Source organism: Natrinema sp. H-ect1 (assembly GCF_041821105.1).
GTDB classification, from domain to species: Archaea; Halobacteriota; Halobacteria; order Halobacteriales; family Natrialbaceae; genus Natrinema; species Natrinema thermotolerans.
Window position 1 is genome coordinate 1 of record NZ_JBGUBA010000013.1, and the last position, 84,279, is coordinate 84,279.

Annotated in this window: 88 protein-coding genes; 45 read left to right on the forward strand and 43 right to left on the reverse strand. The window is 66.2% G+C overall.

All coding sequences use genetic code 11. The annotated features are described in order from the left end of the window. Positions 1 to 476 precede the first annotated feature (476 nt). Complete coding sequence (locus ACERIM_RS17235) at positions 477 to 1,088, reverse strand: metal-dependent hydrolase (protein ID WP_373633589.1); 612 nt, start codon at positions 1,086 to 1,088, stop codon at positions 477 to 479. 230 nt (positions 1,089 to 1,318) lie between these two features. Between ACERIM_RS17235 and ACERIM_RS17240 the strand changes: the two genes are divergently transcribed. The 4 genes from ACERIM_RS17240 to ACERIM_RS17255 all read left to right on the forward strand — a co-directional run bounded on the left by ACERIM_RS17240 (position 1,319) and on the right by ACERIM_RS17255 (position 3,796). After that, positions 1,319 to 1,540 (forward strand): hypothetical protein, encoded by a 222-nt coding sequence (locus ACERIM_RS17240; protein WP_006648665.1) that lies wholly within the window; start codon positions 1,319 to 1,321, stop codon positions 1,538 to 1,540. Between the two features lie 139 nt (positions 1,541 to 1,679). After that, on the forward strand, positions 1,680 to 2,972 hold the full coding sequence (gene hisD / locus ACERIM_RS17245; RefSeq protein WP_373633590.1) for a histidinol dehydrogenase: 1,293 nt from the start codon (positions 1,680 to 1,682) through the stop codon (positions 2,970 to 2,972). A gap of 77 nt (positions 2,973 to 3,049) precedes the next feature. Then, positions 3,050 to 3,259: a hypothetical protein gene (locus ACERIM_RS17250; RefSeq protein WP_373633591.1), complete on the forward strand. Its 210-nt coding sequence runs from the start codon at positions 3,050 to 3,052 to the stop codon at positions 3,257 to 3,259. A gap of 162 nt (positions 3,260 to 3,421) precedes the next feature. Continuing rightward, a complete protein-coding gene (locus tag ACERIM_RS17255; RefSeq protein ID WP_006648667.1) occupies positions 3,422 to 3,796 on the forward strand; it encodes an iron-sulfur cluster assembly accessory protein in 375 nt (124 codons plus the stop codon). A 131-nt stretch (positions 3,797 to 3,927) separates the two neighbouring features. Here ACERIM_RS17255 and ACERIM_RS17260 read toward each other — a convergent pair whose 3' ends face one another. From ACERIM_RS17260 to ACERIM_RS17275, 4 genes are all read right to left on the reverse strand, one after another. Further along, positions 3,928 to 4,128, reverse strand: a complete 201-nt coding sequence (locus ACERIM_RS17260; RefSeq protein WP_006180927.1) for a dodecin — start codon at positions 4,126 to 4,128, stop codon at positions 3,928 to 3,930. Positions 4,129 to 4,212: 84 nt separating this feature from the next. Further along, a complete protein-coding gene (locus ACERIM_RS17265) occupies positions 4,213 to 4,872 on the reverse strand; it encodes a hypothetical protein (RefSeq protein WP_006648668.1) in 660 nt (219 codons plus the stop codon). After that, on the reverse strand, positions 4,865 to 5,482 hold the full coding sequence (locus tag ACERIM_RS17270) for a hypothetical protein (RefSeq protein WP_373633592.1): 618 nt from the start codon (positions 5,480 to 5,482) through the stop codon (positions 4,865 to 4,867). The genes ACERIM_RS17265 and ACERIM_RS17270 overlap by 8 nt, the downstream gene beginning before the upstream one ends. A 71-nt stretch (positions 5,483 to 5,553) precedes the next feature. Continuing rightward, positions 5,554 to 6,540, reverse strand: a complete 987-nt coding sequence (locus tag ACERIM_RS17275; RefSeq protein ID WP_006648670.1) for a metal-dependent hydrolase — start codon at positions 6,538 to 6,540, stop codon at positions 5,554 to 5,556. Positions 6,541 to 6,749: 209 nt separating this feature from the next. Here ACERIM_RS17275 and ACERIM_RS17280 point away from each other — a divergent pair, with 209 nt between their 5' ends. Next, the gene (locus ACERIM_RS17280) at positions 6,750 to 7,961 is read left to right on the forward strand and encodes an alanine--glyoxylate aminotransferase family protein (RefSeq protein ID WP_373633593.1); all 1,212 of its coding nucleotides are present in this window, start codon (positions 6,750 to 6,752) and stop codon (positions 7,959 to 7,961) included. Positions 7,962 to 7,986: 25 nt separating this feature from the next. Here the strand turns inward: ACERIM_RS17280 and ACERIM_RS17285 are convergent, their stop codons facing one another. Beyond that, positions 7,987 to 8,295 (reverse strand): hypothetical protein, encoded by a 309-nt coding sequence (locus tag ACERIM_RS17285; RefSeq protein ID WP_006180922.1) that lies wholly within the window; start codon positions 8,293 to 8,295, stop codon positions 7,987 to 7,989. 229 nt (positions 8,296 to 8,524) lie between these two features. Continuing rightward, positions 8,525 to 8,764: a DUF5816 domain-containing protein gene (locus tag ACERIM_RS17290; protein WP_006180921.1), complete on the reverse strand. Its 240-nt coding sequence runs from the start codon at positions 8,762 to 8,764 to the stop codon at positions 8,525 to 8,527. A 157-nt stretch (positions 8,765 to 8,921) separates the two neighbouring features. Here ACERIM_RS17290 and ACERIM_RS17295 point away from each other — a divergent pair, with 157 nt between their 5' ends. Continuing rightward, a complete protein-coding gene (locus tag ACERIM_RS17295) occupies positions 8,922 to 9,332 on the forward strand; it encodes a universal stress protein (RefSeq protein WP_006180920.1) in 411 nt (136 codons plus the stop codon). Positions 9,333 to 9,354: 22 nt separating this feature from the next. Here the strand turns inward: ACERIM_RS17295 and ACERIM_RS17300 are convergent, their stop codons facing one another. Both ACERIM_RS17300 and ACERIM_RS17305 read right to left on the reverse strand, forming a co-directional pair. Further along, the gene (locus ACERIM_RS17300; RefSeq protein ID WP_373633638.1) at positions 9,355 to 9,795 is read right to left on the reverse strand and encodes a universal stress protein; all 441 of its coding nucleotides are present in this window, start codon (positions 9,793 to 9,795) and stop codon (positions 9,355 to 9,357) included. A gap of 93 nt (positions 9,796 to 9,888) precedes the next feature. Continuing rightward, on the reverse strand, positions 9,889 to 10,896 hold the full coding sequence (locus ACERIM_RS17305; RefSeq protein WP_373633594.1) for a mechanosensitive ion channel family protein: 1,008 nt from the start codon (positions 10,894 to 10,896) through the stop codon (positions 9,889 to 9,891). Positions 10,897 to 11,035: 139 nt separating this feature from the next. Between ACERIM_RS17305 and trmB the strand changes: the two genes are divergently transcribed. The 7 genes from trmB (at position 11,036) to ACERIM_RS17340 (ending at position 19,387) form a co-directional block, all read left to right on the forward strand. Continuing rightward, complete coding sequence (gene trmB, locus ACERIM_RS17310) at positions 11,036 to 12,100, forward strand: HTH-type sugar sensing transcriptional regulator TrmB (protein WP_006648674.1); 1,065 nt, start codon at positions 11,036 to 11,038, stop codon at positions 12,098 to 12,100. 280 nt (positions 12,101 to 12,380) lie between these two features. Beyond that, the gene (locus ACERIM_RS17315; RefSeq protein ID WP_373633595.1) at positions 12,381 to 13,844 is read left to right on the forward strand and encodes an extracellular solute-binding protein; all 1,464 of its coding nucleotides are present in this window, start codon (positions 12,381 to 12,383) and stop codon (positions 13,842 to 13,844) included. After that, a complete protein-coding gene (locus ACERIM_RS17320; protein WP_006648676.1) occupies positions 13,834 to 14,871 on the forward strand; it encodes a carbohydrate ABC transporter permease in 1,038 nt (345 codons plus the stop codon). The genes ACERIM_RS17315 and ACERIM_RS17320 overlap by 11 nt, the downstream gene beginning before the upstream one ends. After that, a complete protein-coding gene (locus tag ACERIM_RS17325) occupies positions 14,871 to 15,929 on the forward strand; it encodes a carbohydrate ABC transporter permease (protein ID WP_006648677.1) in 1,059 nt (352 codons plus the stop codon). The genes ACERIM_RS17320 and ACERIM_RS17325 overlap by 1 nt, the downstream gene beginning before the upstream one ends. Before the next feature lie 4 nt (positions 15,930 to 15,933). Then, complete coding sequence (locus ACERIM_RS17330; RefSeq protein WP_373633596.1) at positions 15,934 to 17,121, forward strand: ABC transporter ATP-binding protein; 1,188 nt, start codon at positions 15,934 to 15,936, stop codon at positions 17,119 to 17,121. Between the two features lie 132 nt (positions 17,122 to 17,253). Continuing rightward, on the forward strand, positions 17,254 to 18,333 hold the full coding sequence (locus ACERIM_RS17335; RefSeq protein WP_373633597.1) for a Gfo/Idh/MocA family protein: 1,080 nt from the start codon (positions 17,254 to 17,256) through the stop codon (positions 18,331 to 18,333). 85 nt (positions 18,334 to 18,418) lie between these two features. Further along, entirely contained in the window at positions 18,419 to 19,387 is a 969-nt protein-coding gene (locus ACERIM_RS17340; RefSeq protein ID WP_049964160.1) for a sugar phosphate isomerase/epimerase, read from the forward strand. Positions 19,388 to 19,393: 6 nt separating this feature from the next. Here ACERIM_RS17340 and ACERIM_RS17345 read toward each other — a convergent pair whose 3' ends face one another. After that, positions 19,394 to 19,699 (reverse strand): HalOD1 output domain-containing protein, encoded by a 306-nt coding sequence (locus tag ACERIM_RS17345; protein WP_049905528.1) that lies wholly within the window; start codon positions 19,697 to 19,699, stop codon positions 19,394 to 19,396. Between the two features lie 280 nt (positions 19,700 to 19,979). On the opposite strand from ACERIM_RS17345, the gene ACERIM_RS17350 reads away from it, so the two are divergent. Next, positions 19,980 to 20,381 (forward strand): hypothetical protein, encoded by a 402-nt coding sequence (locus tag ACERIM_RS17350; protein ID WP_172704525.1) that lies wholly within the window; start codon positions 19,980 to 19,982, stop codon positions 20,379 to 20,381. Positions 20,382 to 20,449: 68 nt separating this feature from the next. Here the strand turns inward: ACERIM_RS17350 and ACERIM_RS17355 are convergent, their stop codons facing one another. After that, positions 20,450 to 21,859 (reverse strand): deoxyribodipyrimidine photo-lyase, encoded by a 1,410-nt coding sequence (locus ACERIM_RS17355; protein WP_373633598.1) that lies wholly within the window; start codon positions 21,857 to 21,859, stop codon positions 20,450 to 20,452. Positions 21,860 to 22,163: 304 nt separating this feature from the next. Between ACERIM_RS17355 and ACERIM_RS17360 the strand changes: the two genes are divergently transcribed. From ACERIM_RS17360 to ACERIM_RS17370, 3 genes are all read left to right on the forward strand, one after another. Beyond that, the gene (locus tag ACERIM_RS17360) at positions 22,164 to 23,324 is read left to right on the forward strand and encodes a tubulin/FtsZ family protein (RefSeq protein ID WP_373633599.1); all 1,161 of its coding nucleotides are present in this window, start codon (positions 22,164 to 22,166) and stop codon (positions 23,322 to 23,324) included. Between the two features lie 126 nt (positions 23,325 to 23,450). Beyond that, positions 23,451 to 24,464, forward strand: coding sequence for an MBL fold metallo-hydrolase (locus tag ACERIM_RS17365; RefSeq protein ID WP_373633600.1), 1,014 nt, complete (start codon positions 23,451 to 23,453; stop codon positions 24,462 to 24,464). Positions 24,465 to 24,587: 123 nt separating this feature from the next. Next, positions 24,588 to 24,776: a hypothetical protein gene (locus ACERIM_RS17370; protein ID WP_006648686.1), complete on the forward strand. Its 189-nt coding sequence runs from the start codon at positions 24,588 to 24,590 to the stop codon at positions 24,774 to 24,776. A 39-nt stretch (positions 24,777 to 24,815) separates the two neighbouring features. Here the strand turns inward: ACERIM_RS17370 and ACERIM_RS17375 are convergent, their stop codons facing one another. The 4 genes from ACERIM_RS17375 to ACERIM_RS17390 form a co-directional block, all read right to left on the reverse strand. Continuing rightward, complete coding sequence (locus ACERIM_RS17375) at positions 24,816 to 25,523, reverse strand: 6-hydroxymethylpterin diphosphokinase MptE-like protein (RefSeq protein ID WP_373633601.1); 708 nt, start codon at positions 25,521 to 25,523, stop codon at positions 24,816 to 24,818. Positions 25,524 to 25,711: 188 nt separating this feature from the next. Then, the gene (folP, locus tag ACERIM_RS17380) at positions 25,712 to 26,905 is read right to left on the reverse strand and encodes a dihydropteroate synthase (RefSeq protein WP_373633602.1); all 1,194 of its coding nucleotides are present in this window, start codon (positions 26,903 to 26,905) and stop codon (positions 25,712 to 25,714) included. 50 nt (positions 26,906 to 26,955) lie between these two features. Beyond that, positions 26,956 to 28,170 (reverse strand): AMP-binding protein, encoded by a 1,215-nt coding sequence (locus ACERIM_RS17385; RefSeq protein ID WP_373633603.1) that lies wholly within the window; start codon positions 28,168 to 28,170, stop codon positions 26,956 to 26,958. A gap of 201 nt (positions 28,171 to 28,371) precedes the next feature. Then, positions 28,372 to 29,598 carry a Cdc6/Cdc18 family protein gene (locus tag ACERIM_RS17390; protein ID WP_006180903.1) on the reverse strand — a complete coding sequence of 409 codons (1,227 nt, stop codon included), beginning with the start codon at positions 29,596 to 29,598 and terminating at the stop codon, positions 28,372 to 28,374. 987 nt (positions 29,599 to 30,585) lie between these two features. On the opposite strand from ACERIM_RS17390, the gene ACERIM_RS17395 reads away from it, so the two are divergent. Together ACERIM_RS17395 and ACERIM_RS17400 are read left to right on the forward strand one after the other, a co-directional pair. Beyond that, entirely contained in the window at positions 30,586 to 31,347 is a 762-nt protein-coding gene (locus ACERIM_RS17395) for an RNA methyltransferase (protein WP_006648690.1), read from the forward strand. A gap of 91 nt (positions 31,348 to 31,438) precedes the next feature. Beyond that, positions 31,439 to 32,476, forward strand: a complete 1,038-nt coding sequence (locus ACERIM_RS17400) for a hypothetical protein (RefSeq protein WP_373633604.1) — start codon at positions 31,439 to 31,441, stop codon at positions 32,474 to 32,476. A 215-nt stretch (positions 32,477 to 32,691) separates the two neighbouring features. On the opposite strand, the gene ACERIM_RS17405 is transcribed toward ACERIM_RS17400, so the two are convergent. Continuing rightward, positions 32,692 to 33,366 (reverse strand): HTH domain-containing protein, encoded by a 675-nt coding sequence (locus tag ACERIM_RS17405; protein WP_373633605.1) that lies wholly within the window; start codon positions 33,364 to 33,366, stop codon positions 32,692 to 32,694. Positions 33,367 to 33,505: 139 nt separating this feature from the next. Beyond that, positions 33,506 to 34,456 (reverse strand): DMT family transporter, encoded by a 951-nt coding sequence (locus ACERIM_RS17410; RefSeq protein ID WP_373633606.1) that lies wholly within the window; start codon positions 34,454 to 34,456, stop codon positions 33,506 to 33,508. Between the two features lie 181 nt (positions 34,457 to 34,637). Between ACERIM_RS17410 and ACERIM_RS17415 the strand changes: the two genes are divergently transcribed. After that, positions 34,638 to 35,120: an Lrp/AsnC family transcriptional regulator gene (locus ACERIM_RS17415; RefSeq protein ID WP_373633607.1), complete on the forward strand. Its 483-nt coding sequence runs from the start codon at positions 34,638 to 34,640 to the stop codon at positions 35,118 to 35,120. A 36-nt stretch (positions 35,121 to 35,156) separates the two neighbouring features. Here the strand turns inward: ACERIM_RS17415 and gatE are convergent, their stop codons facing one another. The 3 genes from gatE to btuC all read right to left on the reverse strand — a co-directional run bounded on the left by gatE (position 35,157) and on the right by btuC (position 39,556). Next, on the reverse strand, positions 35,157 to 37,025 hold the full coding sequence (gene gatE / locus ACERIM_RS17420) for a Glu-tRNA(Gln) amidotransferase subunit GatE (RefSeq protein WP_373633608.1): 1,869 nt from the start codon (positions 37,023 to 37,025) through the stop codon (positions 35,157 to 35,159). An 81-nt stretch (positions 37,026 to 37,106) separates the two neighbouring features. Further along, a complete protein-coding gene (locus tag ACERIM_RS17425; RefSeq protein WP_373633609.1) occupies positions 37,107 to 38,456 on the reverse strand; it encodes an ATP-binding cassette domain-containing protein in 1,350 nt (449 codons plus the stop codon). Then, a complete protein-coding gene (gene btuC / locus ACERIM_RS17430; RefSeq protein WP_373633610.1) occupies positions 38,453 to 39,556 on the reverse strand; it encodes a vitamin B12 ABC transporter permease BtuC in 1,104 nt (367 codons plus the stop codon). The genes ACERIM_RS17425 and btuC overlap by 4 nt, the downstream gene beginning before the upstream one ends. Before the next feature lie 60 nt (positions 39,557 to 39,616). Between btuC and ACERIM_RS17435 the strand changes: the two genes are divergently transcribed. From ACERIM_RS17435 to ACERIM_RS17450, 4 genes are all read left to right on the forward strand, one after another. Continuing rightward, positions 39,617 to 40,738, forward strand: coding sequence for a PGF-CTERM-anchored ABC transporter substrate-binding protein (locus ACERIM_RS17435; protein WP_373633611.1), 1,122 nt, complete (start codon positions 39,617 to 39,619; stop codon positions 40,736 to 40,738). A 98-nt stretch (positions 40,739 to 40,836) separates the two neighbouring features. Further along, positions 40,837 to 41,118 (forward strand): signal recognition particle subunit SRP19, encoded by a 282-nt coding sequence (gene srp19 / locus ACERIM_RS17440; protein ID WP_006180893.1) that lies wholly within the window; start codon positions 40,837 to 40,839, stop codon positions 41,116 to 41,118. Between the two features lies 1 nt (position 41,119). Then, entirely contained in the window at positions 41,120 to 41,359 is a 240-nt protein-coding gene (locus ACERIM_RS17445) for an H/ACA ribonucleoprotein complex subunit GAR1 (RefSeq protein ID WP_373633612.1), read from the forward strand. A gap of 83 nt (positions 41,360 to 41,442) precedes the next feature. Further along, positions 41,443 to 42,531 (forward strand): presenilin family intramembrane aspartyl protease PSH, encoded by a 1,089-nt coding sequence (locus ACERIM_RS17450; protein WP_373633613.1) that lies wholly within the window; start codon positions 41,443 to 41,445, stop codon positions 42,529 to 42,531. An 18-nt stretch (positions 42,532 to 42,549) separates the two neighbouring features. Here ACERIM_RS17450 and ACERIM_RS17455 read toward each other — a convergent pair whose 3' ends face one another. Beyond that, a complete protein-coding gene (locus ACERIM_RS17455; RefSeq protein ID WP_373633614.1) occupies positions 42,550 to 43,731 on the reverse strand; it encodes an ATP-binding protein in 1,182 nt (393 codons plus the stop codon). Positions 43,732 to 43,814: 83 nt separating this feature from the next. Continuing rightward, positions 43,815 to 45,314, reverse strand: coding sequence for a cysteine--tRNA ligase (cysS, locus tag ACERIM_RS17460; protein WP_373633615.1), 1,500 nt, complete (start codon positions 45,312 to 45,314; stop codon positions 43,815 to 43,817). A 205-nt stretch (positions 45,315 to 45,519) separates the two neighbouring features. On the opposite strand from cysS, the gene ACERIM_RS17465 reads away from it, so the two are divergent. Beyond that, positions 45,520 to 45,900, forward strand: coding sequence for a helix-turn-helix domain-containing protein (locus ACERIM_RS17465; RefSeq protein WP_373633616.1), 381 nt, complete (start codon positions 45,520 to 45,522; stop codon positions 45,898 to 45,900). Positions 45,901 to 45,921: 21 nt separating this feature from the next. Here ACERIM_RS17465 and ACERIM_RS17470 read toward each other — a convergent pair whose 3' ends face one another. Further along, entirely contained in the window at positions 45,922 to 46,452 is a 531-nt protein-coding gene (locus tag ACERIM_RS17470; protein ID WP_373633617.1) for a hypothetical protein, read from the reverse strand. Positions 46,453 to 46,557: 105 nt separating this feature from the next. Between ACERIM_RS17470 and ACERIM_RS17475 the strand changes: the two genes are divergently transcribed. The 5 genes from ACERIM_RS17475 (at position 46,558) to ACERIM_RS17495 (ending at position 50,057) form a co-directional block, all read left to right on the forward strand. Then, the gene (locus ACERIM_RS17475; RefSeq protein ID WP_373633618.1) at positions 46,558 to 46,881 is read left to right on the forward strand and encodes a NifU family protein; all 324 of its coding nucleotides are present in this window, start codon (positions 46,558 to 46,560) and stop codon (positions 46,879 to 46,881) included. A gap of 60 nt (positions 46,882 to 46,941) precedes the next feature. Then, positions 46,942 to 47,199 (forward strand): BolA family protein, encoded by a 258-nt coding sequence (locus ACERIM_RS17480; protein ID WP_006180884.1) that lies wholly within the window; start codon positions 46,942 to 46,944, stop codon positions 47,197 to 47,199. 183 nt (positions 47,200 to 47,382) lie between these two features. Continuing rightward, positions 47,383 to 47,883 (forward strand): universal stress protein, encoded by a 501-nt coding sequence (locus ACERIM_RS17485; protein WP_373633619.1) that lies wholly within the window; start codon positions 47,383 to 47,385, stop codon positions 47,881 to 47,883. A 115-nt stretch (positions 47,884 to 47,998) separates the two neighbouring features. Next, a complete protein-coding gene (locus ACERIM_RS17490) occupies positions 47,999 to 48,460 on the forward strand; it encodes a PH domain-containing protein (protein ID WP_006648707.1) in 462 nt (153 codons plus the stop codon). A gap of 31 nt (positions 48,461 to 48,491) precedes the next feature. Then, complete coding sequence (locus tag ACERIM_RS17495) at positions 48,492 to 50,057, forward strand: PH domain-containing protein (protein WP_373633639.1); 1,566 nt, start codon at positions 48,492 to 48,494, stop codon at positions 50,055 to 50,057. Positions 50,058 to 50,652: 595 nt separating this feature from the next. On the opposite strand, the gene ACERIM_RS17500 is transcribed toward ACERIM_RS17495, so the two are convergent. Further along, on the reverse strand, positions 50,653 to 50,832 hold the full coding sequence (locus tag ACERIM_RS17500) for a hypothetical protein (RefSeq protein ID WP_172704527.1): 180 nt from the start codon (positions 50,830 to 50,832) through the stop codon (positions 50,653 to 50,655). A gap of 234 nt (positions 50,833 to 51,066) precedes the next feature. On the opposite strand from ACERIM_RS17500, the gene ACERIM_RS17505 reads away from it, so the two are divergent. Then, positions 51,067 to 52,482, forward strand: coding sequence for a class II fumarate hydratase (locus ACERIM_RS17505; RefSeq protein ID WP_373633620.1), 1,416 nt, complete (start codon positions 51,067 to 51,069; stop codon positions 52,480 to 52,482). Positions 52,483 to 52,523: 41 nt separating this feature from the next. On the opposite strand, the gene ACERIM_RS17510 is transcribed toward ACERIM_RS17505, so the two are convergent. Further along, positions 52,524 to 52,955 carry a universal stress protein gene (locus ACERIM_RS17510; RefSeq protein WP_373633621.1) on the reverse strand — a complete coding sequence of 144 codons (432 nt, stop codon included), beginning with the start codon at positions 52,953 to 52,955 and terminating at the stop codon, positions 52,524 to 52,526. An 83-nt stretch (positions 52,956 to 53,038) separates the two neighbouring features. Beyond that, positions 53,039 to 54,115 carry a CNNM domain-containing protein gene (locus ACERIM_RS17515; RefSeq protein WP_049964184.1) on the reverse strand — a complete coding sequence of 359 codons (1,077 nt, stop codon included), beginning with the start codon at positions 54,113 to 54,115 and terminating at the stop codon, positions 53,039 to 53,041. 317 nt (positions 54,116 to 54,432) lie between these two features. On the opposite strand from ACERIM_RS17515, the gene ACERIM_RS17520 reads away from it, so the two are divergent. Further along, positions 54,433 to 54,666 carry an HVO_2901 family zinc finger protein gene (locus tag ACERIM_RS17520; protein ID WP_006180878.1) on the forward strand — a complete coding sequence of 78 codons (234 nt, stop codon included), beginning with the start codon at positions 54,433 to 54,435 and terminating at the stop codon, positions 54,664 to 54,666. A 98-nt stretch (positions 54,667 to 54,764) separates the two neighbouring features. Here ACERIM_RS17520 and ACERIM_RS17525 read toward each other — a convergent pair whose 3' ends face one another. Both ACERIM_RS17525 and ACERIM_RS17530 read right to left on the reverse strand, forming a co-directional pair. Continuing rightward, entirely contained in the window at positions 54,765 to 55,493 is a 729-nt protein-coding gene (locus ACERIM_RS17525; protein WP_373633622.1) for a DICT sensory domain-containing protein, read from the reverse strand. Beyond that, positions 55,493 to 55,855, reverse strand: a complete 363-nt coding sequence (locus ACERIM_RS17530) for a hypothetical protein (protein WP_006180876.1) — start codon at positions 55,853 to 55,855, stop codon at positions 55,493 to 55,495. Before ACERIM_RS17530 ends, ACERIM_RS17525 begins: the two co-directional genes overlap by 1 nt. A 266-nt stretch (positions 55,856 to 56,121) precedes the next feature. Here ACERIM_RS17530 and ACERIM_RS17535 point away from each other — a divergent pair, with 266 nt between their 5' ends. Then, the gene (locus ACERIM_RS17535; protein ID WP_049964186.1) at positions 56,122 to 56,610 is read left to right on the forward strand and encodes a PH domain-containing protein; all 489 of its coding nucleotides are present in this window, start codon (positions 56,122 to 56,124) and stop codon (positions 56,608 to 56,610) included. Next, positions 56,607 to 58,196: a PH domain-containing protein gene (locus ACERIM_RS17540; RefSeq protein WP_373633623.1), complete on the forward strand. Its 1,590-nt coding sequence runs from the start codon at positions 56,607 to 56,609 to the stop codon at positions 58,194 to 58,196. Before ACERIM_RS17535 ends, ACERIM_RS17540 begins: the two co-directional genes overlap by 4 nt. 11 nt (positions 58,197 to 58,207) lie before the next feature. Here ACERIM_RS17540 and ACERIM_RS17545 read toward each other — a convergent pair whose 3' ends face one another. Beyond that, complete coding sequence (locus ACERIM_RS17545; protein WP_373633624.1) at positions 58,208 to 59,224, reverse strand: S66 peptidase family protein; 1,017 nt, start codon at positions 59,222 to 59,224, stop codon at positions 58,208 to 58,210. A gap of 1,086 nt (positions 59,225 to 60,310) precedes the next feature. Here ACERIM_RS17545 and ACERIM_RS17550 point away from each other — a divergent pair. Further along, positions 60,311 to 60,715 carry a DUF5805 domain-containing protein gene (locus ACERIM_RS17550; protein ID WP_373633625.1) on the forward strand — a complete coding sequence of 135 codons (405 nt, stop codon included), beginning with the start codon at positions 60,311 to 60,313 and terminating at the stop codon, positions 60,713 to 60,715. Next, the gene (locus ACERIM_RS17555) at positions 60,705 to 61,751 is read left to right on the forward strand and encodes a tyrosine-type recombinase/integrase (protein ID WP_373633640.1); all 1,047 of its coding nucleotides are present in this window, start codon (positions 60,705 to 60,707) and stop codon (positions 61,749 to 61,751) included. The genes ACERIM_RS17550 and ACERIM_RS17555 overlap by 11 nt, the downstream gene beginning before the upstream one ends. A 294-nt stretch (positions 61,752 to 62,045) precedes the next feature. Here ACERIM_RS17555 and ACERIM_RS17560 read toward each other — a convergent pair whose 3' ends face one another. The 6 genes from ACERIM_RS17560 to ACERIM_RS17585 form a co-directional block, all read right to left on the reverse strand. After that, positions 62,046 to 62,972 carry a hypothetical protein gene (locus ACERIM_RS17560; RefSeq protein WP_006648718.1) on the reverse strand — a complete coding sequence of 309 codons (927 nt, stop codon included), beginning with the start codon at positions 62,970 to 62,972 and terminating at the stop codon, positions 62,046 to 62,048. Positions 62,973 to 63,029: 57 nt separating this feature from the next. Further along, complete coding sequence (locus ACERIM_RS17565; RefSeq protein WP_373633626.1) at positions 63,030 to 65,219, reverse strand: AAA family ATPase; 2,190 nt, start codon at positions 65,217 to 65,219, stop codon at positions 63,030 to 63,032. Between the two features lie 67 nt (positions 65,220 to 65,286). Then, on the reverse strand, positions 65,287 to 66,120 hold the full coding sequence (locus ACERIM_RS17570; protein WP_373633627.1) for an MBL fold metallo-hydrolase: 834 nt from the start codon (positions 66,118 to 66,120) through the stop codon (positions 65,287 to 65,289). Positions 66,121 to 66,260: 140 nt separating this feature from the next. After that, entirely contained in the window at positions 66,261 to 67,013 is a 753-nt protein-coding gene (locus tag ACERIM_RS17575) for a hypothetical protein (protein WP_373633628.1), read from the reverse strand. 219 nt (positions 67,014 to 67,232) lie between these two features. After that, positions 67,233 to 68,282, reverse strand: coding sequence for a diphthamide biosynthesis enzyme Dph2 (gene dph2 / locus ACERIM_RS17580; RefSeq protein ID WP_006648721.1), 1,050 nt, complete (start codon positions 68,280 to 68,282; stop codon positions 67,233 to 67,235). Between the two features lie 53 nt (positions 68,283 to 68,335). Beyond that, complete coding sequence (locus ACERIM_RS17585) at positions 68,336 to 68,914, reverse strand: HoxA-like transcriptional regulator (RefSeq protein ID WP_373633629.1); 579 nt, start codon at positions 68,912 to 68,914, stop codon at positions 68,336 to 68,338. Positions 68,915 to 69,105: 191 nt separating this feature from the next. Between ACERIM_RS17585 and ACERIM_RS17590 the strand changes: the two genes are divergently transcribed. Next, positions 69,106 to 70,029: a permease gene (locus tag ACERIM_RS17590; RefSeq protein ID WP_373633630.1), complete on the forward strand. Its 924-nt coding sequence runs from the start codon at positions 69,106 to 69,108 to the stop codon at positions 70,027 to 70,029. Positions 70,030 to 70,126: 97 nt separating this feature from the next. Next, positions 70,127 to 71,161 (forward strand): hypothetical protein, encoded by a 1,035-nt coding sequence (locus ACERIM_RS17595; RefSeq protein WP_006648724.1) that lies wholly within the window; start codon positions 70,127 to 70,129, stop codon positions 71,159 to 71,161. A 57-nt stretch (positions 71,162 to 71,218) separates the two neighbouring features. Here ACERIM_RS17595 and ACERIM_RS17600 read toward each other — a convergent pair whose 3' ends face one another. Next, positions 71,219 to 71,389, reverse strand: coding sequence for a zinc finger domain-containing protein (locus ACERIM_RS17600; RefSeq protein WP_006180859.1), 171 nt, complete (start codon positions 71,387 to 71,389; stop codon positions 71,219 to 71,221). Positions 71,390 to 71,578: 189 nt separating this feature from the next. On the opposite strand from ACERIM_RS17600, the gene ACERIM_RS17605 reads away from it, so the two are divergent. Beyond that, a complete protein-coding gene (locus ACERIM_RS17605; protein WP_006648725.1) occupies positions 71,579 to 71,971 on the forward strand; it encodes a hypothetical protein in 393 nt (130 codons plus the stop codon). Beyond that, positions 71,972 to 72,628, forward strand: coding sequence for an METTL5 family protein (locus ACERIM_RS17610; RefSeq protein ID WP_006648726.1), 657 nt, complete (start codon positions 71,972 to 71,974; stop codon positions 72,626 to 72,628). Positions 72,629 to 72,863: 235 nt separating this feature from the next. Here ACERIM_RS17610 and ACERIM_RS17615 read toward each other — a convergent pair whose 3' ends face one another. After that, positions 72,864 to 74,717 carry a rhomboid family intramembrane serine protease gene (locus ACERIM_RS17615; protein WP_373633631.1) on the reverse strand — a complete coding sequence of 618 codons (1,854 nt, stop codon included), beginning with the start codon at positions 74,715 to 74,717 and terminating at the stop codon, positions 72,864 to 72,866. 161 nt (positions 74,718 to 74,878) lie between these two features. On the opposite strand from ACERIM_RS17615, the gene ACERIM_RS17620 reads away from it, so the two are divergent. After that, positions 74,879 to 75,163: a DNA-directed RNA polymerase subunit L gene (locus ACERIM_RS17620; RefSeq protein WP_006648728.1), complete on the forward strand. Its 285-nt coding sequence runs from the start codon at positions 74,879 to 74,881 to the stop codon at positions 75,161 to 75,163. 81 nt (positions 75,164 to 75,244) lie between these two features. Here ACERIM_RS17620 and ACERIM_RS17625 read toward each other — a convergent pair whose 3' ends face one another. From ACERIM_RS17625 to hisF, 3 genes are all read right to left on the reverse strand, one after another. Then, entirely contained in the window at positions 75,245 to 76,123 is an 879-nt protein-coding gene (locus tag ACERIM_RS17625; protein ID WP_373633632.1) for a hypothetical protein, read from the reverse strand. Between the two features lie 156 nt (positions 76,124 to 76,279). Continuing rightward, positions 76,280 to 77,104 (reverse strand): hypothetical protein, encoded by an 825-nt coding sequence (locus ACERIM_RS17630; protein WP_373633633.1) that lies wholly within the window; start codon positions 77,102 to 77,104, stop codon positions 76,280 to 76,282. An 84-nt stretch (positions 77,105 to 77,188) separates the two neighbouring features. Beyond that, a complete protein-coding gene (gene hisF / locus ACERIM_RS17635) occupies positions 77,189 to 78,004 on the reverse strand; it encodes an imidazole glycerol phosphate synthase subunit HisF (RefSeq protein WP_373633634.1) in 816 nt (271 codons plus the stop codon). A 143-nt stretch (positions 78,005 to 78,147) separates the two neighbouring features. On the opposite strand from hisF, the gene ACERIM_RS17640 reads away from it, so the two are divergent. Continuing rightward, on the forward strand, positions 78,148 to 78,336 hold the full coding sequence (locus tag ACERIM_RS17640) for a hypothetical protein (protein ID WP_006648732.1): 189 nt from the start codon (positions 78,148 to 78,150) through the stop codon (positions 78,334 to 78,336). Position 78,337: 1 nt separating this feature from the next. Here ACERIM_RS17640 and ACERIM_RS17645 read toward each other — a convergent pair whose 3' ends face one another. Continuing rightward, positions 78,338 to 78,568 (reverse strand): ribbon-helix-helix domain-containing protein, encoded by a 231-nt coding sequence (locus ACERIM_RS17645; protein ID WP_006180851.1) that lies wholly within the window; start codon positions 78,566 to 78,568, stop codon positions 78,338 to 78,340. Positions 78,569 to 78,831: 263 nt separating this feature from the next. Then, positions 78,832 to 79,131 (reverse strand): hypothetical protein, encoded by a 300-nt coding sequence (locus tag ACERIM_RS17650; RefSeq protein WP_049905537.1) that lies wholly within the window; start codon positions 79,129 to 79,131, stop codon positions 78,832 to 78,834. 299 nt (positions 79,132 to 79,430) lie between these two features. On the opposite strand from ACERIM_RS17650, the gene ACERIM_RS17655 reads away from it, so the two are divergent. The 3 genes from ACERIM_RS17655 to menD are packed head-to-tail and all read left to right on the forward strand — an operon-like array spanning position 79,431 to position 83,244. Continuing rightward, positions 79,431 to 80,027: a sulfite oxidase-like oxidoreductase gene (locus ACERIM_RS17655; protein WP_373633635.1), complete on the forward strand. Its 597-nt coding sequence runs from the start codon at positions 79,431 to 79,433 to the stop codon at positions 80,025 to 80,027. A gap of 51 nt (positions 80,028 to 80,078) precedes the next feature. After that, a complete protein-coding gene (locus tag ACERIM_RS17660; protein WP_373633636.1) occupies positions 80,079 to 81,422 on the forward strand; it encodes an isochorismate synthase MenF in 1,344 nt (447 codons plus the stop codon). Positions 81,423 to 81,426: 4 nt separating this feature from the next. Then, entirely contained in the window at positions 81,427 to 83,244 is a 1,818-nt protein-coding gene (gene menD / locus ACERIM_RS17665; protein WP_373633637.1) for a 2-succinyl-5-enolpyruvyl-6-hydroxy-3-cyclohexene-1-carboxylic-acid synthase, read from the forward strand. Positions 83,245 to 83,271: 27 nt separating this feature from the next. Here menD and ACERIM_RS17670 read toward each other — a convergent pair whose 3' ends face one another. Continuing rightward, positions 83,272 to 84,249, reverse strand: coding sequence for a DnaJ domain-containing protein (locus ACERIM_RS17670; protein ID WP_373633641.1), 978 nt, complete (start codon positions 84,247 to 84,249; stop codon positions 83,272 to 83,274). Between the last annotated feature and the right edge of the window lie 30 nt (positions 84,250 to 84,279).

Genomic DNA, 84,279 nt, shown 5'->3' on the forward strand with positions numbered 1-84,279 from the left:
GTTGAACGGCCCGTCGATCACATCGCCTTTCGCGTTCGTATCCCAACGCCCTCGTACATATAAGGGCATCGGATCACGGCCACGCCGGAAACCGCATCCGGCGGGGACTTCCGCGTGTAATTCGGGACGGGCCTGAAGTATATAAGGCCATCGTCCTCTGACGCCGACTGCTCGACGTCGGCCACGGGAATCCGAATGCCCTCGAGAGCGAGCGGATCGTCCGCTCGACGAGGGACGGATACGTATACTCCTTCCGTGCCGGAATGCGGCCGGAAGACGCGGCGGCGAGCGCCGCGTTGTTCGCATTACTGTCGAAGCCGGGTGAACATATAAGGCCGTCGTCTCGAGAAGACGATGGGCTACGTTGGACAGTCACGCGGGCGGTCGGATTCGGATGTGAACGACGGACGGTCGATCCCGCTACCGGCCGAGTCGGCGGCTGTCATCGACGGCGGTATCGATCGTCGATGGGTACATCACTCGCGCGTCGACCGATTCGATCCGACCAGCGTGCGAGCGATCCGTCTGCAGCCGATGCAGAAATCACGGAGAACGGGCAGTCCGTCGTAGAGCCATACGAGAAACGCGAGCCCGGCGAGACCGAACTGGATCCAGACGTACGTCGACACGTCACCGGCGAGTAACGTCTGTACGTACCGCCCGAACAGCAGCTCGAACGCCTCGAAGAACCCCCGCCGAGCGGAGTCCCCAGGAACGACTGCGATCGGCCAGAGGACGATCTCAGCATAGACGACCCCCTCACTGGCGTAGGAATACAGGATGTCTCCCGGGAGATGCAGGAGGTAGCCGATCGGGAACGCGAGCGCGATCCGGGGGCGGCCGACACGGCGGGCGATCGTTCCCACGAGGATCGAGAGGGGGACGGCGAAGAACAGCGAGTGACCGATCGCATAGCCGGCCTCGAAGACGCCGAACTCCCACGCGAGCGGTTTGTCGATCAGGTCCGGCAGGACCGACGCGAAGACGACGGCGAAGGCGTCGGGTCCACCGGGGGAGGTCCGGAAGACGAAGTGACAGACCAGCGAATACGAGAGATAACCGATTATCGCGTGTTCCCACGGCCACATTGGCCGTACGGTAGCACGGGCGGCGAATAGTTATACGGCCCCTGCACGTCCGGAATCCCGGGACGGTGAGAACCGGGCCGGCCGACGGATCGCGACTCGAGCGGCGACCCCATGGGTCGAGAAAGATGATATTACCGGGGGCGTCGTGGGGAGTACAGCGGCTTAGTCGCGCGCCCGTGCGAGCGTGCGAATACCGACATAATTTAGCACCCGTGGTCGTACGGTGACACATGGATCGATCGGGATTCGTCAAACTCGCGGTCATTGCGCTGGGCCTCGTGGTCCTGAGCTTCTTCGTCCGGGGGATCAGTCGGATCGTCCTCAGCGTGGAGACGGCCGAACTGCTGCAGGCACCGATCGCGGTCGTCGGCTTCGTTCTCCTCGTCTACCTCTTCGTACGGGCGACCCTGGATTACGTCGGCATCTGGAAGATCGAAAACCCCGACGCGTGAGACGACCACGGGTCCGTGGACCGATGGGCGGCCGGAAATCGTCGTACGAGTCGTCGATGCGGTTCGCCGGGGGAACGACGACCGACGAGCGGCTGTCCGGAAGGAAACCGTTTTTCGCCCGCCCCACGAACCCAACGCCATGACAATCGACGTGCAGGCCATCGCCGACCTCGGGCCGGACGATCGCGTGGCCTTCTTCGAGCGCGACGCCGGTATCGAGGGAGTCAGAGAAACTGTCCGAGACATCGTCGACCGGGTCCGTACCGAGGGCGACGTCGCCGTCCGCGAGTTCACCAGCGACTTCGACGGCGTCGAAGTCGGGAACCTCGAGATCACCGACGACTGCGAACGGGCCTACGACGAGATCGACGATGGGGTTCGATCGGCGATCGAGACGGCAGCCACGAACGTCCGCGAGTTCCACGAGGCACAGCTGCCCGAGGACTGGCGACGCGAGTTCGACACCGGGCGGGAGCTGGGACGGCGTTTCCGGCCGCTCGAGCGGATCGGCGTCTACGTTCCCGGCGGGTCGGCGGCCTACCCCTCGAGCGCGATCATGGGGGTCGTGCCGGCGGTCGTGGCTGGCGTCGATCACGTTTCGGTCGTGACGCCGCCGGCCGACGAGCTGAATCCGGTGACGCTGGCGGCGATCCACGCCGCGGGCGCGGACGCGGTCTACAGCGTCGGCGGCGCACAGGCGGTCGCGGGACTGGCCTACGGCACCGAGTCGATCACGAGCGTCCAGAAGATCGTTGGGCCGGGCAACAAGTGGGTGACGGCGGCCAAGGCCGAAGTTCGGGGCGACGTCGAGATCGACTTCCTCGCGGGGCCGAGCGAAGTCGTCGTGGTCGCCGACGAGACGGCCGACCCGGACCTCGTCGCCGCGGAACTGCTCGCACAGGCCGAACACGACCCGAACGCCTCGGTCGTGGCAGTCACCGACGACGCAGCGACCGCCGAGGCCGTCGCCGCCGCCGTCGACGAGCGCGTGGGCGAGCGCGAGCGCGAAGACGTGATCCGGGCGGCACTCGAAAACGACGCCAGCGGCGTGTTACACGCCCGATCGATGAGCGAGGCGATCCTCTTCACCGAGGAGTACGCGCCCGAACACCTCTCGATCATCGCCGCCGACGACGAGTCACTCCTCGAGCGTATCGATAGCGCGGGCAGCGTCTTCCTCGGGCCGAACACGCCCGTGGCGGCCGGCGATTACGCCAGCGGGACGAACCACGTGCTGCCGACGAACGGTGGGGCACGGGTCAGCGGCGGGCTCTCGGTCGAGACGTTCCTCCGGACGACGACGGTCCAGCGCCTCTCCGGCGAGGGGCTGGCCGACCTCGGCGAGACGATCACCACGCTCGCCGACGCCGAGGGGCTCGAGGCCCACGCCGAGAGCGTTCGGACTCGACTCGAGGACGACACAGGCAAATAGCGCCACACCGCCCCGAGTCACAGTGTGCGGAACGCTGAGCTGGTTTTACGTGGCTGGAGGTCCGAGTAGGAACCGAGATGGAACCGCATGTCGACCCGCTGGACGGGCGCGTCCTCGAGCGTAACTACGACTACGCACAGCGAAACGTGCGGCTCCTCTCGCTGTGGTACGACTGCGACGTAGAGCGGATGCTCGAGTTGCTCGCAGCACACGACATCGAACTCTCGCGCAACGACAGGCGACAGTTCGGCACGTGGTATCGCTCGCTCCGGCGGGCGAGCTGTTAGCGTGGCTCTTGGACCTCGTTGTACGCCTGATCGGGCGGCGGTGTCGTAAACCGGTTCGGTGGCGACGATCGTAACTATCCGCGCCGATATAACCAGAATCAGCTAGTTCGTTCGGCTCGACACGGCGTCACAGTTAACATCGTCGCGCCGAAAGGGATGGGTATGAGTACGGACAGTATGGATGGTGGGACCGCGGAGACGCAGCCGGAGATCGAAGTCACGGAAGCCGCCGCCGAGCAGGCCCTCTCGCTGCTCGAGGGCGAGGGGCTGGACGTGACCGAGGCCGGACTTCGGCTGTTCGTCCAGCAGGGCGGCTGTGCGGGCCTTTCCTACGGGATGCGGTTCGACGATGAACCCGACGAAGACGATACGATCTACGAACACCACGACCTGCGCGTGTTCGTCGACCCCGCGAGCCTGAAGTACATCGAGGGCAGCGTCCTCGATTACGAGGACGGGCTGCAGGCCGAGGGCTTCCACGTCGACAACCCGAACGTCGTCAGCGAATGCGGCTGTGGCGAATCGTTCCGGACGTAAGCGACTGCGGTTCACCGCGTCCCAGGTTCCACCGGATTTTCCGATGACCGACGGCCGACAGCTGCCGGTCACGTCGGAGAACGCCTCGAGGACGGAGTGACGACACGAGGCGTCGAGCGTTCCGTCCCGGCTTACTCCTCGAGTTCGAAGGCGACGGTGACTTCGGCTTGGTACTCGCGGTCGTCGGCGCTGGCGACTTCGACGCCGAGTTCGTCGACCTCGATCCACTGGACGTTCTGCAGCGTTGCCTCTGCGCGGTCGATGGCGTCGTCAGCGGCGGCGTCGAAACTCTCGGGGCTGGTACCGATCAGCGTGATCTTTTTGAAGACCATGGCCTCGTCATCTACGGCGCGTACCGACGTAAAACACGGCGTCGGTTCGGACCGAGTGAAAAACGGGCGGCCGGATCGGCGGCTTCAGCCGGCCCGCGAGTCGAACCGCTCTCGAATCGCGCTGGTGACGTTCGAGAGGTACGCACCGCCCCACGTCGCGACGATGAGCGCACCGATGGAGTTGAAAACGAAATCGAGCATCGTGTCCTCGAGCCCGTACTGGGTGAGGACGGCTCTGGTGCCGAGCGCCTCGGCAGCCAACGCGATCGCGAACTCGAGGATCTCCCAGAGGACGCCGAACGCGATGACGAAAAGGAGGATAAACACCGCAATGAACCGCTGTGGGAGGTGGACTCCCTGGGCGTGTTCGTCGAACGCGCGAACGGTGGCATACCCCACGCCAGCGACCAGCGACGCCGACAGCGCGTGGGTCATGTGGTCCCACCACCAGACCTGGCTGTAGAGCGTGGCGGTCGCGCCGGGGAGCCCCACCGTACCGAAGGCGTGCAGGAAGACGGCGGTCGTGATCCACAGCGTGAGCCGCGGATCCATCGGAATCTCGTAGTCGCGCTCGAGCAGTGGCGGCAGCTGCGTGACGAGCAGGGCGACGCCGGTGTTGATGACGATGCCGCCGTTACCACGTTCGATGCCGATGAACAGCATACCGATCAGCCCGATCTCCATGAGGTAGGTGAGCTGGCGTTGCCGCTTCCGAGAGGGAACGATGTCGGCGAGGCTAGTCATCGTCACCCCCACCGATCGGGACGTCGTCGACGAGCCGAGTCCGGTCGGCACGTCCGAGCCGCCTGAAGTAGAGTTCGAAGACGAGACCGGCCCCGAGGCCGCTGATGGCCGAATAGACGAACTCCCACATCACGTCGTCGTGGTCGGCCGTGAACGGAACGCCCAGAACACCGGCGGCGCTCCACCGAAGGAGAGCCCAGAGGGCAGCGGCGGCCATCGTCGCGACCACGACGAAGACGACGGCGAAGCCGGGCGTCATCCGTACTGTGGTAAACGCCTGCAGTTCGACGGTGAGGACGAGCGCGATGGCCGCGACCGAGAGGTAGGACGTGACGTGTCCCATTAGCCGGTCGGCACCGAACGCGACGCCGAGGACCGGCAACGCCGCCAACAGGAGGACCTCCCAGGGGAGCATGACCAGCGGTGATCGAAAAGCGACGGGTGGGATAATCGCGAGAGCCACGAGAACCGCCGCGAACGTCATCCAGAGAACGCCGCCAGTAATCAGCGCACTGATACCGATGCTCGCGATCGCGGCGACCAGTATCCACGCGATCGCTGCGTTCGATCGCCCGTCCGCGAGCAATCCCTCGAGTGAAGCCTGCGACACAGTGGTCCGTACCGTCTACTCTCACAAAAGCATATTTTGTCCCACACTGAAACGAAGGCTGCGGCCCAGCGCTACGGCGCGATAGCAAACAGATAGACTGACGAGTAGGCGACGAGCGCAACGGTGACGGCCGCCAGCGCAGTCACCCCGGCCTCGAGTAGCGTCTCGAGTTCGGGCAGACCCCGAACGCTCGCGAACGCGGCGGGAGTCGGCGTCTCCCTGATGACGCCACAGACGAGACCGACGCCGAGGATCGAGAAGACGAAGTGGTAAGACACCTCGAGCGTCGGCGGCGTCACCGCGAGCGCGGCGAGACCGTAGGCGACGCCGACGGCGGCCCGACGGTTGACAGTGGCGACGACCGAGCGATCGGTGAGCCGACAGAGGACGGCGGCCGCGAGCCAGATCGTCGCGAGTTCGATGGCGAACGCACCGAGCAGGTGCAACGTCGGGTCGGGATGGAGGACGAGTCGCGACTCGAGGACGGCGGCGTCGAAGGGGAAAAACCAGTCGGGGGGCGACCCGGTTACGAGATCGCCCCACGGATGCGACCAGAGTCCCCAGAGCGCGGCGAGACCGACCGTCGCCGGCGACACCCGCGTTCGACGCGCGATCAGCCGGGCGATGACGCCGCCGCTGGCGGCGAACAGCCCCGTGACGAGCGCGGCGATGGGACCGCCCCAGACGAGCGCGATGGCGACGAGCGCCGCGAGGACGGCGATCCCGACGGCCCGGACGAGCCGCACACGAGGGGCGTAGCCGCGGACGGCGAGCAGGCCGAAGGCCGGTGCGGCGACCGCGCCGACGACCAGCGAGTGGGTGACCGAGCGGTGGACGCCGCGGCTGGCGTCCCAGAACGCCGTCGACGCGCCGAGCGCGCCGTCGCCGGCCTGCCACTCGAGCAGGCCCACGAGCGCGTACGCGACGTCGATATCGGGAATTGCGGCGAACGCGCCGGCGATAGCCCCGACGAGAAGCGCTCGTTGGGGGGCCCAGCCTCGCCAGTCGGCGACGAGCGCCGCGACGGCGAACGCGAGGAGCGCGTGACCGACGAACATGATATGTCGCCTATGCAGTGAGTCGGCTTAAACGGCTCGCAGCCACGCCGGACGGTACCACGGGTCATTGTCGGTGGCGGAGATGTCGGGATACGGCCGTGTTCGCGAACGAAACCACGATACCGAGACCGGCTTCGATTCGGCCGCTCGAGGACCTGTAATTCGCCGCTGCCGGTAGGTCTTTGCGAGTGGCCGGCGAGCACACGCCCATGGCTCAGACACCGTCGAACGAGGCGGATCGCGCGCCATCCGTCGGCGAACTCACACCCCCTGACCGGACCCTGATGGGGCCCGGGCCGAGCGACGTGAACCCGAGGGTTCTCCGAGCGATGAGTACGCCGCTGGTCGGTCACCTGGATCCCTCCTTCGTCGAGATCATGGACGAGGTCCAGGAGCTGTTGCGTTATACGTTCCGAACGGACAACCAGTGGACGATCCCCGTCTCGGGAACCGGCTCCGCGGCGATGGAGGCCGCGATCGGCAACGTCGTCGAACCCGGCGACACCATGCTCGTGCCGACCAACGGCTACTTCGGTGGCCGAATGGCCTCGATGGCCCAACGTGCGGGCGGCGAGGTCGTCGAGGTATCGGCACCGTGGGGCGAACCGCTCGAGCCCGACGACGTCGCGGACGCGCTGGCCGAACACGATCCCGACGTCTTCGGGTTCGTCCACGCCGAGACGAGTACGGGCGTCCTCCAGCCAGACGTCCCGGAACTGACCGCCGCGGCCCACGACCACGACGCCCTGGTCATCACCGACACCGTCACCTCCCTTGGCGGGGTCGAGTTGCGAGTCGACGAGTGGGGCATCGACGTGGCGTACTCGGGACCCCAGAAGTGTCTCTCCTGTCCGCCGGGCGCGAGCCCGCTGACCCTGTCGGACGAGGCCATGGAGAAGGTCCTCTCGCGCGACGAGGATCCTCGCTCGTGGTATCTCGATCTCTCCCTGCTCGAGGGCTACTGGGGGGAGGAGCGCGCGTATCACCACACCGCACCGATCACGAACGTCTACGCGATCCGGGAGGCCCTGCGGCTGGTCGCCGAGGAGGGAATCGAGAACCGCTGGGCCCGCCACGAGCGACTGGCCGGCGCGCTGAAGGCCGGCGTCGAGGCGATGGGTCTCGAGATGAACGCCCCCGACGAGTACTGGCTGCCGAGTCTCAACGCCGTCCGCGTCCCCGAGGGCATCGACGACGGCGCGGTCTGTGACGCCTTGCTCGAGCAGTACGACCTCGAGATCGCCGGCGGGCTGGGCGATCTCGCCGGCGACATCTTCCGGATCGGCTGCATGGGTCACTCCGCACGGCCCGAGAACGTGATCTACGTCGTGACGGCGCTTGGCGACGTCCTCGAGTCGATGGGCGCGGCCGTCGATCCGGGCGCAGGCGTCACTGCGACGCGTAACGCGCTCGAAAAATAGTCCGCAGCCGCGGTCGTCGGCTGTTCTACGCTGTTACTCGCGGTCCTGGTGGCGCTCGTTCGACCTGATAGTCCTCTCCGTCGACGACGATGATGGCCCACTCGTAGTTCGGGTTCGTCCGCTCGAGTCGTGCCTCGAGGTCGTCGGCGTCGTCCGGTTCGGCGACGAAACAGTGGAACTGTCCCGACGCCGACGTCGGAAGTTCGTCCGCCTCGAGGACGGCGTTGACGTGAACGACCTTCCATGCTCGTTCGGCACGGAACTCGGGGCCGTTGCCTTCGACGGTGTAACCCAGCTCTGCGAAGATCGACCTGGCCTGCTCGACGAGCCGCATGTTAACAGGACCCATTCAATACCACCTATGTCGGCATCCACCATAAATGTTAGTACGTGACAAGAACGAGGGGTTACTTCCGAACGAACGGGAACTATCCCGCTCTTTCGGTTCGTTCGTACCGAAGGCGGCCGGCCGTTCGCCGAGTAATCGTCTATTGGCCCCTGCAGCGATTTCGCGATCTCGAGGAGAACCCCGGCCGAATCCGGCCTCGAGGGATCACACGATCCTATTCGTGGGCGGCGTCCCACTCGGTCGGCTTGCGGAAGTTCCCACACTGATTGCACTTGATACGGCCCATCGCGTCCATCGCGTTGTCGAAGCTCTCGCAGTTCGTACAGAACCAGCCGTACCGGCGTTCGAAGTCGGACGACTCGTATGCGGCGAGAAACGGGCCCTTCGACCCCTTGTCGCCGTCCGTCTCGGACACGAAGACGGTGTTGCCGTCGTCGGTCGACCAGGATTGCATGTTCGGGCATAGCCGCGCTCACCCTAAATGACTGTCTCTCCGCCCGACCGGCTCGCGGGGATCGAACGGGGACGGCTCCCCATCCCATGGGACAGGTTCGCAGTGTAGACTGTCCGTACTGAAAGGTTTACCCGCCCGGGTGTCCTTCGGTTGTCTAATGTCGTTGGTCGTCGTCCCCGTTCGGTATCCGCTGTCGAAACACTCGCGGCGAACGCTCGAGCGGGCGATCGAGGTCGCGCGCGACCGGGACGCGGCGCTGACGGTCCTCCACGTCGACCTCTACCAGAACGGGAAGAAAGTGAGCCGGATCGACCTGAAAAACACGGTCGAGAGTACGTTCGGGCGACTCGAGAACGCCCGGTACGTCGTCCGGACGGGGTTCCTCGTCGAGGAAAGCATCCTCGACGAGGTCGGTGCGGAGGAGGCCGACGTCGTCGTCGTCGGGACCAAACAGGCCAGCCGACTCCGGCGACTCTTCCAGCGCTTTACGGACAACCCGGATATCGACAGCTATCTGCGGACACACCTCGACTGCGAGGTCATCACGGTCGAGAGCGCGCGGGCCTGATACGAACCGTTGTACGTCCAGGCTACTCCTCGCCGGCGTTCCGAACGACGAACACCGGGATCGAAGCGTTGTCGACGACCCGCTCGGAGACGCTGCCCAGCGACGTCACCTTCTCGCGGGGACTCTTGCCCCGGGTTCCGATGACGATCAGATCGATCCCCTGCTCCTCGGCGTACTCGAGGATCGTCTTCGACGGGGTCCCCTGTCGGATCTCGGCGACGGTTTCGAGGCCCTCGTCCGTCGCGCGGTCCTCGACGGCGGCGACGGCCTCCTCACCCTCCGCCTCGAGCGAGCGCTCGAGGTCAGTACTGGTCTCGTCGTCGGCGGCCGCGGTGACGCGACTGTCGACGACGTAGAGACCGTGAACCGTCGCGTCGTTGGCGGCGGCGATCGGCAGTGCGTGTGCGAGCGTCTCGGGAATCGTGTCGCTCCCGTCGGTGGGAACGAGAATGTCGTCGTACATCGTCGAGTGACTGTCGACTTGGATCGGGGAGGGCATAAATCACCCCCACGATACCGGGAGCCCGGATCCGGACCGAGACCGTCCCCCGAGGCGTCACCGATCGGCCGGGTCCGCGGGGCTGTCGCCGGCTTCGGCTGGGGCATCCGGGGCCCGTCGCTCGCTGTCGATGACGCCGACGCGTGCGACGCCGCTGGTGTCGTCGAAGACGTGATGGCGATGCGGGTAGGCGAACTCGACGTCGAGATCCGCGAACCGCTCGCCGATGGCGTCCTGGACCGCCGATCGGACGACGAGTTGCTTGTAGGGGTGTTTCATCCAGAACAACAGTTTGAGGGAGACGCCATGCTTGCCGTACTCGTCGACGTAACAGGACGGCGCTGCGGCGTAGCGGGCGCTGCCGATCCGGATATCGGGGCCGCCGGAGATGACGTCGTCGACGTTCCGAGCGGCCCGCTCGGCGGCCCGGCGCGCCGCCTCGAGGTCGCTCTCGTAGGTGATATCGAAGCCGACGGAAACGCGGGTCCGCTCGTCCTCGGCGGAGTAGTTGACGACGTCGCGGGCGTGAATCTCGGAGTTGGGGATGACGATGAAAGTGTTCTGCAGGGTGAAGATCTTCGTGTAACGGATCGTGATGTCCTCGACGAAACCGCGGTGGCCCGCGTCGGTCACTTCGATCATGTCGCCGATCTCGTAGGGCCGGTCCGCCAGCACGTAGAAGCCGTTGATCAAGCTGCCCGCGATCGGGGCGAGGACGATCGCGATCACGGCCGAGATAACGGTCACCGACAGGAGGATCTGGGTGTTGCCGACGCCGATGATGCCGGCGGCGATGCCGGCTGCCCAGAGGAAGACGGTAAGCCTGACGCCGCGAAGCACCGTCCGAGTGACGCTGGGCCGTTCGATGCGTCGAGCGACCGTCCGCCCGGCGATCCGGACGGCGAGCTTCGAGAGATACCAGCCGACGACGAGAACGACGAGCGCGAGGCCGATCTCGATCGCTCGCGGCGGGACCATATCCGGGAGGAACACCTGAAGCTCCTCGGCTGCCGTGGTGCTGTTCTCGGCCGCCGTACTCTCGTTCCCCTGGAGGACCGCGCGCATACCAACACGCTCAGGTGCGGTGTGGTTAAGCGTTCTGACCCTCTCTCCGTGCGACCGATTTACAAATAACCCGATTTCGAAAACGCGTGCTACTCGATGTATAATAAATCATTTAATCACTGGGGGCATAGGAGCCGGTATGGCACCAGACGAGCTTCGCTCGACCGTCGAGCGCGTCGGGGACCGGTTCAACCTCGGCGAGTACGAGATCGACGCCTATCTCACCGTGTTAGAGCAGGGCCAGCTGACGGCCAGCGAGATCGCCGACCGGACGGAGATCCCCCAGCCTCGAGTCTACGATACCGTGCGCAGTCTCAGCGACCGCGGACTCGTCGAACTGCGCGAGTCCCGCCCGATGAAAGTCGTCGCGCTCGATCCCGGCGAGGCCTTCGACGACGTCCAGACCTCCCTCGAGCGGATGGTCGACGAACTCGAGGCCCGATACACCGCGCCGGCCCGCGACACCGAGGCCGTCTCTCTGGTCAAGTCCCGATCGACGATCCTGCGCTACCTCGAGGAGGTCATCGACGCCGCGGAGTTCGAACTCGCGCTGTCGCTGACGCCGGACCTGCTGACCCGGTTCGAGGAGGACTTGCGCGCGGCCGTCGACGCCGGCGTCAGCGTCGACCTGATCGTGACACCGGCCAGCGAAGCGCCCGACCCCGCCGAGTTCGCCTACGGTGAGGTCGCCTCGACCGCCCGCGCCCGACGCGGGATCACGACGCCGGTACTCGCCGTCGCCGACGGCAACTACTCCGTCTACGCGACCCAGGACGCCCTGCGCGACGATCAGGACCGATACGGCGTCATCTTCAACCGCTCGGCGCTTGGCTTTTTGGTCTCGGGCTTTTTCGGAACCGTCCTCTGGACGACCGCCGAGGAGACGCTCGGCGAGGACGACACCGCGCGGTCGTACCCCCGCAAGTACGCCTCGATCCGCCGGTGTGTCAAGGACCTCATCGACGAGGGCGGGGAGTTCTACGCCACGATCGAGGGTCGGGACGTCGATGTCGGCGGCCAGCGGGTCGTCCGCGGTCGGGTTCTCGATATCTCCTTCGAGATCAGCGAGGAAGTCGCGAGCCTCACGATCGAGACGGCCGACGGCGAGGAACTCTCGGTCGGCGGTCGCGTCGCCGCGCTCGAGGACATCGAGGCCCACGAGATCCACATCGGCCGGGACGAGCCGCCGACGCTCGACGACTGAGCGGTGTGAAAGCGGTCGCCGGCCGGCCGGCGTCGGTCCGCTCGCGTTCGGAGTCGATCGCCCTGGATCCGACGCCCACGGTCGAATACGCTCGGCCGGCACCTGCCGACCGTCGCCTCGAAATCGGCGACTAGACGCCGCCCTGCGAGCCGCCCGAAACCGGCTCGACCGTGGCTCGTACGCCCGCGTCCGCGTAACGGAACCGTTATCGGGACAGTCAGCTTTTATTATCATATTTACAGCTAACAATTAAGGTGGTGACCGTGGTCCGTCCCCTCGCATGGGACGAGATACCACCGGCGGGGACGACCGCTTCAGCGCCGGACGGCGGTCGTTCCTGACCGGGACGGCGGCCGCGACGGCGGGAGCCGTGGGGGTCGCCGGCTGCCTCAGTCGGGGCCCGGGCCCGAACACCGTCGTGATGACCGCCGATTCGGGCGTCGCGGGGATCATCCAGGGCGACGGCGACGGGCCGTCGGTCCAGCAAGCGCTCTGGGATGCGGGACTGGACGAGGACATCAACATCGAGATCCAGACCGTCGTCAGCGACTCCGCGTCACGGATGCAGACCGCCCAGTCGGCCCTCGAGGCGGGTCGAGCCCCGCCGGACATCCACATGATGGACAGCGGCTGGACGGTCCCGTTTATCCTCCGAAACCAGACGGTCAACCTGACCGAAGAGCTGTCCGAGGACGTCCTCGAGCGGGTCAACAGCGACTATCTCGAGGCGATCCTCGAGACGGCGCGGGACCCCCAGACCGGTGATCTCCACGCGCTGCCGCTGTTCCCTGATCTGGGTTTTACCCTGTACCGGAAGGACCTGCTCGAGGACGCCGGCTACGATACGAGCGGCTGGGGGACCGACCCGCCCCGCTGGGAGGAGTTCGCGTCGGCGGTCCGTGACGCGCGAGACGGGGCCGGCCTCGACTACGGGTTCACGACGCAGGCGGCCGCGTACGAGGGGCTGTCCTGTTGTACGTTCAACGAGGTGATGACCTCCTGGGGCGGGGCCTACTTCGGCGGCACCGACAACCTGTTTACCGCCGGCGAGCGGCCGATTACGGTCGACGAAGAGCCGGTGATCGACGCGATCCGGATGATGCGGTCGTTCATCGAGGGCGAGGGAAGCGACGCCGACCAGTACGCACAGATCTGTCCGTCGGCGATCGTCCAGTGGACCGAACAGCAGTCACTCAGCCCGTTCGCGGACGGCGACGCCGTCTCGAACCGCAACTGGTCGTTCGCGATCGCACAGACCGGCGCGGAAGGGGCCTTCGGCGAGGACCTTGGCGTGATGACCCGGCCGTACGCGGTATCCGAAGCCGACGCCGAGTACGAGGGCACCGGCGGCACCACGGCCGCGCTCGGCGGCTGGAACCTCGCCGTGAGCCCGTTCTCGGATCGGCAGGCGGAGGCACTGCAGGTCCTCGAGGCGTTCGCCACCGAGGAGGTCATGCTGACGGTGTTCGAACTCGGGGGTTATCTCCCCCCGAACCTCGAGCTGGTCGGCGAAGCAGATCCGGCGGAGGTCGGTCCCGTTGCCCGCTATGCCGACGTGGTCCAGTCGGCCAGCGAGAACGCGGTCCCACGGCCGGCGACCGATCTCTGGCCGGAACAGTCGGCGCTGGTCTATCAGGAGGTCAACGCGGCCTACCGCGGCGCGAAAGATCCCGAGGCGGCGATGAACGACCTCGCCGAGGAACTCGAACAGAGCGAGGCGGAGGTGACTACCGATGGCGACTGACACAGATACGGACGGGATCGGCGACACCGGACGGCGCCAAGACCGGGAGCGGACCGGCAACGCCGTCGTCAACTGGATGGAGGGACTGAGCGAGGCGGCGTACGCGTACCTGCTGTTATTGCCGGCGTTCGCGCTGTTGACGCTGGTCGCGTTCTACCCGATGCTCCGGACGTTCGTCATGTCGCTGCGCGCCGATCAGACGCGAGGGCTGGACCCGCTTGGCGGGTTCGTCGGCATCGAGAACTACGTCGACATCCTCACGGGGAACGCACGGCTGGCCCGGCAGTTCCTCGACGTGGGACTGACCTCGTCGTTTCCCTTCGTCGAACTCGGGACCCCGTTCTTCCAGCAGGCGTTGTTCGTCACGCTCGCGTTCGCGGTCATCAGCGTCGTCATGGAGACGGTGATCGGGTTCGGACAGGCCTACGTCCTCGATCAGGACTTCCGGGGACGACGGTGGGTCCGCGTGGCGATCATCCTCCCGTGGGCGGTGCCGATCGTCATCCAGGGAATGATCTTCTTTCTCCTCTTTCAGCCGACGGTCGGATTCGGCTCCGACCTCATGCAGAGCCTGGGAATCTTCAGCGCGACGCCGCTTGCCAACAGCCGCGACGCCTTCATCATCATCCTCGTGGCCGACATCTGGAAGTCGTCGGCCTTTATGGCCCTGCTGATCCTCGCGGGGCTGCAAAGCGTCGACCGCAGCCTGTACGACGTCGCGCGCGTGGCCGGGGCCTCGCCATGGCAGCGGTTCAAACTCATCACGCTCCCGCTGGTGATGCCGGCCTTGCTCGTCGCGATGTTGTTCCGAACGATGGACGCGATGCGGGTGTTCGGACTGATCGAGTCGACGGCCGGCTGTACGACGGTGCCGTCGCTGACCTGCCTCGTCGTCGAGGCGATGTTCGGCGGCACGCGCATCTACGCGACCGCCGCCGCCGTGGCCTTCGGGACGGCGCTGGTCATCGGCCTGATCATCGGCATCTACCTGCTGCTGTTTCGCGACACCGAAGGAGGGATGTACTGATGTCCGATCCACGAGACACCACCGATCCAAGCGGCATCGACGAGTCGGGAGCCGATCCGCCACGCGATCCGACGCTTCGCCGCCCTGACGGCGGCACACCTGCGAGCGGGTCCGACGACGCCTCGATCCTCAAAGACGGCCGGGACGCGGAACTCGACCGGGGCCCGTTTCAGCAGTGGGTCGCCGATTCCATCGAGAACCCGGACCGGGTCTACCGGGCGATGTTCTACGTCGCCGCGGTCTTTTTCCTCTTTACGACGCTGTTTCCCTTCTACTGGCTGCTCATGGTCGCGCTGACGCCGGAGGGACAGCTCCAGAACATCGTCTTCACGCCGAACGGCTTCAACCCCGGCGCGTTCGTCGAAGTGTTCCAGGTCATCCCCTTCCACGTCTACATGTTCAACAGCTTCGTGATCGCGCTTGCCTCGACGGCCGTCGTCCTCGTCGTCGCCAGCCTCGCCGGCTACGCGTTCGGCCGCCTCGAGTTCCCCGGCCGAACGCCGCTGATGCTGTTAGTGCTGGTGATTTCTTTCTTCCCGCCGGCGGCCTTCTTCATCCCGCTGAACGACCTGTTCAACACCTCCTTTTTCTTCCTCGAGCCGATCACTGGCGACGGGACCCTCTACAACACGCCCTTTGCCCTCGTGACGCCGCTGTCGGCGATCTTCATGCCGCTGGCGATCTTCATCCTCACGACCTTCTACGGACAGATCCCCGACGGGCTAGAGGACGCGGCCCGGGTCGAGGGGACGACGCGACTCGGCGCGCTGTTCCGGGTCATCATCCCGCTGTCGGCCCCCGGCGTCGCGACCGCGGGCGTGTTGACGTTCATCGCAACCTACAACGAGTTCTTCTTCTCGTTCCTGATGACCGACGGCCAGCCGGAGAACTGGGCACCGATCCTCGACGGGATCCTGGCCTATCAGGGCCAGTACCAGGTCCTGTACCACCTCATGGCCGCCGCGAGCATCCTCGGGGTGATCCCCGTCGCGATCCTCGTGGTCATCGCACAGGAAAAGATCGTGAGCGGACTGACCGCGGGCGCACTCAAAGAGTAACACAATGGCACGAGTACGACTCGAGAACATCACGAAACGGTACGGTGAGGAAACGGCGGTCGACGACATCAGCCTCGAGGTCGAGGACGGCGAGTTCGTCACCTTCGTCGGCCCCTCGGGCTGTGGGAAGTCGACGACGATGGAGACGGTCGCGGGGCTGACCCAGCCCACCGAGGGACGGGTCTACATCGGCGACGACGAGGTCACCGACCTCGCCCCGAAGGACCGGGGGGTCGCGATGGTCTTCCAGAACATTGCCCTGTTCCCCCACATGGACGTCTACGAGAACATCTCCTTCGGGCTCCGGCTCCGGAAGTACGACGACGAGGAGGTCCGCCGTCGCGTCGAGGAAGCGGCCGACATCGTCCAGCTCGAGGGGATGCTCGATCGGATGCCCTCGGAGATGTCCGGTGGCCAGCAACAGCGGGTCGGCATCGCCCGCGCGATCGTGCGCAACCCCGACGTGTTCCTGATGGACGAGCCGCTTGCCAACCTCGACGCGAAGCTGCGGGTCCACATGCGGACCGAACTCCAGCGGCTCCATCGGGAGCTGGACGCGACGGTCATCTACGTCACCCACGATCAGGCGGAGGCGATGACGATGTCCAACCGGATCGCCGTCCTGAACGACGGCCGCCTTCAGCAGATCGCCGCGCCGCTTACCTGTTACAACGAACCCACCAACCTCTTCGTCGCCGGCTTCATCGGCTCGCCGTCGATGAACTTCGTCGAGGGAACGCTCGTCGAGGACGGCCTCGAGACGAACAACTTCACCGTCGACCTCGATCCCTCGCAGCTGTCGGAAGTCGGCGTCGGCGACGCCGTTACCCTCGGTGTCAGACCGGAGGACGTCCACTTGACTCGGTACGCCGACTCGCTGACCGACTCGACGGATCGGATCGAGGCCCGGACCGACGTCCTCGAGCCGATGGGCGACGAGGTCTTCGTCTACCTGTTGCTCTCCGAGGCCGCGGCCGGGTCGATGGAACAGGACCCCGCTACCTCGCCAAATCAGTTGCTGATGAGCGTTACCCCCGATACGGAGATCGAGGCGGGCGAGGACGTCGACGTCGTGCTGGACCGTTCGAAGATCCACCTCTTCGAGACGGCCTCCGGTGACGCCTTGCTCCACGGGTTGACGGACCGATCGGGACAGGAACCGGGGACGACACCGACGGAAGCCGACACCTGATCGGCCCCGCCGATCCGACTCCACCCACTCGTCGTTTGGCGACGGATCGAAGGTCTTCGAGCCCCCATATTCGATATAGCGACTATCGGTGTATCAGATCGAGACGAGACGCTCGCAGCGGCCCCCCAGACAATGACACCCGACCGAACTGACATCAAAACCGGCATCGTCGGCCTCGGAAACATCGGCCAGTACCACGCCGAGCGACTCGTCGACCTCGGCGTCCCGCTGGTCGGTGGCATGGACGTCGCTGCCGAGGCCCGGACACGGTTCGCCCGGCGATACGACGTCGACGTCTACGACGACCACCGGGCGTTATACGACGGCGTCGACGCCGTCATCATCACGACCCCGAACAAGTACCACGAGGAGTACGCCGTCGACGCGTTCGAACGCGGGTTACACGTCCTCCTCGAGAAGCCACTGGCCCACTCGATCGACAGCGCCAAGCGGATCGCCGAGGCCGCGGCGGCCTCGGACGGGGTCGGCATGGTCGGGTTCAACAACCGCTTTGCGAACACGGTCCGGATCGTCAAAAACCGCATCGAACGGGGGGATCTCGGCGACGTCTCACACATCGAGGCGAACTACGTCCGGCGACGCGGCATCCCCGGACGGGGGTCGTGGTTCACCCGCCGACAGATCGCCGGCGGCGGTGCGTTGATCGATCTCGGCGTCCATGCGATCGATCTCGCACTGTACCTGCTCGATTACCCCGCAGTCGAGGAGGTGACCGGCGTCTCGCGCGGGGTGTTCGGCTCCCGCGAGGAGTACGCCTACCTCGATATGTGGGCCGAGGACGCCGGACCGGGCGGGTTCGACGTCGACGACTCCGCCAGCGCGTTCATCCGCTGTGGGGACAACCGGACCATCTCGCTCGAGGTCGCGTGGGCAACCAACCGGCCGGCCACCCACGAGTTCGTCGCCCGGGGAACCGACGCGGCCGCCCGCTTCGACCTCCTCGAGGGCGATCTCAGCGTCCACTCCGCGAGCAATGTCGGCCCCGACCACCTCGAGGACACGACGATCGAAACGCGGCAGAACGACACCCACTCGGACGAACAGCGGGCGTTCTTCGGCCGGATAGTCGGGGGCGGCGATGCGATGGGCACGTGTGCCGACAGCGTTCAGGAAGCGTTGACGGTCCAGCGGCTCGTCGACGGGATCTACCGCTCGAGCGAGGAGGGACGGACGGTCAGGATCGACGAGTGAAAAGGACCCACAGCCCAGCGGCGAGCGACCGGCCGCCATCGGCTGCCTGCCCTCGTTTTATTCCCTCGGCCGTGGTCGCTGGCCTATGCAGATCGGCGTCCACACCCCGCCGCTGGCCGACGAACAACTCGAGAGTGCGCTACCCTATCTCGACGACCTCGGCGTCGACGCGATCGAACCCGGCGTCGGCGGCCACCCGGGGCAGGATCACCTCGTCCGGTCCGAGTACCTCGACGACGAGACCGCACAGGCCGAGCTGGGGGACCTTCTCGAGGAGTGTGACATGGAGATCAGTGCGCTCGCGACCCACAACAACCCGCTCCACCCCGACGACGAGCGGGCCGCCGAGGCCGACACCGAACTCCGGGAGGCGATCCGGCTGGCCGCCCAGCTCGAGGTCGACGCCGTCACCTGTTTCTCGGGGCTGCCCGCGGGCGGCCCCGACGACGAGGTTCCCAACTGGATCACCGCGCCGTGGCCACCCGAACACGCCGACGCGCTCGAGTACCAGTGGGGGCGGGCGATCGACTACTGGGGCGAGATCGCCGACGACGCGGCCGATCACGGGGTCGACGTCGCGATCGAGATGCATCCGAACATGTTGATCTACGAACCCCACGGGCTGGCACGGCTCCGCGAGGAGACCGGCGAGCGGATCGGGGCGAATTTCGATCCATCCCACCTCTACTGGCAGGGAATCACCATCACCGACGCGATCCGCTATCTGGGCGAGCGCGACGCGATCCACCACGTCCACGCCAAGGACACCAAGATCTACGACGCGCAGGCCCGCGAGAAAGGGGTGCTGGACACGACCGCCTACGACGACGAACCGAACCGATCGTGGCTCTTCCGGTCGGTCGGCTACGGGCACGGCGAGGCCCACTGGAAGGATATCGTCTCGGCGCTCCGGCTGGTCGGCTACGACGGCACCCTAAGCATCGAACACGAGGACTCGCTGACGAGTTCACGGGAGGGCCTCGAGAAGGCGATCGAACTGCTCGATCGAGCGGTCTTCGAGACACAGCCGGGCGAGGCCTACTGGGCCGACTGAGGCGACTTACTCCTCGATAGCCCGGCTAACCGACTCGTCGGCGGCCCGATCGCGGACCTCGACGCCATCGGCGCGAACGACGATCTCGTAGCCCTCGTACTCGAGGGAGACCACCGCGTTGCTTTCGGTTCCCGCGGCGGTTCGGAACAGTTCGTCGAGCGCCTCCGGGTTGACCGCGGTAAACAGCGGCTCGTAGGCCGGGGGCTCGATCTCGGTGACGTCGACGCCTTCGTGCGCGGCGATCGCCTCGATGATCGCCTGAGAGGGCGGCACCTCTCCATTCGGCGTCGACGGTTCGTCCGGAGAGGACATACTAGCCGCTATGAGAGTCCGCGGGATAAGGGTGATGGCAAACATGGTTTTGTGATGCGTCCCCGTAATGTCAGCGGTCAGAACCGATTACCGTGCGGAAGACAGCGGGTAAACGATATCGCCGCCCGACGTTGACTAGACGCTTCAATTGTCCGGTCTCAGCTGGCCGATGGCAGCGGCGAGTTCGAAAGAAATGACAACTTATCTGAGTTCGGATTCGTCATCCTACTTCTCGACGTTGTTTTTATGGTTCGAAAGGTCGTATCGGACACGAGAGACGATGCGATCGAGGACGGACTCGAGCCGACCGAGCAACGACCGACGGGCAGTACCCGTGCTGGTCCTCGGGCTGCTCGTAGCGGCGGGGCCGGTTCTCGCCCTCCCATTCCCGGGAGACGGAGGGCCGATTACGTTCGCGATGCGGGCGCTGCAGGTCGCGACGGCCCTCATCGGGGCCGGCGTCGCGTGGACGGGGTACTACTCCTATCGAACGGGACGGCTCCGACCGTCGGTCGCCGTCGGCGCGACCGTGCTGGGGTGGATGTTCGTCGGCGTCGCCGGCGGGCTGATCGAGACGGCGACGGCGTTCTTCGTCCCGATCTGGGTATGGGTAGTCGGGGCGCTCGCCGTCGCAGGCGTCTCGGTCCTGCTCGCGTACAGCGACGCGGTCACGCCGTCGTGAGCTGTCCCGGTACCGATCGCGTACGCTCGAGGGGCGAGACCGGCGTGGTCTCGGTCGGACCGCCCGAACTACGACTCCTCGCCGCGTGCCCGTTCGAACATCGCGATCGCCTGCTCGCGGCGGGCCGCGTGGTCGACGATCGGGGCCGGGTAGTCGGGGGCGATTCGCTTTCGCTCCGCATCGGACAGTTCGTGCCAGCCGTGGATCTCCGCGGGGCTCGCGTCGGCGAGTTCGGGGACGTACTCGCGGATATACTCGGCATCGGGGTCGTACTCGCGGCCCTGTTTCATCGGGTTGAACACCCGGAAGTACGGCTGGGCGTCAGTGCCGGTCGAGGCCGCCCACTGCCAGCCGCCGACGTCGTTTGCGGTGTCGTGGTCGGCCAACTTCCGACGGAACCAGTCGTAGCCGACCCGCCAGTCGAGCAGGAGGTCCTTGGTCAGAAACGAGGCCACGAGCATCCGCACGCGGTTGTGCATCCATCCCTCGGCTTGGAGTTGGCGCATCCCCGCGTCGACGATCGGACACCCCGTTTCCCCGGCCCGCCAGGCCTCGAGCGCGTCGGGATCGTCGCGCCACTCGATGTCGTTCTCGTAGCCGCTGAAATCCTCGGTGACGGTTTCGGGATTGAACGCGAGGACGTGGGCGTAGAACTCCCGCCAGGCGAGCTGGCGCTGGAACTCGCGGACGCTCTCGCGGTCGTCGTCGCTCTCGGCTCGCTCGGCTGCCCGCTCGGTCGCCGCGTACAGCTCCCGCGGGCCGATCGTCCCCCACTTCAGCTGCGGCGAGAGCCGCGACGTGCCGCTCTCGGCCGGGTAATCGCGCCGCTCCGCGTAGTCGTAGATCGGCCCCGAACAGAAGTCGGCGACCCGCTCTCGAGCCGCCGCCGTCGTCACCGTCGGCGGCGTCGCCTCGGGTTCGTCGAATCCGAGGTCCGAAAGCGTCGGGATCGGCTCGCCCGAGACGGCCGCGAGGTCGTCGGCGTCCGGTTCGGCCGCGGGCTCGCGTTTGTCCCGGTCGCGCCACTTCTTCCAGAAGTAGGAAAACACCGAGTAGTGATCGCCCTGATTGGGCGTGATCGAGCCCGGTTCGTGATGGATCGCGTCGTGGAGCGACTCAGCGGCGATGCCCTCGTCCTCGAGGGCCGCCCGGACCGCTCGATCGCGCTCGCGTGCAAGCCCGCTGTAGTCTTCGTTCCAGACGACCGTCGTCGCGTCGTACTCGGCCGCGACCTCGGGAACGGCCGCGCTCGCCTCGCCGCGGACGACGAGCAGATCGCTCCCGCGATCTCGGTACTGCGACCGCAGGTCCTCGAGGGCCTCGAGCAACGTCGCGACCCGGACGGGCGAGGCGTGGTCGAGGACCGTCGGATCGAGGACGAACAGCGGAACGACCGACTCGTCGTCGGCGGCCGCGGCGCGTGCCAGTCCGCGGTTGTCGTCGGGCCGGAGATCCCGGCGATGCCAGAAGACGTTCACGGTCGCAGTCGGGGCTCGAGGACCGAAAGCGTGGGGATGGCGGCGACGTGGTCGCGGCCTTTCTCCACGAGATCGATCGGCGATCCGAACGGTCACGAATTGATGATAGTAATCGATCGCTGAACGTGTTCACTAACGAAGGGTAGCGGTTCGATGACTGTCTTTTCCTCAGGTATATGTCGGCCATAACAATGCCCGATGCTGTCGACGCTCGAGCCGTGGAACCCGTTCCCATTCCGGTCGCGGCGGCCGATCCCGAGTGATCGGTCGCGGCCGCGCCGGGGAACGGCCACGACAGACAGCTATGAAACTCGCACTCATCGGCTTCGGTCAGGCAGGCGGGAAGGTAGTCGACGAGTTCCTGGCGTTCGACGAGCGGACCGGCGGCGGCTTCGTCGAGTCCGCAATCGCGGTCAATTCCGCGACGACGGACCTGAAAGGGCTCGAGCGCGTCCCGGAACGGAACCGCGTCCTCGTCGGACAGGCCCGGGTGAAAGGCCACGGTGTCGGCGCGGACAACGAACTCGGTGCCGAAATCGCCGAGGCGGACATCGACGAGATACAGGGCGCGATCGATCGGATTCCGGTCCACGAAATCGACGCCTTCCTCGTCGTCGCTGGCATGGGCGGCGGCACCGGGAGCGGCGGCGCACCGGTCCTCGCGAAACACCTCCGACGGATCTACACCCAGCCCATCTACGGGCTCGGGATCCTCCCCGGGACCGACGAGGGCGGGATCTACACGCTCAACGCGGCCCGGTCGTTCCGCACGTTCGTCGACGAGGTCGACAACCTGCTGGTCTTCGACAACGACGCATGGCGCAGCGCCGGCGAGTCGGTCGCGGGCGGCTACGACCGGATCAACCGCGAGATCGTCGAGCGGTTCGGGCTCCTCTTCGCCGCCGGCGAGATCGACCAGGGCGATCACGTCGCCGAAAGCGTCGTCGACTCCTCGGAGATCATCAACACGCTCTCGGGCGGGGGCGTCTCCACGATCGGCTACGCAAGCGAGACGGTCGAGACCGACGACGGACTGCTCTCGTCGCTGACCGGCGACGATGGATTCGACGAGGGCGCGGCGACCAACCGGCTGACGAGCCTCGTCCGCAAGGCCACGCTCGGCCGGCTGACCCTGCCCTGTGACGTCGCCAGCGCCGACCGCGGGCTGGTCGTCGCCACCGGCCCGCCGAGCCGGCTCAACCGCAAGGGCGTCGAGCGCGGCCGCCAGTGGCTCGAGGACGAGACGGGAAGCATGGAGATCCGCGGTGGCGATTACCCCCTGCCCGATCGGAGCGAGGTCGGGACGATCGTCCTGCTGTCGGGAGTCACCGACGTGCCGCGGATCGACCAGCTCCAGCAGGTCGCCATCGAGGCTCAGGAGACGACCGAGGACGTCCGGGCGCAGGCCGACGAGGCGTTTACGTCCCTGATGGACACCGGCGGCGAACTCGACGCACTATTTTAGTTGCCCGAGGGCCCGCGGCGTTCGTCGACCGTGAACCTGAAGCGAAGACTCTCACGACCCGACACGGACGGCGTCGGACGGCAAACGACGGGGAACTAAGACACCCGCCGCCCGAGAGTCGCGGGAATGACTGCCGACGAGATCACGCGCATCGACGTTGGCGGGGACGCGCCGGAAGGGACCAACAGCGCGTACCTCGTTGGCGATCGGGCCGTCGTCGACCCCGGACCGCCGACCGACCGCGCGTGGCGCGACCTCCGAGCGGGCCTCGAGCGAACCGGCGTCGAGCCGGCGGCGCTGGAGTACGTCCTCGTGACCCACTGGCACGCGGATCACGCCGGCCTCGCGCCGCGGCTGGCCGCGGCCGCGGACGCGACGCTCGCGATGGGGGCCGGCGACGCGCCGCTGGTCGCCGACTACGCCGAGGCGCGCGAGCGCCGCCTCGAGCGCGACGCCGCGACGATGGACGCCTGGGGCGTGCCGGCCGACGCCGTCGGCGAGGTCATCGACGGCGACACCGTCTCGGCGATGCCCGACGAGACGCCCGTCGAGCGACTCGCGGACGGCGATCGGGTCGCGGGGCTCGAGGCGATCGCGACGCCGGGGCACACGCTCGGGCACACCGCCTTCGCCGGCGACGGATTCGTCCTGGTCGGCGACGCCGTCCTGCCGACCACCACGCCGAACGTCGGCGGGAGCGATACCCGGACCCTTCGCCCGACGGCGGTCAACCCGGTCCGGTGCGACGATCCGGCGGCCGGTGGCGCGGCGATCGATCACGACCCACTGGCGGCGTTTCGGCGGACGCTCGAGCGACTCGCTGACCGGTCCGAGCGACTCCTGCCCGGCCACGGCACCGCCGTCGAGTCCGGACGCGTCGCCGAGATCCTGACCCACCACCGGGAGCGCTCCCGTCGGGTGTTCGCGGCGCTCGAACGACGCGGCACCGCGACCCCCTGGGATCTCGCCGGCGACCTGTTCGGCGATCTCGCGGGGATCCACGTCAAGTTCGGGGCCGGCGAGGCGGCGGCACACCTGCGGACCCTCGAGCGGCGGGGAGTGGTCGACCGTCTCGAGGGGACGCCCCGTCGCTACCGGCCCGTCGGCGGGGAGCCGTCGACCCGCGAGACGGGCGTCTAGGGGCCGATTACCGCCGCGGGAGACCACTGTGGGCCATCGGTTATCGGCCCGGGTCACATCACCGTTCGTGTCAGTTCGAATAATCGGACAATAACGAACTGTGATATGAGTGACCGAACTGCTATGGGTGGACAAGCGGGGAGCGATTCCACGACCGGATCGACCGTACGAAAGACGCTCGAGGCGGTACTGCTCCGGAGCGACGACCGGACGGTAATCGAGGAGTGTCGGCGGTGTGGGACGACGCTCGAGTCGGCCGCGACGTGTCCGGCCTGTGGCTGTGACGACATCGTCGAGTATCGGATTCAGTGACGGCTACGGAGTCCGCGGAAAGCGCCGACGACGGCGTCGTCAGCGGGAGTCGATCGGGAGGGAGGCAGTCTCGATGTCGTCCCGCCGTCCGTCGAGGACGTCGAATCGACCGCCGCGTCGGCCCTCGAGCCAGTAGAGCAGTCGCTCGGCCCACTCGAGTTTGTGCGATTTCACGTCATCGACCGCTGGATCATCGAAGTCCCAGCCGACGAAGACCAGATCGGCGGCCCCGAGGTGATCGGCGAGAAAGGCCGCTCGGTCGCCGTCGGTAAAGCCCCCGAAGTTCCGGACCGGTCCTGTCGGTGCGGCCTGGGTCGTCGGCAGGACGTACGCGTGGTCACACGCCGGAACGACGTCCCGAATAGCCTCGCGGTTGTCGCCGTGGCCGTGAACTGCGACCGGGACCCCCTGATGGGTGAGCCGCTCGACGGTCTCGGGGTTCTTGTCGAGGTCGGTCACCATACAGTCGGCGTCGATCCCGCGGCTCGCGAGCGTGTCGACGGCCGTCGACGCGGCGAGGACGACGTCGGCCTCGCGCGCCCGCTCGAGGCTCCGATCGTCAGTTAGCGACGGACCGGCCCCCGCGATGGCCACCGTCGCGTCCGGCCCGATCGGGAGTGCCGTCGGCTCGAACGACGTCTCGAGCAGCGATGCCAGCAGGTCGCGACCACGCTCGTCGCCGGCCCGACCGTAGCCGAAGTCCTCGAGAATGGCCTCGTAGACCGGTTCCCACTCGTCGAACTCCATGCGGGTACTCGCGGCGCGACCGGTTTGGACCTTCGGGATACTGCCGGTCGACCCACAGCCGTCGCTGGTCGATGTAGGGCCACAATAATTCCGTGATGTGGGCCGGGGGTCGCCTCCAAAGTACCCCTACCCGGGAGGCCGCCCGGCGTCCACTCTTCCATTTTGAAGCATCCGGTATAAGCTTTCTCTTAACGCAGCAGTTCTGACAGCTTCTCGCCGAGTGTGCCCAAACGGCCGTCACGGGACGCGAGATCCGCTGCAACGCCGGAAACCGACGTCGTCGATCCGACGAGCAGCAGTCGGGCGTCTGACGTGCGTTGGACGACTGCCCCGTGGTCGGCCGCGACCGCCGTCAATCGCTCCCCGGCGTCGACATCGAGCCCGTCGATCTCGAGGAGTTGGGCCTGCCAGTCGTCGGCGAAGTCGGGGTCGATACCGCGCTCTCGGAGTTGGGCCCGGAACTCGGCCGTCGAGTGGACATCCAGTTGCGAGACGTCGATCCCCCCGACTGTCGCGGCCCGTCGCTCGGTGAACGCCTTCCCGATCAGGGCCGCGTCCCGCGTTTCGGCTACGTCGTGGGTCCGGATCACGTGTGCCCCGCGCTCGACGGCCATCGAGGTCGCCGCCAGACTCACCGGCAGTCGTTCCTCGGTCTCGCGGCCGGCGATCTCCCCGAGGAAGTTCTTCCGGTTGATCGAGACCAGCATGGGCCGCTCGAGCGCCCGGAACTCCCGCAGACGCCGGAACGTCTCCTGATCGTCGGCGACCGTCTGGGCCTCGCTCCAGCCGCCGAACGCGGGATCGACGATCGTCTTGTCCGTCAGCCCGTTCTGTTTCAGCGCCTCGTACACCTGGTCGACGTAGTCCGCTCGTTCGGCCCAGTCCGGCGACTTCCGCTCGGCCCAGTCGGTCTCCTCGACCGCGCCGGGGCGCTCGAGATCCGGCGGGCTGGCCATCTTCGCGACCGCGACGTCGTGGTCCTCACAGACGGTCGGCATCTCGGGATCGGCAAAGCCCGCGATGTCGTTGACCATATCGAACCCCTGCGAGAGCGCCTCGTCGGCGACCTCGGCGTACCGGGTTTCGATGGAGAAGACCGCGTCGCCGGAGACGCGCTCGATCGTCTCGAGCGCGATCGGTAGCCGCTCGAGTTCCTCCTCGGCCGAGAGGACGTCGAAGCGCTTGTTCGCGGACTCGAGACCGATGTCGACGATGTCGGCCCCTTCGCCGATCAGTTCCTCGTCGACGTAGCGGGCCGCGTCGCCGGGGTCGTCGTAGACGCTGGGATCGTAGGGAGACTCCTCGCTGACGTTCAATACGCCCATGATCCGGGGCGGGTGGTCGTCACCGATCCCCAGGCCGGCGGCGTCGACGTTGTGCATACCCGGTCTGAGGAAGCGAGGCAAAAAGGTATCGTGGTTCCGGCGAGCCGCTATCGGTCCGCGGCGGAACGAACGGGCTCGGCCTCCGTCCGGCGACGGATCACGCCGTCTTCGGAACGCGCCGGGACGCCCGTCCTGACCCAGCGCGTGCCGTCGATCGTCACCGCTCGCTCGTCGGTCGGCGAGGAGAGGTCGGGGGAGTCGTCCGCGACCGCCGCGCTGGTGACCGCGAGTTCGTCACCGGCCCCCTCGTCGACGACTCGCGCTCGGATACCCGGGAGCGTGTCACCGATCGATCCGGACGCGACGTCGGCCGGCGTTCGCACGTGTGTCAGCCCGGTTTCGGGGAGCCCACACAGCCGAACGGCGTCGCCGGGTTCGGCGGCATCGTCGTGGCACGTCCCGAACGTCTCACGCGTCGATTCCACGACGCGGAGTCCGCCGTCGTCGACGACCCCGTTCGCACGGAGGGCGCGGTACTGACGCGGGGTGACGAACGTCCGATCGGCCTCGGTCGTCACGAGCAACGAGCGCAGCGTCGTCGGATCGGCGTCCGCGACCGGCCGGTATCGCCCGCCGTCGGTAAGCGTCGCGTTCGCACCGTACATGAACTCGATCGGGTCCGAGAGGGGCACCGCGCTGCGGTGGGACTCGAGGGGGTCGGAGCCGTCGCCGGGCGCGGCCGGCCGAGCGCTTGCGGCCGCGTGCAGGGATGCGTGCGTGTAGACGGCGGCGACGGGCGGGCGCTCGGCGCGATCGACGTAGGCGATCAGCGCCGGGTCCTCGTCCGCTCGCCGCACGACATCGATGCCGGTCCGCGAGTTCGAGCCGTTCATCCCGCCGTTGTCGAGGAAGTCGGCGAACGAGACGCCCATCCGGGTGTCGGAGTCGACGGTCACGGCGACGCGCAGCGATTCGCTGCCCGTCAGGAGGGGCATGATCGGGCTCGAGTCGGTCACGAGCGCCGTCGCCTCGGTGTCACTCAGGACGTGTCGCACGTCTCGGTTCCCGTAGGTCGCGGGGAGCGTGACGGGAACGCAGCCGGCCCTGAGCGCGCCGTAGGCCGCGACGAGAACCGAGCGCGGATCGGCGACGTGAATCGCGACCCGATCGCCGGCCGTGATCTCCCGCTCCCCGAGGCCGCCCGCAAACGAGTCCGTGGCGGTCCAGAGCTGCGAAAACGTCATCGGATCCTCGCAATCGATAGCCGTCGCTCCGGGATCGTTTCGTATCGCCGATCGGAGTTCGGTTACGAAATTCGTCATCTATCCGAACGGACGTAGTAAATATTCATAAGTATTTACTACTGGCCGAATCTCTGGACAGAAGTATGGTTTTAGAGGTTTTTAATGCAGGTACGATCGAATACCCACCAGAATGTGTAGCAACAATCGAAAATCGTCCCAAAACCGCCGCTCACCAGTAGTCACGGTCCGCACAGGTCGCGACGATCGAGGGACCCGTTGTCACTCCTCTTCGAGGACCGCCAGCCGCGAGTCACGCAGCAGCACCTTCTTGACGATCGAGGGGTTCTCGAGCAGGCGGTGTTTCGCGTGAGCGCCCCGGCCGCGTCCCCGGCCCTCACGTTCGGACTGGATCACGTTGAGGAAGTTCTGCTCCTGGAGGATCTCCTGGACCCGGCGCTCCGAGAGGACGTCGAAGTCGAGCCGTCGGGCGATCTCCTTGTACTGGTTGTAGATGATCTTCGTCGGGAACTCCTTTTCCTGGCTGTTCTCGGTCAGCAGGGTCAGCGAGTAGAGGATCGCCTTGGCCTGCTGGGGCGAGCCCTCGATGAGTTCGTTGAAGCGGTCGGCCTCGGTCTTTTCCTTGGCGTCACGGACGTGATCGGCCGTCACACGGGTGTCGTTTCGCTTCTTCGCGATCCGGCCGGCGTTCCGGAGGATGTCGATCGCCTTGCGCGCGTCGCCGTGTTCCTGGGCCGCGAGCGCGGCGGTCAGCGGGATCACGTCGTCGGAGAGGACACCGTCGTGGAACGCGTCGCGGCGTTTCTCGAGAATCTCGACGAGCTGGTTGGCGTCGTACGGCGAGAAGACGAGTTCGTCCCGCGAGAGGCTGGACTTGACGCGTTCGGAGAGGTGATCCGGGAAGTCGATCTTGTTCGAGATGCCGATGATGCCGATGCTCGAGTCCGATATCCGGCGGTTCTCGCCGGCCCGGGAGAGCTTGCGCAACACTTCGTCGTCCTCGAGCATGTCGATCTCGTCGAGAATGACGATCGTCACGTCGGTACAGTGATCGACGGCCTGCCAGAGACGCTTGTAGTAGTCGCCGGTTCCGAGCCCCCGGTCGGGGACGGTGACCCCGCTCGCGTCGGGTTCGTTGACGATCTGGGCGATCGTCTTGACGATGGATGCTTCGGTGTTCTGTTCCCCGCAGTCGATGAAGGCGTATTTCACGGTGACGTCGTCGTGTTCGGCCTCGGTGATTACGCGCTGGGTGACCGACCGCGAGATGAGCGACTTGCCGGTACCGGTCTTGCCGAAGATGAACAGGTGGTTGGGCTCGCTCCCAAAGATCGCCGGGTTCAGAGCGTCCGCAACCCGTTGCATCTGTTCGTCGCGACCGACGATCCGGTCCGGCCCGGGTAGGTGCGTGATCTCGAGCAGACGCTCGTCGGCGAAGACGGGGTCGTCGTACCGAAAGAGCGGATCTCGATCGTCGTTGGCGGCCATTGCAGTGGCCGGCCTTTTCAACTCGACTGAAATAAAGCTGTGGAGATCGATCGCGGATGTAAACACGTCGGGTAAGCGACTCGAGCGCCCGTTTTCGACCACCTGGCCGTCCGTCCGGCGATCCGCCGCCCTCGCGCTTCTAACGCCGAAACCGATCGATTCACAGGACGGGCACCCCCATCGCGGGTGTAAAACCGGCGCGTTCGATCACGAAACCCCCAGTACCGACCGATTCCGAGAGCTGTGTCGCGGTCACTGCGTGTGGTCCGAATCCGAGACTGCAGTCGAAACCGCATCGCTACAGCGGTCGAACGTTCGAATCGGGATTCGCTCGAGGGGGCACACCCCGGTCGCGTTTGTAACGGGAAACGAGTGGGGTGGTGCGATCAGTATTGCCCGATTTGGGCCGTATGAGGCGAACCATCGAACAGTCTTTCATCCGCGATGGTGGTGTGTTCACGAACAGAACCCCCACTCGCAATCACGGTTACAAACGCGAGGGGGGTGTGTCCCTCTCTCACTAATTCCAATCCAACCCGTACAGAGCGATACTGGACGAGAACGATCCCGTTGTACCGGCACAGTCGACGGGGCCACGACTTCGATGGGGCCCACAGTCACGGAACCACACTGTCGGAACACGACGATGGGGATACCGTTCTATCGGACTACCATGTCTCTAGTCTAGTAGTCTAGTCTAGTAGTGTTTCTAGACTAGTGTATCTAATAGCTATAGTAGCCACTGAAACAGCAACTGGTCTGACTCGAGCCACTACACGACAGCCGGTCGCGGCCAGTCACGAACGGACTCCTTTTTGCGGTCCCGACCACTACTCCGGCTATGAACCCGCGTCTCGCTTCCGTCGCATCAGTCGCATCCGTCCCGTCCGGCGGTCTCGGAACGGAGTCACCATCGAACTCGACGACAGCCCCCCTCCGACGAGGCATCGAACGATTTCGCGTCTCGGTCGTCCGCTTTCCGAACCGATGAGTGAGGATATCCCACCTACCGCGGACGCGACGGCGCGAACCGTGCCGGCCGTCGCCGTCGTCGACGCCCAGTCGCCGGGGAACGTTGGCACGATCGCCCGCTCGATGAAGAACTTCGGCTTCGAGGAGTTGCTGTTGATCGACCCGCCCGAACTCGATCCCGACGGCGAGGCCTACGGCTACGCGGGCCACGCTCGAGAGGACGTCCTACCCGAGGCCGAGGAGATCACGTTCGATCACCTCGTCGAGAACTACCACACGATCGGCTGTACGGCGGTGACCAACGAGGACGATCGCAGCCACACGCGATTTCCCTACTCGACCCCCGCGGAGCTGGCCGACCGGCTGCCGACCGTCGAGGCACCGACGGCGCTCGTGTTCGGCCGCGAGCGCGTTGGGCTGACCAACGCGGAACTCGCCCGGATCGACGAGATCTGTTCGATCCCCGCAAGCGCGGCCTACCCCGTCCTCAACCTCGGGCAGGCCGCGACCGTCACGCTCTACGAACTTCGGTCGCTCGCGCTCGAGGCGACGCAGTTACCGGACGTCGAACGGGTTCGTGCCCCCGAGGCAACCGTCGACCGGCTCTACGGCCAGTGGGACGACCTGCTGACCGAGATCAACCACCCCGACGAGAAACGCGACAAGACGATGCGGATGCTCAGACGGGTGTTCGGTCGGGCGGACCTGACCGAACGCGAGGCCAACACCCTGCTCGGTCTCCTCCGCCGCGCGACCGAGCGGCCGGCCGAGGACTGACCGTTGAGGTGGCGCTCGGGCTGTCAACGCTGCTAAATATCGGTGATAACGGCCGGTACAATAATACGGTTTCAGTGACCATCACCTGACCATGACTACCTATCGCCGACGAGCGACGCTGGGACTACTTGGAACGGGGATGGCGTTGCTGGCCGGTTGTTCCGGCTCGTCCGACGACGGTAACGGCTCCGACGACGACACCGAAGACGAGTCCGACGAATCGGCCGGTGACGCGGACATCGACGGTGAGAACGGTGACCTTCCCGCCTACGCCTCGATTCTCCCACAGAGCGACGACCCGTCGTACTTCTACGGTGCGATCGACGGCGCGACGCTCGATACCCTGCTCAACGACGAGGGTGCAGCCGAAGGCAACGAGCCGACGGATCCCCTGCTCGGGAACCCTGTCATCATGGCAGTTCTGTTCGGCAACTTCGGCAGTCGCGCCTCCCGCCAGGCCTACGTGAACAACGATCGGACGGCCGCCGACGAGGGCGTGCTGGTCGACGCCAACGGCGTCTACGCCGTCAAGGGCCAGTACGATCGGGACGGGCTCGCCGCCGACCTCGAGTCGGCCGGCTACACGGCCGAGAGCGACGCCGCCGCGTATTCGGTCTACAGCGATGCCGACACCGGCGAGGTCGTCGGCGTCTCCGAGGAAGTGTTCGCGGTCACCGCGCCGAACCCGAACGACGACGGCTTCGAGCCGGTCGCCGCCGTCGAACGCGTCCTCGAGACGGCCGTCGGCGAGCGGGAGCCGAAACACGCCGTCGACGAGGACTTCGAATGGCTCCTTCGTGCCAGTTCGACCGACGGCATGGCGCTCTGTCGGTACACGGAAACCGAGGCGTTCGATCCCGCGACCCTCGGCAACGAACAGGTGTCCTCGGACAGCCTCGAGTTCGCCTTTGGCGCGTTCGAGGGGGCAAACGGCGCACATCAACAGCTCTCGCTCGGCGACGGCGACGCGACCGCAAGCGCCGTCGTCACCTACGCCGACGAGGCCAGCGTCGACCGCGACCGCCTCGAGTCGGCGCTGGGAACCGACGCCGATTCGGTGACGTTCGAACAGGACGGACCGGCCGTCGCGGTCGACGCCGAGTACAGCGGCGATCTGGTCGAGGAGTAAATCCGCGAACGCGACGGCGAGACGGCGTCGAATCCGTCGCGTTCGCGACCAAAACGGAGTAGTCGAGGGTACTGTTACTGCGGGGCACTGTGACTACGGGGCACTGTGACTACGGGGCACTGTGACTACGGGGCACTGTGACTACGGGGCACTGTGACTACGGGGCACTGTGACTACGGGGCACTGTGACTACGGGGCACTGTGACTACGGGCCCCTATGACTGCGGCGGCGTCTGCTCTTCCGCCGTCGTCTTGGACGCCGTCACCTGGGCGACGTACCGCCCGGAGTCGGTCACCTGCCCGACCCAGCCGCAGTCGCCACAGGCAAACAGTCCCTGGCCGTCGATCAACTCCCCGCCGCAGTCGGGACACGGGTCCGAGATCGTCCCATCCGGCGCACCGTCGGCGTCGGTCGCTGCTCCGGCATCGACCGGCTCGAGCGGGGTCGGCACCGCGTCGGTCCGAAGCGTCGCGATCGCCTCGTCGGTGGTGTAGGTCTCCTCGGTCCGCTCGTCGGTGTGAGGGAAGACCCCGACCAGATCGTCGTCCTCGTAGATCTCGAGACACAAAAGCGGCGTCACGAGCCGCTTGCGGGTCTCACCGGTGATCTGTGAGGTCGTTTCCCGCTCCCGAAACGGCGGGCGGACGCTCACGCCGCGGCGATCGGCCCACTGCTCGAACCGTTCGTAGTTCTCGAGGACCTCCTGATGGGGGCTCTCTTCGGAGAGCGCGACCTCCTTGGGCCAACTCCGCAACAGCAGGTCGTCGATCGCTCCCTCGTCCTCGCAGGCTTGTAGCGTCTCGATCTGCTCGTCGATCGGCTCGAGAAGCAGGGGTGCGCGCACGTGACACACCACAGTACGGTCCGTATGGTCGGTTTTGCGCTGCATCGTTCTCAGTCAGGTTGTCGGGCAACGTGCGTGCTAATAACTGTTTCCGACGGTGCAGATACGGCCAGGACCCGATCGACCCGACGAGGCTGTCCGTACGGTGGCAAACCGGTTAGTGCCTGCCTCGAGACGTGGCCGATCACGGGGTCGTGAAAGACGCTCCGTCGAGCGCCGAGCGAAGCACGGACCGCAGCGCCTTGCGTTTGATCATGACGAAGCCCGCGAGGATCGTCACCAGGCCGACGAGCGTGAGCGAGTCGACGAGATATCCCAGCGCGACCCAGCTTACCCCCATCGCAACTACCGGCTCGGCGTAGCTGACCAGGATGACCTGCGTCGCGCCGGTTCGCTCGAGCAGTTCGAAGTAGAGGAAGAACGCGAACACGCCGGAGACGAGCGTCAGGTAGCTAAACGAGAGGACCGTCGCCGACGTCAGTTCGATCGCTGCGACCGACTCCCCGCGCAGGAACGCCCAGCCGAGCAACACGCCGGCCCCGATGAGCATCGCCCACGCCTGGAGCGTCTCGATCGGGAGCGCCGAGTCGATCGGGCGGACGAGGACGCTCCCGAGCGCGAACGCGACGGCCGAGCCGAACACGAGGACAGCGCCGACGGTCACGTCGCTTCCGAGCGCGGCCGACGACGGCTGGACGACGGCGATCACGCCCACCAGACCGAGTAGGAAGCCAGCGATCCCTGCAGGTGCCAGCCGCTCCTCCGGGAGTACCACGCCGGCGAACCCTGCCGTCAGGATCGGTGCCGTGCTAACGATCGTCGCCGCGACCGCGCCCGACACGTACAGTTCGCCGAGATACAACAGGCCGTGATAGAGCGCGATGACGAACGTGCCGGCGACGGCAACCGCCGCCCATTCCCCTCGGCCCGCCGGTCGAACCCGATCGTTCGTGACGGCCGCGTATGCGAAGACGATCGCGCCCGCGATCGCGTAGCGAAAGCCGGCAAACAGGAGCGGCGGAACGTACTCGAGTCCGATCTCGATCGCGACGAACGAACTTCCCCAGCATAGCGCGAGTATCGAAAAGAGTGCCGCATCACGGCACCCATCTGGAATCCAATCGATTGTACTCATATCTCCTTCGAAAATCACGGTCGTATTTAGACCCTTCTACAATCGCGCGGTGTTTTGAGAATCAAGAACCACACATATGAATTCATTTCGAGTTGGGCGCCGATAATCGGTCGATAGTTGAAGAAATATACAATTACATAAGCCGGAAAACACATGTCGGTCGGGATCGAACCTCGTCCATATGGACGAACGCGACGTGCGCCTCCTCAAGGCGATCGCCGAACTCGAGACGGGAAGTCCCGAACGGCTCCACGAGGCGACCGACATTCCGATCTCGACGATCCACTACCGTCTCAACAACCTCCGAGAGGAGGGCATCATCGAGAACGACCGCTACGATATCGATCTCGAGGCACTCGGGCTGGGCGTCACCGTCCTGATCGAGGTTCACGCGGACTATCGGGGCTCCTACGAGACGTTCGCGGATCGGCTCCTGACCGTCGAGGGGGTTACGAACGTCTACTTCACGATGGGAGAGACGGACTTCATCGTCGTCGCGCGTCTGAGCGACAGCGGCATGGTCGAACGCCTGATCGCCGAGTTCGAACAACTCGAGGGCGTCGAACGGACCGACTCGACGTTCGTCATCTCGGCGATCGAAGAACGGGACGCACTCCAGAGCTACGAGTTAGAGACGCTGCTCGAGGAACTCGTCGGCGAGTGAGAACCGCGGCGTCGGTAGCACTGCGCCTCGAGCGAGTTACGCTCGTTTCTGAATCTCCTCGCGCAGGAGTTCGCTCACGAGGTCGCCGTCGGCCTTCCCGCGGAGCGCGCCCATGCACTCGCCCATGAGTCCGGAGAAGGCCTGCATGCCCTCCTCCTCGACTTGGCCCGCGTTGCGTTCGACGACCTCGACGACGGCCTCGCGGACTTCGTCCTCCTCGGCTCCGCCGAGTCCGGCGTCCTCGGCCGCTTCTTCGGCCGTCCGGTCCGGCTCCTCGGCCAGCGCCGCAAGCAGATCCGGCACGCCCTCGTTCGGCAGGTCGCCGTCCTCGACCAGCCGGAGAACGCCCTCGAGGTGGTCGCGGGTCAGGTTCTCGACGGGCGCGCCGTCACGACGGACTTCGGTCAGCGTCGACTCGAGCGTCGTCGCGGCCAGCGTGGGATCGATTCCGCCGACGACGACGTCCTCGAACAGCGGCATGTACTCGCCGTAGGCGACCTGTTCGGCCAGCCCCGCGCCGAGGTCGTACTCGTCCTGATACCGCTCGACCTTCTCGGTCAACAGTTCGGGTTCGGGCACCTCGCTCGGGTCGGGCTCGACCGGCGGCACGTCCGTCTCGGGGTACATCCGCGCCGCGCCGGGCAGGGGGCGCAGATAGCGGGTCGTCCCGTCGTCGTTCGCGCCGCGGGTCTCCTCGGGGACGCCCTCGAGGGCGGTCTCGGCACGCTCGGCGGCGGCCTCGATCGCCGATTCCGCAACCTCGGTGTCGGCGGCGACGATGGCGACGGCGTCCTCGGGTTCGGCACCGACGGCAGCACGCAGGTCGGTGACCTCGTCCTCGGTGACGCCGTACGCCGGCAGTTCGTCGGTGTGGAAGATTCCGCCCGCGCCGTGGCGCTTGGCGTGATCGGAGAGTTCGGTCCCGAGCCGGCGGTCGGGGGCGATCTCGCGGCCGACGATCCCGTCGAAGCCATAGAGCGGCACCGCCGTGACGGCACCGCCCGAGTTCAGTGCCCCCGAGATGACGCCGCTGTCGGTGTCCTCGAAGACCCCGGTCACGTCCTGTACCTCGCCGACCGACGCCTCGCGCTCCTCCAGTTCGGCCGCGATCTCGACGAGTTCGGCCTGTCGGGCCACCTCGTTGCGGACGATGTCGTCGATATCGTCGAGACTCTGGACGCCCTTGATCTCGACGCGGGCACCCTCCTCGATGGAGACGTTGACGTCCTGGCGGATCGTCCCCAGGCCGCGCTTGACCTTCCCGGTCGAACGCAGCAGCATGCCGATCCGCTCGGCGGCCTCGAGGGCCTGCTCCGGCGTCGAGATGTCGGGCCTCGTCCCGATCTCGACCAGCGGGATCCCGAGCCGGTCAAGGCTGTAGCGGACGCCGTCGTCGGTCTCCTCGACGCGCTGGGCACTTTCCTCCTCGAGCATGAGGTCTTCGATGCCGACCGCTCCTGCACTGGTCTCGATCGCGCCGCCGGTGGCGATCAGCGACGAGCGCTGGAAGCCCGTCGTGTTCGAGCCGTCGACGACGATCTTGCGCATGACGTGGGCCTGGTCGACCGGGCTCATGTCCATGAGCTGGGCGATTTCGAGGACGGTCTCGAGGGCTTCCTCGTCCAACTCGTGGGGCGGCTCGTCGTCCTCCTCGACGAGACAGGTCGTGTCGTAGGCGAGGTACTCGAACTCGCGGTCGACCATGCTCTCCTCGACGGCGGCGTCGTCGAGTTCGCCCAGTTCGCTCCGGGTGGGGTGGAGATAGCGCGAAAACGTTCGCGTCGACGCCTCGGGCTCGCGAAGCTCGGTCGGACACTGACAGAACAGCTTCGTCGCCGTGTCGAGTTGCTGGTGGATCTCCAGCCCGGCGACGAGTCCGAGCTCGTCGTAGTCGTACTCGGTCATTGGCGGCCACTCGGTGGCGGAGGGGTAAAAAACCGTCCAGTCCGCGCCGCCGGCCCCGTCCACTCGGTGCCGGTGTCGCCGTCAGTCGTCGGGGGACTCCGCCGAGTCGGCCGGGGGCGACGACCGCGATCGTGACCGGTCCGACCCGACCGTCGACACCGCCTCGAGGACGCGACTGCCCGGCACCTCGAGTCCGCGTTCACGATACCGTTCGTAGCGCTCTCGCGCTTCGCCGCCGGCGAAGTTCCGGTCGGCGAACGGCCGCGTCTCCACCAGCACGAGCGCGTCCGTCTCGTCGAGTGGGTCGAGCAGCGACTGGGTTCCAGCCCCGACGACGAAATCAGCGAGGACCGTCGCGTCGGCCGCCCGGATCAGCGACTCGACGCTCTCTAACTCCGCGTTACTCGGCCGGGCGAACGGCTCGGTCTCGACGGTTTCGACGCCGAGCGAGCGGGCCGTTTCCGCCGCCGCGTCGCCGCTCGAGACCGGGCCGATCGAGACGCCGACGCCTGCGGCCTCGAGGCGGGCGATGACGCCGGCCGCAGCGGTGCCGGTCCCCAGGACGTGGACCCGGTCCGGCAGCGGCCCCGCCTCGCGGTCGGCCGCGAACGCGGTCACCGTCTCGGTCCCGGTCACCGGGCTCGGCGTCACGACCGCGTTCGCGTCGAACGAGTCCGCGAGCGCCTCCCGCGTCAACACGCTCGAGGGCGGGCCGTCCGCCGCGACCCGCCCGTCCGCGAGCAATACGAGCCGATCGCAGTAGCGGGCGGCCAGCTCGAGGTCGTGGATCGCCGCGACGACCGTCCGACCGCCCTCGACCAGCTCCCGGACCAACTCGAGCGTCTCGACCTGGTGGTTCACGTCGAGGCTCGCAGTGGGTTCGTCCAGCAGCATCACCGGGGTCTCCTGGGCGATCGCCCGCGCCAGTACGACACGCTGGCGCTGGCCGCCGCTGACCTCGTCGATCGGCCGGTCGGCTAACTCAGCAGTCCGGGTCCGCTCGAGGGCGCGTTCGACCGTGGCGCGGTCTTTTGGCGTCGCCGACGAGAACCGGGAGCGATGCGGGTGTCGCCCCATCTCGACGACATCCCGCACCGGGAACGAAAACGACAGCGTCGTGTCCTGTGGTACGACCGAGACGAGCCGGCTCGAGGCCCGCGAGGAGAGCCCGTGAACGTCGGTCCTGTCGATCTCGATCGCCCCCGAATCGGGCTCGAGCGCCCCGCTGATCAGCCGCAAAAGGGTGGTCTTGCCGGCCCCGTTGGGACCGACGAAGCCGACGAACTCGCCGGGCTCGATCGTCAGTGAGACGTTCTCGAGGACTGCGAGGTCGCCGAACGACTGCGAACAGTCCGTGATCGAGATCGCCGCCGGCTCGAGGTCGTCATCTCGGTCGCGGCCGGCACCGGAGTCGCGGTCGGCCGGCGTCACACCGAGTACACCTCCCTGCGCGTGAGCAGGAACAGGAAGAACGGGGCACCGAGCGCCGCCGTGACGATGCCGACGGGAACCTCGGTCGGGCCGGCCGGCCACCGCGCGATCGTGTCCGTGACGACCAGAAACGACGCGCCGGCGAGCGCGCTCGTCGGGAACAGGATCCGGTGGTCCGGGCCGACGAGCAGCCGCATGATGTGGGGGACGACCAGCCCGACGAACCCGATGACGCCCGTGACGGCGACCCCCGCCGCGGTGACGACGCTCGCGAGCGCGAGTAGAACGAGTTTGGTCCGCTCGACCTCGACCCCGAGGTGGTGGGCGTCCTCCTCGCCGAGCAGGAGGACGTTCAGTTCCCGCGCGTACGTCGCCAGCACGAGCGCGCCGGCGAGCGACACCGGGAGCGCGAACGTGACGTCGTTCCAGCCCCGGTTCGCCAGGCTCCCCATCAACCAGACGACGGCTTCCCTGAGGCCGTCGCCGCTGTGGATGAGCATGTACGAGATCATCGCGCCGAGAAAGGCCTGCACGGCGACGCCGGCGAGCAACAGCGTCGCGACCGGCGTCCGTCCGCCTTCGGTCGCGATCGCGTAGACGAGAAACGCCGTCGCGAGCGCGCCGACGAACGCGGCCAGATGGAGGCTGCCGAACGGAACGAGCGCGGGAAAGGCGATGGCCGCGACCGCGCCGGCCGCACCGCCCGAGGAGACGCCGATGATCGACGGATCAGCGAGCGGGTTCCGGAAGAACCCCTGCATCACCGTCCCCGCGGCGGCGAGCGCGAACCCGACCGTCGCGGCGAGGACGATCCGCGGCAGTCGCAGTTGCACGACGATGTACTCGTGGGTCTCCTCGACGGGAAACGAGAACGCGGACGAAAACTCGAGGCCCGGAACCGGCACGGGCCATCCGAACAGGGGCAGCGTCGCGGTCCCAACTTCGATCCCGGACGGGACGGCGACGCCGTTGAGGATCGCCATCGCAACGGTCGCCGGCTCGATCCGGACCGGTCCGAGGGCGGCGCTGCCGATGACGACGGCCACGAGCAGGACGCTCAGTCCTGCCGACCACACTGCCGTTCGGAGCCGTCGCTGCATTCGTCTCAACCTCGCTTGCAGTAGGCAAATATTTGTTGAAGTAGGGAAGAGGTATTTCCGATGCAACGACAGCTAGCCGTTATTCTGACAGTTCTCCTTACAGTTTCGGCGATCGGGCCCGCCGTGGCCGGCGCCGGAACTGGGACTGGAGCAGCCGTACAAGACGCCGAGGTACAGTGTGACTATCCGCTCACGATGACCGACGCGACCGGCGAGGACGTGACGATCGAGGACGAACCCGAGTCGGTCGTCACGCTCTATCCGGGCGACGCACAACTCGCCTACTCGATCGGTGCCGAGGACACGGTCGTCGGCATGCCCGTCGGCCAGTACACCGAGTCGCTCGAGGCCGGCGACAGGACCGACATCACCAAAGACGACGGCGTGACGCCCGTCGCCGAGGAGATCATCAACCTGAATCCCGACGTCGTCCTCGCCGCGAACGTCGCTCTCTACAACCAGGATCTCCTCGAGCAACTCGAGGACGCCGGGATCACGGTCGTCGTCCTCGACCGAGCGACCTCGCTCGACGACGTTCGCGAGAACGTCCGCGTGACCGGGCAGGTGACCGGCGAGTGTGACGGTGCCGAGGAGACGATCCAGTGGATGAACGAGCGACTCGAGATCTACGAGGACGCACTCGAAAACGAGTCCGCACCGCTCGCGTACTACGACGGCGGCGAGAGCGGCGACACCCACGGCACGGAGACGTTCCAGCACGACGTGATGACGACGGCCGGCCTGACCAACCTGGCGGCCGAGGAGGGCCAGGTAGAATGGGGACAGATGAACTCGGAGGTCGTCGTCGATGCGAACCCCGAGTGGATCGTCTACCCCGACAGCGACCGCTGGGATGCGCCGCCGTCGACGGCTGACCTCGATGGAGTGACCGCCATCCAGGAGGACAACATCGTCGCCGTCGACGATAACGCGATGAGCCAGCCCGGTCCCAACGTCGTCTACGCGATCGAGACGATCATCGAGACCGTCCATCCCGACGTGTACAGCGAGATCGAAGGTGACCTCGAGGCGGTCGACGAGGAGTACCGCGACGACGGCAACGAGTCGGACGGCGGATCGGAGAGCGACGGGGATAACGAGAGCGCTATCCCCGGGTTCGGCACTGCCGCCGCACTGATCGCCCTGTTGGCCGCCGCCGGCTTCGTTGCCCGGCGACGATAGCGTCCGCGGTTCTTTCTGTCTCCCGTTCGGTTCGCCGTCCCCCGCACTGACGTATCGTTTTGAAAAGGGTTTACTCGCCGGACCGCACAGGAACGCCCATGGTCGAGAACGTCATCTGGCCCGCCTATCTCGATGCGGCCCTCTCGCGGGCCGAGGGACGGCGCGTGGCCGAGGACCTGGCGGTCGAGGAACCGACGGTCGACGAGATCGCGAAGGCCGTCCAGCAGATCGGGTACGACGCCACGATCGAGCGGGACAAGGCCTACTCGCGGGAACACTGGGCCGACCGGGGCCGGGTCGTCGTCCGCGGGGCCGACGACTCGACGAAGAACGACCTCGTCCAAGCCGTCGCGGCGTACGTCGTCGCGATGCGCGAGTGAGATGCGCCGGGTCGGAAGCGTCGTCCGCACCGCACAGGGCCTCGCGGTCCTCCAGGCGGACGAAACGGACGGCGACGCCCACCGCGACGAGATCGGAACGACGGTCCTCGACGACGACCTCGAGGCGATCGGCCGCGTGGTCGACGTCTTCGGACCGGTCTCGCGGCCGTATCTGGCGGTGACGCCCGACGACGGCGTCCACTTGCCCGCACTGGTCGGATCGACGCTGTACGCGCGGTAGCGGTCGCTTCTCTCGGACACTCCTCGTCACCGCCCGGCCCTCGAGTGAAAAAGCCGATATAAGCGGGGTTCGAACCCCGCCGCATGAACGATCGGAGCCGGATCCTCGCGGCCGTCGGCGCGACGGTCCTGCTGTTCGTCGCCGTCCAGATCGGTGCCCTGGCGCTGGTCGAACCGTTCGACCAGTCGGGACGACAAGCCGTCGAGAACCCGCAGGATCCGACCAACAGCATCTTTTACGTCGGTATCATGCTCGTCGCGACCGCGCTGATGCTCGCCGCCTTCCGGTACGACCTCGAGGGGCTGATCAGACTCCTGCTGGTCGGTGTCAGCGTGATGATCTCGTGGTACGTCTTCGCCGAACTCGTGCCCGCCCTCGTCGAGCCGATCGCCCCGGCCAGTGTTGCCGACGGACTCGCCGTCCTCGCCTCGCTGGCCGTCGGTGCCGCCCTGCTGTGGTATCCCGAGTGGTACGTCATCGACGGCGCGGGGATCGTGATGGGAGCCGGTGCCGCCGCCCTCTTCGGGATCAGTTTCGGGCTCCTGCCGGCCCTATTGCTGCTCTCGGTGCTGGCCGTCTACGACGCCATCAGCGTCTACGGCACCGAACACATGCTCGATCTCGCCGAGGGCGTGATGGACCTCAAGATCCCGGTCGTCCTCGTCGTGCCGACGACGCTGTCGTACTCCTATCTCGCGGCCGGCAGCGCCGAGGACGCCCTCGAGGACGAAAGCGCCGCCGACGGCGGCCAGCCGGTCGCCGAACACGAGGACGCGGGCGACGATGGGACGGCCGCGGACGGGAGTGACGGCGAAGCGGCCGAAGACGACGATGGGACAGCCACGACCGACGACGAAGCAGTCGGGGACGATGTCCTCGAGCGCGACGCCTTCTTCATCGGGCTGGGCGATGCCGTCATCCCGACGGTGCTGGTCGCCAGTGCGGCGTCGTTCCTCGAGGCCGGGGCGATCGCGGTACCGGGGCTCGCGCTGAACCTGGCGGCGCTTGGCGCGTCGCTGGGGACGATCGCCGGCTTGCTCGTCCTGATGTACATGGTGATCGAGGGGCGGGCCCACGCGGGCCTCCCGCTGCTGAACGGCGGGGCGATCGGGGGCTATCTGCTCGGCGCGCTCGCCAGCGGCGTCTCGATCGCGACTGCGGTCGGGTTCTGACCCCAGCCGTCCCGCGACCTATCGGTCGACGACGGTGACGCCGCGAACCTCGAACCGAGCCCCGCCGTTTCGTCCCGACGTGACCCTGATCGACCAGCCGTGGGCGTCGACCACGTCGCTGACGATCGCCAACCCGAAGCCCGAGCCGCCGGCGCTCGAGTAGCCCGATTCGAACACCCGCTCGCGCTCGTCGGGCGGGATTCCAGGACCGTCGTCTTCCACGTAGAACCCGTCGTAGTCGGCCGCTTCGCCCGACCAGTCCGTGGGCCGCGTTCCGCCCTCGACCGCTTTCGCCGCCTCGTCGTCGCGGTCCCCGTCGGCGGCCGTCGACTCGAGGGCCCCGATCTCGATATGAAGGCCGTCTCCGGCGTGTTCGACGGCGTCCTGACGAGTTCGGGAGTCAGGACTCGTCGAGCTATGCTCGACGGCATTTCGAAACAGGTTCTCGAAGAGGTGGGCCAGAAGCGACGGATCGGCACGGATCGCGACGTCGTCGACGACGTCGACGCTCGCGCCGTCCGTGCGGACGGTGGTCCAAGCAGTCTCGACGGCCCGCGAGAGCGCCAAGAGTTCGGTCTCCTCGACCGCGTCGATCGTCGTGAGGAGCAGCGCCTCGTCAATGATCGACTCCATGCGCTCGAGCGAGGCGCGCAGCGGGTTCTCGTCGCCGTCGTCACCGAGGTCGACGCCGTCGTCCAGTTCGAGCATCTCCGTGTGTGCCAGCGCAACGGACAGCGGGTTCCGGAGGTCGTGAGAGAGCAGTGTGGCGAACGACTCCATCCGGTCGGCCTGTTCCTGCGTCCGCCGCTCGAGGAGTTTGCGTTCGGTGATGTCGACGTGCATGACGAGGACGAACCGCTCGCCGCCGTGGTCGTACGGTCTGGCATCCAGCAGGTACCAGCCGTCCTCGCCCGGCGTGTGGCAGGGGTACTCGAGGCGGAACGACTCGCTGTCGCCGGCGGCGATCGCGCGGATCCCGCGTGCGGTCTCGGTCGCGTCGGGATCGTCGCTCGCCTCACAGACCGCGAGATAGTTACTCCCGACGCCGCCCGCGCTCCGTGCCAGTCCCTGTTCGTCGCCGAACGACTCCCAGGATTCGTTCGTGTAGACGATCGTACCGCTCGTATCGAGAATCGCGACGCGGGCGGCCAACGCATCGAAGCCGGCGGCGACCAACGAGTCCTCGCCTGAACTACTCATTACCCACTCTTGGAGCGGGATCTACTTGAGGGGTGTGCTACCGACCGACTATCGAGAACCGGTCGATCCATCCGGGCCCACCCTCACTCGCCGTCGGGGAGCCGATACGTCGGGCCGTCGTCCGAATCCTGGACTTCGATTCCCAGCGCCGCGAGTTCGTCGCGTAACTCGTCGGCGCGCTCGTAGTTGCCCGCCTCGCGTTCCCGTTCGCGGACCTCGAGGACGAGTTCGATCACGTCGCCGGCGAGTTCGGCCGAGCCGGTCGTCGACCCGTCGAAGGAGAGCCCGAGGATCCCGCCCAGTTCGTCGAGCGTCTCGACGGCCCGGCGAAGACCACGGTAGTCAGCTCCCTCGTCGCCGACCGCCTCGAGGTGGCGGTTGATCGCCGTCGCGACCGACAGCAGCGCCGACTGGGCCTCCCGGGTGTTGAAGTCGTCGTTCATCGCGGTCCTGAAGGCCTTGCGGGCGTCGGCGACCGCCTCACGCAGCGTCAGGTCTTCGGCCTTCGAACTCGCCGCGGGTGAGTCGAGCGTCTCGGCGGCGGCCTCGTAGGCCCGCTCGAGCTGTTCCCACCGCTCTTCGGCCTCGGCGATCGTCTCGTCGGAGTAGAGCTGCTGGCTGTTGTAGGAGCCGGCGGTCAGGAAGGTCCGCATGACGTTTGCCCCCCAGCGGTCGATCGCCTCCGCGACCGTGACGAAGTTGCCCAGACTCGAGGACATCTTCTCCTCGTCCATCTGGAACAGTTCGCAGTGGAGCCAGTAGTTCGCGAACTGCCGGTCGGTCGCGGCCTCGGACTGGGCGATCTCGTTCTCGTGGTGGGGAAAGACCAGATCGCGGCCGCCGACGTGGATGTCCAGCGTCTCGCCGAGGTGGGTCATGCTCATGGCCGAACACTCGATGTGCCAGCCGGGCCGGCCCTCGCCCCACGGGGAGTCCCAGGTCAGGCCCTCGGGCGGGTCGCCGCCGTGGTCGACGCCCTCGTGGCGGTGTTCGGCGACGGCGTCGGGATCGACGCCGCCGGCCTTCCAGAGCGCGAAGTCCGCGGGGTGGCGCTTCTCCGAGCGCTCGTCCGGATCCCCCTGTGACTCGATCTCCGTCAGGTCCTGATTCGAGAGCTTGCCGTACTCCTCGAAGCTCGTCACGTCGAAGTAGACCGACCCGTTGGACTCGTAGGCGTAGCCCTTCTCGATCAGCGTCTCGACGAGGTCGACGATCTCGGGGACGTGTTCGGAGACGCGCGGATAGACCTCCGCGCGCAGGAGGTTCAGCGAGCGCATGTCCTCGATCGTCCGCCGAACGTAGCTCTCGGCGACCTCGCTTTCGTCCGCGCCGAGGTCGTCCTCGCCGACGCGGGCGACGATCTTCTCGTTGACGTCGGTGAAGTTCTCGACGTGACGCACGTCGTAGCCGAGCTGCTCGAGCCAGCGGTGCATGACGTCGACGTGGACCCACGAGCGGGCGTGGCCCAGATGTGGCGGGTCCGAGACCGTCAGGCCACAGTAGTAGAGCAAGACGTTTTCGGGGTCCTGTGGCTCGAACGGCTCTTTTTCGCCCGTCAACGTGTTCGTCACGTGCAGGGTCATTGGGCTCACTTCCCCCGGATAACAGTTAAACGGTGTGATGCACCGCGAACGCGGCGGTTACCCGGGACCGCAGAGCGGCTGAGACGCTCGGATCGGCTCCGGACAGACCGGCGTTCCATACGGAGTGAGAGAAATGAAGGCAACCGTTTTCGGCAGTGTCGACTGGCCAAAAACTAAGCAACAGAAGCGAGTGGGTGCCGATACGATGGGACGCAACGTCGATCCGACGGCCCTCCTCCCGGAGCGAAGCGTCCTCTCCCTCGAGGAGTACCTCGAGATGCAGGCCGCGGTCGGGAACCGAACCCGGTTCGAGATCCTCTACCGACTCTCCCACGCGGCCGAACTGACGCCGACGGAACTCGACTCGGTGATGGACGTCGACGACAGCACGCTCCACTACCACCTCGAGAAACTCCGGGACGTCGGTCTCATCGAGAAACGCGTTCGGACGGAACGGGACAGTAACGGTCTCTATACCTACTACAGGCCGACGGTCCTCGGCGACGTCATCCTCGAACACGGGGTCGAAGAACTCCTCCGGCGAGAGTGGGACTTCGGCGAGGCCTACGACAGCAGCGCGGCTTGACTCCGGACTGTCGGGACCCAGTCAGTCGGACCGGACGACGACTCGATCGAGCGTGTCTTCGACCGCCCGTAGCGCCGTCGCCCCCGCGCGTCGATCGACGACGACGACCATCGTTCCGTCGGCGACGGCCGCGGCGTCCGGCGCGATCCCCTCGATGTCGAGTCGCTCGAGGGCGGCCCCTGTGGCGGCCGCGTCGACCTCGCCCGCCGCGACGATGGCCGTCGAATCGCCGCCGCAGGGGCCGAAGGCCGTGCCGCCGACGGTCACGAGCGCGTCGTCGCGGTCGGCCCCCTCCTCGAGTCGCCCAACGCCGCTTTCCATCCGTACACGAACGTCGCGGGAGTCGGTCCCGTGGGCGGGCAACTCGTCGGCGTACCGGCGCAGCGCCGTCGCGATCGCGTCGGCTTCGCCCTCGACCGGAAGCGAGCGGGCCGCGGCGGTGTAGTTGACGATGCCGGCCCGTAGGGCGGTTCGGAGGAAGGGGCGCCGGTCGACCGCCCGCCGCGTCTCGGCTGCCAGTGACATAGCGGGGACGGCGTCGCGAGCGATCATAAAGTCGCCGTCATCGTCGCTCGGACGGCTCGGGGCCGTTCCCCCAGTTTCGGGGAGAATCGATTCGTCCGACAGTATATACCGTTCCGGTCCCTTGGCTCTCCCATGAGCGAGTCCGAACCGGCTCAGTCCCCAGCCGACGCCGTCCGCGAAGACGTGTCGCTGTTCCTCCGCCGGAACTTCCCCCAGATCGAGGCCCACGGCGGCGAGTCCGCGATCACCGAGGTCGACCTCGAGGCGGGGCGCGTCTCGATCGCCCTGACCGGGGCCTGTAGCGGCTGTGGCGTTAGTTCGATGACCACGCAGGCGATTCAGCAACGACTACCGGCCGAGATCGACGCGATCGACTACGTCGACGTCAGCACCGGGTTCGACGGCATGGCCAGTGGATCGTCGGGGCCCGACGTGCCCGACGACGTGCCGTTCTGAACCGGTTGCGCCACCGACCGCGACCGCGGCGCTTTTGCCGCGAGCGACCAACTCCCTCCTATGAAGCCAGCAGCCGTCGAGGACGTCATCGAATCGAATCTCGAGGACGCCGACGCCACGGTCACACACGCACGAGACGAGGGCGACGAGGACCACCTCGCCGCGACGGTCGTCTCGCCGGTCTTCGACGGGCTCCCGCTCGTCCAGCAACACCAGGAGGTCTACGACGCGCTGGGCGATCACATGACCACCGACATCCACGCCCTCGAGCTGTCGACGTATACCCCCGAGGAGTACGACGACCTCGAGGGCGAATAGAGCGGCCGCCGTTTAGTGTGGTCTCGAACGCGCTCGCTCGGTGCGGGAACGCGATCGAAGCCGCCCGCTTTCACGGCGTGAAACGACCGCACGGGCCTATTCTGGGGCGCAGGTTGAAAATGCTGGAGGGAGTCGAAGGTTTTTCTGGACAAATATATTATTCTATGCCCAATACCACCGGGTATGGCATCGACGATGGGTGGAACGGACGAATCGACCGCGACAGACCGGCCGGATTTCGCGGGCGAAGCGACGACCGAGGCGGGGTTCGGCCGCGTCCTCGTCGCGGTCGACGGTGAGACGCCGGCCGCGGTGGGACGAGTGGCGATTTCGGAAGCCGCCCGTCACGGCGGCCGTATCGACGCGCTCTCGATCGTTCGCATGACCGCGTCCGTCGACGGCTGGGACGTGGTCGTCGAGCGGCGCGAAGCCGCCGCCGAAGCGGCGCTCGAGGCGGTCGAGGACGCGTCCGCCGGCACCGACGTCACGGTCTCGAAACGGCTTCGATACGGCGATCCAGCCGAGGAGATCGCCCGCTACGCCGCCCACAACGACGTCGATCTCGTCGTGATCGGCGAACCGACCCGGACCGGCCTCCGACGCTATCTCTCGCCGACCAGCGTCACCGACCGCGTCCGTCGGGCCTCGTCCGTTCCAGTGCTGACGGTCCCCGCCGACGACTGACTGTTCCGCGTCTCCGCCGCTTCCATCCGCGCGCCGACGTCCGTCGATTCGACCGCCTGCCGGTCACGCCCGTTGACCCGTGGATTTATTTCATTCCGGTTGACACGTCTATCACATGGAGACGCTTCATCCCCGCATCAGGCTTATCTGGATCGCCCGCGGCGCGATCGCGGCGGTCGTCCTCGCCGTCGCCCTCGTCGCCCTCGATCAGTGGCGAGTTACCGTCCCGCCGCTCGCGATCGCGGCCGCCGTCGCCGTCGCACTGGTTCTCGCCGTCGGCTACGCCGTCCGCCTCTATCAGGTCTGGCGGTTCGAACTGCAGGACGACGCCCTCTACCTCGAGCGCGGCGTCGTCACGTTCGTCGAGACCGCCGTTCCGTTCGTCCGCGTCCAGCACGTCGACACCCAGTTCGGCCCGATCGAGCGGGCACTCGGCCTCTCGAGCGTCGTGGTCTATACTGCCGGTTCTCGGAACGCCGACGTTCGGATTCCGGGCCTGACGCCGGACCGGGCCCGCAGCCTGCAGGAGACCCTCCGCGAACTGGCCGTCGAGAGCGAGGGCGACGATGCCGTCTGAGACGAACCGACTACATCCCCTCAGTGCCGTGATGCTGGCGCTCCAGCACGGAGCAACCGGCTTCTCGGTCCCGGTCCTGCTCGTGGGGCTGGGCCCCAGCGTTCTCGATATCGATATCGGACCGCTACTGGCGTTGGTCCCGATCGGTCTCGTCGCCGGCGTCGGCTACGGCATCGCGTACTACTATCGATTCACGTACGAAGTCACCGCGAGTACGTTCGACGTCTCCTCGGGTGTGTTCGCGCGCCGCTCCCGCGAGATCCCCTATCGGCGGATCCAGAACGTCGATATCTCCCAAGGGCTCTTCCAGCGACTGTTCGGCCTCGCGGTCGTCTCGATCGAGACCGCCGGCGGCGGCGACACCGAAGCGACGCTCCAGTTTGTCAGCGAGGACGAGGCGGAGCGGCTCCGGTCGGAAATCCGCCGGTTGACGGCCGCTACGGAGGAGTCGACCGCCGACCCCGACTCCGATCAGTCGGCATCGGACGAGCCGACCGCGTCCGAACGAACGCGCGAGAACCACTCGCCAGGCGGTGGTGCGCCGACGCTGTTGTTCGACCTCGAGGTCCGGGAACTCCTGCTCTACGCGGTGACCTCGTTCCGGTGGGGTGCGGCGGTCTTTCCGATCGCGATACTCGTCTTCCTCGGCGGTGCCGACTCGGGATCGGGCCTCGTGCCCGCGTTCGTCATCGACGCCGCTCGCCCCTTCGGCGGGCCGGACGCGCTCGAGGGGGCGGCGGTCGGCCCGCTTTTGGTGTTGGCCGCGGTCACCGCCGTTCAGTGGTCGGTGTTCACCTACGTCTCGAGCGTGATCTATACGGTCGCGAACTACTACGGGTTCCGCCTCGGCCGCGCGGGCGAGGACTTCGTCTACGAGCGCGGGCTGGTCCAGCGCTACAGCGGCTCGATTCCCGTCGAGAAGGTCCAGTCGGTTTCGGTCACCGAGAACCCGCTCCAGCGACTGGTCGGCTACGCCGGTCTCCGGGTCGAAACGGCGGGGTACGGTCCCGACAGCGGGAGCAGTAATCAGTCGGCAGTCCCGCTTGCCGGGACCGACCGCGTCTACCGCTTCGCCGAGAACCTCACCGGCGTCGAGACACCCGAGTTCCGGAGTCCGCCGCGGTTGGCTCGTCGCCGATACTTCGTTCGGTATTCGATCGTCGCGGCCGTGATCGTCGCCGCCGCGATCGGTCTCTCACGGGTCTCGACGTTCGACCGCTGGTATCTCACCGCCGTCGTCTTCGTTGCTGTCCCGCCCGCCGCACACCTGAAATACGTCAATCTTGGCTACTTCGTGGGTGCGGACCACCTCGTGATCCGGAGCGGGTTCTGGAACCGCCAGACGACCGTGATCCCCTACTACCGGATCCAGACGGTCTCGACCCGGCGCTCGGTCTTCCAGCGTCGGCTCGGGCTCGCGTCGTTGGCCGTCGATACCGCCAGTTCGCGCACCTTCTCGTGGGGGTCCCCGACGATCTACGACATCGACCTCGAGACGGCCCGCGAGATCCACGACACCGGCCGGGAACGGCTCCAGTCGGCGCTCCGCGAGCGCGCCCGGACGGACGATCTCGGGCTTTCGGTGGATTTTACGTGACTCGCTCCGGTTCCCGCGTATTGCAGACGGGATCGACGGTGACCGGCCCGAGGTGACCGAGCGAGAGTATCGGTCGTTACTGCGACGGGATACCCCCGGCTGGCTTTCGATCTTCCAATAACGAGCCGGCCCGTTCGGGGGTACATTTGTGTTGGAAATCCCAGATCCAGATGGGAAATATTACATCAAATGGAATATATTATTATGATGTGGACTTGAAACGAATACAAATCGATCGTGGGTTCGGTGCAATAATCCTTGGAGTTTTTACTGTCTTATTTGATTAGACAAAATACAAATGCTGTGCTATTAGCGGCCGGATGTTTCGCGTTCGTGTACGTAGCAGCAACAACGTACGAACCGATTGCCCGATCCGTTGTTTTTACTACGGCGATGGTCGCGGTTCTTTCTCTGACAGCTCTATCGATCGGCATTATTTGGTTCAATGAACATCGAATTCTTGCTTTTTTAGCGCTATTTGTGTCAATAATAGGGTTTCGTGTACTTCATACGATCATCTCCGAAAACCTGTAGCGAACCAAAAACCACTGTGGAACGAATGGTTGGTGAAACTGGTCAACTGGTGCGGAAACGTTTAACCAGTGAGCCACTTCGTAGCGCTCTTGCGAGCAAGCCAGATCGCCGCAGCGATCATAATAATTGTTACAAGAACCTCTTCTGCAGCCGTTCCGTCTTTGGGATGTCCTGTGTATTCTTGAAGTGTATCGCCGACTGTCTCAGCGAGTTCACGAGCATCTTCGGCGGTCTCTGCCACTGGGTTCCCTGTATCTGGTAAACCTATATCACAAATCTCTGCACATCCTGACTGGCCGAGTTCTTTATTATAATATTAGTAAACAAATTTTCTACATTTATATCTCCCAGTAGAATCTGTGGCTAGGACTATCGACTTCGACTTGAGCTAGCAGCCGGCGCTACGCGAGCGCGCCCGGACGGACGATCTCGGGCTTTCGGTGGATTTTACGTGACTCGCGCCGACCCCTCGCGTATGGCAGACGGAGACGATTACCGACTCGAGGAGGACAGCCTCGGCGAGATGCAGGTGCCCGCGGACGCCTACTGGGGGGCACAGACCCAGCGCGCGATCCAGAACTTCCCCATCTCGGGGATCACGTTCAGCCGGCGGTTCATCCGCGGGCTCGGCGTCGTCAAGAAGGCCGCCGCGCAGGCCAACCGCGACCTCGGTCTCGTCGACGACGACGTCGCCGGGGCGATCATCGAGGCCGCCGACGAGGTCATCGCCGGCGAACACGACGACCAGTTCCCGGTCGACGTCTTCCAGACCGGCTCGGGCACGTCCTCGAACATGAACGCCAACGAGGTCATCGCCAACCGCGCCGCCGAGATCATGGGCTCGGAGATCGGCGACCGCGTCGTTCACCCCAACGACCACGTCAACTACGGCCAGTCCTCGAACGACGTCATCCCGACCGCGATGCACGTCGCCTCCCTCGAGGCGGTGGAAAAAGACGTCATTCCGGCGCTCGACACGCTCCGCGAAGCGCTCGAGGAGAAAGAAGAGGAGTTCGACGACGTGATCAAGACCGGCCGCACGCACCTGCAGGACGCGACGCCGGTCACGCTCGGCCAGGAGTTCTCGGGCTACCGCACCCAGGTCGAGAAGGGGCTGGCCCGCGTCGACCAGGTCCGTGACCACCTCGGCGAACTCGCGCTCGGCGGGACCGCGACCGGGACCGGGCTCAACACGCACGAGGAGTTCCCCGGCCGCGCCGCCGAGTACATCACGAAAGAGACCGGCGTCCAGTTCCGCGAGGCCGACAACCACTTCGAGGCCCAGGCGGCCCACGACGCGATGTCCGAGGCCCACGGCGCGCTCCGGACGGTCGCGGGCTCGCTGAATAAGATCGCCAACGACCTCCGCCTGCTCGCCTCGGGCCCCCGGAACGGACTCGGCGAGATCGAACAGCCGGAGAACCAGCCCGGCTCCTCGATCATGCCCGGCAAGATCAACCCGGTCGTCGCCGAGGCCGTCAACCAGGTCCACAAGCAGGTCGTCGGCAACGACGCCGCCGTCTCCGCCGGCGCGGCCGAGGGCCAGATCGACCTCAACCTCTACAAGCCCGTGCTGGCACACAACTTCCTCGAGTCGGCCGAACTCATCTCGAACGCGAGCCAGGTCTTCGGCGAGCGCTTCGTCCGAAAGCTCGAGGCCAACGAGGCCTACTGCGAAGAGCGCGTCGAGCAGTCGATGGCGATGGCCACCTCGCTGAACGTCCACATCGGCTACGACAAGGCGAGCGAGGTCGCCAAGACCGCGCTCAAGGAGGACAAGACCGTCCGCGAGGTCGTCCTCGAGAAGGGCTATCTCGACGAGGAGGAAGCCGACGAGGTCCTCGATCCCCGCAAGATGGCCGAACGCGGTATCCTCGGGCAGGACGACTGAGACGGCGCGGATCCCGTTTTCGATCGGTGGTCTCGACCCTCTCAGGGTCGTGCGACGAGAACCGACGCGTCGACGCTCCGGACGACGCGATCGGTCGTACTGCCGAGCAGTCGTTCTTTCACGCCCGATTGGCCGCTGGCCCCCATGGCGACGAGGCCGACGTCGCGCTCGGCACAGTACGCTTCGATCACCTCGTGGGGGTCGCCCTCGCGGGTGAGCCGTTCGTAGTTCACGCCGGCCGCTTCGGCCCGGCTCGCGGCCTCGTCGAGGGCCGACTCGGCTGCTTCCTCGAGCGTCTCGGTGAGCTGCGGGGCGATGTTCCCCGACGCGCCGGCGGACATCTCCGTCCCCACGTCCACGACGTGGAGGAAGTGAACCGTCGCTCCCGCACCCTCGGCGATCGAAACAGCCTGCTCGACCGCCGCCTCGCTCGTCGCGCTCCCGTCGGTCGGAACCAGAACGTCGTCGTACACGGTAATCGCCTCGACGCCGGCGGACAAAAAGCGAACGCGCGCACTCGCGGGGACCGATACGTCTCGGCCGTGCCCGCGATCGATCAGCGATCGACCGGCTCGAGCTGAGCCTGGTCGAGCGGGTCCTCGATGTCGCCCATTACCGCCTCGAGCAGGTCGGTCACGGTGACGAGGCCGACGACCTCGCCGTCTTCGATGACCAGGGCGAGTTCCTGGTTCTCGGCCTGGAACTGGTCGACCGCGTCGCTGACGTCCGCGTCGGGCGAGAGCGTCATCGGCGGCGCCGCCAGCTCCTCGTAGTCGACGGTGCCGTCGGCCAGTTCCTCGCGGTGTCTGACGAGGATCGGCGTGTAGAGGATACCGCGGAAGTCGGTCAGTTCGTCGCCGACCAGCGGATAGCGGGTCTGGGGCCGCTCCTCCATCTTCCGGAAGTTCTCCTCGGGGTCGGCGTCGGTCGAGAGCGCGACGATCTCCTCGGGCGGGACCAGTAGCTCGCTGATCGACTGCTCGCCGATCTGGAACGCGTTCATCACCTCTTCGCGACGTTCCTCGGAGAGATCGCCCTCTTGCAGGATCGAGCCCAGCCGGTTTCGCAGGTCGGCCCGGGACTCGATGACGTCCTCCTCGGTCTCGAGCCACGCGCCGGTCATCTCGATCCCGAAGAACTTGAGCGTCAGTTTCGCGATCCCGTCCCCGAGCGTGATGACCGGCGAGATGATCCGGTAGAACCAGTACAACGGCGTGGCACCGTAGCGACAGACCAGCCGCGAGCGCTCGACGCCGAGATACGTCGGCGTCTGCTCCCCATGGGTCAGGTGGACGAGGTTGATGATGAGGAAGGCGAGGATCGCCCCGCTACCGATCGTGGCCAGCGCCGTGTTCTCGAACACCGGCTCGAAGATCGCGGCCAGCGCGGGTTCGGCGACGATCCCGACCGCGATACTCGAGGCAGTAATCCCCACCTGACACGTGGTCAGATAGAGTTCGAGGTCGTCGGTCATTGCCCACGCCCGCTCGAGTTTCGGGTTATCGCCGACGAACTCCTCCTCCGTGAACTGTCTCGCGCGAGTCAGCGCAAACTCGATGGCGACGAAGAAGGCGTTGGCCAGGATCAGCAACACCCCTGCGAACAGTCGCCCACCGATGACGAACGAGTTCATCACTGGAGTGTTGCATCGCCGAACACAAATCTGTCGGGGAATCGACTCACCGTCGCCGCCCCGCGGCGCGCTCGAGGGTAGTCCCGCCCCTCGCGGTCGGTCGCCGGACGGGGACCCGAGCGAGCCGTCGGCCGCACTGTCCTCCGCGTCGAGCTACCAGCGACCGGAACACTCGACGCCGAGTAAACACGACTTCTGACCGTTCTTTCTTCCCGACCCGTCAACCCCAAATCGGGACAGTGACGCCGAATCAGTGGTGTCTGCGCCGGAATAAAAGAACCCAAGCAGTTTTGGCGAAGGCTCGCGTCAGACGAAATATGCACACCTGTCGCAACTGCAACCAGTCGTTTCAGACCGAGCTTGCCCTCGAGTTACACCGGGATACGTGCGAAGACGGACAGCTCCTCTGTGAGGTATGCGGGGAGCGATTCCAGGAGGGGTCGGCGACCCAGGACGGCTGGCACTACGAGTGCCCCAACGAGGACTGTGACGGCGACGGACTACAGGAGGACCTCTATCGCGTCGACGACGTCCGAGCCGCGACCCACTGACACCGACTCACGTCTCGTCTACTGACGGCGGGGGCGACCACGGTCTCTGCCCCCGATACGTCACCCTTGTTCTTCGCAGTTGCTCTCCCCTCTCGCCCCTACGCGTCGTAGCTCGTCTCGAGGTAGTCGATCAGTTCGCGAACGATCGACGGTTCGAACGTCCAGAAGCCGGCGTACTCGCCGGGGTCCCGTTCTTCGGCGACCAGGGCACCGCAGTGCCTGCCGTCCTCGCCGCCGTCGAAGACGACGAACCAGAACGCGCCGAGTTCCCCGGAGCCGGTGACGACCGAGACGCCCTCGAGCGGGGTCGGCCACTCCCCCGCCAGAAACACCGTCACGTCGATCGAGTCGCGGGCACCGAACCGCTCGTAGACCCCCGTCTGGGCCCGCAACGCCGCCGGTCGCTGGAAGCCAGCGTACAGCCGGCCGGCACCGACCCGCCACGCCCGCTCTTCGATCTCGCGGGAGGTCGCAAGCAACTGCTCGCGGGTCGCGGACGCAAACAGCGTGTTCTCGAGGAAGTCGAACAGGTGAGTGGGATCGGGCCCGGCGTCGGCCAACTCCCACGGCGGATGGTCCGTCGGCGAGAGGATCGCCTCGAACCCCTCGAGCCCCAGCGCGCCCCGGAACGCGCCCTCGGCGTCCCGGACGATCACGAAGCCGGTCCCGTCGAGTAGCCCCAGCGGACGATGTGTCACCTCGGCGGTTCGCGTCTCGAACCCTCGACGGAGCGCCGTCACGACCGACTCGTCGTCGGTGTATATCTCGAGGGTCTTGTACCGTTGATCCACCGCCTCGAAGGCGTCTCGGAGCGACCGCATCGTCATCACTCGACGGCCCGGAGACAGTCGAGGATCGACTCCGGGATCGACGTCTCGGTGACGTCGCCGGACTCCCTGTCGAACGCGAGCAGGCCCATGTCCTCGAGCCGCGGTAGCGTCTCGTGGTACAACTGGATCCTGATCCGGTCGCGATCGGCCGGCGACGCGATCGTCCCGTCGGCGCTGGCGGCCACGCCGGCGATCACGTCCGCGAGTTCCTCGACCGCTGGCGATGGCTGCTGGTGGCAGTAGACGATCGTCGCTCGAGCGGTCGGGGACGCAAGCAGCCGGAACACGTCATCGACCGGTCGGTCGTCGACCGCCGAACTGAGCGCAAACGGATCGAGTTCGGCACGGTCGCCTCCCATCGTTCGATGTAATCTATGTTAACGTCAGTCATATACTTATCCCTCGTGAGCCCCGTTACCCGGGCCCGATCTCCTCGCCCGTGAGGACGATCTCCGTTGCAGTTCTGTTCCCGACCACGGCCTCGAGGAAGGGAACGTACGCGTCGCGGCGATGCCGAACTGCACTTCGGGCAGCGACAGCGTCGTTCCCTCGCCGACGCTCTCGGTCGTTGCAAACTCACCGCCGCTTTCCCATGTTTTAATCGGGTCGTCCCCTCAGGATAGGTATGGAACGGCTCACGCCGCGAGTGCGGGTCGTCTGGCTGGCCCTTGCGCTGGTTCGGGCCGCGATCTTCGGTGGGATCGTCGTCGGTGCCGCGATCGGGGTCACCCGGACCGATCTCTGGGCGGGCGCGCCGGACATCCTCGTGCCGGCCGCCGTCGCGATCGCCGTCGTCCTCGCCGTCCTCCGGGTCGTCGTCGCCTGGCTTCGCTACGGTGTCTGGCGGTTCGAACTCCGGGACGACGACCTCTACATCGAGCGCGGCGTCTTTACACGAGTCAGAACCGTCGTCCCCTACGTCCGGGTCCAGCACGTCGACTCCCGGCGCTCGCCGCTCGAGCGGACGACCGGGCTCGCGACGGTCGTAGTCTACACGGCCGGCTCCCGGAGTTCGGACGTCGCGATCCCCGGGCTGACGCCGGCCCGTGCGGAATCGCTTCAGGAGTCGCTTCGGGGTCTCGCGATCGAGAGCGAGGGTGAAGACGCCGTATGAGATCGCTGCATCCCGCGTCGGTCGCCGTCCGTTCGCTGTCACGGAGTCTCAATACCGGCTTCCTGTTTTTCGTCGTCGGCGTCGTCGTCTCGCCCGGCGGGAACGGGATCGATCTCCTGTCGGTGTTCGGTCTCGTCGCGGTCGGGATCGTCGTCGGCATCGTCTACGAGTTCGCCTACTACCAGCGGTTCCGGTACGACCTGACCGACGATACGTTCGACGTCACCTCCGGCGTCCTCGCGCGTCGGGACCGCGAACTCCCGCTCGGACGGATCCAGAACGTCGACATCAGACAGAACGTCCTCGGTCGCGTCCTCGGCATCGCCGCCGTCCACATCGAGACCGCCGGCGGCGGTCAGACCGAAGTCAGCCTCGAGTACGTCTCGGAGGACGAGGCCCATCGGCTCAGGCGACAGCTCCGGCGTGGCGCGAGCGGGGGCAAACCGGACGACGACGCCCTCGAGGCGGACGACCACACTACGGCGTCCGACGCCGGCCCCGACGAAACGCTCCTGTTCGAGATTCGCCCGCGAGAACTCGTGATCCTGAGCGTCTTCACCATCGACCCTGGGGCAAGCCTCCTCGGCGGTATCGCGCTGTCCTTTGCCAGCGGCTTCGATCCCGCGACGCTGCTGCCCGGGGATCGTATCGGCTGGCTTCCGGGCCCCGAAACGGGTCCGCTCGTCCTCGTGTGGGGCTTCCTCCTGTTCCTGCTCGCCGCCTGGGTCGTCAGCGCGGTGCTTACGTTCACCCGATACTACGGGTTCCGTCTCACCCGCGCCGACGACGAACTCTACTACGAGCGCGGACTCCTGCAGCGCTACAGCGGGACGATCCCGCTCGAGAAGGTTCAGGCGCTGACGATCTCGAAGTCGGTTCCGTTCCGCTGGTTCGGGTACGCCGCCCTCAGCGTCGAGACGGCCGGCTACGCGCCCGGACAGTCCGACTCCCGGGGCACCGAGTCCGCGATCCCGCTTGCCGATGCCGACCGGGTGAACGAACTCGCACGCGCGATCGAACCGTTCGGCCCGGTCGACCTCGAGTCGCCGCCCCGCCGTGCGCGCGAGCGGTACGCGGTCCGGTACCTGCTCGTCGTCGCCGCCGTCGTCGGGACCGCGGCGCTGGTGGCGCGGTACACGGGAGTCGTCGACCGGTGGTACCTGCTGGTCGCCCTCGCCGTCCTCGTCCCGCCCGCCGCCCACCTGAAGTGGACCAGCCGGGGCTATCAGGTCGGCGACCGGTACTTCCTCACACGAGCCGGCTTCTGGCGGCGAACCACGAAAGTCGTCCCCTACTACCGGGTCCAGGCCGTCCTCCACCAGGCAACGATCTTCCAGCGCCGGCGGAACCTCGCCAGCGTCACCGCCGACACCGCGAGTTCGGCCTCGCTGCTCGGCCGGGCCGCGACCGCCCACGACATCGACGACCAACGGGGCCTCGAGCTACAGGCCGACCTCGAGGAACGGTTGCAGGAACGGCTGCGGGCACGCAAGCGCCAGCGGACGGTCGGCCAGTGGTTCCGGGAGGCCGACGACGGTGACTCGAGCGACGAGGACCCGTCACCGGAGTCCAACGACGATCGGTAGCACGCTCATAATCAAACGGAGATCCGCTCCTTCGTTGCATCAACGGTCACGTCTGCTCCAAGCGGAAGCGGAATACACGGGTCCGTGTGACCGTAATCGAGACCGAAGACAAGCGGAATACCCGGATTATACCGTTCGATTTGTTCGAGTATCGCCTCTCGCTGTGCCGCACAGTATTCTTCCCGATTCACGTCGGCGGCAAACGTTGCAGGCCGTCCAACTAGGACCGCATCGAACTGCTGGAGCAATCGGCGCTCACCCATGCACATGAGCGTCCATCCGATCCGCTCGGCATCCGGTGCATCGTCGGCAGTTTCCAGTACGAGAACAGCACCCTCTAGATCACTCGTATCCGGTACGTATCGTTCCGTCTGAAGGTGCCAACTGATGATTTCGAAACAGCCGCCCCATAGTCGCCCTTCGACGGTCGTACTCGGGCCATACCATTCCCAGCCATGGTTGTCGAACCACTCACGCGGCTCGCCCGTGTCAAAGTCATAGAAACGGTCACTCCATTCGGATGCCGGGTGGAGTTCTCCCAGTCGCTCCTCGAAGAACGCACGGCGAAGATACTCCGCAGTGTACGAATGCAGTTCCGGGTCACAGGCAAGGTCGGGCATCACTTGCCCACCCGAATAGGAGACGATTCCTAGATTCCACAGATACAACGAGAGGTTGCAGTTGTCACTGTATCCGAAAAACCGAGTTGGATTTTCTCGGAGAATATCCGGGTCGAGGTGTTTCAGGATCCGAAGTTGGTCATCCCCACCGAAGACGGCAATCGCCGCGCTTATGTCCGGATCTTCGAAGGCGCGCATAACGTCGGCGGCTCGTTCTCGTGGATGCTCGCGGAGGTATTCCCCGTTCTGCTGTGCAGTTTCGTAGAGAACCGGCTCGAGGTCAAATCGGGAGCGGAGACGCTCTACTGCAATATCGATACAGTCTTCGTTGGCGACCATCGACGAGGGCGCGAGTATCGCAACCGTATCTCCCGGTTGTGCGGGCGGGGGATGAATCGGTGATGGCATACCAATAACATATTGCTACTGTCAAATAGAGTTTGTGTTCCACTGCGTTCCCCGTATGCCGCGACGAGGAGACAGCTCCCGCTGTTCAATCCAAGGGATCAGTCTTGGCATGCCCGGCTTCAGCAACCAGGATAGATATAGCGATATATTATTTATCACCTGGCGGCACGCACCGTCCGGCCCACCACACAACACGAGCGTCCGCCCGCCCGAGACGGACCCCTTCTCCAAGGGCACTCGACCACGAGGGCGATAGAAACCGAGAGTCGACGGCGGACTCCGGAACGACGTGAAACGGCTCAGTAGCGTTCTAAGCGGAGCGAGAGAAAGAAGATAGAGGACGTAGCTGGTGAGGAAAACGACGATTCAGGCCGTAAATCGACTGTCGTAGCGCAACTCAACACCGATGAGAGGTCTTCAGGAAGAGTACTCGTCGTCAGCCATGTCCCCGACTGCGGGGACGGCAGTGAGTCCCGTCAGTACCAGTCGAGCAATGAGCGATATCGACCCGCGGTGAGAACCGCCCGAGACAGTGTGGACCGAAACCACCGCAAACGGCGAAGGAGTGAACGACCACCGCGTGACGACGAGCGACTTTCGATCGGGTTCACCTCGCCCATCCTCGAGACGACCGAACGATCGGTGCTGACTTCGCGATGATCGTTACAGGATCGTCCCGAGTGACACGGGCCCTCGAGCCGAGGCCGTGACTCGAGCGAGCAAACCGACGCCCGGGCCGATCGATCGCGGTAGTTCTAGAGTGTCCTCGAGGGGGGCGGCGTTCTGGACCTGAGCCTATTCGATACTGATCGGTCCTGCTTGGGGAGGGTCTCCAACCGTGGCCGGAGCGGCGTTTCACCCAGTTACCGCAAGACGGACATCGTCTCGTCCGACCTCCTCCTCTATTTATCTTAATCTCTGCCACTACCTTCACTATCCAATGATACTGATTCATGGGCCCATTAGGCATTTTAATCAGCCCTCATGGGGGCACATTTCGGCCAGGTTGGGTGATATAGATCGAGATAAATTCACTTAGCTCTAATAATAGAAGGGTTGAAGGTCCTCGCGTTTGACGAACGGAACATGAGTGACTCGGCGGATACTTCTAGAAAATCTGTCAAGACCTACGTCCCGGCCTACCAGAAATCGGAGTGGCAATCCCACGCCGACGACCTCGATATGAGCCAGAGTGAGTTCGTCCGGACCATGGTCCAGGCCGGACGAAAGGGGTTCGACCCCGAGCCGAACGCCACAGCGGAACCCGATTCATCCGGCTCTGACCCTGGGGGTAACGCCCTCGAAACACAGGTCCTCGAGTTACTGGAATCCGACACGTACTCCTGGGACGAACTGCTCGAGGCAGTCGCCGACGACATCGAGTCGCGACTGGACGAGACCCTCGAGGAGTTACAGGCGGACAACCGGATTCGATACAGCGGTCGCCACGGCGGATACACGGTCGTCGACGGTGATGGCGATGGCGACTGAGCCGACCGCCGAGGCCCCCGAGGACGTGACCGACCCCATCGCGTACTTCCTCGACGACCAACGGTATCACGGCAAGAGCGAGCGTACTCTCGAGGCCTACGACCGGGTGTTGCGCCGGTTCGAGTCCTTTCTCCTCGAGCGGTTCGACACCGAGGCGACCGGCGCGGCGGGGCGTCGGGAGTGTATGGCCTGGATTCACTCGCTGCGCGGCGAGTTCGAATCCAGTACGATCGCGACCTACGCCTCCTATCTCAACCGGTTTTACGAGTACATGACCCGCGTCGGTGTCTTCGACGACAACCCGATGGCGCTGGTCATGGAGGAGCTGTCCGAATCGATCGAGACGAACCCCACGCGGCGGGACATCTCGATCGCCGAAATGCGGTCGTTCGTCGACGGGATCACCCACCCGCTCGAGCGGGCCGTCGTCGTCACCCTCTTGAAGACCGGGATGCGGGTCGGCGAACTGTGCAACCTCGATCTGCGGGATCTCCACCTCGAGACGCCCCCAGTCGACCTCGAGTGGACCCCGCGGGTCGGCCTCGAGCAGCGGCCGGCGTCGCTGTTCGTGTCGTCGGAGCCGGCCCGCGGCACCACGGTCAACGGCGAGGAGCGGACGGCCTCGAACAAGCGAAAGCGCGAGACGGTCGTCCCCGTCGACGAGGAACTTCGCCGGGTCCTGTGCGAGTGGCTGGCGATCCGACCGGACGCGGTCTCGCCGGCGCGACCGCTCTTTCTCGACACTCGCGATTCCTGGGGCCAGCGGCTCACGCCGTCGGACGTCCGCTATCTCGTCGAGAAACACGCTCGAGAACGAGGCTGGTACCGAACCGGCGGCGGTACCGAGGAGAACGTGACGCCACACTACTTCCGGCATTTCTTCACGACCCACCTGCGGGACCGGACCGGCGACCGGGGGATCGTCCAGTATCTCCGGGGCGACGTCGCCGGCGACGTGATCGACACCTACACCCACAACTGGGGCGATCGGGTCCGCGAGACGTACCTCGACAGTATCTACACGGTGACGCAGTGACTGTCAGTGCGACGCGTTTGACGAGTCACATCGACGCTCGCGGCGGATGACGATACACCGTTTTCACTCGCGTCTCCACTCGTTCCGGCTCCGTTTACTCCGGGCTGACTCAAGATCTGTGTTGCATAGCCGACTCATGAACCCTATATCGCTATACTAATTGTCCCCGTCCGTTCGAAACGACGACCCACTCACCAATCGAACAGCCAGTCGCCGCCATCGAGCCGTCGGCTTCCGTGTAGCGACGGCTCGAGCGCTCTCAGATCGGCGCCGAGTAACGTGGCCGGCTCCGATTTAGTGACCGACGGCGAGTTCGGTCTCGAGGTCGCCGCCGTTCAACAACGAGCGGACGAACGCGACCGTTTCGGTCGTTTCCGCGGTGTTTTCCAGCAACACGGTTTCGCTGGGGAATAGCTGCTCGCCGAGCAGGAGGCCGTGATCGCGTGCGGTCGAGCCGGTCACGGTCAGGTAGACGCCGAGGCCCGTCTCCGCGATCGCCGCCTCCTCTTCGCGACCCTCTTCCGGGTAGCGAAACTCGATGCCCTCGAGCGCTCGGGTTCCAAGCACTGCCTGGACGAGCCGTTCGTATCGCGGTTCGATACAGAGCGGTCCTTGGTACGCCTCGAGGAAGTCCCGATCGAGCGAGCCTTCGGACGGTGCGACTTCGGGCGTCGCCAGCAGCGTGTGATAGACGGTATCGCCCATTCCGGTGACGACCTGCACGTCGGTATCCGAGGGGTTGATCCGGGCGTTGATGTCGGCGATCCGGTTCAGCGGCTCCGCTCGGAGTTCGACGACCTCCTCGAGAACCAGATCGGCACTGTCGAACCCGAGGGCGAACTCGTGAGTCCGGAGCGACCGGAACGGTTCCTCGCGACCCACGAGTTGGATCGCCGCGCCGTCGGGTGCGCTCTCGACGTGGGAAAGCGGGATCGTGACGCTATCGAAGACGATCCGACGGGGCTTGCCGGCGCGGTCGTCACGCAAGAGCGTGTATTCGGGCGCAGTCGGATCGTCGACGGTGCTGTAGGCGGCGAGACGATGGTAAACGTCCTCCTCGTCGGGGTCGATCGTCCCCTTCGTGAGCGCCTTTTCGTGGCGAAGCGTCGACGTGATATCGTCCGCGAGGTCGGGAACGTCGAGCCGGTCGGCCAGCCGGTCCAGTACCGACTCGAGCGGTCGTCCCTTTCGCGGCACAGCGATCGGTATCGTCTCGCCCATCGAGCGACTGTCGACCGGCGACGGATAAACGAGTTGTGTTTCCGAGGCGAGACGCCGTCAGTCCGAGAACATCGACCCGAGCTGGTCGCGCCACTCCTGAATGTCGGTCACGTCCGCACGCACCGTCTCGACGTCGTCCGCGAGGTCCTCGATATCGTCCTCGAGATCCTCGACGTCGTCTTCGACGGACTCCACGTCATCCTCGACCCCGTCGACATCGTCTTCAAGCTCCTCGACATCGTCCTCGATGGAGTCCATGTCGTCCTCCACGGTTTCGAGATCGCCCGCAACCGTCTCGACCTCGTCGTCGACGGACTCGACGTCGGCTTCCACGTCCGCGAGGTCGGCCTCGAGGCCCTCGACGTCGTCGTCGACGGCGTTTACCTCCGACTGGAGATCGCCGTTCCAGTCGCTGAGATCGTCGACGTCCGCGGCGACCTCGTCGACCCGCGAGGTGGTCCCCTCGAGTCGGTCGTCGACGGACTCGATTTCGGCTTCCAGCGCTTCGAGATCGGACTGGAGATCCTCGATGAGCTGTGCCCCCGTCCCGTTCTCCTCGAGGAACGTCTCGAGGGCGTCGGTGTAGGCGGCCACTTCCTCGACACGGGACTGGAGGTGATCGACTTTCGCGATCTCGGCACCCGTGGGCTCGACGTCGAGTTCGGCACGGATCGCCTCGAGATCGTCGTCGTCGACGTTGCCTTCGCGGATCTCGGTCGCGAGCCGTGTGGCGACGGAGCCGGTGAACTCCGGTGCCGGATTCGGGGCGGCGTCGGCCGTCGCGGCGGCGTCCTCGACCGGTGGCTCGTCTTCGATTCCGGCCGTCACACCGTCCTCATCGGCTGTCGAGTCGGCGTCGACCTCGGGCTCGGATTCGGTGGCCGGCTGCGTATCGGGCTCCGGCTGTGACTCCGCCTCGAGATCGGTGTCGTCGGTCGCTTCGCCGTCGGGTTCCTCATCCGTGTCTGCCTCGAGGTCACTGTCGGCAGTGGTTTCAGCGTCGGACTCAGCAAGGGATTCGTCGTCGGCCGCTTCGGAGTCCGGTTCCGCGTCGGCTTCCGCCGACGCCTCGAGCGCGTCGTCGGATTCCTCGGCGGCCGTGGCTTCGTCGCCGTCGTCACTCGCCGTCTCGTCGGCTTCGGTCGCAACGTCGGGCTCGGACGGGTCAGCATCGTCCGCCGCCAGGTCGATTTCGGGCGCGTCGCCGGCATCGTCTTCCTCGGCCACATCGTCAGCGTCGCCTTCGTCGGCATCGTCGTCGATGTCGAGTTCGATCGCGGCGTCGTCGTCGGCTGCCGTCTCGTCGTCGGCTTCGGCAGCCGCTTCGGTCGCGGTGTCGGCCGCAGGGCTCGAGTCGTCGGCCTCGTCGCCGAGATCGAGATCGACGCTGGGCTCGTCCGATCCGTCCGCCGCATCGTCTTCGTCCGCCTCGCTATCGATCTCGAGGTCCTCGTCGGTCCCTATCTCGATCCCGCCCTCGTCGGCCCCGATCGAAAGGCCGGCATCGTCGTCAGCAGCCGTGTCCTCGTCGGGCTCGGGGATCTCCTCGTCGTCGAAGCCGAGATCGATATCCGGCGTTTCCTCCGTCTCCTCGTCATCGTCGGTATCGGCCGTCTCCGGCTCGGGATCGACGTTCTCGAGGTCGAGGTCTAGCCCCGCCGACTCGTCGTCCTCCGCCTCGGCGTCGGCGGATTCGGCGTCGGTTTCGGCGGCCGTTGTGGTCGTCTCGTCGGCCACGTTCTCCGCTTCGTCCTCGAGTCCCGGTACCGAGTCGGAATCGCCGGAGATCATGTCCTTGACGGCCTGATTGCGGTCCTCCGAGACGATGTTGCCGATGACTTCGTCGTCGACCTCGTCGGCCGTGTCGGCGGCGTCGTCGCGGGCGCTGAGATCGGCGATCGCGGGCTCCCCGAGAAACGCCGTCGCGCGGCTCTCGTCCTCGAGTTGGATACCGTAGACAGTCAGGAGCGTCTCGTCGGGCTCGAGGGTGGCCGTGAACTCGACGTGGTGGTCCTGATAGGCTGTCCAGTCGTCGCTGTGGTAGTCGGGATGGAACCCGACCTTGTCCATCGGGAACGATTCGGGGATGTCCTCGGAGAGTTGGAACGTGACCGGCTCGTCACGGTCCGATTCGATCTCGAACCGGATCGCGGGGACGGGGAACTCGTCCGCTGCGAACGTCTTCCGGACGGTTACCCCATCGGCACTGACCTCGATCACGTCGTCCGTATCGGCGGTGCTACTCATATGAGACCAACGTTACCATACCATTATTATAAAACGTGCGGACGGTCCGACGCCTGGTTTCCCCAGCTCAGAGGTCGACGCGATCGCCGATCTCGACGATCTCGAGGTCCCGTGGGGAGTCGAAGCTTCGGGCGTGGTGGTGCAGCGTCGTCGGGTCGGCGGTCAGCCCCTTCCACATGTCCCAGTGGCTCGGGAGCAACCGGTCGGCGTCGATGGCGGTGGCGCACTCGATGAGCTGGTTCTCGTCGTTGTACCAGCGGGTCCGTTTCGGCTCGCGGGTCTGCTTGTCCGGAATTCGGCCGACGGTGCCGAAAGCGAGCGCCGCGAGGTCGATATCGTACTCGTCGCCGACCCGTTCGAACTCGTCGGTCGGTTTCGTATCGCCGCCGTGGAAGAAGGTGCCCGCGTCGTGGTCGATCACGTAGCTCACGGGGTGGGTCGCGTCGGGGTCGTTTGCCACCTCGACGTGGACGGTGAACTCACCGATCTCGAGCGTGTCGCCCTCGGCGACTTCGGTCAGTTGCTCGTCCGAAACGTCCCAGTCGTCCGTCCAGGCCTCCTCCTCGCGTGCGACGGCGACGCTGTCATCCGGGCCGTAGAAGGTCGCGTCCGTGGTCTCGAGGATCGGGGCCTGACTCGCCCCGTGAACGTGGTCGGTGTGTTCGTGGGTCGCGAGGACGGCGTCGGCGGCCGCGACGTCCGCGGGATCGAACGGGACCGGAATCATCCGGATCGTCCGTGGCGGATCCCCCAGGCCGAGATAGGGGTCGATAAAGACCGTCGTTCCCTCGCTGCCTTTCAGAACGAAGCCGTTACAGCCGAGATACCAGATCGCCACGCCGTCGGGGGTCGCGTCCGCGACGTCGCGAACGAGCCAGTCGTCCCAGTCGCTTTCGATCATACTCGAGGATGCGGACAGCGACCCGGTAAGTGTTGTCGTCTCGGCCGATGGAGCGTCCGCTATCGGATCGGGTTCGACGACCGCGAGAGACAGTCAGAGAGACGGACGGGCGGGGTATCGGCGGACGTGATCGGACACGGTTAGAGCGGGAACGGCGAGCGGCGGGCGTCCGGCGCCGCATCGGCGTCGGTACTGGCGGTCTCGATCGCCGGCGTCCCGTCGGTGGATCGAACCCACTCGGTGCGAACGCGCGGATGGCCCTCGTAGGAGACCCGACCCGATTCGTCGTCGTAGCCGATCAGCGTGGCCTCGTGCAACAGCGGCAGGTGGACGTGAACGAGGGCGGTACGGACCTCGTCGACGCGGTCCTGTGTTACCTCGTGCCCGACTGCGTCGGCCTCCGCGGCCGCCACGGCCCGAGCGAGCGCCGCCGTCGTGACGGGCTGGTACCGATCGCCGAGTATCGCGAGGGTCCGTCGCCTGCGTTCGTCGGCGAGGGCCTCGAAGAGGGCATCGAGGGTGGTCGCCTCGAGGTCGCGGTTCGAGCCCGAGAGCGCGTCCGCGAACACGGTGTCGTCCAGCAGTTGCTCGTTGGGGACCCGAACGACGTCGTCGTCCGTCTCGAGCAGTCCCGCGTCCGTCAGCCGCGGGAGCAGCTTGTGGTGGAGTTCGACGAGCGCCCGCTGCTGGTCGTCCGCCGAGACATCGTGGCGGCGTGTATCCGCTGTTACCGCCGCGAACTCGGCCGCAAGGTCGTCTTTCCCGATCCCGTCCCCGTCCGGCGATCGCTCGTGAACGAGCCGGAGGAGCGTTCGTCGACGAGCGTCGGCGAGGGCGGCGAAGCGATCGGTGTGACCGGCGGCCGCGGATCCGCTCGAGGCTGAGTTACTCATCGACTACTGGTCGGGGACTAACGGGCAAAAGGGTGCTTCCAAACAGATTTGGAATCAGTCCCTCATTATGGCCACTTTGCTTTACATTCTACCAGATACTGCTATTTAGTGCTGTACGTAGCGAACTCTTTCGATGATAGCAAAACGAATGTCTACCACACAGTATTGTCAGACGAGCCTGAAACACGCCGACGCTGTACGGAGACAGAGGAAAAAGCGTTACCAGGTGCCGTGGAACGTGTCGAAGGAGAGTTCGTCCAGGGGCTTGTTGCCGACCGCGATCTCGTACTCGCCGGGCGTGAGCATCGGCTTGTGGAACTGCGGGCCGTCGTCGGTCGTGATCCGCGGACAGCCGGTGTTGACGAACGCGTCCATGTCGAAGTTCCGCAGGCGGTCCGGCGTCACCTCGTCCATCGTGATGAGGTAGGCGTCGTCGTTATCCTCGAGGATCTCCTGGGCCTGCTCCCAGCGGCCCTGCCCGATCTTGGTACAGAAGATGACGCCCCACTTCTCGGCGTCCATCGCGCGGTGGACGGCACCGTAGCGCTGTTTCATGAACTTCTCCGTGTCGGCGACGGTGACGACGTTGTTGACGGGGTCGGCGATGACAACGTGCTTGTCGGGATACTCCATCGCCAATCCGAGCGGGTGGAACTTGCCGCCGCCGACGTAGAGGACCTGATCCGCAGGGACGTCCGCGCTCGCGTAGTTACAGCCCAGGACCTGTCCCTCGTGGGTCAGCCGGTCGTCGCCGCGGCGGCTGTGGACCTCGTAACCCCGCTCCTCGAGGAAGGCAGCCATCTCCTCGTAGCGGTTCATGTGCTGGGCGGTCGTCACGAGGCCGACGTCTTCGGTCTCTTCCGGCGGCTCGAGGGTGTCGAGCGCGTCCTCCATGATCGGCGTGACCTCGACGTTCGAGAACAGCGGCACGTAGATCACCTTGTCCGTGTCCTTCATCGGCGAGTGGCCGAAGTGAACGAACACGTCGGTGCGTTTCATCAGATAGGTGTCGAGGTCGCAGGCACCGTAACAGGGCTGGCCCGAGAGCATGAACGTCACGTCGTCGTCGGCCAGCTCCCGGAGGTCGTCGGCGACGGACGGCCCTCGTCGTTTCAGTCCCTCGGGGAACTGCAGGCCGACCTTCGTGGCGTCTCGCTCCTCGATCGCGTCGACGATCGTCTCGAGTTCGTAGTCCCACTCCCGGTCGTGCTTGAGCTGCATTCCGGTGTTCCGGAGGTCCCCTTCAGTGTACTCCGACTCCTGACTCATTAGCACTGCTTGCGCCCACGAACGTATAACGCCGACGCTTCTGGTGGACCGGCTTACGACCGCTCGCGGACCCCCTCGGCTCGAGCGGGTTCGCCGTACGTGCAGGTCCCGAACGCGGCCCGGAAGTCCTCGCCGTCGAAGCCATCGAGCAACGCGTCCACCGTCCCGAGCAGTTCCTCGAGACGGTTCCCGTCCGATGTGTCGCGGTCGGTGTCGGTCCCGGTATTCTCGGGAGCGTCGCCGGCCGCGAGAGCCGCGCATTCGTCGATCAGCTCGTCATAGCGGACCCGACACAGCAGTCGATCGACGGTCTCACACAGTGTGGCGTTCGAAACCGGTTCGGTGAGTTCGACGGCCGCCGTGCGGTCGCGGTCGGGCTCGTCGTCCCCGCGAAGTATCGCCATCGCGTCTCCCGCGCCCCTGCGTTCGACGGCTCGCGCGACGACAGTTCCGTCGGCCGTTCGCAGACTCCGTCCGATCAGGGCCACGTCGACGGCCTCGAGTCGCGCGAGCGCGTCGGACCCATCGGTCGTCGTCTCGACCCGGTACGCCCCCGTGAGCCACGAGCGGTACTCGGCGACCGCGTCGGGGTCGGTGGCCGCGATGAGAACGGTTCGCTGTGCGTCAATCATTACTCTCGTTCTCTGCTGCCGGCTTGGATATCAAACTATGGACACAACCAATACTATTTACATGTGTCGGCGTGTATCCAACCGGAACGCCCTCGAGAGCGATCGTGTCGGCCGATCGGCCGGGATGACGGTCCTGCCGACTTCGTTTTGCGTCCCAACAGTCATAGTACTGGAGCGTAAACAGGGGGTTAATGGCAGCGGAACAGGCCACAGACGGCTATCTCTTCGACCTCTATCGTCGATACATCGGTGAACCGGAGGACCGGACCGACGTTTACGTTGGGTTCGGATTGTTCCTCGGTGGGATCGGACTCGCACTCGTCGGACTGCTGCTTTTCCTGTGGGGGAACACCTACGACGCCCGCACCGCGGGTTACGTCGCGTGGGTCGGCCCCGCGTACGCGCTCGCGATGACGGCCCTTCCCGTGACGATGCTCGGTATCGTCGTCCTGTTACCCTCGGAGCGGCGGATGCAGTACGCCTCTATCGCCGGCGTCGCCGTGACCATCGCAGCGATAATCGGCTTCCTCGTGGCCTACCCCGGCGACTGGAACGGGTACGGCAACGACTACACCGTCCCGATCATCGCCACCTACGCCGTCGGGCTGGCTGCGATCACCGCCTCGACCGGGGCGGCCCTGATCGCCCACTACCTCGATATGGCACAGCAGGCCGACGCCGTCGCGGTCGAGGCCGACGACGACGACGATGAACCGGAACTGACCGACGACGAGATCCAGCAGGACATCGACGACGCGATGGAGGGCGTCGAACTCTCGTGGGGCGGTGTCGAGAAGACCGAACACAAGCGACTGAACTTCTCGAGCGACGATCTCGGCGATGTCGAGATCGACACCGACGCCGGGACCACGACGACCCGTTCCTCGGGCGTCGACCAGCAGGTCGCCGGTCTCAAAGGGCTGAAAGGCGGCGAAACGAAACAGACCACCTCGAGTTCGACGGTCGACGACCAGACGGCGAAACTCAAGGAACTGCGCGAACAGCAACGCGCGGAGGAACTCGCGACGGCCGACGAGGAAAGCGCCACCGAACGCGTCACAAAGCCCTTCGAAGGGTTGCTGAATCGGGTTCGTTCGCTGGTAAAACGGGATTAACGCGACCGTGCGGCAGTAATTAATTCTTACTTCGGTGCCGGTAAAGAGAGGAATTAATGCACATAGATTTATAATCCGTCGGTGGCCTTCCCCACACATGGCCAAAGGCCTGGACGTCGGTACGATGAACATCCTGTCAGCACAACAGGATGGGAACGACACGGTTTTCGTGCAACAGCGTAACTCCTTCGTCGAGATCGAGTACTCGGACATGGCCGAGCAGATGCTCTCGCGAAGCGAAGTCCTCCACATTCGCAAGGACGACAAGGTCTACGTCGTCGGCGACGACGCCCTGAACTTCGCGAACATCTTCAACAAGGAGACCCGTCGGCCGATGAAACACGGGATCCTCTCGAACGACGAGCAGAGCGCGATCCCGATGATGAAACTCATCATCGAGCAGGTCGTCGGCGAGCCCGCGTATCCGGACGAGAAGCTCTACTTCTCGACGCCCGCGGACCCGATCGACTCGGACCTCTCGACGCTGTACCACCAGAAGACGATCGAATCCTTCCTCGACGACATGGGCTACGACGCCGAGCCCATCAACGAGGGGATGTCCGTCATCTACTCCGAACTCGCGGACAACAACTTCACCGGTCTCGGGATCTCGTTCGGTGCCGGGATGACGAACGTCTGTCTGGCCTACTACGCGGTGCCGGTCATGAAGTTCTCGGTGGCCCGCGGTGGCGACTGGGTCGACGAGCAGGCCGCTCGCGCAACGGGCACGCCCGTGGACAAGGTCACCTCGATCAAGGAAGACGACTTCGAACTCGACTTCACGACCGACGTCGGTGGCGTCGAGGGGGCGCTCTCGATTTACTACGAGAACCTGCTCGACTACGTCATCGAGAACATCGTCAAGGAAGTCGACGAGGAAGACGTCGAGGAAGGCCTCGACGTTCCCGTCGTCGTCACCGGCGGGACCTCCAGCCCGAGCGGCTTCGAGGCCCTGTTCAAGGACCACCTCGAGGAGGCGAACATTCCGTTCTCGATCAGCGGCGTCACGCACGCGAACGAACCGCTGTACAGCGTCGCTCGCGGTGGTCTGGTCGCGGCCCGTTCCGACGAGGACGTCGATCACGACGACGGTGGCGACGAGGAAGCGGAAGCGGCGGCTGCGAACGAATAGCGACACCCCACAGTCGATTTTTTCGGCGACGCGGTCGAGCAGTCCCGACTCGAGTCGCTACTCCTCGTAGAAGCGGTTGAACGCGTCCCGCCAGGATTCGGGGTCCTCGCCGACCGGTTGGTGTTCGACGGGAACGTCGGCGAACCCACAGTGGGGACACGTGACCGTAGACGCGTCGCCGAGTGAGAGTTCCTCGATCGCTCCCCCACACCGTGGACAGTCGTCCATACCTGATACTTTCACGGACCTGTCTTAACTCTATTCGAACCTCTCGCGAAACGGAGACGTCGAGGTGCCCGCTGGACAAAGCGGCCGCGGCCGCCGTCACACTGTGACGATACCGGGCCAGTCTGCGACCGTGTATTACTACTACGCATCCAGAAAGCTTTTTGTATGCAGTCTATGTATTAGTGTGTAATGAGTACGACGTCCCCCAACCCCGCAGTCGAACGCTGTCAACCCGCCGATGCGACTCCCGTCTCCCTCGAGGCCGCGACCCTCGAGTCGACCGCCCCCGAGTACCTCCGCGATCTCAAGGCCACCCTGACCGCCGAGGGGATGGTGCCGGCCGAACTGATCGTCGAGGCGTGTTTCGACGCGGACTGCTCGCTGGCGACCCAGGAGGAGGTGGATCGGATCCGGGGCTACGTCCGGGCCGGGTCCTTCCTCGGCGTCGGCACGGTGACCGTCAGCGTCGGCGATGTCGCCGACCCGGAGAAGGTCCGGCCCGCGCTCGCAGCCTGTGCCGAACGCGCCGATCGAGAGGGGCTCGCCTTCGATCTCGAGGGCTCGCTCTCGCTCGCGGAATAAATGGCCGGCCCGTCACGGCGGACGCTCGCCCGTCGGCTCGAGTCGCTCGCGGACTTCGCCGACCCTTCGCCCGCCCTCGAGCAGTATCTCACCCCGGCGGAGCTGGCTGCCCACCTCTGCCATCTCGCCGGGCTCCAGAACGATCTCGAGCGGCCGGTGATCGATCTGGGGACCGGCACCGGAATGCTCGCGATCGCGGCGTCGCTGGCCGGTGCCGACCGGGTCGCGGGGATCGACGTCGATCCGGACGCGCTCGCGCTGGCCCGGGAGAACGAACGGACCGCGCTCGAGGGCGAGGGAGCCGCCGACGGCAACGATCGAGCCATCGAGTGGCTCCGGGGGGACGTGAGCCGGCATCCGTTCGCGACGACCGGGGCGACCGTCCTCTCGAATCCGCCCTTCGGTGCCCAGCGGGGGAACCGTCACGCGGACCGGGAGTTCCTCGAGACGGCCAGCGAGATCGCCGCGGTCTCGTATACGATCCACAACGAAGGGAGCCAGGAGTTCGTCGAGTCCTACGCCGCGGACGCCGGCGGCGAGGTGACCCACGCGTTCCGGGCCGAGTTTCCGATTTCGAATCAGTTCGAGTTCCACACCGAGGCCGAGGCGACGCTCGAGGCCGAGGTCTTCCGGATCGAGTGGTCGTCTCGAGCGTAATCGGTCGCCGCGGTCGCGGTCATCGCTGCCGCGAAAGGGAAACGAACTGTCGTTTGGTCGGCGGATACCGAACCCGGAACGGGCACCGCTCTCATACTGGCAACACGGAATTTCCACGCCCTCCCCAGCCGATTCACTCGCTCCGTTCGTCGCTCGTTCATCCCTCGCGCAGTGTCGACCCGCGGTTCACCGGTGGTTCACCGCGGCCCAGCGCGCGCCACCGCAGAGGGAGAGATCAGTAGCCGTTGTACGTCTCCTCGCTGGCGATGGCGACCCGCGTTCCGTCGGCCGCCGCGTAAACCGTCTCGTTCTCGCGTTCGAACGTCAGCCCGCCCGCCGTCGCCGTCTCGTTCGCGGCCGGAATCGCCGTCGTGGCGGGCTCCGTTCCGTCCGCGGTCACTGAGAGGACGAACTCGCCGCCGTCCGAGCCGACGGTCACGTTTCGGCCGGCGATCCGGGCTTCGGCCCGCGAGTCGTTGGATTCGTGAGCGAGTCGCCGCTCCCCGCCGTCGGGCCGAAGCCAGACCTGATAGACCGTGTCGTTGCCGACCGGTTCCCAGCCGGCCCGCTCGACGTGGACGGCTTCCCGCCAGCCGGCCCCGCCGACGTAGACGGTCTCCTCGCCGGTAGCCGAGAGCCGCTGGGCGCTGACCGCCTCGAGCCACACCTGACGGCGCTCGCTGGCGACGATCACCCCGCTCGACTCGAGGCCCTCGTCGCTCTCGATAGCCTCGATGCCGATCCCCGAGACGAGCCCGTTGGGGACGCCCTCGACGTACTCGACGGTGTAGTCCTCGATCCGAACGGCCGTGTCGGTGGTCGCGCTCGCGTCCTCGACGACGAGGAAGTTGGCGGGGACGGCGACGCCGGCCAACAGCGCGAGGACGCCGATCACCGCGAGGACGGCCACCTGCTTTCGGGACAGCGCCGCCAGCGAGCCGCCGTCAGCCGCCCGGTCCCGGGTACCGCCGGCGAGTTCGCGAACCCGCTCGAGGCGGTCGTTACCGGGCCGGTCGTCGCCGTCGTCGGCGCGGGCCAACTCGAGGGGCCGGTCGATCGCACGGTCGCCGTCCGTCTCGAAAGCGTCCGGCGCTGATCCGGGGACCGCCTTCGCGAGCCGTCGCGGGACCGCCGGCCGCTCGGAGGCGGTGATCGCCAGGGTGACGACCAGTGCGAGGACGGCCACGACGACCACGCCCGGTCCCTGATAGAGGAGATACGTGTTCTCACCCCCGAACCAGTAGATCGCCCACAGCCCCTTCGCGAAGCCGAACAGGAGGACGGCCAGCCAGAGCCGCAGCGGGTCCGGGCGTCGTCCCCGTCGCTCGAGCAGAACGATCCCGAGGACGAACCCGATGAAAAGCCCCAGTGCGTGGCCCTGAATCGCGATGCCGGCCCACGACGGTGCCGACGGCGGACTGGGTTGGGCGGTGTAGACGTAGATCGGGTTCTGCAGTGCGGAGTAGAGGCGCAAAATTGCACCCTGAATGCCGAGCGTGGCGACGATCGTCACGATCGGGTAGTGAACGATAGCGAAGCCGGCGAAGGCAAAGACCACGCCCGAGAAGCCGATCACGGGGCCGAGCGCGAACAGGCTCGTTGCCAATCCGACCGCGATGACGGCCAGGGGAAAGCAGACGAAGGCCCGGACTCGCGGGTTCCGGTACAGCGAGCCGGCCCGTCCCGCGGCGGCATCGGCTGCCGCGTTGCCGTCGGTCGGATAGTGACCCCAGGCGTACTCGGCGAGCGGTGCGACGACGATCGTCCCGGCCAGATTTCCGAGCAGGTGACTCGGCCCCGCGTGGGAGAACGACGCCGTGACCATCCCCAGCGGGTAGAAATACGACCACGTCCGGAAGGGGATCGTCACCGGGTCGTCGAAGTCCGTGATCCCGCCCTGGACGAACAGATAGACCGCGAGAACGACGACGATCACGAGCAGCGAGCCCCACGGCACGCCGAGGACGAACCGCGACCGGAGGCGGTCGCGCCAGCGTCGCGCCGGCCGGTGGAGTCGCCTGACGACCGCGACCGACCCGAGCAGCGTCGCGGCGACGAGGACCGTCAACAGGGCCGCAACCGAAACCATATCGCGTGGTTCGAACGGGGGCGTATAGTGATTTGCCTTCGGCGAACCGTCGGCGTTGCGTCGTCCGCCCCCGATCTCGAGGCGGCGGTGGGACGGCCGCGGCCGACCGTACAACGGCCGCTTCGAAAGGTACAAGCGGCCGACGGTCGGACCCATACAGCATGGAACTGCGGGTCACCGAGAGTACCGACGACGAACTCTCGATCGAGATCGCCGGCGAGGATCACACCTTCATGAACGTACTCAAGGGCGCCTTGCTCGAACACGACGACGTGAGCGCGGCGACCTACGACGTCAATCCCGAACAGTCGGGCGGCCAGACCGAGCCGATCCTGACGATCAAGACCGAGGGCGGGGCCGATCCGCTCGAGTGCCTCGAGGAGGCGGCGGTCACCGTCCGCGAAAAGTCGACGGCGTTTCGCGACGCGTTCGAAGCGGCGGCCTGAAGCGGGTCGAGGACTCGATCGAACAGTCGTCACGGCCGCGTTTTCGTATCGTTTGCGACGGACCGAGAGCCGAGTCCGAACTCAACACGCCACGTAGAAGACGTACACGTCGTCGTTTGGTGCGACGTGGATGTCCATTCCTTCGGCGTCGTACCCGGTACGGACGTTGTCGCCGAACTGCGAGGAGAGCAGTCCGTCGGCGATGTCGGCGGCCAGGGCCGACTCGTTTCCGTACTCCGCGAGCGAGAGGTCCGACACGACAAGCGGTGCGCCGACGACCCGATCGTTGCCACAGTCGTGCCCGAACTCGTCGGGATCTGCCGCGCCGGGCTCTCTGTCTCCGAACTCGGCGGCGACGAGTCTGCGGTTCCGGTGTTCCACGAAGGCCGCCAGCCCGTCGTCGTATCGCCGCCCGTCCGAGCCGCCGCGCTCGTCCTCGAGTCGGTCGTGAATCTCGGTCTCGGTCGTCTCGAAATCCAGCCCGGCCGCTTCGTCGGCCTGGCCCGGCGCGTCGGGCGGCGAGGGTGGGCCGATCCCGGGCAGGATCGACGGCGAAACGATCCCCGTCGCGAACAGCGCGACGACGACGCCGATGACGGCGAAGATCGGCAGATAGGGCGTGGCGACCTCGAGCCAGCTCGGCGTCTCGAGGTCCCGCTCGACGTCCGCGTAGGTCTGCTCGACCCGCTCGAGGTCGGGGTTGCCACAGCGCGAACACGGCGGGGTGTTCCGGACGTGTTCCCGACCGCAGTTCGTGCAGGCCCAGACGTAGTCCGGGCCGGTCTCGACGGTCCCCGACGGAATCGGCTCGCTGCCGCCGCGGTTGCCGCCGCTGCGGTCGTCGTCGTCGGTGTCGTCGACCTGGACGATCGCCTTCTCGAAGGCGTTGTGGCCACAGTTGTCACAGGGCGGGTCGTTTTCCGCGTGCGGTTTGCCACACCGCGTACACCGCCATTTCACTGTTCGAACGGCAGGACTGCGAAGGAATAAGCGTACTGGGGAGTCGACCGAGCGACTGCTGATCCCCGTTCGAGTTCGCCGATTCGACCCTCACCCGACGCGCCGATACCGGATCCGTTGACATTCTCCAGTCGGAATCGGCGAGCGAACCGGACGTTAGCACGCCGCATAGAAGACGTAGATCGATCCGTCGACGACGTGGATGTCGAGCCCCTCGCCGTCGTATCCGGAGCCGGTAACCTGATCGCTCGGGGCCATAACCACCGCGAGGTCCGCCGCGAGCGATTCCGCGTCGTCGTACTCACTCACCGAGAAGCGGACCGGTACCCTGCCTGCGGTCGGTTCGCCGCGGCAGTCGACATCGAAGTCACTCGAGTCGACCGAGTCCACTTTCCTGCCCTCGTACTCGTGGGCCACGAACGCTCGGTTGTGGTACTCCGCGTACGCCGCGAGGCCGTCGTCGTACGCCCGCGCGTATTCTCGGTCCGCCTCGAGGCGTTCGTGGACCAGTTCTTCGGTCGCTTCGAGGTCGATACCGGCCGCTTCGACGCCGCTTCCAGGGGCATCAGGTGGCGACGGCTGACCGATTCCGGGAAGCATCGATGGCGAGACGATTCCCGTCGCAAACAGCGCCGCGATCAGGACGACGACGGCGACCACGGGTAGGTACGGTTTCGCGACTCCCAGCCAACCCGGGACATCGAGATCGCTTTCCACGGCATCGTACGTCTGCTCGGTCTTCTCGAGGGTCGGATTGCCACAGCGCGAGCAGGGCGGATTGTGTTTGACGTGTTCACGACCGCAGTCCGTACAGGTCCAGACGTATGTCGGCCCCGTGTCGATCCCCTCGGTCGGCGACTCCCTCGCCTCGTCGCTCCCCTCTCGGACGACCGCCTTCTCGAAGGCGTTGTGACCGCACTCGTCACAGGGCGGATCGTTTTCCGCGTGCGGTTTGCCACACCACGCACACCGCCATTTCATCAACCCTATCTGTATAATAAAATAATATAAATATGCCGATAGGGGACGGTGCGGACAGATCGAACGGGAGTCGCTCGGTCCCGATCAGCGCCGGACGGGAACGCCGCGCTCGTCGAGATAGGCCTTCGTCTCCTCGATGGAATACTCGTCGAAGTGGAAGATCGACGCCGCGAGCCCGGCGTCGGCACCGGCCTCGGTGAAGACGTCGTACATGTCCTCGGGACTCCCACAGCCCGACGAGGCGATCACGGGCGTATCGACGGCGTCACAGACCGCCTCCGTCAGCGGGAGGTCGTAGCCGTCCTTGGTGCCGTCCTTGTCGATGGAGTTGACGAAGAGTTCGCCCGCGCCGCGGGCCTCGGCCTCGGCGGCCCACTCGAGGACGTCGATTCCGGTCCCCTCGCGGCCCCCCTTCTTGGTACACTCGAACCAGCAGGACTCGCCGTCGATCTCGACGTAGTGTTCCCCCTGCTCGTCGAAGCGCCGTCTGGCGTCGACGCTGATGACGATACACTGGCTGCCGAAGGCGCGTGCCCCCTCGTTGATCAGTTCGGGGCGCTCGAGCGCGCCAGTGGTGATCGAGACCTTGTCCGCGCCGGCCCGCAGGGTCTCCTTGATGTCGTCGGTCGTTCGGATCCCCCCGCCGACGGTGAGCGGGATAAAGACCTCGTCGGCGACGCGTTCGACGACGTTCAGCATCGTTTCCCGGCCGTCCGCGGAGGCGGTGATGTCGAGGAAGACGAACTCGTCTGCCCCCGCGCGATTGTACGCGCGGGCCATCTCGACCGGGTCGCCGGTGTATTGCAGGTCCTCGAAGTTGACGCCGGTGTAGACCGCCGGGTTCCCGTCCTCGTCGAGATCCACGTCGATACACGGGATGACGCGTTTTGTCAGTACCATGTGGTCGTTACCCGACCGTTCGCGCCCGGGATAGTAAAGGGGTCTGGATCGGGCGAATTCCACTCGATGGGTCGCCGTCGGCAGCGCGGCCGCTCGAGACCCGTGTCGGTGATCTTAAGCGGTCGAGCCGAGAACACGCGAGTATGACGGACGACAGCGACACCGCAACGGAGGACGACACGGGAGCCGACGTCGGCCACGACCCCGCGGCCGACCGGACGACCGCACCGATGAGCGACTTCTCGGCGGGGGAAGCGCTGACCGGTGCGCTCGTCGCACTGGTCGGCATTGCGATCGCGTTCGGAATCCCGCTCCTTACGGTCGGCGTCTAGGTTAGAAGACGTACTCGTCGTCGTGGCCCATCATCCCGTCGTCTTCGAAGCCGGTACCGCCGGTTCCAGCCCCCTCCTCTTCGTCCGATGGGCCGCTGGTCTTGTACGCCTTGATGCCCGTCGATAGGAGGTCCTCGATCGCCTCCTCGCGGTTGACGAACTCGCCGCGCTCGACCATCTGGGCGATCTGCATCTCGAGGTGTTCCGGTATGGTGATCTCTACTTTCGGCATCTGATTCGGCTTTCGGCGAGGGGGTATTTAGGTTTGACGGGGACTCTACACCAGTCGAAACCGATCGGTCAGGCAGCCGAAACGAGACCGCGTTTCAGTCCCACAAAACCGAGGACGTGTGTGGGATCGGCAAGCGACGGCAGTCGGATGGCACTGTCTCGTACGGTTTGCTGTACCGAGTTCCCGGTGAGGACGGGCGGTCACGGCCCCACCGGCAATGGCGGACAGTAGACCGTCTCAGTTCGGGGATCGAGACGACCGACTCAGCGGTTGCCCATCATCGAGTCGAACGCGTTCTTCAGGGTCGTACCGGGTTGGGTCAGCGTCTCCAACTGTTGGCGCATCTTGCGCTGGTTGAAGTAACTCGCGAACGCGAGGATCGTCGGGGGCCAGAGGCCGACGAACGTCCCGAGGTCGCGCTCGCCGCGGATGAAGAAGTAATACAGCGAGAGTCCGACCGAGGCGGCTGACGCGACGAACGCCGGCCCCATCGCCTGCTCGCCCATCTCTTCCGGTTCTGTGTCTGTCATTTCTCGTTCCGTTAACTGTTGTCTACTCGCCATGCGATCGTACCCTCGGCGAGACCGTACTAAGGGATGGCGAGGGTTTCGACGGAAACTATCGAGTTGCGGTCACGCCGCGACCGTTTCGATCAGTTTCGACCCCGCTCCCGTCTCGGGAATATTGCCTTTTTCGAGCGACAGCCTGTCGGCACCGACCCGCTCTCGAGTCTCGGCTCGAGTCACCGGTCGACGACGGATCGGTGACCGGCCGACGCTGCCCAGCCGCAGCCGCGACGGCCATCCGCGGGGACGGCGATCGATGGCGTCACATCTACGTCCGTTCGACCGTACGGACGGATATGGACGCGACCGACGTCACGGATCTCTATCAGGAATTCGGCGACGAACGGCTGCCGCCGGGACAGCGCGAAACGACCGCCTTCCCGGTCCTCTCGAAGAGCGGGACGCCCGACTGGGACTTGGAGACCTGGGAGTTCACCGTCACCGGCGCAGTCGAGGAGGAACTGACCTTCTCGTGGGAGGAGTTTCGCGAACTGCCGTCGGTCACACAGCGTCAGGACTTCCACTGCGTGACCGGCTGGAGCAAGTTCGACTGTTCGTTCACCGGCGTTTCCTTCCCCGAACTCGCCGAGCGGGCCGGCGTCGACCCGGAAGCCGTCCACGTGATGTTCTCCGGGCTGGACGGCTACACTACGGATCTGCCCCTCGAGGACTGTCTGCGCGAGGAGGTCCTGTTCGCGTGGGCGTTCGACGGCGAGCCCCTGCCCGATGACCACGGCGGTCCACTCCGGGTGGTCACGCCCCACAAGTACGCCTACAAGGGTGCCAAGTGGGTCGATGGCGTCGAGTTCCTCACCGAGCCCCAGCGGGGTTACTGGGAGCGGCGTGGCTACTCCCAGACTGCGAACCCGTGGGAGGAGCAGCGATACAGCTGATCGATTCGCCAATAGTCAGGCTGAAGTCCGGCCGGTCCTGACGTGCGATCGATGGATCGATCGTCGGGCGACAGTCGACTGGCGGGCGGGACGAACGGGGCCGACGGCGCTGCCGATCTCGTCAGTCGGAGCCGCGAACTCGAGGGGGTCGCTGCGGACGCGATCCTCGACGGCAGCGCCGCCGCCCGCGTCCAGTGGGCCACGCCCGACGGGCTGGAACTGGTCGGGCGAGGGATCGCAGCCGAGTTCACCGCCGGCGGAACCGGTCGCTTCGACCGACTCCGCGACCGGGCGAACCGGGTGTTTTCCGGGCTCGTTCACGACGGACCGGAGCCGGCCCGTCCGCGGGCCGTCGGCGGTGTCGCCTTCCATGACGGCCACGAGCCGATGCCGCCCTGGACCGGGTTCCCGGCAGCGTCGTTTATCGTGCCGCGAGTGCAGGTCGTGCGGACCGACGACGGCACCTGGCTCACGGCCGTCGGCGATCGGGCCGGCGAGGCCGACGACCGACTCGAGCGCTGGCACGACCGCCTGACGGTCTCGCCGGGGACGGGGCCGAGCGGCTCGACGCCCGGCGTCGCCGCGACCCGGCGGACGACCTCGCCAGCCGAGTGGACGACGCAGGTCGACACCGCCCTCGAGCGGATCGCTGACGGCAGGCTGCGGAAGGTCGTTCTCGCACAGGCGCTGTCGGTCGAACTCGAGGGGCCGATCGACGTCGCGGCGACCCTCGAGCGGTTGGGCCGACAGTACCCGAACTGCTATCGCTTTTCGATCGGTCACGGCACCGGCGGCACCTTCTTTGGCGCGCCGCCGGAGCGGCTGGTCTCGAAACGCGGCCAGCGCGTCGAGACCGAGGCGCTCGCCGGCTCGGTACCCCGCGGCGAGACGCCGGCCGAGGACGAGGATCACGTCGAGCGCATGCGCGGTGACGAGAAGTTCCAGCACGAACACGGGCTCGTCGTCGACGCGATCCGCGAACAGCTCGCGCCGCTTGCCCGCGACCTGACGGTCAGCGAGCAGACGATCCGCCGGCTGGCGACGATTCAGCACCTACAAACGCCGATCGAGGCGACGCTCTCGGGCGATCGACACGTCCTCGAAATCGTCGAGGCGCTCCATCCGACCCCCGCGGTCGGCGGCGTCCCGCCGGACGCGGCCTGGGAGACGATCCGCGAGACGGAGTCGTTCGACCGGGGCTGGTACGCTGCCCCGGTGGGCTGGTTCGACGCCGACGGCGACGGCGAGTTCGCGGTCGGACTCCGCTCGGGCGTCGCGACCGACGAGCAGGTCACCCTCTTTGCGGGCAGCGGAATCGTCGCCGACAGCGATCCCGACGAGGAGTGGGACGAGGTACAGTTGAAGTTCCGACCGGTCCTCGACGAACTCAGATAGACCGATGACGGCACCGAACCGCGCGACCCTGTGGGGCCGCGTGCTGGCCGACGAACTCGCCAAAAGCGGCCTCGAGGCCGTCTGTCTCGCGCCCGGGAGCCGCTCGACGCCGCTGACGGTTGCCTTCGCGGAACACGAGGATATCGACGTCTACTCGCATCTCGACGAACGCTCGGCGGCGTTTTTCGCGCTCGGACGTGCGCGACGCACCGGCGAGCCGACGGCACTGGTCTGTACCTCGGGCACGGCCGCGGCGAACTTCCACCCCGCCGTCATGGAGGCCGATCGGGCCCGCGTTCCGCTGCTCGTGCTGACGGCCGACCGGCCGTCGGAACTGCGCGACAGCGGCGCGAACCAGACCGTCGATCAGGTCAAACTCTACGGCGACGCGGTCCGATGGTATACCGAACTCCCCGAACCGGAGGCCGACGAGCGGAAAGTGAGAAGTCTACGGACCACTGCGGCCCGTGCGCTCGCCGAGACCGGCGGCGTTCCGCCCGGACCCGTCCACGTCAACTGCCCGTTCCGCAAGCCCCTCGAGCCGATCGAGGTACCCGGCGACGTGCCCGACGCCTTCGCCGAGACGACGGCCGGCCGGGGGCGTGACGGGCCGTTCGTGGAAACCGCGAGCGGCCGGCAGCTCCCGGACGACGCGGACCGCGACCGGCTGGCTGCGGCACTTGCAGACGCTGACCGCCCGCTGCTCGTGGCGGGGCCGGCCGATCCGACGACGCTTCCCGTCCTCGAGCCCGCTGCCGTCACGCGACTCGCGGAGCGGCTGGGCGCGCCGATCCTGGCGGACCCCCTCTCGGGGCTGCGCTTTGGCCCGCACGTCGACCGCGAAAACGCGAACTCGCTACCGCGAACGATCTACGGCGGCTACGACACCTACGTCGGACAACTGCCGCCGCCGGACGTCGTCCTTCGGTTCGGTGCCTCCCCCACCTCGAAGCCGCTCCGTCACTGGCTGCGCGACGCCGACGCCCGCCAGTTCCTCGTCGATCCCCCCGGAAAGTGGCGCGAGGCCACCTTTACCGCGACCGATCTGCTAGCGGCCGATCCCACGGCCGTCGTCGACGGACTGCTCGAGGCGCTCCCCGACCGGGACGGCCGTTCCGAGATCGACCGCGACTGGCGCAAGCGCCTCGCGGCGGCGGAACGTCGCCACTGGGCGATCCGCGACGAGGCGCTTGCCCCGGACGCACTCGAGACCGACCCCTTCGAGGGGGCGATCCTCGCCGACGTGTTCGCGGCCGCGCCGGATCCGGCGACGGTGTTCGTCTCGAACAGCATGCCGATCCGGGACGCCGACCAGTTCGCCCGGCCGCGGGCGGCCGAGCTGACGGTACTGGCCAACCGCGGGGCGAGTGGAATCGACGGGATCACCAGCACGGCACTCGGCGCCGGCAGCACGACCGACGAGCCGCTGGTACTGGTCACCGGCGACCTGGCCTTCTATCACGATTCGAACGGCCTGCTCGCGCTCGAGCGCTGTGGCGTCGACGCCACGATCGTTCTGCTGGACAACGACGGCGGCGGCATCTTTCACGAACTGCCGATCGAGGAGTTCGAGCCGCCCTTCACCGACCAGTTCAAGACGCCCCACGGCCTCGACTTTGCCGCGCTCGAGGACGTATACGACCTCGCGTTCGAACGCGTCGCGCCCGCGGATTTCCCGGCCGCCTATCGCCGGTCGCTCGAGACGCCGGGCACCCAGGTTCTCTCGGTCGCGTTCGACTCCGAGGCGAGTCATCGGCGGCGTGACGCCCTCGCAGACCGCGTTACCGACGCGGTTGCGACCGACCTCGAGAAGGACACGTAACTCCCGCTTTCCGCCCGATTCCGTTCGCTACGGTTGCAGGACCCACCACAGCACGACGGCGTAGCCCAGCGGAATCCAGACGAACCCGAGCGCGAACAGGCCGAACAGCGATCCGAGCCCGACCGGCGACAGCACCGCGATCCCGAGCGGGAACAGGATGCTCCACCCGCCGAAGACGCCGATCGCCAGCCGCGGTATCGTCAACAGATACCCCACCAGCGCGAGCGTACAGCCGGCGAGGACGACGTTGACGGGCAGCGAAAAGAACGGGGTGAGACTCGCCCAGACGAGCAGCGGGTACAACACGGCGACGGCCCCGACCGATGTCGCCGTCGACCGATCGATCCGCCGGCCTTCCCACTCGAGGTCGATCTCGTCGTCCCAACCGTGAACGGAGTAACTGAAGCCGTCATCCGCCGTCGCGTCGTCGCTCTCGGTCGAACCTGCCGACTCGTTCGACTCCGCTTCATCGTCCGCGCCGAAGGGCCAGTCGCCGGTCGCCTGCCGCGTGGCCCGTTGCTGGCGGCGTCGCGACCGCTGGCGGGCGTGGTGGCTCGAGGTTCGACCCCTCGTTCCGTCCGTGGCCGTCGTGTTAGCGGCCCCTCGAGCGCGGCCGGTCCGGCGGCCCGTTCGCCGTCCGGTCGTCGCGCCGCCGGTTTCCGTTCCCGCCGTCGCGTTCGTGCGGCCGCCCGTCGGGTGCGAGCCGGTTCGCTCGGTGGTCCGGTTCGAACCGTCGTCGGCAGCCTCGCCGGTCGCGTCGTCGCGTGCGGTGCCGTCGGCGAGTCCGACGTAGGCCTCGTGACCGAGTCGGTCGTAGCGGGCCCGTTCGTCCCCGTCGGTCAACACCGATCTGGCAGTCTGGACCCGCTGGAACCGCTCGGCTGCGTCGTGGGCGTCGGAGTGGTCCGGATGAGTCTCGAGGACGCGATCGCGGTAGGCCGACTCGATCTCGTCGGGAGTGGCGTCCGGGTCGACCCCAAGGACCTCGTAGTAGGTCTCCCCCATCGGGTAGCCGATCGGTCGGACGGGTGAAAA

Coding starts and splice junctions, on each gene's coding strand:
- ACERIM_RS17630 (WP_373633633.1), bottom strand. CDS start 77,104: ATGAAATGGCGGTGTGCGTGGTGTGGCAAACCGCACGCGGAAAACGAT.
- ACERIM_RS17390 (WP_006180903.1), bottom strand. CDS start 29,598: ATGGCCGCCAACGACGATCGAGATCCGCTCTTTCGGTACGACGACCCC.
- ACERIM_RS17535 (WP_049964186.1), top strand. CDS start 56,122: ATGGAACGGCTCACGCCGCGAGTGCGGGTCGTCTGGCTGGCCCTTGCG.
- ACERIM_RS17565 (WP_373633626.1), bottom strand. CDS start 65,219: ATGAGTAGCACCGCCGATACGGACGACGTGATCGAGGTCAGTGCCGAT.
- ACERIM_RS17670 (WP_373633641.1), bottom strand. CDS start 84,249: ATGGGGGAGACCTACTACGAGGTCCTTGGGGTCGACCCGGACGCCACT.
- btuC (WP_373633610.1), bottom strand. CDS start 39,556: ATGCAGCGACGGCTCCGAACGGCAGTGTGGTCGGCAGGACTGAGCGTC.
- ACERIM_RS17360 (WP_373633599.1), top strand. CDS start 22,164: ATGAAACTCGCACTCATCGGCTTCGGTCAGGCAGGCGGGAAGGTAGTC.
- ACERIM_RS17560 (WP_006648718.1), bottom strand. CDS start 62,972: ATGGGCGAGACGATACCGATCGCTGTGCCGCGAAAGGGACGACCGCTC.
- ACERIM_RS17365 (WP_373633600.1), top strand. CDS start 23,451: ATGACTGCCGACGAGATCACGCGCATCGACGTTGGCGGGGACGCGCCG.
- ACERIM_RS17655 (WP_373633635.1), top strand. CDS start 79,431: ATGGACGCGACCGACGTCACGGATCTCTATCAGGAATTCGGCGACGAA.
- ACERIM_RS17350 (WP_172704525.1), top strand. CDS start 19,980: ATGCGATCGAGGACGGACTCGAGCCGACCGAGCAACGACCGACGGGCA.
- cysS (WP_373633615.1), bottom strand. CDS start 45,314: ATGACCCTGCACGTGACGAACACGTTGACGGGCGAAAAAGAGCCGTTC.
- ACERIM_RS17475 (WP_373633618.1), top strand. CDS start 46,558: ATGAGCGAGTCCGAACCGGCTCAGTCCCCAGCCGACGCCGTCCGCGAA.
- ACERIM_RS17295 (WP_006180920.1), top strand. CDS start 8,922: ATGTCGTTGGTCGTCGTCCCCGTTCGGTATCCGCTGTCGAAACACTCG.
- ACERIM_RS17585 (WP_373633629.1), bottom strand. CDS start 68,914: ATGATTGACGCACAGCGAACCGTTCTCATCGCGGCCACCGACCCCGAC.
- ACERIM_RS17370 (WP_006648686.1), top strand. CDS start 24,588: ATGGGTGGACAAGCGGGGAGCGATTCCACGACCGGATCGACCGTACGA.
- ACERIM_RS17600 (WP_006180859.1), bottom strand. CDS start 71,389: ATGGACGACTGTCCACGGTGTGGGGGAGCGATCGAGGAACTCTCACTC.
- ACERIM_RS17260 (WP_006180927.1), bottom strand. CDS start 4,128: ATGGTCTTCAAAAAGATCACGCTGATCGGTACCAGCCCCGAGAGTTTC.
- ACERIM_RS17540 (WP_373633623.1), top strand. CDS start 56,607: ATGAGATCGCTGCATCCCGCGTCGGTCGCCGTCCGTTCGCTGTCACGG.
- ACERIM_RS17485 (WP_373633619.1), top strand. CDS start 47,383: ATGGCATCGACGATGGGTGGAACGGACGAATCGACCGCGACAGACCGG.
- ACERIM_RS17525 (WP_373633622.1), bottom strand. CDS start 55,493: ATGACGATGCGGTCGCTCCGAGACGCCTTCGAGGCGGTGGATCAACGG.
- ACERIM_RS17545 (WP_373633624.1), bottom strand. CDS start 59,224: ATGCCATCACCGATTCATCCCCCGCCCGCACAACCGGGAGATACGGTT.
- ACERIM_RS17305 (WP_373633594.1), bottom strand. CDS start 10,896: ATGCGCGCGGTCCTCCAGGGGAACGAGAGTACGGCGGCCGAGAACAGC.
- srp19 (WP_006180893.1), top strand. CDS start 40,837: ATGGTCGAGAACGTCATCTGGCCCGCCTATCTCGATGCGGCCCTCTCG.
- ACERIM_RS17315 (WP_373633595.1), top strand. CDS start 12,381: ATGGGACGAGATACCACCGGCGGGGACGACCGCTTCAGCGCCGGACGG.
- ACERIM_RS17320 (WP_006648676.1), top strand. CDS start 13,834: ATGGCGACTGACACAGATACGGACGGGATCGGCGACACCGGACGGCGC.
- menD (WP_373633637.1), top strand. CDS start 81,427: ATGACGGCACCGAACCGCGCGACCCTGTGGGGCCGCGTGCTGGCCGAC.
- ACERIM_RS17285 (WP_006180922.1), bottom strand. CDS start 8,295: ATGCGGCTCGTCGAGCAGGCCAGGTCGATCTTCGCAGAGCTGGGTTAC.
- ACERIM_RS17520 (WP_006180878.1), top strand. CDS start 54,433: ATGCACACCTGTCGCAACTGCAACCAGTCGTTTCAGACCGAGCTTGCC.
- ACERIM_RS17345 (WP_049905528.1), bottom strand. CDS start 19,699: ATGTCCTCTCCGGACGAACCGTCGACGCCGAATGGAGAGGTGCCGCCC.
- ACERIM_RS17650 (WP_049905537.1), bottom strand. CDS start 79,131: ATGGCGAGTAGACAACAGTTAACGGAACGAGAAATGACAGACACAGAA.
- ACERIM_RS17445 (WP_373633612.1), top strand. CDS start 41,120: ATGCGCCGGGTCGGAAGCGTCGTCCGCACCGCACAGGGCCTCGCGGTC.
- ACERIM_RS17395 (WP_006648690.1), top strand. CDS start 30,586: ATGAGTGAGGATATCCCACCTACCGCGGACGCGACGGCGCGAACCGTG.
- ACERIM_RS17405 (WP_373633605.1), bottom strand. CDS start 33,366: ATGCAGCGCAAAACCGACCATACGGACCGTACTGTGGTGTGTCACGTG.
- ACERIM_RS17610 (WP_006648726.1), top strand. CDS start 71,972: ATGGCCGGCCCGTCACGGCGGACGCTCGCCCGTCGGCTCGAGTCGCTC.
- ACERIM_RS17335 (WP_373633597.1), top strand. CDS start 17,254: ATGACACCCGACCGAACTGACATCAAAACCGGCATCGTCGGCCTCGGA.
- ACERIM_RS17575 (WP_373633628.1), bottom strand. CDS start 67,013: ATGAGTAACTCAGCCTCGAGCGGATCCGCGGCCGCCGGTCACACCGAT.
- ACERIM_RS17480 (WP_006180884.1), top strand. CDS start 46,942: ATGAAGCCAGCAGCCGTCGAGGACGTCATCGAATCGAATCTCGAGGAC.
- ACERIM_RS17375 (WP_373633601.1), bottom strand. CDS start 25,523: ATGGAGTTCGACGAGTGGGAACCGGTCTACGAGGCCATTCTCGAGGAC.
- trmB (WP_006648674.1), top strand. CDS start 11,036: ATGGCACCAGACGAGCTTCGCTCGACCGTCGAGCGCGTCGGGGACCGG.
- ACERIM_RS17550 (WP_373633625.1), top strand. CDS start 60,311: ATGAGTGACTCGGCGGATACTTCTAGAAAATCTGTCAAGACCTACGTC.
- ACERIM_RS17530 (WP_006180876.1), bottom strand. CDS start 55,855: ATGGGAGGCGACCGTGCCGAACTCGATCCGTTTGCGCTCAGTTCGGCG.
- ACERIM_RS17595 (WP_006648724.1), top strand. CDS start 70,127: ATGGCCAAAGGCCTGGACGTCGGTACGATGAACATCCTGTCAGCACAA.
- ACERIM_RS17325 (WP_006648677.1), top strand. CDS start 14,871: ATGTCCGATCCACGAGACACCACCGATCCAAGCGGCATCGACGAGTCG.
- ACERIM_RS17240 (WP_006648665.1), top strand. CDS start 1,319: ATGGATCGATCGGGATTCGTCAAACTCGCGGTCATTGCGCTGGGCCTC.
- ACERIM_RS17470 (WP_373633617.1), bottom strand. CDS start 46,452: ATGATCGCTCGCGACGCCGTCCCCGCTATGTCACTGGCAGCCGAGACG.
- ACERIM_RS17400 (WP_373633604.1), top strand. CDS start 31,439: ATGACTACCTATCGCCGACGAGCGACGCTGGGACTACTTGGAACGGGG.
- ACERIM_RS17465 (WP_373633616.1), top strand. CDS start 45,520: ATGGGACGCAACGTCGATCCGACGGCCCTCCTCCCGGAGCGAAGCGTC.
- ACERIM_RS17450 (WP_373633613.1), top strand. CDS start 41,443: ATGAACGATCGGAGCCGGATCCTCGCGGCCGTCGGCGCGACGGTCCTG.
- ACERIM_RS17280 (WP_373633593.1), top strand. CDS start 6,750: ATGGCTCAGACACCGTCGAACGAGGCGGATCGCGCGCCATCCGTCGGC.
- ACERIM_RS17645 (WP_006180851.1), bottom strand. CDS start 78,568: ATGCCGAAAGTAGAGATCACCATACCGGAACACCTCGAGATGCAGATC.
- ACERIM_RS17385 (WP_373633603.1), bottom strand. CDS start 28,170: ATGACGAATTTCGTAACCGAACTCCGATCGGCGATACGAAACGATCCC.
- hisF (WP_373633634.1), bottom strand. CDS start 78,004: ATGGTACTGACAAAACGCGTCATCCCGTGTATCGACGTGGATCTCGAC.
- gatE (WP_373633608.1), bottom strand. CDS start 37,025: ATGACCGAGTACGACTACGACGAGCTCGGACTCGTCGCCGGGCTGGAG.
- ACERIM_RS17300 (WP_373633638.1), bottom strand. CDS start 9,795: ATGTACGACGACATTCTCGTTCCCACCGACGGGAGCGACACGATTCCC.
- ACERIM_RS17255 (WP_006648667.1), top strand. CDS start 3,422: ATGAGTACGGACAGTATGGATGGTGGGACCGCGGAGACGCAGCCGGAG.
- dph2 (WP_006648721.1), bottom strand. CDS start 68,282: ATGAGTCAGGAGTCGGAGTACACTGAAGGGGACCTCCGGAACACCGGA.
- ACERIM_RS17290 (WP_006180921.1), bottom strand. CDS start 8,764: ATGCAATCCTGGTCGACCGACGACGGCAACACCGTCTTCGTGTCCGAG.
- ACERIM_RS17555 (WP_373633640.1), top strand. CDS start 60,705: ATGGCGACTGAGCCGACCGCCGAGGCCCCCGAGGACGTGACCGACCCC.
- ACERIM_RS17410 (WP_373633606.1), bottom strand. CDS start 34,456: ATGAGTACAATCGATTGGATTCCAGATGGGTGCCGTGATGCGGCACTC.
- ACERIM_RS17490 (WP_006648707.1), top strand. CDS start 47,999: ATGGAGACGCTTCATCCCCGCATCAGGCTTATCTGGATCGCCCGCGGC.
- ACERIM_RS17435 (WP_373633611.1), top strand. CDS start 39,617: ATGCAACGACAGCTAGCCGTTATTCTGACAGTTCTCCTTACAGTTTCG.
- ACERIM_RS17615 (WP_373633631.1), bottom strand. CDS start 74,717: ATGGTTTCGGTTGCGGCCCTGTTGACGGTCCTCGTCGCCGCGACGCTG.
- ACERIM_RS17330 (WP_373633596.1), top strand. CDS start 15,934: ATGGCACGAGTACGACTCGAGAACATCACGAAACGGTACGGTGAGGAA.
- ACERIM_RS17275 (WP_006648670.1), bottom strand. CDS start 6,540: ATGTTCGTCGGTCACGCGCTCCTCGCGTTCGCCGTCGCGGCGCTCGTC.
- ACERIM_RS17515 (WP_049964184.1), bottom strand. CDS start 54,115: ATGAACTCGTTCGTCATCGGTGGGCGACTGTTCGCAGGGGTGTTGCTG.
- ACERIM_RS17605 (WP_006648725.1), top strand. CDS start 71,579: ATGAGTACGACGTCCCCCAACCCCGCAGTCGAACGCTGTCAACCCGCC.
- hisD (WP_373633590.1), top strand. CDS start 1,680: ATGACAATCGACGTGCAGGCCATCGCCGACCTCGGGCCGGACGATCGC.
- ACERIM_RS17570 (WP_373633627.1), bottom strand. CDS start 66,120: ATGATCGAAAGCGACTGGGACGACTGGCTCGTTCGCGACGTCGCGGAC.
- ACERIM_RS17235 (WP_373633589.1), bottom strand. CDS start 1,088: ATGTGGCCGTGGGAACACGCGATAATCGGTTATCTCTCGTATTCGCTG.
- ACERIM_RS17455 (WP_373633614.1), bottom strand. CDS start 43,731: ATGAGTAGTTCAGGCGAGGACTCGTTGGTCGCCGCCGGCTTCGATGCG.
- folP (WP_373633602.1), bottom strand. CDS start 26,905: ATGCACAACGTCGACGCCGCCGGCCTGGGGATCGGTGACGACCACCCG.
- ACERIM_RS17640 (WP_006648732.1), top strand. CDS start 78,148: ATGACGGACGACAGCGACACCGCAACGGAGGACGACACGGGAGCCGAC.
- ACERIM_RS17265 (WP_006648668.1), bottom strand. CDS start 4,872: ATGACTAGCCTCGCCGACATCGTTCCCTCTCGGAAGCGGCAACGCCAG.
- ACERIM_RS17340 (WP_049964160.1), top strand. CDS start 18,419: ATGCAGATCGGCGTCCACACCCCGCCGCTGGCCGACGAACAACTCGAG.
- ACERIM_RS17620 (WP_006648728.1), top strand. CDS start 74,879: ATGGAACTGCGGGTCACCGAGAGTACCGACGACGAACTCTCGATCGAG.
- ACERIM_RS17495 (WP_373633639.1), top strand. CDS start 48,492: ATGCTGGCGCTCCAGCACGGAGCAACCGGCTTCTCGGTCCCGGTCCTG.
- ACERIM_RS17660 (WP_373633636.1), top strand. CDS start 80,079: ATGGATCGATCGTCGGGCGACAGTCGACTGGCGGGCGGGACGAACGGG.
- ACERIM_RS17590 (WP_373633630.1), top strand. CDS start 69,106: ATGGCAGCGGAACAGGCCACAGACGGCTATCTCTTCGACCTCTATCGT.
- ACERIM_RS17250 (WP_373633591.1), top strand. CDS start 3,050: ATGGAACCGCATGTCGACCCGCTGGACGGGCGCGTCCTCGAGCGTAAC.
- ACERIM_RS17505 (WP_373633620.1), top strand. CDS start 51,067: ATGGCAGACGGAGACGATTACCGACTCGAGGAGGACAGCCTCGGCGAG.
- ACERIM_RS17415 (WP_373633607.1), top strand. CDS start 34,638: ATGGACGAACGCGACGTGCGCCTCCTCAAGGCGATCGCCGAACTCGAG.